Genomic DNA, 85,597 nt, shown 5'->3' on the forward strand with positions numbered 1-85,597 from the left:
GCGAGGCCCGCGCGGGAGCCGCCGCCGGCGGGGCCGCCACGGGCGGCGCGGCGCCCGGCGGGGCGACCGGCGGGCCGGGGGCGGGGGCCGCGGGGGCCGCGGGCCGGGCCGCTCCGGGCTTGGGGGCGCCGGGCCCGGGGCCGGTGCGCGGGGCGGTGCTTTGGGCCGGGCGGGGGCGGCTCTCTAGGATGAGTGCGGAACCGTCCGGCCCGTCCGGCCCGCACGGTCCGCCGCCCGCCGCCGTCCCACCCGAGGAGCACCTCCCCATGGCCCGCAAGACCTCCCTGTCCGGTTTCCCCGAATGGCTTCCGGAGGAGCGTCTGGTCGAGCTGCACGTCCTGGACGTGCTGCGGGAGACCTTCGAGCTGCACGGCTTCTCCTCCATCGAGACGCGGGCGGTGGAGACGGTCGGGCAGCTGCTGCGCAAGGGGGAGATCGACAAGGAGGTCTACGTCGTCTCGCGCCTGCAGGAGGACGAGGACGCCCCGGAGAAGGACGACGCCCGCCTGGCCCTGCACTTCGACCTCACCGTGCCCTTCGCCCGGTACGTGGTGGAGAACGGCGGGCACCTCACGTTCCCCTTCCGCCGCTACCAGATGCAGAAGGTCTGGCGCGGCGAGCGCCCGCAGGAGGGCCGCGCCCGCGAGTTCACCCAGGCGGACATCGACGTGGTCGGCGACGGCGTGCTGCCGTTCCGCTACGACGTGGAGCTGGCGCTGGTGATGATCGACGCGCTGTCGAAGCTGCCGATCCCGCCGTTCGTGCTGCGGGTGAACAACCGCAAGCTGGCCGAGGGGTTCTACCGCGGCATCGGCCTGCAGGACACGGCCGGCGTGCTGCGCAACATCGACAAGCTCGAGAAGATCGGGCCCGAGCGGGTCGCCCAGGCCCTCTGCGACGAGCTCGGGGCGTCCCCCGAGCAGGCCCGGGCCGCCCTGCAGCTGGCGTCCATCCGCACCGAGGACACCTCCTTCGTGGAGCAGGTCCGCGCGCTCGGGGTGAACACCCAGCTGCTCGAGGAGGGGCTGCAGGAGCTCGCCGAGGTGGTGGGCGAGGCCTCCCGCCGGGCCCCCGGGACGGTGGTGGCCGACCTGTCCATCGCCCGCGGCCTGGACTACTACACGGGCACCGTCTACGAGACCGTGCTGGTGGGCCACGAGCAGCTGGGCTCCGTCTGCTCCGGGGGGCGCTACGAGTCCCTGGCGTCCACCGGCAAGAAGACCTATCCCGGGGTGGGCCTGTCCGTGGGCGTCACCCGCCTGGTCTCCCGCATCCTCTCCCAGGGCATGGCCGCGGCCTCCCGGACGGTGCCCACCGCGGTGCTGGTCTCGCTCGTGGACGAGGAGTCCTGGTCGCAGGCCCAGGACGTGGCCGGGCAGCTGCGCGCCCGGGGCATCGCGTGCGAGGTCTCGGCCAGCGCCGCGAGGTTCGGCAAGCAGATCCGCTACGCGGAGCGCCGCGGCATCCCCTACGTGTGGTTCACGGTCCGCGCCGAGGACGGGAACCTGACCCACGAGGTCAAGGACATCCGCTCCGGCGAGCAGGTCGGCGCCGACCCCGCCGCCTGGGCGCCGCCGGCCGAGGACCTGCGCCCGGTGGTGCGCTCCGCGCACGCCTGACCGCCCCGGACCCGGCTCCCACCGAGTCCCCACGTCTCGGTGGCCCGGCCCGTCGGGTCCCCGAGTCCGGGTGACTTGATCCGTCGACTCCCCACCTCTGCGTCGCCCGGGCCGTCGAGTCCCCCGTCCTGTCCCGTTTCCCCAGGCATTCTCCTGGGGACATGCCGCGGGGCTGGGGACTCGGCGTCGGTGGGACGGGAAGGGGGCAGCGGGTGGGACAGGGGGACAGGGGGACACGGGGACTGGGCCGGACAGGGAGGGGGCAGGGCGAGGCCCGGGTGTTCGGGGCGGGGTCAGCGCCGCCGGGACAGGGCCAGCGCGCGGCCGGCCAGGCCCACGGCGAACACCCCCAGCATCGTCAGCACCGAGGCCGCCGGGAGCGTGCAGGCCAGCAGCAGGCAGCCGGCCAGGCCCACGGCGTTGACGGCCCGCGGGGCCCAGCCGGGGCGCTCGGCCAGCGTGAGCGCGGAGAGGTTCGCCAGGGAGTAGTAGACGAGCACCCCGAAGCTGGAGAACCCGATCACGGTGCGCACGTCCCCGGCGAGCACGAGCACCACCACGACCCCGGCCACGGCCAGCTCCGCGGCCCACGGCGCCCGGTGCCGCTGCGACACCGCACCCAGCCGGGCGGGCAGGTCCCGCTGCCGGGCCATGGCCAGCACCGTCCGGGAGATGCCGGCGACCAGGGCCAGCAGCGCCCCCAGCGTGGCCAGGGCCGCGGCGGCGGTGACCAGCACGGCGCCGGCGGTCGTGGCCCCGGCGGACCATCCCGTCTGCTCGACCGCCGTGAGCAGGGGCGCGGTCGACGCCGCGAGCCGCTCCGCCCCGAGGAACCGGAGCAGGCCCAGCCCCAGCGCCGCGTAGAGCACCAGGGTGAGCGCCAGGGCGCCGAGCACCGCCCGCGGAATGGTCCGGGCCGGGTCCCGGACCTCCTCGCCGAGGGTCGCCACGCGGGCGTAGCCGGCGAAGGCGAAGAACAGGGTCCCCGCCGCGGGCAGCACGCCCCATCCGCCGCCCTCCCATCCGGGCGCCGTTCCGGCCGCCGGGCCCGGGACGCCGTAGAGCAGCACCGTCACGGCCAGGAGCACGGCCAGGACGGGGACGACCAGCAGCTTCGTCAGCCGGGCGGTGCGGCTCACCCCGCCGAGGTTCACCGCGGTGAGGCCCAGGACGGCGACGACGGCGAGCAGCCGCGCCCCGGCGTCGCCCGCCCCCAGCAGCTCCGCGACGTAGAGGCCGAAGGTCAGCGACATGGCCGCCGCCGAGGCGGTCTTGCCGGTGACGAAGCCCCACCCGGCCACGAAGCCCGGCCAGGGGCCGAGCTGCCGGTTCGCGTAGAGGTAGGTCCCGCCCGAGGCGGGGTGCACGGCGGCCAGCTGGGCGGTCGACGTCGCGTTGCACCAGGCGACCACCGCCGCGAGCAGCAGCGCCGCGGGCAGCCACGGCCCGGCGTGGGCGGCGGCCGGGGCGAAGGCCACGAACACCCCCGCCCCGACCATGGAGCCCACCCCGATCACGGTGGCGTCGGAGGTGCCCAGCCGGCGGGCGAGGGCCGGGTGGCCGGGGGAGCTGCTCATGGGTGGTCCCGTCGTCGTCCTGGGCCCGGAGGGCGGGCTGTAAACTCGTTCCCGAACGAGAGTAGGGGCACCGGGTGAATCCCGGGCAAACGCGCGATCCGCGCCGCCCCGTCCGGACCTCCCGAACGACGAAGGGTTTTTGAGTGCTGCGCACACACAACCTCGGCGAGCTGCGCGCCGAGCACATCGGAGAGACCGTCACGCTGGCCGGCTGGGTCGGCCGGCGCCGCGACCACGGAGGGGTGGCCTTCCTGGACCTGCGCGACGCCTCCGGGGTGGCGCAGATCGTGGTGCGCGACGAGGCGGACTTCCACCACCTGCGCAACGAGTTCGTCCTCCAGGTCACCGGCGCCGTGGAGCGCCGCCCCGAGGGCAACGAGAACCCCGCCCTGGCCACCGGCGAGGTGGAGGTCATCGCCGAGACCGTGACCGTGCTCAACACGGCCGCCGCGCTGCCCTTCCAGATCGACGAGCACGTGGAGGTCGGCGAGGACGCCCGCCTGCGCCACCGCTACCTGGACCTGCGCCGGCCCGAGCCGGCCCGGATCATGCGGCTGCGCTCCGACGCCAACCGGGTGGCCCGCGAGCTGCTGCACGAGGACGGGTTCACGGAGGTGGAGACGCCCACGCTGACCCGCTCCACCCCGGAGGGCGCCCGCGACTTCCTGGTGCCCGCCCGCCTGGCCCCGGGCTCCTGGTACGCCCTGCCGCAGTCCCCGCAGCTGTTCAAGCAGCTGCTGCAGGTCGGCGGGATCGAGAAGTACTACCAGATCGCCCGCTGCTACCGCGACGAGGACTTCCGCGCCGACCGCCAGCCCGAGTTCACCCAGCTGGACATCGAGGCCTCCTTCGTGGAGCAGGACGACGTCATCGCCCTGGGCGAGCGCATCGTGGCCGCCCTGTGGCGGCTCGTCGGGGTGGAGATCCCCACCCCGATCCGCCGGATGACCTACGCCGAGGCGATGGCGAAGTACGGCTCCGACAAGCCGGACCTGCGCTTCGGCCTGGAGCTCACCGAGCTCACCGAGTACTTCCGGGACACCACCTTCCGCGTGTTCAAGGCCCCCTACGTGGGCGCCGTGGTCATGCCGGGCGGGGCCTCCCAGCCGCGCCGCACCCTGGACGCCTGGCAGGAGTGGGCCAAGCAGCGCGGCGCCAAGGGCCTGGCCTACGTGCTGATCGGGGAGGACGGGACGCTGAGCGGTCCCGTGGCCAAGAACATCACCGAGGCCGAGCGCGAGGGCCTGGCCGCCGCGACCGGCGCGCAGCCCGGGGACTGCATCTTCTTCGGCGCCGGCGAGCGGAAGTCCTCCCGGGCCCTGCTGGGCGCGGCGCGCGTGGAGATCGGCCACCGCACCGGGCTGATCGACGAGGACGCCTGGGCGTTCGTGTGGGTCGTGGACGCCCCCCTGTTCGAGTCCGCCGCCGAGGCCGTGGAGTCCGGCGACGTGGCCGTGGGCGCCGGCCAGTGGACCGCCGTGCACCACGCGTTCACCTCGCCCAAGCCGGAGTTCCTGGACACCTTCGACCAGGACCCGGAGCACGCCCTGGCCTACGCCTACGACATCGTGTGCAACGGCAACGAGATCGGCGGCGGTTCCATCCGCATCCACCAGCAGGACGTCCAGCGGCGGGTCTTCGAGGTCATGGGCATCGGCCAGGAGGAGGCCGACGAGAAGTTCGGCTTCCTGCTCGAGGGCTTCAAGTACGGCGCACCCCCGCACGGCGGCATCGCCTTCGGCTGGGACCGCGTGGTCGCCCTGCTGGCCGGGACCGACTCCATCCGCGAGGTCATCGCCTTCCCGAAGACCGGCAACGGCTACGACCCGCTGACGGCCGCCCCGGCGCCGATCACGCCGCAGCAGCGCAAGGAGGCCGGGGTCGACGCCAGGCCCGAGCCCAAGGCCGCGCCCCAGGGCAAGCAGGCCGAGGGCAAGCAGTCCGACGGCAAGCAGTCCGAGGGCCGGGTCGCCGCAGCGCCGGCGGACGGGACCGTCCGGGCGGCGCAGGACGTCACGGAGCAGGCCACCGGCGGCGGATTCGGGTCCGCGGCCACGTCCGCGCAGTAGGCTACGGCTCACCGGAGGGCCGGGTCCCGTCCCTCCGGACGGGGCCCGGCCCTCGCCGTGCGGTCCGGGCCCGGCCGCCGCGATCCAGGGGGATGCCGTGACCCGAGACCCTGCCGCCGCCCGCGCCGCCTTCCTCGAGGCCGGGTCGTGGTTCGCCGAGCTCGTCGAGGAGCTGCGCCCGCACCACTGGACCCGGCCCGCGCTGGGCACCTGGGACGTCCGCGCCCTGGTGGGCCACACCCACCGGGCCCTGGTCACCCTCGCCGAGTACCTCGGCACCCCGGCCGGGGAGGCGGTGTGCACCGGCACCGGGCAGTACTACGCGCTCTCCTCCGCGGCCACCGACCCCGCGGCGGTCGCCGCGCGCGGCACCGCGGCCGGCCGGGAGCTGGGCCGGCACCCGGGGGCCACGGTCCGGGCGTCCCTGGAGCGGGCCCGCCGGGCGCTGGCCCGGGTGCCCGTCGAGGAGGACCCGGTGATCCGCACCGTGGTCGGCGGCACGCGGCTGAGCGCCTACGTCCCCACGCGCACCTTCGAGCTGGCCGTCCACGGCCTGGACGTCGCCGCGGCGTGCGGTCTCGACCGCACGCCGCCGGAGGCCGTGCTGGCCGACGCCGGGCACACCGCGATCGAGATCGCCGCACCGGCCGGGCGGCTGCCCGAGGTGCTGGTGGCCCTCACGGGCCGGCGGGGGCTGCCGCGGGGCTTCACCGTGCTGCCCTGAGCGGCGCACCGGGGCGGGTCCCGTGCCGTCCCGGTGCGCCGCTCAGCTGCGCAGGCTCTCCAGGTGCGGGGCGCGCTCGTGCGCGCCGGGCAGGGGCTCGCGGCCCCGGCCCAGGAGGAACCACAGCGGCACCACGAGCAGCACCAGGACCGCGCCCGCCCAGACCCAGGCGGCCGAGAGCACGTACTCCAGGCCGGTCAGCACCAGGGCCGCGGCCATGAGCGCGGCCCCGGCCGCCCCGAGCAGGCGGGCGCCCGCCGTGCGCGCCAGCTTGGCGGTGGCCGCGCAGGCCAGCCCGTAGTACAGCGCCACGAGCACCGAGATCACCCCGACCGTGTCGTCGAAGAGCGGGCCCGAGAACGTCATCCACGCCGCGGCCACGGCCGCGGTGGCCCACGTGGCGAAGGACAGGGACAGGAACCGCCGGGGCAGGTGCCCGCCGCGGGCCATCGACATCAGCCCGCGCGAGGTGGGGATCATGGTGGTCCCGATCGAGGCGCCCGCCGAGACCGCCACGAGCCCGGCCAGCAGCGGTGAGCCCACCGACGCCCCGGGCACGTAGGACCAGCCGATCACGGCGTAGACGGCGGCCACCACCGTCAGCGCGATCCACGCCGAGACGCGCGGCGCGCGCTGGGTGGTGGACTCCTCGGTGAGGGAGAACGTCGAGTCCCAGCCCCAGTACAGGAACAGGGCCAGCAGCAGGGCGGCGGCCAGGTTGCCGGCCGTGGGCTCCCCACCGGCCGGGACGGCGGTGTAGAAGCCGCTCCACTCGCCCCCGTCCTCGGCGGCGCCCGCGACGACGGGGGCCGTGCGCGTGGCCCACACCAGCACCCCCACCCCGACCAGCTGCAGGGCGGCGAGGACGGCCTGCACCGCCGCGGAGACCCGGATCCCGGTCGAGGAGATCGCCGCGAAGACCGCCATGAGCGCCGCGGCCGCCGCGGTGACGACCCCCGGGCCCGGCTCGGCGCCCAGGGCGAAGAGCACCGAGTCGGCCGTGACCCAGGCCAGGGAGGCGAGCACGAGGGTCGCGGAGAGCCACAGCCCCCACCCGCCCAGGAAGCCCGCGAACGCCCCGTAGGCCTCCCGGGCCCAGCGGTAGACGGTGCCCTGGTCCTCGTAGAGCTCGTCCAGCCGGGCGAAGCAGACGGAGACGACCGCCATCGGGACCACCGCGGCGACCAGCACCACCGGGGTCCACCGCCCCACCAGGGCGTGCATGAGCCCGAGGGTCACCACCACGGAGTACAGCGGGGCGATCGAGGTCGCGCCGATCACGGCGGAGGTGGCCGTGGAGATGGACCGGGGGAGCAGGTGCGCGGTCACAGCAGGCCCTTCCTGTCGATGATGTTGGGCACGAAACGGCACCAGTAGTCGGTGAGCGGGCCGTCGGACTCGCGGATGCCCAGACCGGCCGCCCCGTCGTCGCCGACCACCCAGGAGCCCACCACCGGGTGGTTGGGCGCCCCGTCCGAGCCGGGGAAGTTGCGCAGCGGCACGTAGGCCTGCCACACGTCCATCGGGGAGTCGTGGGGGCGCGCGGAGCGCACGCGCACGTCCCGGGCGCGGATCTCGATCCCGTCGCCCTCCCGGCCGAAGATGGGCTTGCGCACCCACTCCGCCAGTCCCTGGGGCCCGTCCGTGTAGGCCGGCAGCAGCAGGGGGTGGTCCGGGAAGCACCGCCACAGGGCCACGAGCAGCAGCTTGGTGGAGCAGAACATCTTCCAGGCCGGCTCGTACCAGTGGCGCATCAGCAGCGGGTCGTGCAGCACGAACCCGCCCGGGCCGTCGTCGACCATCACCTCCCACGGGTGCAGGGCGAAGAGCTCCTCGATGGCAGAGACCACCGTGGGGTCGTCGACGTCCCCGGAGGCGTGCACCCAGCGGTTCGAGCGGGTGTCGAAGCGCACGTCCTCCACGGGCAGCAGCACCGTGCGGTACCCGGCCTCCGCGGCGGTGGCGGCGAGCACCGCCGCGTTCGCGGCGTCCTCACCGCTCTCCTCCGCCCGGGTGTAGGCCACGTGCAGCACGCCCGAGGCCGACGCCGGCCGCCGCTGCCGCCAGCGCTGCACGAGCATGGGCCACAGGCCGTTGAGCTGGTCGAAGTCCGCATGCTCCTCGCCGAGCCCGGGGTGCAGCGCCTCCACCCGGGACCACTGGCACACGGCGGCCTCCACCAGGCCGGTGGGGGTGTCGCCGTTGAACTCGAGCATCTTGGCCGGGCCGGTGCCGTCCCAGGCCAGGTCGAAGCGGCCGTAGACCGAGGGCTCGCGCAGGCGCAGGGAGTGCTGGGCGAGCTCGAACGCGGCCTCGGAGAGCCCGAGGGTGCCCAGCGCGCCGGTGGCCATGTAGCGGGCGGCCTCCAGCGTCATCCGGTACAGCTCGTCGGTGGCGGACTCCAGCTCCGTCACCTCCTCCGGGGACAGGACGTAGGCGGCCGTCTCGTTCCAGTAGGAGAACCGGGTGCCGTCGGGGCGCTCGGTGAAGGCGTAGGTGAGGCCCTCGTCGTGCACGGTCCGCTCCCACCCGGGCCGGGGCGGGAGCCCGTCGACGCGTCGCATCAGGAGCCCCAGCCGCTCGAGGAGCCGCCGAAGCCCTTCGACACCCCGGACCGGCCCACGGAGGTCCCGGACGGGGCGAAGCCCCGGGCCACGGTGGCGGAGGCCGGGGGGCGGGTGGTCGTGAAGCCGGAGGAGGAGGGCACCGGGGAGCCCACCGGCGGCACGGCGAAGGAGCGGCCGGCGTTGAGGAACAGGAACATGGGGACGAACGAGCCGCGCGGGCGCCCGTCGTCGTCGCACTCGTCGTCGTCCACGCGCACGTCCTCGCCCGTCTCCGGGTCCTCCTGCACGCAGATCTGGGCGTAGTCGGCGTCGACCTCCTGCGCGTCCTCGCCGCAGCCGGTGAGCGTGACGACGAGGGCGCCGATCGAGGCGGCGCTCATGATGCGGGTCGTGGGGCGTGGTGGCACGGCGGGTCCTCGGGTCTCGGGTCGTCGGGGCGGCCGGGAGCCGTCCGCCCTCCCATCCTCCGGCACGCGGGCCCCCGCTGTCGCGCGGCCGCGCCGCGGTCCCGGGGGCCGTCGGCGGAACGGCCGACGGAACGGGCGGCGGACCGGACCGGGCCGGGCGCCGGTCCGGCGCGCCGGCTCAGCGCAGCGCGGCGACGGCGGCGGTGTGGCCCAGTCCGATCAGCACGCCGATCAGCGCCCCGACCGCCGTCTGCGCCGGCGTGTGGTCCCCGGTGCGCACCCGGGACAGGGCCACCAGGACCGGGACCGGGGCGGCGAGCGGCACGGCCCACGGTGCAGTCAGCGCGCCGAGACCCACGGCCCAGCACGCCGCCGTCGCCACGTGGGCGGAGACCTTCCAGCGCAGCGTCACGACCAGCAGCACCAGGATGCCCAGCAGCACGAACCCGGTGGTCACCGGCACGAGCACCGGGGCCCCCAGCCGCAGCTCGGCCGCCACCACCAGGGCGGTGAGCGCGCCCGTGGCGGCGTAGACGGGCAGCCGCTGCGCCCGGGAGCGCACGAAGTGCCCGTCCACCCGCCCGCGGCGGGCGAGGACGCGCAGCACGAGCATCGGCAGCGACGCGACGAGCACCGCCGTCCCGAGCCCCCACAGGACCCCCGGCCACCCGGCGGCCCGCCACCCGGCCAGCACCAGCAGGCACAGCACCAGCGGGGCGGGCGCGAACACCTCCGCCACCAGGGCGGCGGGTCCGGGCCGCCGGAGCACGGGTGCGGCGGGCGAGCTCATGGCACGAGGATAGCCGGGCGCCCGCCCCGCCCTCGCCGGTGTGGTGGACTGGGCCCATGCGCATCGTTCTGCAACGGGTGAGCCGGGCCGCCGTGACCGTCGAGGGCTCGGTGGTGGGCCGGATCGAGGAGCCCGGGCTGGTCGCCCTGGTGGGCGTCACCCACGACGACGACGCCGCCACCGCGGCGAGGCTGGCCGAGCGCACCTGGCACCTGCGGCTGCTGGAGGGCGAGCGCTCCTGCGCGGAGCGCGGCGCCCCGGTGCTGGCGATCAGCCAGTTCACCCTCTACGGCGACGCCCGCCGGGGCCGGCGCCCCTCCTGGTCGGCCGCCGCACCCGGAGCGGTCTCGGAGCCGCTGTTCGACGCCTACGTGCACGCGCTGCGCGAGCTCGGCGCGCGCGTGGAGACCGGCCGGTTCGGGGCCCGGATGCAGGTGGAGCTGGTCAACGACGGCCCGGTCACCCTCGTCCTGGACAGCGCCGAGCTGGACCGGCCCCGGCGGGCCTGAGCACGGCCGGGCGCACCGCGGGCCGGGGACCGGGCCGGGGACTAGTCTGGACGGCGTGACCGGCTCCCTCTTCGACGACCTCGACCCCACCGGCCCCGGCGCGGGCGGGCCCCGCGAGGAGGCCCCGCCCGGCCGGGCGCGGCGGGCCCGCGGCCGCTCCCCGCTGGCGGTGCGGATGCGCCCGCGCAGCCTCGACGAGATCGTCGGCCAGCAGCACCTGCTCCGCCCCGGCTCCCCGCTGCGGGTGCTGGCGGGGGAGGACCGCGGCCCGGCCGGGCCGTCGTCGATCATCCTCTGGGGCCCGCCGGGCACCGGCAAGACCACCCTGGCGCACGTGATCGCCCGCGGGGTGTCCCGGAAGTTCGTGGAGCTGTCCGCGATCACCGCCGGGGTCAAGGACGTGCGCCGGGTGATGGACGAGGCACTGACCGACCGGGACCTGCACGGGCGCACCACCGTGCTCTTCCTGGACGAGATCCACCGCTTCACCAAGGCCCAGCAGGACGCCCTGCTGCCCGGGGTGGAGAACCAGTGGGTGGTGCTGGTGGCGGCCACCACGGAGAACCCGTCGTTCTCCGTGATCTCCCCGCTGCTCTCGCGCTCGCTGCTGCTCACCCTGCAGCCGCTGCGGCGGGCCGACATCGCCGGGCTGCTGGAGCGCGCCGTCGCCGACCCCCGGGGCCTCGACGGGCAGGTGGAGCTGTCCGCGGAGGCCCGCGAGCACCTGCTGGACCTGTGCGGCGGGGACGCCCGCAAGGCCCTGACCTCCCTGGAGGCCGCCGCGGGCGTGGCCCTCTCGGAGCTGGACCCGGAGCCCGGCCAGGAACCGGGCCCCGACGGGGAGCGGGCGGACGGCGCCACGGTCCCGGTGATCACCCGCGAGCACGCGGAGGAGGCGCTGGACCGCGCGGCCGTGCGCTACGACAAGAACGGGGACCAGCACTACGACGTGGTCAGCGCCTTCATCAAGTCGATCCGCGGCTCCGACGTCGACGCCGCCATGCACTACCTCGCCCGGATGCTCGAGGCCGGGGAGGACCCCCGGTTCATCGCCCGCCGGCTGATCATCTCCGCCTCGGAGGACATCGGCACCGCCGACCCCACCGCCCTGCAGACCGCGGTGGCCGCCGCCGACGCCGTCCAGCTCATCGGCATGCCGGAGGGCCGGATCCCCCTGGCCCAGGCCGTCGCCCACCTCGCCACCGCGCCGAAGTCCAACGCCGCCTACACCGCGCTCAACGAGGCGGTCGCCGACGTCCGCGCCGGCCGGGCCGGGCCGGTGCCCCTGCACCTGCGCGACGCCCACTACCCGGGCGCCGGCCCGCTCGGCCACGGCCGGGACTACGTGTACTCCCACGACGCGCCCAACGGCGTGGCCGCCCAGCAGTACCCGCCCGACGAGCTCGTGGGCACCGACTACTACCGTCCCGTCGACCGGGGACGGGAGCGCCAGATCGCCCAGCAGCTGGAGGTGCTGCGCGGCATCGTCCGCGGCCGCTGACCGCCCGCGGCTCAGCGGCCGAACAGGTGGCGCACCACCGAGGCCGCCGTGCGCTCGTCGATCACCAGGTCGGTGACCACCCCGGCCCGCAGGGCCCCCACCACCCCCGGCACCTTGTGGTCCCCGGCCACCACGCACAGCCGGCGCGGGATCCGCCGCAGCTCCATCGGCGTGGGTCCGCTCGCCCGGCGGTTGAGGTCCAGGTCGGCGTAGGTCCCGTCCTCGCGCAGGAAGACCGTGCACACGTCCCCGACCACCCGCTGCGCCGTCAGCTCCCGGAAGTCCTCGTCCGAGAGATAGCCGTTGGTGTACACCTGGGAGATCATCGGCCCCCGGAACGCCCCCACGCTGAACACCGCCAGGTCCGCGCCGTTGCGCGCCGCCAGCACCCGACGCACCGACGACTCCTGCCACATCAGCATGCGGGTCTGCACGTTGTCGAAGAACGCGGGCGTGGGGAAGGGCAGCAGGGCGGCCCCGAACGCCGTCGACATCCGGCCCAGCAGCGCCGAGGACTGCGCGGCCCCCGGGGAGCGGGCGCTGAACGCGCCGTTCATCTGCACCACCAGGGTGTCGCGCGTCGTCTTGGGGTGCAGGTGGCCGGCGATCGTGGAGGTCGTCGTGCCCCACGCGACCGCCAGCGTCATCCCGTCCCCGAACCACTCCCCGAGCAGCCCCGCCGCCGAGCGCGCCACCGACTCCAGCCGCTGCGGGTCCGTGGCCCCCCGCGGGGTGCCCGTCACGTGCACCGTGACCCCGAAGGCCTCCCGCAGCCGGTGGGACAGGTCGTGCCCGGCGTCCGGGGGAGCGGAGAGGCTGATCCGCACGATGCCCCGGTCCCGCGCCGCCTGCAGCATCCGCGAGACCGTGGGGCGGGAGACGCCGAAGCGGTCCGCGACCGCCTCCATCGTCATGCCCTGCACGTAGTACAGCTCCGCCGCGTGGTGGAGCTCGGCATCACCGTGCACTGTTACGCCCTTTCCCTGCACGTCCGTTCATTCCATTTGAGCATAGGTGCACTTCCCCGCAGAGTGTGAACCAGACCACAGCACGGCCCCACGACCCCTCCGAAAGGCTCCCCACCATGGCCCAACCCACCCTGTCCCCCGCCGCACGGCAGCACGCGCTCGCCGAGTTCGCGGACGGCCCCGAGCTGGACGTCCTCGTCGTGGGCGGCGGCATCACCGGCGCCGGCATCGCCCTCGACGCCGCGACCCGCGGTCTGCGCACCGGCATCATCGAGGCCCAGGACTGGGCCGGCGGCACGTCCCAGTGGTCCTCCAAGCTCGTCCACGGCGGGCTGCGCTACCTCCAGCAGCTCGACTTCAAGCTCGTCTCCGAGGCGCTGCGGGAGCGGGAGCTGCTGCTGGACTTCCTCGCGCCCCACCTCGTGAAGCCCGTGCCCTTCCTGTACCCGCTGACCCACCGCTTCTGGGAGCGGCCCTACGTCACCGCCGGGATCGGCCTCTACGACGCCCTGGCCCACCTCGGCGCCAAGGTCGCGACCCTGCCCTATCAGCGGCACTACGGCTTCAAGGGCGTCCAGCGGGTCTTCCCCGACGTCAAGGCCGGGTCCATGGTCGGTGCCGTGAAGTACTGGGACGGGCAGGTGGACGACGCCCGCCTCGTGCTGACCATCGTGCGCACCGCCGTGCGCTACGGCGCGCTGGCCGCCAACCGGACCCGGGCGGTGGCCTTCCCCAAGGACGCGTCCGGCCGCGTGGTCGGGGCCACCGTCCAGGACCTCGAGACGGGCGAGGAGCGCACCGTCCGGGCGAAGACCGTCATCGCCGCCACCGGGGTGTGGACGGAGCAGACCCAGGACCTCGCCCACGCCGAGGGCGGGCTGAAGGTGCTCGCCTCCAAGGGCATCCACATCATCGTGCCGCGGGAGCGGATCCGCGGGGAGAGCGGCCTGATCCTGCAGACCGAGAAGTCGGTGCTGTTCATCATCCCGTGGGCCCGGTACTGGATCATCGGCACGACCGACACCCCCTACCACCAGGACCTGGTGCACCCGGTGGCCACCGCGGAGGACATCGACTACGTCATCGACCACGCCAACGTGGTCCTGGAGCGCCCGCTCACCCGCGAGGACGTCGTCGGCACCTACGCCGGGCTGCGGCCGCTGCTGCAGCCGGGCACGAAGAAGGGCGGCGGGGACGAGCAGTCCACGAAAATCTCCCGCGAGCACACCGTGACGGAGGTCGCGCCCGGGCTGATCACCATCGCCGGCGGCAAGCTCACCACCTACCGGGTGATGGCCGAGGACGCCGTGGACCTCGCCCTGGGCCCGGAGCGGGCGAAGGCCGTGCCCTCGGTCACGGACCGCACGCCGCTGCTGGGCGCGGAGGGATACCTGGCGCTGCGCCGGCAGGCCGGCCGGCTGGGGGAGCGCCACGACTGGGACGAGGCGCGGGTCCAGCACCTGCTGGGCCGCTACGGGTCGGCGATCACCGAGCTCACCGAGCTCGTGGAGGAGCGCCCCGACCTGGGCCGCCCCCTGGCGGGCGCCCCGGCGTACCTGCGGGCGGAGATCGTCCACGCGTGCACCCACGAGGGCGCGCTGCACCTGGAGGACCTCTACGACACCCGCACCCGGCTCACCTGGGAGCAGGAGCGCCACGGGCTGGACGCGGTCGAGGAGATCGCGGACCTCGCCGCCGAGGCCCTCGGCTGGGACGAGCGCCGGCGCGCGGCGGAGGTCGAGGCCTACCGGGCCCGCTGCCAGGCGGAGGACGCGGCCGCCGCCGCCCCCGACGAGGCCACGGCCGCGGCGGCGAGGTCCGCCGCCCCCGACGTGCTCGAGCTCGTGCGCCCGTCCCGCGGCTGAGACCGCCCCACCAGAGACCACCTCTCCACCCGGCCCGCCCGACGGGCGGGCCGGTCCGTCCGCACCCACCGAGGAGTCGCAGTGCTGTCCATGTCCAACGTCCTGGCCCAGACCGTGGTGCCGTCCGTCCCCATCCCGCTCTCCACCGTCTTCTGGTCCGAGGTCGCCGGCACCGCGATGCTGCTGCTGCTCGGCTGCGGCGTCGTCGCCAACGCCGTGCTGCCGCGGACCAAGGGCCTCGGCGGCGGGTTCCTGATGATCAACTTCGGCTGGGGCCTGGCCGTGTTCGCCGGCGTGTTCGTGGCCTACCAGTCCGGGGCCCACCTCAACCCCGCCGTGACCGTGGGCCTGTGGGCCAGCGGCGCCGAGGAGTACGCCCCCGGCGTGGCCGTCACCGCCGTGAGCACGCTCGTCTACTTCGCCGCCGAGCTGCTCGGCGGCATCCTGGGCGCGGTCCTGGCGTTCCTGGCCTACAAAAAGCACTTCGACGAGGACATCGACGACGAGGTCCTCGGGGAGACCAAGCTGGCGGTGTTCTCCACCGGCCCCGCGGTGCGCTCCTACGGCTGGAACCTGGTCACCGAGATCATCGGCACCTTCGTGCTCGTCGCGGTGATCCTGCTCTTCGGCAACACCCCCTCCGAGCTCGGCCCGCTGGCCGTGGCCCTGCTCGTGGTCGGCATCGGCGCCAGCCTCGGCGGGCCCACGGGCTACGCCATCAACCCCGCCCGCGACCTCGGCCCGCGCATCGCCCACGCCATCCTGCCGATCCGCGGCAAGGGCGCCAGCGACTGGGGCTACGCCTGGGTCCCGGTCCTGGGCCCGGTCCTCGGCGCCCTGCTCGCCGGCGGCTTCTACCAGCTCTACTCGAACCCGCCGGCCTGACCCGGCCACCGCACCCGTCCGACCCGCAGCACACCACAACGAAGTGAGGTACGACCCTTGAGCACCGAACCGCAGCACGTCATGGCCATCGACCAGGGCACCACCAGCACCCGGGCGATCATCTTCGACCACCGGGGCACCATCGTCAGCACCGGCCAGCTCGAGCACGAGCAGATCTTCCCGCGGGCGGGCTGGGTGGAGCACGACCCCATGGAGATCTGGCGCAACGTCCGCAAGGTCGTCGCCGACGCCGAGGCCTCCGCCGAGATCAACGCCCGGGACCTGGCCGCCGTGGGCATCACCAACCAGCGCGAGACCACCGTGGTCTGGGACCGCACCACCGGCGAGCCCGTCTACAACGCCATCGTCTGGCAGGACACCCGGACCCAGAAGATCGTCGAGGAGCTCGGCGGGGACGCCGGCCCGGACCGCTACAAGGACCGGGTGGGGCTGCCGCTGGCCAGCTACTTCTCGGGCCCGAAGGTCAAGTGGATCCTGGACAACGTGGACGGTGCCCGGGAGCGGGCCGAGCGCGGGGACCTGCTGATGGGCAACACCGACGCCTGGCTGGTGTGGAACATGACCGGCGGCGTGGACGGCGGGGTGCACGTCACCGACGTGACCAACGCCTCGCGCACCATGCTGATGAACCTGGAGACCCTCGACTGGAACGAGGAGATCTGCGCCGACATGGGCATCCCCCTGTCGATGCTGCCCGAGATCCGCTCCTCCTCCGAGGTCTACGGCAGGGGCCGCACCCGCGGGTTCCTCAAGGACGTGCCCATCGCCGGCATCCTGGGCGACCAGCAGGCCGCGATGTTCGGGCAGGCCTGCTTCGAGAAGGGCATGGGCAAGAACACCTACGGCACCGGCAGCTTCGTGCTGATGAACGTGGGCACCGAGGTGGTGCACTCCCGCAACGGCCTGCTGAGCACCGTGTGCTACAAGATCGGCGACCAGGACGCCGTCTACGCCCTGGAGGGCTCGATCGCCGTGACCGGGTCCCTGGTCCAGTGGCTGCGCGACAACCTGGGGATCATCTCCTCCGCGCCGCAGGTCGAGTCCCTGGCCGCGTCCGTCCAGGACAACGGCGGGGCCTACTTCGTCCCGGCCTTCAGCGGGCTGTTCGCCCCGTACTGGCGCCCCGACGCCCGCGGCGCCCTCGTGGGGCTGACCCGCTACGTGAACAAGGGCCACATCGCCCGGGCCGCCCTGGAGGCCACGGCCTACCAGTCCCGCGAGGTGGTCGAGGCGATGAACGCCGACGCCGGGGTGGACATCACCGAGCTCAAGGTGGACGGCGGGATGACCGCCAACGAGCTGCTCATGCAGTTCCAGGCGGACCAGCTCGGGGTGCCCGTGATCCGCCCGCAGGTGACCGAGACCACCGCCCTCGGCGCCGCCTACGCCGCCGGCATCGCGGTGGGGTTCTGGTCCGGGACGGAGGAGGTCACCGCGAACTGGGCCGAGGACAAGCGCTGGGAGCCGCAGGCGGACGACGCCGAGCGCGGGCGGCTGTTCCGCAACTGGCAGAAGGCCGTGACCAAGACCTTCGACTGGGTGGACGAGGACGTCGACTGAGCCACGCCGTCACGGTGCTCGCGCGGCGGGGCGCCATCCGGCAGGTCCGGGTGGCGCCCCGCCGCGTCCCCGTCCGGGGCGCGCCGCGGGCCCGCGCACGCTATACTGGACCGTCGGCCGGCAAGGCCCGTGCTCCCGCACGCCCGGCGCCCCGCCTCAACCACGGTGCGCGGCGCGCGGCCACGGCGCTTGTAGGACCGGAGGATTGCGGCTGATCCTCACCTCTCCGGCGGGACCGATCCCGTCCTCGGAGGCCGGACCGACCAGAACACGCTCCCCCCGCACCGGACCCCGGGCGGGGGAGGGCACCGCATTGTGAAAGGTAAACGTGGCTAACAACACGCGTGCGCGCCGTCAGGTGCGCAAGTCCCGCGCCCTCGGGATCGCCCTGACCCCGAAGGCCGAGAAGTACTTCGAGCGCCGTCCCTACGGCCCCGGTGAGCACGGCCGTGCCCGCCGCAAGGCCGACTCGGACTACGCCGTCCGTCTGCGCGAGAAGCAGCGCCTCCGCGCGCAGTACAACATCCGCGAGAAGCAGATGCACATCGCCTACGTGGAGGCCAAGCGCCAGGAGGGGCAGACCGGTGAGAACCTGGTCGCCCTGCTGGAGTCCCGCCTCGACGCGCTGGTGCTGCGCTCCGGCTTCGCCCGGACCATGGCCCAGGCCCGCCAGATGGTCGTGCACCGCCACATCATGGTGGACGGCCAGCGGGTGGACCGCCCCTCCTACAGCGTGAAGGAGGGCCAGCTCATCCACGTGCACCCCAAGTCCGAGAAGATGGCGCCCTTCCAGGTCGCCGCCGCCGGCGCGCACCAGGCCGTGCTGCCCGACACCCCGGGCTACCTCGACGTCTCGATCGAGAAGCTGCAGGCCAAGCTGGTGCGCAAGCCCAAGCGCGCCGAGGTCCCCGTGACCTGCGAGGAGCAGCTCGTGGTGGAGTACTACGCCCGCATGGCCTGATCCCTGCGGGCTCCTGCCCCGGCACCCCCGGGACAGGGCCTCACCGGCGGAAGAGCCCGCGGCGCCAGCGCCGCGGGCTCTTCCCGTTCGGTACAGTTGACCCCCGGGCACCGCACCGGTGCCCGCACCGCACGCCCGGGGCGGTCCCGCCGCCCCGCCCCCGTCGGACCCGACCAGCAAGGAGAGCGCCGCCCCATGACCGGTGGAGAAATCGCAGGACTGCTCGCCGCGGGGGTGTTCGCCGTGCTCGTGCTCCTGCTGGCCGTGCCGATCCTCAAGCTCGGCAGGGTCTTCGACGAGCTGCGGCTGACGATCCGCTCGCTCAACAACGAGACGGTCCCGCTGATCGACGAGGTCACCCGCACCGTGTCCACCACGAACTCCCAGCTCGAGAAGGTCGACGGCATCACGACCAACGTCTCCGACGCCTCCGCGAACGTCTCGGCGCTGTCCTCCCTGGTGGCCTCCACCGTGGGCCAGCCGCTGATCAAGGTCGCGGCGTTCTCCCACGGGGTGCGCCGCGCGTTCACCGGTGACACCACCCCCCAGGGCGCGCACCGGGCCGAGCACTTCGGCACCGCCGACGGCGCCGGTCCCGCCGCCGGGAGCACGGTCCCGGGGGAGGACCGGCCGTGAGCCTCTGGGGCAGGATCGCCCTCGTGGCCGCCGGGGGCCTGCTCGGGGCCGCCGCCACCCGGATCCCCCGCGGCCCGGGCCGGGACCTCTCCGTGCCCGGCCGGCCCGGGGCGGGACGCACCCCCCGCGCCGACGACTGGCGCTCCCGGCTCTACCGCTTCGCCGCCGCCGTCCGGGCGGGGATGGACGAGCGGGAGGCCGAGCTGCGCGAGTCCTTCGGCGTGCGCGCCCCCGGGCCCCGGCCCTCCGGCCTGACCGGCGGCACGGCCGCCCCGCAGGTGCTCGACGGCACCGCGGCCCCGCGGGCGGGCGGCGCCCCGGCGGAGCCCACCGACCCCTCGACACCCCCCTCGACCCACCGCGAAGGAAAGCACCGGTAATGCTCTCTCAGGAAATCACCAAGCGCTGGCTGGACTACTTCGAAGGCCAGGGCCACACCGTGGTGCCCTCCGCCTCGCTGATCTCCACCCAGCCCGGTGCCATGTTCACGATCGCCGGCATGGTGCCGTTCATCCCGTACTTCCTCGGCCAGGAGACGGCCCCCTACCGGCGGGCCACGTCCATCCAGAAGTGCATCCGCACCCTCGACATCGACGAGGTCGGCAAGACCGCCCGCCACGGCACGTTCTTCCAGATGGCCGGCAACTTCTCCTTCGGCGACTACTTCAAGGAGCGCGCCATCCCCATGGCGTGGGAGCTGCTCACCGGTCCGCTCGAGCGGGGCGGCTTCGGCCTGGACCCCGAGCGGCTGTGGGTGACCGTCTACGAGGGCGACGAGGAGTCCTACGCCCTGTGGCGCGAGACCGTGGGCGTGCCCGCCGAGCGGATCCAGCGGATGGGCCGCGACGAGAACTACTGGGACACGGGCCAGCCCGGCCCCGCCGGCCCGGACTCCGAGATCTTCTACGACCGCGGCCCCCGCTACGGCCGGGAGGGCGGCCCGGCGGTCGACGACGACCGCTACATCGAGATCTGGAACCTCGTGTTCATGCAGTACCAGCGCGGCGAGGGGACCGGCAAGGACTACGAGATCCTCGGGGACCTGCCGGAGCAGAACATCGACACCGGGCTGGGCGTCGAGCGCCTGGCCATGCTGCTGCAGGGCGTGGAGAACTTCTACGAGACCGACCAGGTCCGGCCCGTGCTGGACAAGGCGGCCGAGCTGTCCGGGAAGCGGTACCGCGGGTCCGAGAAGCCGGGGGAGGAGGGCTACGACGACGACGTGCGGATGCGCGTGGTCGCCGACCACGTCCGGTCCTCGCTGATGCTCATCGCCGACGGCGTCACCCCGTCCAACGAGGGCCGCGGCTACATCCTGCGCCGCCTGCTGCGCCGGGCGATCCGCGCGATGCGCCTGATGGGCGTCACCGACCCCTGCCTGCCCGTGCTGCTGCCGGCCTCCCGGGACGCCATGCAGGGCGTGTACCCCTACGTGGGCGAGGACTTCGAGCGCATCGCCCGGATCGCCTATGCCGAGGAGAAGGCGTTCCTCAAGACGATCGAGTCCGGCACCACGCGCCTGAACGAGGCCGTGGCCGGGGCCAAGCGGCAGGGCCAGGCGGTCTCCGGGGCCGAGGCCTTCGCCCTGCACGACACCTACGGCTTCCCGATCGACCTGACCCTCGAGATGGCCGCGGAGGCCGGGGTCGCCGTCGACGAGAGCGCCTTCCGCGGGCTCATGGAGGAGCAGCGCCGCCGCGCCCAGCAGGACGCCCGCGCCAAGAAGGGCGCCCACGCGGACCTCTCGGCGTTCCGCCGGCTCGTCGACGAGGGCGGCTCCGTCTTCACCGGCTACGACCGGCTGCGCGGCGAGACCGTGCTGCGCGCCCTGCTGCAGGACGGGGTGACCGTGCCCGCCGCGCCGGCGGGGGCCGCCGTGGAGGTCGTCCTGGACGAGACCCCGTTCTACGCGGAGGCCGGCGGCCAGGCCGCCGACCGGGGCACCATCACCGGCGACGGGTTCGTCCTGGAGGTCACGGACGTGCAGCAGCCGGTGAAGGGCCTGTCCGTGCACCAGGCGGTCGTGCGCGAGGGCGAGGTGGTCTCCGGCAGCACGGTGCTCGCCCAGGTGGACGTGGCCCGCCGGCGCGCCGCCGAGGCCGCCCACTCCGGCACCCACATCGTCCACGCCGCCCTGCACGACATCCTCGGCCCGGAGGCGGTCCAGCGCGGGTCCTTCAACAAGGAGGGCTACCTGCGCTTCGACTTCGCCTGGGGCGAGGGCCTGCAGGAGGCCCAGCGCCAGGAGATCGAGGAGGTGTCCAACGCCGCGATCCACGAGAACTACGAGGTCGTGACCCAGGAGATGGCCCTCGCCGAGGCGAAGGCCATGGGCGCCACCTCCCTGTTCGGCGAGAAGTACGGGGACCGCGTGCGGGTGGTCGAGATGAACGGGCCGTGGTCGCGCGAGCTGTGCGGCGGCACCCACGTGGGCACCACCGCCCAGATCGGCTCGCTCACCCTGCTCAGCGAGCAGTCGGTGGGCTCCGGCAACCGCCGCGTGGAGGCGCTGGTGGGCCTGGACTCCTTCCGGCACCTGGCCGCCGAGCGCACCCTGGTGCACCAGCTCACCGACATGCTCAAGGTGCAGAGCTCCGCCGAGCTGCCCGAGCGGCTCGCCGCGACCCTCGACAAGCTCAAGTCCGCGGAGAAGGAGCTCGCCGGCCTGCGCCGCGAGAAGCTCCAGGCCCAGGCCGGCGCGCTGCTGGACGGCGCCCGGGCGATCGGCCCGGTCACCGCGCTGGTGCACGACGCCGGTGAGGTGGCCGGCGCCGACGACGTCCGCGCCCTCGCCCTGGACCTGCGCGGCCGCCTGGGCCGGACCGCCGCGGTCGTGGCCGTGGCCGGGGTGGCCAAGGGCCGCCCGCTGGTCCTGGTCGCCACCACCGAGGAGGCCCGCGAGGCCGGGGTCAAGGCCGGACGCCTGGTGCGCACCGCCGCCCAGGTCCTCGGCGGCGGCGGCGGCGGCAAGGACGACATCGCCCAGGGCGGCGGGCAGGACGCCTCGCAGATCGGGGCGGCGCTCGACGCGGTGCTCGCCGAGATCAGCCGCGCGACAGGCGGCGCCGCCGCGTGAGCGACGACTACGTGCGGGGCCGCAGGATCGGGGTCGACGTCGGCCTGGTCCGCGTCGGGGTCGCCCTCAGCGACCCCGACGGCATCCTCGCGACCCCGCTGACCACCCTGCAGCGGGACCCGCGCAAGGGCTTCGACGTGAAGCTGCTGGCCGGGCTGGTGCAGGAGCACGGCGCGGTGGGCGTCTACGTGGGCCTGCCGCGCAGCCTGGACGGCGGGGAGAACGCCTCGACCGCGATGGCCCGGGACTACGCCGCCGCGCTCGTGCGGCGCCTGCGGGCGAAGGGCTGGGAGGTGCCGGTGCGGCTGGTCGACGAGCGGCTGAGCACCGTGGACGCCCACCGGGCCCTGCTCGAGGCCGGGGTCTCGCGCCGGGAGCACCGGGACAAGGTCGACCAGGTGGCCGCCGCCACCATCCTGCAGAGCGCCGTGGACCGGGCGCGGTCCACGGGCTCGGAGCCCGGCGCCCCGGTGGACCCGCCCGGGCCCGGCCCGGCGCGCGCCGCCGCGCCGGAGGACGTCGCGCATAATGGTGGAGACCTCGACGCGGACGGTCCCGTCGCGCAGCGCCCCGGGCACGCCTCCACCCCTCCCCGGGGCACCGCCGAGGACACCGCCGGACCGCCCGACCGGGCGCGGACGGCACCGTTGACGACCACCGATCCGGACGGAGAGCATTCGTGAGCGACGACCCGTACGACCAGTCGGCGCCCCGCCGCCCCGAGACCGCCCGCGAGTCCGCGGGCTCGGGCGGACTGGGCAGCCTGTTGGACGCCCCGTCGTCGCGGGAGCCCTCCACGGGCCTGCGCGGCGTCTTCGAGCACGAGGAGCTCACCCCCGAGCAGGTCAAGCGCCGGCGCCGCCGCGGCCGGGTCTCCCTGACCACCGCCATCGCCCTGTTCCTGCTGGCCGGGCTGATCACCGTCTCCGTGCTCGCCTCCACCTTCGGCTGGTTCGAGGTGCGCGACTACCGCGGCGACGGCAAGGACCCGATGACCTTCGCGGTCGGCGAGGGCGCCACCACCGGCCAGGTCGCCGTGGCCCTCGAGCAGCAGGGCGTCGTCGCCGACGCCGAGACCTTCCTGGAGAGCTTCCAGGAGGAGCACTCCGGGGAGTTCATCCAGCCCGGCGAGTACGAGCTGCGCACCGAGATGAGCTCGGACGCCGCCGTGGCCGCGCTGATGGAGGAGGACGAGGCCACCCACTACGCGGCCATCGACCAGACCCAGCGCATCTCCGACGTCTTCGGCGTCCTCAGCGAGTCCACCGGCATCCCGGTCGAGGAGTTCGAGGCCTACGAGGAGGACACCGAGACCTTCGGCATCCCCGCCCGCTTCCCGACCCTCGAGGGCTGGCTGCATCCGGGCGAGTACCGGTTCCCGCTCGACGCCACCGCCGAGCAGGTGCTGCGCGCCATGGTCGACCGCACCCGCGCGACGCTCGACGACAACGGGATCACCGAGGAGGACCAGATCTTCGAGGTGCTCACCATCGGCTCGATCATCGAGTTCGAGGTCCAGCCCGAGCACTACGACGTCGTGGCCGGGGCGATCGAGAACCGCCTGCAGAACCCCGACGGGGAGACCTCCGGGTTCATCCAGTCCGACGCCTCCGTGACCTACGGCCTCGGCCGCAAGAGCTACGACTTCTCCGAGGAGGAGCGCCGCGACGAGTCCAACCGCTACAACACCTTCGCCAACCCGGGGCTGCCGGTCGGGCCGATCGGCTCCCCGGGGGACGCCGCCATCAAGGCGGCCGCCGACCCCGAGGAGACCGGCTACTACTTCTGGGTGACCGTGAACCTGGAGACCGGCGAGACCAAGTTCGCCGAGACCTACGCGGAGCACCTGGAGAACGTCGAGGAGTACAACCAGTGGTGCGGCGAGAACGAGGGCCGGTGCGGGTGAGCCCCGCCCGCGCCGCCGTGGTGGGCCACCCCATCGGGCACTCGCGCTCCCCGGACCTGCACCGGGCCGCGTACGCGGTGCTCGGCGAGGACGTCGACTACGGCGCCCACGACCTCGTCGAGGAACAGCTGCCGGCGTTCGTCGACGCCCGCCGGGGCGACCCCGCCTGGCGCGGGCTGTCGGTGACGATGCCCCTGAAGTCGGTGGCCGCCGCGTGCGCCGACGAGCTCACGGAGCTGGGCGGGGCCGTCGGCGCGGTCAACACCCTGGTCTTCCGCCCCAACCGCACGGTGCTGGGGCACAACACGGACGTCGCCGGGATCGTGGGCGCGGTGCGCGCCGCCGGGCCCGTGCCCGCGGCGCCCCGGGCCGCGGTCCTCGGCGGCGGCGGGACCGCCACCGCCGCCGTGGCCGCCGCCGGACGGCTGGGCGCGCCCGGCGTCGACGTCTTCGTGCGCTCCGCCGCCCGCGCCGGGCGCGCGGTGGAGGCCGGCCGCCGGCTCGGGGTCCCGGTGCGGCTGCGGGCGTGGGAGGAGGCCCCCGCGGCCCTGCCCGGCTACGACGTCGTCATCTCCACCCTGCCCCCGCACGGGGCGGACGAGCTCGCCCGGGACGCGGCCCGGCTCCGCCCGGTCACCACGGGCGTCCTCCTGGACGCCGCCTACGACCCGTGGCCGTCGGCCGTCGCCCGCACCTGGGCGCAGGCCGGGGGAGCGGTGGCTCCCGGGATCGATATGCTGATCTTCCAGGCGGTGGACCAGATCCGCCTGTTCACCGGCCGCGACCCCGGCACACCCCTGCCCCGCGAGCAGGACGTGATCGCGGCGCTGTGCACGGCGGTGGGCCGGCCCGTCCGCGCCGTCCCGCCCCTGCCGGGCTCCTGACCCTGGCGGCAGGACGCGCCCCCGGGCGCCGTCCGCCGCCGAGACCACGAACGGAAAAGAGTTGCTATGTTGCGTTGGCTCACGGCCGGCGAGTCCCACGGCGAGGCGCTCGTCGGGATCATCGAGGGCGTGCCGGCAGGAGTGTCCCTGACCAGTCAGGACATCCGCGACGCCCTGGCCCGGCGCCGCCTCGGCTACGGGCGCGGGGCCCGGATGAAGTTCGAGCAGGACGAGGTGCGCCTGCTCGCCGGGGTGCGCCACGGCGTGACCCAGGGCGGGCCGGTGGCGATCGAGATCGCCAACACCGAGTGGCCCAAGTGGCGCGACGTCATGTCGGCCGACCCGGTGGACCCGGCGGTGCTGGACGGACGCGCCCGCAACGCGCCCCTGACCCGCCCCCGTCCCGGCCACGCCGACCTCACCGGGATGCAGAAGTACGGCTTCGACGAGGCCCGCCCCGTCCTGGAGCGGGCCAGCGCCCGCGAGACCGCCACCCGGGTGGCCCTGGGCACGGTGGCCGCGAAGCTGCTCGAGGCCCTCGGGGTGCAGCTCGTCTCCCACACGACCGCGGTCGGGGCGGTGAGCGCCCCGGTGGACGCCCCCCGGCCGCTGCCCGCCGACGTGGCCGCCCTCGACGCCGACCCGCTGCGCTGCCACGACCGCGCCACCGCGGAGGCGATGGTGGCGGCCGTGGACGCCGCGCACAAGCAGGGCGAGACCCTCGGGGGCGTCGTGGAGGTCCTCGCCTACGGCCTGCCGCCCGGACTGGGCTCCTACGTGCACTGGGACCGCCGGCTGGACTCGCGCCTGGCCGCGGCGCTCATGGGCATCCAGGCGATCAAGGGCGTGGAGGTCGGGGACGGCTTCCTGACCGCCGCGCGGCCCGGCTCCGCGGCCCACGACGAGATCTCCCGCGGCGCCGACGGGCTCGTGCGCCGGGTGAGCAACCGGGCGGGCGGGATCGAGGGCGGCATGTCGATCGGCGACGTGCTGCGGGTGCGGGCGGCCATGAAGCCCATCGCCACCGTGCCCAAGGCCCTGCGCACCGTCGACGTCGCCACCGGCGAGGCGGCCCGCGCCCACCACCAGCGCTCCGACGTCTGCGCCGTGCCCGCCGCCGGCGTCGTGGCCGAGGCGATGGTCGCCCTCGTCCTCGCCGACGCCGTGACGGAGAAGTTCGGCGGGGACTCCGTCGCCGAGCTGGTCCGCAACAAGGACGCCTACCTCGCCGCGATCCCCGGGTCCCTCGCCTCCGCCGGGGAGCTCGGCGTCCTCGGCGACGACGTGGCCGCGACCGCCGGGGACCACATGGGCGACCCCCTGGTCGCCCCGGCCGAGGCGCCCGCCGACCCCGCCGCGGGCGCCGAGGGAGGGCGTGCGTGAACGCGCAGTTCCCCGCCCCGGCCGACGCCGCTGCGGCGCCGCAGCGGCCCGTGGTCCTGATCGGGCCCATGGCCGCCGGCAAGTCGTTCCTGGCCCTGCACATGTCCAAGTTCTACGGCTACGACTTCGTGGACGCGGACCAGCTGATCGTCTCCCGCCACGGGGTGATCTCGACGATCTTCCAGCAGCACGGCGAGAAGTACTTCCGCGACCTGGAGGCGGACACCGTCGCGGAGGTGCTGCGCGACCCCGACCATGCCAACGCGATCTTCTCCGTGGGCGGCGGCGCCCCCCTGACCCCGTCGGTGCGGCAGATGCTGCGCACCGAGCTCGTGGCCTACCTCGAGGTGGACGCCGAGACGGTGCTGCCCCGGATCAGCGGCAACCGCACCCGTCCCATGCTCCAGCCCGACCCGGAGCGGCGCTGGCAGGAGCTCTACGAGTCCCGGCGCGCCTGCTACGAGGAGCTCGCCGACATCCGGCTCGACGGCACCGGCAACCGCCCCGTCGCCGAGATCGGCGCCGACCTCGAGGAGGCCATCGTCCGGCTGCGCGCCCAGCGCGCCGACGGGGGCGCCCCCGCGGCCGACCGGCCCGGCACCGACCGGCCCGGCACCGACCGGCCCGGCACCGACCGACCCGGCACCGACCGACCCGACATCGACCAGGAGGCCCAGGCATGAGCGAGCCCGCTCCCGGCACCGTCACGACCATCCCCGTCACCGGCACCGGCCCGGCCGACGACTACGACGTCCTCGTGGGCCACGGCCTGCTCGGGCAGGTCCCCGAGGTGCTGGGGGACCGGGTCCAGCGGGTGCTCGTGATCCACCCGCGGGCGCTGCGCAGCACCGGCGACGTGGTGATGGAGGAGCTGCGCGCCCAGGGCTACCAGGCCTTCACCGCCGAGATCCCCGACGCCGAGGAGGGCAAGCACATCCAGGTGGCGTCCTTCTGCTGGCAGGTCCTGGGCCGCAACGACTTCACCCGCTCCGACGCGATCGTGTCCGTGGGCGGGGGAGCGGTCTCCGACCTCGCCGGCTTCGTGGCCGCGACCTGGCTGCGCGGCGTGCGCGTGGTGCACGTGCCCACGACCCTGCTGGGCATGGTCGACGCCGCCGTCGGGGGCAAGACCGGCATCAACACCGCCGAGGGCAAGAACCTCGTGGGCGCCTTCCACCCGCCCGCGGCCGTGCTCTGCGACCTCGACACGCTCCGGACGCTGCCGGAGAACGAGCTGCTCACCGGCATGGCCGAGGTGGTCAAGTGCGGCTTCATCGCCGACGAGCGGATCCTGGAGCTGATCGAGGCGAACCCGCAGGCGGTGCGGGACGGGCAGTCCGCGGTGGTCCGCGAGCTCGTGGAGCGCGCGGTCCGGGTCAAGGCGGAGGTCGTCTCCGGGGACCTGCGCGAGACCGGACGCCGCGAGATGCTCAACTACGGCCACACCCTCGGCCACGCCATCGAGCACAACGAGCGCTACCAGTGGCGCCACGGCGCGGCCGTGGCGGTCGGGATGGTCTTCGCCGCCGAGCTCGCCCGCACCGCCGGCACCCTCGCCGACGACGTCGTCGAGCGCCACCGCAGCATCCTGGGCGCCCTAGGCCTGCCCACCACCTACCGGTGGGACCAGTGGCCGCGGCTGCTGGAGGTCATGAAGCGGGACAAGAAGACCCGGGGCAGCCTGCTCCGGTTCGTGGTGCTGGACGCCGTGTCCCGGCCCCGGATCCTCGAGGTCCCGGACCAGGCGATCCTCTTCGCGACCTACCAGGAGATCGCCGAGGGCGCGCCCCGCTAGACTGGTCGGCGGTCCGGGGCGACATCCTCCGGCCCCACCGACCCGCCGACCGCGCGGACCGTCCGGCACCGCCGGGACGACCCCGTCCGAACGGCCCCATCCGAACGACACCACCCGAACGACGCGGACCGACCGACGCGGACCGAACCAGAGAGAGAACCTGTGGCTACCACCAACGACATCAAGAACGGCACCGTGCTCAAGCTCGAGGGCAACCTGTGGAACGTCATCGAGTTCCAGCACGTCAAGCCGGGCAAGGGCGGGGCGTTCGTGCGCACCAAGCTGCGCAACGTGACCTCCGGCAAGGTGGTCGACAAGACCTTCAACGCCGGCGCCAAGGTCGAGACGGCCACCGTGGACCGCAGCGAGTACCAGTACCTGTACCAGGACGGCGCCGACTACGTCTTCATGGACAACAAGACCTACGACCAGATCACCGTCCCCGGTGAGGTCGTCGGCGACGCCGCGAACTTCATGCTGGAGAACCTCAACGCGACGATCGCCATGCACGAGGGCGCCCCGCTCTACATCGAGCTGCCCCCGTCCGTGGTCCTGGAGATCACCTACACCGAGCCGGGCCTGCAGGGCGACCGCTCCACCGGCGGCACCAAGCCCGCCACCGTGGAGACCGGCTACCAGATCCAGGTGCCCCTGTTCCTCGAGCAGGGCACGAAGGTCAAGGTCGACACCCGCACGGGTGACTACCTCGGCCGCGTCAACGAGTGAGCGCCCGGGGCAAGGCGCGCCGCCGCGCCGTGGAGATCCTCTTCGAGGCCGAGCAGCGCGGGGAGGACGCCCGTGAGGTCATGGAGCGGCGCCGGCTGCACAGCGACGCGCTCGTCTCCCCGTACGCCGAGGAGCTGGTGCTCGGGGTGACCGTGCGCCGCGGCGAGCTCGACGAGTACCTCGAGACCTACTCCCAGGGCTGGACGCTGGAGCGGATGCCCGCCGTGGACCGCAACGTCCTGCGCGTGGGGGCCTGGGAGCTGCTGTTCAACGACGACGTCCCCGACGGCGTCGCCGTGGCCGAGTCCGTGAGCCTGGCCAAGGACCTCGGCGGGGACGACTCCCCGCGCTTCGTCAACGGCCTGCTCGGCCGGCTGCAGAAGATGAAGCCGACCCTGCTCGGCTGAAGCCGGCTCCCGCCGACACCCCGTCCCGCCCGGGCCCCCGGGCGGGACGGGGTGTCCGTCGTCGGGGGGCCGGACCGCCTTCGGGCGGGACGGGCCCGCCCGCACCGCCGGGCCGGTCCGGCGACGTGATCCTGCCCACGTCGGGGCCTGTGGGCGGGGGCGGACGGCCCGCCGGGCCCGGTGCGCTGTGCTAGTTTGGGGCGAGCAAGCAACCTTTAAGTCCGTCCTGTGAGGCGGGGAAGGAGGCGGCACCCATGAACGACGACACCCCCGCGGCCGGTCCCTCGACGGGACCCTCGCCCGCGCGCGTCATCCTCTCGGCAGCCGACATCGACCGCGCGCTCACGCGCATCGCCCACGAGATCCTCGAGGCCAACAAGGGCAGCTCGGAGCTCGTCCTGCTCGGCATCCCGCGCCGCGGCTATCCGCTGGCCCAGCGGATCGCGGCCAAGATCGCCGCGACCGACCCCGGCTTCGACGCCGCCGCCAGCCTCGGCCAGCTCGACGTGACGATGTTCCGCGACGACCTGCGCAAGAACCCCGCCCGCGCCCCGCAGCCCACCCGCATCCCCGTGCAGGGCATCGACGGGCGCACCGTGGTGCTCGTCGACGACGTGCTCTACTCCGGGCGCACCGTGCGCGCCGCCCTCGACGCCCTCGTGGACGTCGGCCGGCCCCGCGTGGTGCGCCTCGCCGTGCTGGTGGACCGCGGCCACCGGGAGCTGCCCATCCGCGCCGACCACGTGGGCAAGAACCTGCCCACGTCCTCCCAGGAGAAGGTCCGGGTCCGCCTCGCCGAGACCGACCCCGACCCGCGCCCGGCCGAGCACGCCGACTGCGTGGTCATCGAGACCCCCGCGCCGGCGGTCCGCGCATGAGGCACCTGCTGTCCACCCGGGACCTCTCCCGCGCCGCCGCCCTGACCGTGCTCGACACCGCCGACCAGATGGCCGAGGTGGGCCACCGGTCGGTGAAGAAGCTGCCGGCGCTGCGCGGGCGCACCGTGGTCAACCTCTTCTTCGAGGACTCGACCCGCACCCGGATCTCCTTCGAGACGGCCGCCAAGCGGCTCTCCGCGGACGTCATCAACTTCTCCGCCAAGGGCTCCTCCGTCTCCAAGGGCGAGTCGCTGAAGGACACCGCCCAGACGCTGGCGGCGATGAGCGCCGACGCGGTGGTCATCCGGCACTCGGCCTCCGGCTCCCCGCAGCAGCTGGCCGCCTCGGACTGGATCGACGCCGCGGTGGTCAACGCCGGCGACGGCACGCACGAGCACCCCACCCAGGCCCTGCTCGACGCCATGACGCTGCGCCAGCACCGGGCCCGCACCGAGGGCCGGGAGAGCACCCGCGGGCTCGACCTCGAGGGCATGCACGTGGTGATCGTCGGCGACGTGCTGCACTCCCGCGTCGCCCGCTCCGACCTGTGGCTGTTCACCACCCTCGGCGCCCGGGTCACGTTCGTCGCCCCGCCCACGCTGCTGCCGGTGGGCATCGCCGACTGGCCGTGCGAGGTCGTCTACTCCCTCGACCAGGCGCTGGACCCGGCCCCGGACGCGGTGATGATGCTGCGCGTGCAGCGCGAGCGGATGCACGCCGCCTTCTTCCCCACCGCCCAGGAGTACGCCCGCGAGTGGGGGCTGACCCCCGAGCGCGTCGCGGCCCTGGACGCCGCCGGGGCGCCGACGGCGATCATGCACCCGGGGCCGATGAACCGCGGCCTGGAGATTTCCTCCGCCGCGGCCGACTCCCCGCGCTCCACGGTGCTGGACCAGGTCCGCAACGGCGTCTCCGTGCGGATGTCGGTGCTCTACCTGCTGCTGGCCGGCGACGACCTCGACGCCCCCTCCACCCCCGCATCCCCAGGAGTTCTCATCCCATGACCTCGTACCTCATCCAGGGCGCCCGGCCGTACGGCGAGCAGCCGGCCGACCTCCTCGTCGAGGACGGCCTGATCCGGCGCGTGGGACCCGGCTCCGCCGCCCCGGACGACGCGCAGGTCGTCGACGGCACCGGGCTGGTGGCCCTGCCCGGGCTCGTGGACATCCACACCCACCTGCGCGAGCCCGGCCGCGAGGACGCCGAGACGGTGCAGACGGGCACCCGGGCCGCCGCGCTGGGCGGCTACACCGCCGTGTTCGCCATGGCCAACTCCGACCCCGTGGCCGACACCGCCGGGGTCGTCGAGCAGGTCCACGAGCTGGGCCGGGCCGCCGGCTGGGTGGACGTGCGGCCGGTCGGGGCCGTGACCGTGGGCCTGCAGGGCGAGCGGCTGTCGGAGATCAAGGCGATGGCCGACTCCCGCGCCGCGGTGCGGGTCTTCTCCGACGACGGCATGTGCGTGCACGACCCCGTGCTGATGCGCCGGGCCCTGGAGTACGTGAAGGGCTTCGACGGCGTCGTGGCCCAGCACGCGCAGGAGCCGCGGCTCACGGAGGGCGCCCAGATGAACGAGGGCGCCGTCTCCGCCGAGCTGGGGCTGACCGGCTGGCCGGCCGTCGCCGAGGAGGCCATCATCGCCCGCGACGTGCTGCTCGCCGAGCACGTGGGCTCCCGGGTGCACATCTGCCACCTCTCCACCAAGGGCTCGGTGGACATCGTGCGCTGGGCCAAGCAGCGCGGCATCGACGTCACCGCCGAGGCCACCCCCCACCACCTGCTGCTCACCGACGAGCGGGTCCGCAGCTTCGACCCCGTCTTCAAGGTCAACCCGCCGCTGCGCACCGACGAGGACGTGCACGCGCTGCGGGCGGCCGTGGCCGACGGCACCATCGACGTCATCGGCACCGACCACGCCCCCCACCCGGCCGAGGACAAGGAGTGCGAGTGGTCGTGCGCGGCCAACGGCATGACCGGGCTGGAGACCGCCCTGTCCGTGGTGCAGCACACCCTCGTGGACACCGGCCTGCTCACCTGGCGCGACGTCGCCCGGATCACCTCCGCGACCCCGGCCCGGATCGGGCGCCTGACCGACCAGGGCCGGCCCCTCGCGGAGGGCGAGCCGGCGAACCTCGTGCTGTGGGACCCGGCGGCGACCACCGTGGTCGACCCGGCCCGGCACGCCTCCAAGGGCCGCAACAGCCCGTACCGCGGGATGGAGCTGCCCGGCGCCGTGCGCGCCACCTTCTTCCGCGGCCACCCCACGGTCCTGGACGGCGCGCTGAACAGCCCCTCGCCGCGCGCCTGAGCCACCCCGCCCACCCCCCCCCCCCACCGCCCGGAGGCCCCCGCCCCATGGACCAGCTCACCACCGTGCTCGGCACGCTGCTCCTGCTCGCCGTGCTGTTCGCCCTGATCCGCCGGGGCTGGACCGGGCGCGTGCGACGACAGGCCGGGATCGCGGCGCCGCCGGCCCCGCCGGACGGCGCCGAGGAGCGCGAGCCCCGGCTGGCGGTGCCGGGGATGTACGTGGCCACCACGCACACCGGCGCCCCGCTCGAGCGGATCGCCGCCCACGGGCTGGGCGTGCGCTGCCGGGCGCGGGCCCTCGTCCTGGACGAGGGCGTGCTCCTCGAGCGGCAGGGCGCGGCCCCGCTGTTCGTGCCGGCCGCCGACGTCGTGGCCGTGGGCACCTCCTCCGGCATGGTCGGGAAGTTCGTCGAGAAGGACGGACTCGCCGTGCTGACCTGGTCGCTGGGCGGCACGGTGGTGGACACCGGCTTCCGCACCCAGCGCGCCGAGGACAAGCGGCGCCTGCTCGCCGAGGTGGAGGCGATCGCCCCGGCAGCACGCTCCTGACCCCCCGCGGCCCGCCCGCGGCCGCCCCTCCGACTTCCCGACCCGCAGACACGAACGTGAGGACGACCTTGAGCTCGATCACCACCGAACCCGCCGTACTGGTGCTGGAGGACGGCCGCGTCTTCCGCGGCCGCGCCTACGGCGCCCTCGGCACCGCCCTCGGCGAGGCGGTCTTCTCCACCGGCATGACCGGTTACCAGGAGACCATCACCGACCCCTCCTACGCCGGCCAGCTGGTCGTGCAGACCGCCCCGCACATCGGCAACACCGGCGTCAACGCCGCCGACGCCGAGTCCCGCCGGATCTGGGTGTCCGGCTACGTGGTCCGCGACGCCGCCCGCCGCCCGTCGAACTGGCGCGCCGAGGGCTCCCTCGACGAGCAGCTGCGCGGCCAGGGCGTCGTCGGCATCCAGGACGTCGACACCCGGGCGGTCACCCGCCACCTGCGCGACCGCGGCGCCATGCGCGGCGGCATCTTCTCCGGGGACGCCGCCCGCCGGCCCGAGGCCGAGCTCGTGGCCGCGGTCGCCGCCGCCGAGCGGATGGAGGGGCGCCGCCTCGCCGAGACCGTCTCGGTGGCGGAGGCCTACGTGGTGGAGCCCGCCGAGCACGGCTGGGAGGGGGAGGTCCGGCACGAGCTCGTGGCCGTGGACCTCGGCATCAAGTCCATGACCCCGCACCGGTTCGCCGAGCGGGGCGTGCGCGTGCACGTGGTGCCGGCGGACACCACCTTCGAGCAGATCCGGGCCCTGGGCCCGCGCGGGGTGTTCTTCTCCAACGGCCCCGGCGACCCGGCCACCGCCGAGCGGCAGGTGGAGACCCTGCGCCAGGTGCTGCGCGCCGGGATCCCGTTCTTCGGCATCTGCTTCGGCAACCAGCTGCTGGGCCGGGCCCTGGGCTTCGGCACCTACAAGCTCGCCTTCGGCCACCGCGGGATCAACCAGCCGGTGCTCGACCGCTGGACCGGACGCGTGGAGATCACCGCGCACAACCACGGCTTCGCCGTGGACGCCCCGCTCGAGGGCCCGGTCACGGCGCCGCTGGAGGAGTTCGGGCGCGTGGAGGTCAGCCACGTGTGCCTCAACGACGACGTGGTGGAGGGCCTGAACTGCCGCGACCTGCCGGCGTTCTCGGTGCAGTACCACCCCGAGGCCGCCGCCGGCCCGCACGACGCCTCCTACCTCTTCGGCCGGTTCATCGAGCTCATGGACAGCCACCGGGACGGCCGCGCCGACCCGACCATCGACAACGCCGTCCCCGGCGGCGCGCAGGGCGCGCGGCCGGACCGGGACGCCAGCACGGAAGGGCAGCACTGAGATGCCGCGCAGGACAGATCTGAACAGCGTTCTGGTGATCGGCTCGGGGCCGATCGTCATCGGCCAGGCCGCGGAGTTCGACTACTCGGGCACGCAGGCGCTGCGGGTGCTCCGGGAGGAGGGCCTGCGGGTCATCCTCGTGAACTCCAACCCGGCGACCATCATGACCGACCCGGAGTTCGCCGACGCGACCTACGTGGAGCCGATCACCCCGGAGGTGGTCGAGAAGATCATCGCCAAGGAGCGCCCGGACGCGCTGCTGCCGACCCTCGGCGGGCAGACCGCGCTGAACACCGCGATCGCCCTCGACGCCAACGGCGTGCTCGAGAAGTACGGGGTCGAGCTGATCGGCGCCAACGTCGAGGCGATCAACCTCGGCGAGGACCGCGAGAAGTTCAAGGGCGTCGTGGAGCGCTGCGGCGCCGAGTCCGCCCGCTCGGTCATCGTGCACTCGATGGCCGAGGCCCTCGCCGCGGCCGACGAGCTCGGCTACCCCATGGTCGTGCGCCCGTCCTTCACCATGGGCGGGCTCGGCTCGGGCATGGCCTACGACGAGGAGGACCTGCACCGCATCGCCGGCGCCGGCATCCAGTACAGCCCCACCTCCGAGGTGCTCCTGGAGGAGTCCATCCTCGGCTGGAAGGAGTACGAGCTGGAGATGATGCGCGACAAGCACGACAACGTCGTGGTCGTGTGCTCCATCGAGAACTTCGACCCCGTGGGCGTGCACACCGGCGACTCCATCACCGTGGCCCCGGCCATGACGCTGACCGACCGGGAGTACCAGAACCTGCGCGACATCGCGATCGCCGTGATCCGCGAGGTGGGGGTGGACACCGGCGGGTGCAACATCCAGTTCGCGATCGAGCCGGACACCGGCCGCGTGGTGGTCATCGAGATGAACCCGCGGGTCTCCCGCTCCTCGGCCCTGGCCTCCAAGGCCACCGGCTTCCCGATCGCCAAGATCGCCACGAAGCTGTCGCTGGGCTACACCCTGGACGAGATCCCCAACGACATCACCCGCAAGACCCCGGCGTCCTTCGAGCCGACGCTGGACTACGTCGTCGTGAAGGTCCCCCGCTTCGCGTTCGAGAAGTTCCCCGCGGCGGACCCCACGCTGACGACCACCATGAAGTCGGTGGGCGAGGCCATGGCGATCGGACGCAACTTCACCGAGGCCCTGCAGAAGGCCATGCGCTCCCTGGAGCAGAAGGGCTCCGCGTTCTCCTTCGTGCGCCCCGAGCTCGACGCCGCCGGCCTGGACCGCCTGGTCGAGGCCGCCCGCACCCCGACCACCGAGCGGATCCGGCAGGTCCAGCAGGCGCTGCTGGCCGGGGCGTCCGTGGAGCGGCTCTACGAGGCCACCGGCATCGACCCCTGGTTCCTCGACCAGCTGGTGCTGCTCAACGAGGTCGCCGCCGCGGTGGTCGAGGACGGCGACCTGAGCGAGCGCACCCTGCGCCTGGCCAAGCGGCACGGCTTCTCCGACGGGCAGATCGGCGAGCTGGCCCACCTGGACGAGGCCGTGGTCCGCGGGGTGCGCCACGCCCTGGGCATCCGCCCGGTGTTCAAGACCGTGGACACCTGCGCGGCGGAGTTCGAGGCGTTCACCCCCTACCACTACTCCTCCTACGACGAGGAGTCGGAGGTCGGCCGGCACGAGCAGCCCTCGATCATGATCCTGGGCTCGGGCCCGAACCGGATCGGGCAGGGCATCGAGTTCGACTACTCCTGCGTGCACGCCTCGATGGCCCTGCGCGCCGCCGGGCACGAGACGGTGATGGTCAACTGCAACCCGGAGACCGTCTCCACCGACTACGACGTCTCCACCCGGCTGTACTTCGAGCCGCTGACCTTCGAGGACGTCATGGAGGTCGTGGAGACCGAGCGGCGCACCGGCGGACTGCTCGGGGTGTTCGTGCAGCTGGGCGGGCAGACCCCGCTGAAGCTGGCCGCCCAGCTCAAGGCCGCGGGCGTGCCCATCCTGGGCACCACCCCGGAGGCCATCGACCTGGCCGAGGACCGCGGCGAGTTCGCCCGGGTGCTCGCGGAGGCCGGGCTGCGCCAGCCGAAGAACGGCACCGCCTCGACGTTCGAGGACGCCAAGCGGATCGCCGACGAGATCGGCTACCCGGTGCTCGTGCGCCCCTCCTACGTGCTCGGCGGGCGCGGCATGGAGATCGTCTACGACGAGCCGGCCCTGGCCCGGTACCTGCAGAACGCCACGGAGGTCTCCTCCGCCCGGCCCGCGCTGATCGACAAGTTCCTCGAGGACGCGATCGAGATCGACGTGGACGCCCTCTACGACGGCGAGGAGCTCTACGTCGGCGGCGTCATGGAGCACATCGAGGAGGCCGGGATCCACTCCGGGGACTCCGCGTGCACCCTGCCCTCGATCACGCTGGGCCCGGACGTCGTGGCCCGGGTGCGCGAGGCCACCCTGGCCATCGCCCGGGGTGTGGGCGTGCGCGGGCTCATCAACATCCAGTTCGCCGTGGCCTCCGACGTCCTCTACGTCATCGAGGCCAACCCGCGCGCCTCCCGCACGGTCCCGTTCGTCTCCAAGGCCACGGGCGTGCAGCTGGCCAAGGCCGCCGCCCTGATCGGCACCGGCACGACCGTCGCCGAGCTGCGCGCCGGGGGGCACCTGCCGGAGCGGCTGGACGGGTCCACCCTGCCGGCCTCGGCCCCGGTGGCCGTGAAGGAGGCCGTGCTGCCCTTCGCCCGGTTCCGCACCGCCGAGGGCGCCGTGGTGGACTCCCTGCTCGGGCCGGAGATGCGCTCCACCGGCGAGGTCATGGGCCTGGACAAGTACTTCGACACGGCCTTCGCCAAGGCGCAGGCCGGGGCCAACGTGTCCCTGCCGACGTCGGGGCGGATGTTCGTCTCCGTGGCGAACAAGGACAAGCGCTCCTCGATCGCCTACGTGCGGATGTTCCGCGACCTCGGCTTCGAGATCCTGGCCACCAGCGGCACGGCGCAGGTGCTGCGGCGCAACGGCATCGAGTCCACCGTGGTCCGCAAGATCAGCGAGACGGCCCCCGGGGAGCGCACCATCGTGGACCTCATCGGGGACGGGGAGATCGACCTGATCTTCAACACCCCCGCCGGCGGCGCCGCGCGCGGCGACGGCTACGAGATCCGGGCGGCGGCCACGAGCGTGGGCATCCCGCTGATGACGACCGTCTCCGTGCTCGGGGCCGCCCTCCAGGCGGTCACGGCGCTGCGGTCCTACGCGTGGGACGTGACCAGCCTGCAGGAGCACGAGCAGCGGCTGCACGCCCTCACCGCCCCGGTCCAGCCCGAGGTCGTCGGTGCCTGAGCACCCGGGCGCGCGGCTCCCGGCGCCCGGCCGCGCCCCGTTCGGGGCGCGGCTGGCCCGGGCGATGGACGCCCACGGCCCGCTGTGCGTGGGCATCGACCCGCACCCGGGGCTGCTCGCGGCGTGGGGGCTGCCCCGCACCGCGGAGGGGCTGCGCCGCTTCTCCCTGACGGTGCTCGAGGCCGCCGCCGGCCGGGCCGCGGCCGTGAAGCCGCAGGTGGCCCTGTACGAGTCCTACGGGGCGGCCGGCTTCGCCGTGCTCGAGGAGCTGCTGGGCCAGGCCCGCGCCGCGGGGCTGCTCACGGTGGCCGACGCCAAGCGCGGGGACATCGGCTCCACGATGGAGGCCTACGCCGCCGCGTGGCTGGAGGACGGGTCCCCGCTCGCGGCGGACGCCGTGACGCTCAGCCCCTACCTCGGCTTCGAGTCGCTGCGCCCGGCCCTGGACCTGGCCGCGCGCACGGGCCGCGGCACGTTCGTGCTCGCGCTCACCTCCAACCCGGAGGGCCGCTCCGTGCAGCACGTCGGGGGCGCCGGGTCCGTGGCCCGGGCCGTGTGCTCGGCGGCCGCGGCGGAGAACGCCCGGGTGCTCGACGGCGCGGGCCCCGGGGGCGACCCCGGAACGGACCCCGCCGCGGCGGGCCGGGCCGCGCTGGGCCCGTGCGGGCTGGTCGTGGGCGCCACGGTCGGCGACGCCCTGGCGGAGCTGGGCATCGACCTGGCCGGGCTCCGCGGTCCGCTGCTGGCCCCCGGCTACGGGGCCCAGGGCGCCCGCGCCGAGGACCTCCCGGCGGTGTTCGGCGCCGCCGCCGGGCAGGTCCTGGCGACCTCGAGCCGGGCGATCCTGGGCCGCGGCCCGGCCGTGCCCGCCCTGCGGGAGGCCGTCGAGCGCTCCGCGGGCGAGCTGGCGGCGGCCCTGGGCTGAGCGGCGGCGCCCCTCCGCCCCCGGCGCGCCCCGCGGCGGGGGCGGAGGGGGCGACACCCCTGGTCACGCCACGGTCGTGTCGTCTTGCGATGGATTGATAATCATGTAGTTTCTTTAGCAAACGGGCTGGCCGTCCTGCTGCGGGACGGAGGCTGCAGTCCGTGGCGACGAGGAGGAACCACATGGCACTGCGTCCGCTGACCGACGAGGAGCGAGCCGCCGCGCGGGAGAAGGCCACCCAGGCGCGCACGGTGCGCGCCGACGTCAAGAAGGGCCTGCGCGAACGCCGGACCACGGTGGCCCAGATCCTCGAGCGGGCCGACCAGGAGGAGGCGGTGAGCCGGCTGAAGGTCTCGGACCTGCTCGAGTCCACCCCGGGGATCGGGAAGGTCCGCTCGGCCGCCATCATGGAGGAGATCGGCATCGCCCGCACCCGGCGGCTGCGCGGGCTCGGCGTGCACCAGCGCCGGGCGCTCATCGAGTACCTCGACCGCTGAGCCCGCCCGGCGGGCGGCCGGGGGACGGGCGCGGGGGGACGGGCGCGGGGGGACGGGCGCGATCCGGTAGATTGGGGTGTTCCCCACCCCGTTCCCAGGAGGTTTCCCGTGACTGCCGACGCGCCCCGTCCCGCGCGCCCGTCCCTGACCGTGCTCGCCGGACCCACGGCGGTGGGCAAGGGCACGGTCTCGACCTACGTCCGGGACCACTACCCGCAGGTGTGGCTGTCCGTGTCGGCGACCACCCGCGCTCCGCGCCCGGGGGAGGTCGACGGGGTGCACTACTTCTTCGTCTCGAACGAGCAGTTCGACGCCCTCGAGCGCGACGGGCAGCTGCTCGAGTGGGCGGTGGTGCACAACTCCCACCGCTACGGCACGCTGCGCTCCAGCGTGGAGGAGGCGCTGGCGGGCGGGCGGAGCGTGCTGCTGGAGATCGACCTGCAGGGGGCGCGCCAGGTCCGCAGCACCATGCCGGAGGCCACCTTCGTGTTCCTGGCCCCGCCCAGCTGGGACGAGATGGTGGCCCGGCTGGTCGGCCGGGGCACCGAGACGCCCGAGGAACAGCGGGTCCGGCTCGAAACCGCTAAACTGGAGCTCGCGGCAGAGCCGGAGTTCGACCACACCGTCGTCAACGACAGCGTCGAGCGGGCCGCCGCCGAACTCGTGCAGCTCATGGGGGCCGACCCCGAGCAGGCATCCTGACACCCGTCCACCGCGTTTGGAGCAACAGCTTGTCTACCCACACCGAAGGCATCATCAACCCGCCGATCGACGCCCTGCTGAAGAAGTCCGACTCCAAGTACGGGCTCGTGATCTTCGGCGCCCGGCGGGCCCGGCAGATCAATGCCTACTACTCGCAGCTGCACGAGGGGCTGTTCGAGTACGTCGGTCCGCTCGTCGACACCCAGCTCAACGAGAAGCCGCTGTCCATCTCCTTCCGCGAGATCGACGCGGGCCTGATCGAGGGCCGCCCGGTCGAGCACGCCGGCTTCGCCGAGAACGGCCAGCTCACCACGGAGGCGGACCTCGCCGCCGACGTCTTCGGCGCCGACTTCTTCGCCCAGGGCACGGAGGACGACTTCTCCGCCGGGGCGGCGTTCTCCGACGAGGCGACCGTGGACTTCTCCGCGGCGGACTCCGGCACCCCGCTCGAGCCGCTGGGCGACCTGCCCGGCAGCGGCGAGGACAACCCGGTCAACGGCGCCGGTGACGCCGCCGACGCCGCCCCGGAGGAGCCGGGGCGCGAGCCCGGGGACCTGCGGGACCTGTGAGCCGTCCCCGGCCCGTCCGGCGGGGCGGCACGGCGTGAAGGTCGTCCTCGGCATCGGCGGGGGCATCGCCGCCTACAAGGCCGCGCTGCTGCTGCGGCTGTTCACGGAGGGCGGCCACACGGTCGTGCCCGTGCCCACCGAGTCCGCGCTGCGGTTCGTGGGCGCCCCCACCTGGGAGGCCCTGTCCGGCCAGCGCGTCAGCACGGGGGTGTTCGAGCGGGTGGACGAGGTCAACCACGTCCACCAGGGGCAGAGCGCCGACCTCGTCGTCGTCGCCCCCGCGACCGCCGACCTGCTCGCGCGCGCGGCGCACGGCCTGGCCGACGACCTGCTGACCACCACGCTGCTGGCCACCCGGGCCCCGGTGCTCTTCGCCCCGGCGATGCACACCGAGATGTGGCTCAACCCCGCCGTGCGGGCCAACGTGGCGACCCTGCGCGCCCACGGGCACACCGTCCTGGAGCCCGCCGTGGGCCGGCTGACCGGGGCGGACTCCGGGCCCGGCCGGCTGCCCGAGCCGGAGGACATCCACGCCGCCGCCCTGCGCCTGGCCGGGCGCGGGCCGGCCCCCGACGGGCCGCTGGCGGGAGCCCGGGTGCTCGTCAGCGCCGGGGGCACCCGCGAGCCGCTGGACCCGGTCCGCTTCCTCGGCAACCGCTCCTCCGGCAAGCAGGGCGTGGCGATCGCCGCCGCCGCCCGCGACGCCGGGGCGGAGGTGACCCTGGTGGCCGCCCACCTCGAGACCCCGGTCCCGGCCGGGGTGGAGGTCGTGGCCGCCGGGACCGCCGAGCAGCTGCGCCGGGCCTGCGTGCGGGCGGCCGCGCGGGCCGACGTGGTCGTGATGGCCGCCGCGGTGGCCGACTACCGCCCGGCCCGGGTGGCCGACGCGAAGCTGAAGAAGGCCGAGGACGGCTCCGACCCGGTGCTCCAGCTGGTGCGCAACCCCGACGTCCTGCGCGAGCTCGTGGACCTGCGCAACACCGCCCGGCGCCGCCAGCTGCTCGTGGGCTTCGCCGCCGAGACCGGCGACGCCGAGACCGACCCGCTGACGTTCGGGCGCTGGAAGCTCGCGCGCAAGGGCTGCGACCTGCTGGCCGTCAACCACGTGGGCGAGAACCTCGTCTTCGGCCAGGACACCACCAGCCTCACGGTGCTCAGCGCCGCCGGGGGCCCGGAGCAGGTGCTCGAGGGCCCGAAGGACGAGGTCGCCCGCGGTCTCGTGCAGCGGATCGCGCAGGAGCTGGCCGGGGTCCGCGGCTGACCCGCCCGCGCCCCGCCCCGCCGTGTCCCGGCGGGGCGGGGCGTCCGGGCCGTGCGGTCCGGGCTGTGCCGTCCGGGGCGGACGGTAGTGTGGTCTCCCGTGAGCGAGACGACCCAGCACCTGAGACTGTTCACCTCCGAGTCCGTCACGGAGGGCCACCCCGACAAGATCTGCGACCAGATCAGCGACTCGATCCTCGACGACCTGCTGCGCCAGGACCCGGAGTCCTCCGTGGCGGTCGAGACGATGGTGACCACCGGGCTGGTGCACGTGGCCGGGGAGGTGAAGACCCGCGGCTACGTGGAGATCCCCAACGTGGTGCGCAAGACGCTGCTGGACATCGGCTACAACTCCTCGGTGCACGGCTTCGACGGGGAGTTCTGCGGGGTGTCCATCAGCGTGGGCGAGCAGTCGCCGGAGATCTACGAGGGCGTCTTCCAGTCCCTCGAGGTCCGTGAGGGCACCGCCCGCGACGCCCGCGACGCCCAGGGCGCCGGGGACCAGGGCATCATGTTCGGCTACGCCTCCGACGAGACCGAGGTGCTGATGCCCGCGCCGATCTTCATCGCCCACCGCCTGTCCGAGCAGCTCACCCGGGTCCGCAAGAGCGCGGTGCTGCCCGGTCTGCGCCCCGACGGCAAGACCCAGGTCACCCTCGGCTACGACGGCCACCGCCCGGTCGCGGTGGACACCGTGGTGGTCTCCGCCCAGCACGTGGAGGGCTACGACCTCGGCCAGCTGGCCTCGGACCTGCGCCAGTGCGTGATCGGGCCCGTGCTCGAGGAGACCGGCCTGGACCTGTCCGCGACCCAGCTGATCATCAACCCGGCCGGCAACTTCGTGCGCGGCGGTCCGGTGGGCGACGCCGGGCTGACCGGGCGCAAGATCATCGTGGACACCTACGGGGGGATGGCCCGCCACGGCGGCGGGGCCTTCTCCGGCAAGGACCCCTCGAAGGTCGACCGCTCCGCGGCCTACGCGATGCGCTGGGTCGCGAAGAACGTCGTGGCCGCGGGTCTCGCCGACCGCGTGGAGGTGCAGGTGGCCTACGCCATCGGGCGGGCCGCCCCGGTGGGGCTCTACGTGGAGACCTTCGGCACCGAGCACGTCGACCCGCTGCGGATCGAGCGGGCGGTGCACGAGGTCTTCGACCTGCGCCCGCTGGCGATCATCGAGGACCTCGACCTCAAGCGCCCGATCTACGCGCGCACCGCCGCGCACGGGCACTTCGGGCGCACCGAGCCCGAGTTCACCTGGGAGCGCACCGACCGCGTCGCGGACCTGCGGTCGGCCGCCGGGCTCTGAGCATGACCCGGGAGGACGCCGGGGCCGCCGCGGAGGCCCCGCGGCAGCTGTCGCTCCTCTCGGGCTTCCCGCCGCGCCCGCCGCGCCCGGACACCAAGGGCGTGGGCGCGGCGTTGCTGGCCGATCCCGACCCCGTGGCGCGGGTGCTGCTGGACACCCACGTCCCGCACCTGGACCGGCCCTTCGACTACGCCGTGCCCGCCGAGCTGGCGGACACGGCCGTGCCCGGGGCCCGGGTCAAGGTCGGCTTCGCGGGCCAGGAGCTGACCGGCTACGTGCTCGAGCGGGTCGCCGACTCCGAGGTGATGGCCCGGATCCAGCCCCTGCGCCGGGTGCTGTCCCCGCTGCCCGTGCTGAGCCCCGGGATCGCCCGGCTCGCCGAGGACGTCGCCGCGCGCGCGGCCGGCAGCACGGCCGACGTCGTGCGGCTGGCGGTCCCGCCGCGGGTGGCCCGGGTGGAGAAGGAGGTCGAGCAGCGCCTGGCCGAGGCGCCGGGGCACTCGACCGGCCTGTCCCCGCACGTGCCCGGGCCCTCCCACGACGCCGCCCTGGCCGACTACGCGGGCGGGCCCGAGTTCCTGGCCGAGCTCGGCGCCGGGGGCGCCCCGCGCGCCGTCGTGGAGGTGCTGCCCGCCCACCCCGCCCACGACTGGACGGACGTGCTGGCCGCCGCGATCGGCGCCGCCTGGCGGGCCGGCCGCGGGGCGGTGGCGGTCGTGGCCGACCAGAAGGCGCTGGCCCGGCTGGAGCGCTCGGTCGTGGACGAGATCGGGGCCGAGCACCTGGTGCGCCTGCACGCGGAGGACGGGCCCACCCCGCGCTACCGGGCGTTCCTCGCCGCCGCCACCGGCCAGGTCCGGGTGGTCTTGGGCACCCGCTCCGCCGCCTACGCGCCCGTGGACGACCTCGGCCTCGTGGCCTGCTTCGACGACGGCGACGAGAACCTCGTGGAGCAGCGCGCCCCCTACCAGCACGTGCGCGACGTGCTGCTGCTGCGGGCCGGGCGCAGCGGGTGCGCGGCCCTCTTCGCCGGGCACGCCGTCAGCCCCGAGGCCCAGCGGCTGGTGGTCTCCGGCTGGGCCCGGCGGCTGGCCCCCGCCCGGGAGGCGCTGCGGGTGCACATGCCGCGGATCGTCTCGACCGCCGACTCCTACCACGCCGCCCGGGACCCGCTGGCGTCCCGCGCCCGGCTGCCCGAGGCGGCCTACCGGGCGGCCCGGGAGGGGCTGGAGCGGGGCCCCGTCCTGGTGCAGGTGGCCCGCGCCGGCTACGCCCCCCACCTGGCCTGCGAGCGCTGCCGCGAGCCGGCCCGGTGCACCGCCTGCGACGGCCCGCTCGGGGTGGTGTCCCGGCGCGGGGTGCCCCGCTGCGGGTGGTGCGGGCGCTCGGCGCACTCCTGGGCCTGCGCCGCGTGCGGGTCCCGGCGGATGCGCCTGGTCACCGTCGGGGCGCTGCGCACCGCGGAGGAGCTGGGGCGGGCCTTTCCCCAGGTGCCGGTCGTGGCGTCCTCGGGGGAGGCGGTGCGCGCGGAGGTGCCGGGCAGCCCGGCCCTGGTGGTGGCCACCCCGGGGGCGGAGCCGGTGGCGGAGGGCGGCTACGCGGCGGCGCTGCTGCTGGACGGCAACCAGATGCTGATGCGTCCGGCGCTGCGCGCGGCGGAGCAGACGCTGCGCCGGTGGTGCAACGCCGCGGCGCTGGTGCGCCGGGCCCGGGACGGCGGGGTCGTGGTGGTCACCGCCGAGCACGAGAGCGCCGTGGGGGCGTTCGTGCGCTGGGACCCGGCCGGGTACGCCGAGCGCGAGCTGGTGGAGCGCCAGGCCCTCGGGCTGCCCCCGGCGGTGCGCTCGGCGGCGCTGACGGGCCCGGCGGCGGCGGTCGCGGCGTTCCTGGCCGAGCTCGGGCTGCCGCCGGCGGTGCGCGTGATCGGGCCCGCCCCGCTGGAGGACCACGGGCCCGGCCCGGACGGGGAGCCGGCCCCGCACCGGGCGCTGCTGTTCTTCGGCTACGGCGTGGCCGCGGAGGTGACCCGGCGGCTGCGCGCGGTCCGGGCGCAGGCCTCCGCGCTGCGCAAGCACCCGCCGGTGCACGTGCGCTGCGACGTCACCGACCTGCTCTAGCCGGGCGCGCACCGCCCGGGACCGCCTGCGGCCCGTGCCCGTCCGAACCCCACCCGCGGGCCCGGGCCCGCTCCGGCGCCGGCCGGCTCCCCGGAGCGCTCCCGCCGCCCGGACCGGCACCGGCCCGTTCCCGGCGTCCGGGCCGCCACGGCCCCGGGGGTCTTGGCCTGCGCCCGCCGGTGTGGTGGGGTGGGACCGAGCGGCGGCGCCGCCGCCGTCGTCGACCGGGGAGGTCACCGTGGGAGAAGAGGTCCGGTCCCGCAGCTACACGCGCGACGAGCGCCAGCGCTACCGGGAGAAGGTGCGGCAGGACCTCGACGTGTTCGAGCTCATGCTGCACCGCAGCTCCTTCGAGTTCGACCGGCCCATGACGGGGCTGGAGATCGAGCTGAACCTCGTCGACGAGCACTTCGAGCCGTCCTTCCACAACGCCGAGGTCCTCGCCGCGATCGCCGACCCCGGCTACCAGACCGAGCTCGCCCGCTACAACATCGAGCTCAACGTGCCCCCGCGCCCGCTGCCCGGCCGGGCCGCGCTCGAGCTCGAGGAGGAGCTGCGCGCCTCGCTCAACGCCGCCGACGCCCGCGCCCGGGAGACCGGCTCGCGGATCATGGCCATCGGGATCCTCCCGACGCTGCGGCCGGAGCACTACGAACGGGAGTGGATCAGCGCCAACAACCGCTACAGCGCGCTCAACGACTCGATCTTCGTGGCCCGCGGCGAGGACATCCGCCTGGACCTGGACGGACCCGACGGGGAGCGGCTGGACGCCTACTGCGACTCGATCGCCCCCGAGTCGGCGTGCACCAGCGTCCAGCTGCACCTGCAGGTCGCCCCCACAGACTTCGCCGCCCACTGGAACGCCGCGCAGGCGCTCTCCGCGGTGCAGGTCGCCCTCGCCGCGAACAGCCCGTTCTTCTTCGGCCGGCGCCTGCACGCGGAGACCCGGATCGCGCTGTTCCAGCAGGCCACCGACACCCGGCCGGTCGAGCTGAAGAACCAGGGGGTGCGGCCGCGGGTGTTCTTCGGCGAGCGCTGGATCACCTCGATCTTCGACCTGTTCGAGGAGAACGTCCGGTACTTCCCGGCGCTGCTGGCCGACTGCTCCGACGAGGACCCCGCCGCCGAGCTGGCGGCGGGACGGGCCCCGCGCCTGGCCGAGCTGCGGCTGCACAACGGGACGGTCTACCGGTGGAACCGCCCGATCTACGACGTCGTCGGCGGCGTGCCGCACCTGCGGGTGGAGAACCGGGTGCTGCCGGCCGGACCGACGATCGCCGACGTGCTGGCCAACGCCGCGTTCTACTACGGGGCGGTGCGCGTCCTGGCCCGGCAGGAGCGCCCGGTGTGGACGCGGATGAGCTTCGCCGCCTGTGCGGAGAACTTCGAGCGCGCCGCCCGGGACGGCATCGACGCCCGCCTGTACTGGCCCGGCTTCGGGGAGCTGAGCGTCGACGAGCTCGTGCTGCGCCACCTGCTGCCCCTGGCGCACCAGGGCCTGGAGGAGTGGGGCGTGGCCCCGGAGGTCCGGGAGCGCTACCTCGGCATCGTGGAGGCCCGGTGCGTGGCCGGGGTCAACGGGGCGACCTGGCAGACGCAGGCGGTCCGGCGCCTCGAGGCCCGCGGCGCCGACCGGCCCACCGCGCTGCGCGACATGCTCGCCCACTACGCCCGGCACATGGCCGACAACGACCCCGTGCACACCTGGCCGCTGCCCTGAGCCCGGCCGCCGGGACGGGCCCGGCCGGGGCGCGCCCCGCTCACCGGCGGGCGGAGCGCCGCTCGTGCACGTCCCGGGCCACGGCCAGCAGCTCCCGCGCGGAGTCCGCCCAGGACCAGGCCCCGGCCCGCTCCAGCCCGGCCAGCACCTGCGCCCGGGCCCGGGCCGGGTCCTCCAGCGCCCGCACCGCCGCGGCGAAGCCGGCGTCGTCGTCGGGGGCGGCGTAGGCGGCGGCCTCCCCGGCGACCTCCCGGAAGATCGGCAGGTCGCTGCACACCACCGGCGTCCCGGCCGCCATCGCCTCGACCACCGGCAGCCCGTAGCCCTCGGCCCGCGACGCCGTCAGCAGCGCCGCCGCCCGCCCCAGCAGCGCGGCGTACTCCGCCTCGTCCACCCCGTCGTGGAACACCACGCGCGCCCCCGCCGGGACCAGGGCCTCCAGCTGCGCCCGCCGGGCGGGGGAGATGCGCGAGAGCAGGTGCAGCTCGTGCCCCGGCAGCCGCCCCGCCGCGCGCACCAGGGTCTCCACGTTCTTGTAGGGCAGGAACGACCCCATGTAGAGCAGCAGCCGTTCCCGCCGCGGCAGCCGCGCCAGGGCCTGCCCCGGGGACAGCACCGCACCGGGCGGGGCGGCGTTGGGCACCACGTGCACCGGACGCCGGGTGAGCCGATGGGCGGCCATCAGCTCCCGCGTGGTCCGCGAGACGGTGACCACGGCGTCGGCGCGGTCCAGCAGCACCCGCTGCGGCCACCACGCCCGGTGGTAGGCCCGCCAGCCCGCCCGCACCACCGCGGGGAGGTCTCCCGGCGGGGTGGGGTGGTCGTAGTAGATGAGGTCGTGCAGGGTCAGGACCAGCCCGTGCCGCCGGCCCGCCGAGCCCATGGTCTGCATGGGCGAGAACACCACGTCCGGCGCGTACCGGTTCAGCACCAGCGCCGTGGCCGCCTCCGCGGCGGAGACCGGGGAGGGCCCCCGCACGTGCGGGACCTCCGGCAGCATCGCCAGCTGCCGCGGATCGCTCACCAGCATCGCCAGCTCCAGGTCCGCCGCGCCCCCCGCCAGCCCGGCCATCGCCTCGATCAGCCCGGCCCCGTAGCGGCTGATCCCGTCGTGCCGCCCGATCCGCGTGTAGCGGGCGTCCATCAGCAGCCTCACCGGCGCCGCCCCCGACGCACGACCCGCTGCAGCCCCGTCAGAGGCGCGGTGAACGGCCCGGTCTGCGGGGCCGCCACGTCCGCCGCCGGCAGCTGCTCGTGCAGCGCCACCGGCTCCGGGGCCGGGGAGGACAGGAACTCGTGGACCAGCTCCGCCGTGCGCGCCGGCGCCTCGTAGTGCACGAGGTGGCCCACGCCCGCCAGCACCTCCAGCCGGTGCCGGGGCACCCACGAGGCCATCCGCCGCTGCGCCGCCACGGACCCCAGCGGGTCCTCCGCCCCCACCACCAGCAGGGTCGGCATCGCCAGCTGCATGGCCACCTCCGCCACCGTGTGCGAGACCGACGCCTCGTAGGCCTCCAGCAGCACGTCCCGGTCCGCGAACGCCGAGAAGTAGGCCCGGTGCTGGTGGCGCACGTAGCCGCGCACCCGCGGGTCCTGCGACGTGGTCATCACCGACGTCATCGCGTCCGTCACCCACCAGCTCGACAGCAGCCGCCGCCCCAGCCGCCGCGGCAGCACCCGCCCCAGCCGGTAGTAGCCCACCGTCAGCCGGCTCAGCAGCGCCTGCCCGCCCTCCAGCGCCGGCTCGCAGATCGGGTTGACCAGCACCAGCCGCTCCACCATGCCCGGGTGCGCCGCGGCGAAGTGGGCGGCCACCACCGACCCGAACGAGTGCCCCAGCACCACGATGCCGCGCCGGCCCCCGCCGTCGCCCACCGCCCCGCCGTCGCCCACCGCCCCGCCGTCGCGCACCGCCCCGCCGGTGAGCTCCGCCACGAAGCGGCGCAGGAACTCCACGTACCCCGCCACGTCGTGACGCCGGTCCGGGAAGCGCTCCGAGCGCCCGAACCCCGGCAGGTCCGGCACCACCACGTGGTACCGCGAGCGCAGCCGGTCGGCCAGCAGCTGCAGCCCGTGGTGGTCGCCCCGGAACCCGTGCACCATCACCAGCAGCGGCTTGGGCGCCCGGTCCACGTCGTAGAACCAGTAGCGCACCTTGTACCCGTCCAGCACCACGCTGCGCCGCTCCGCGTACGGGTTCTCCACCGCGCTGCCCGGCACCCCCTCGCCCGGCCCCGCCTCCCGCGCGCCGGTCCCAGCCGCCATGACGTCCTCCCTCAGGGGCCCGCGAGCACCCGGTGCGCCCCGGCCCGCTGTCGATGCTAGCGGCTGCGCACGGGCGCTCGCGGGCCGGGCGCGGGGGCCGCTGGGCTAGGATGGGACGGATTCCACCACCGTCGGCGCACCGCCGGGCCCCTGTGATGCCCGGGTGCGCCCACGCGACCGCCCGCCGCCCGCTCCGGGGCCGGCGGCGGTCCACCACCGCGAAGGCGAGGACCGTGACCGAACAGCAGCACACGACCGAGAGCACCGGCTACGACTTCCGCGCCATCGAGGCGGCGTGGCCGTCGTTCTGGGCGGAGCAGAAGGTCTACGAGCCGCTCGACGACGGCTCCCGGGAGCGGCGCTACGTGCTCGACATGTTCCCGTACCCCTCGGGGGACCTGCACATGGGCCACGCCGAGGCGTTCGCCATGGGCGACGTCGTGGCCCGGTACTGGCGCCAGCGCGGCTACGACGTGCTGCACCCGATCGGCTGGGACTCCTTCGGGCTGCCGGCCGAGAACGCCGCCATCAAGCGCGACGCGCACCCGGCGGAGTGGACCTACGCCAACATCGAGACGCAGAAGGCCTCGTTCCAGCGCTACGCCATCAGCGCGGACTGGAGCCGGGAGATCCACACCTCCGACCCCGAGTACTACCGGTGGACGCAGTGGCTGTTCCTGCAGTTCCACGCCAAGGGCCTGGCCTACCGGAAGAACTCCCCGGTCAACTGGTGCCCCAAGGACCTGACCGTGCTGGCCAACGAGCAGGTCGTCAACGGCGCGTGCGAGCGCTGCGGCACCCCGGTGACGAAGAAGGCCCTGAACCAGTGGTACTTCAAGATCACCGACTACGCCGACCGGCTGCTCGACGACATGGCCGCGCTGGAGGGCCACTGGCCCGAGCGGGTGCTGGCCATGCAGCGCAACTGGATCGGCCGCTCGGAGGGCGCCCACGTGCGCTTCGCGATCGAGGGCGCCGGCCAGGACGGGGCCGACCGCGAGGTCACCGTGTTCACGACCCGCCCCGACACCCTCCACGGCGCCACGTTCTTCGTGGTCGCCGCCGACGCCGAGCTGGCCGGGGAGATCGTCGCCCCGGAGCACGCCGAGGAGCTGGCCGCCTACCGCGAGCAGGTCAAGGCGCTCTCGGACATCGAGCGCCAGGCCACCGACCGGCAGAAGACCGGGGTGTTCCTGGGCCGGCACGCCGTCAACCCGCTGACGGGGGAGAAGCTGCCCGTGTGGGCCGCCGACTACGTGCTGGCCGACTACGGCACCGGCGCGATCATGGCCGTGCCCGCCCACGACCAGCGCGACCTCGACTTCGCCCGCACCTTCGACCTGCCCGTGCGCGCGGTCCTGGACACCGGCGAGGAGGACCCGGCCGTGACCGGGGTCGCCACCACCGGCGAGGGCACCCTGATCAACTCCGGCGAGCTGGACGGGCTGGAGAAGGCGCAGGCCATCGAACGGGCCATCGGCATCGTGGAGGCCGCCGGCACCGGCAACCGGCAGGTCAACTTCCGGCTGCGCGACTGGCTGCTGTCCCGGCAGCGCTTCTGGGGCGCGCCCATCCCGATCGTGCACTGCCCGGCCTGCGGGGAGGTGCCCGTGCCCGAGGAGCAGCTGCCCGTGCGCCTGCCCGACGACCTGCGCGGGGAGCAGCTCGCGCCCAAGGGCCGCTCCCCGCTGGCCGCGGCCGAGGACTGGGTCAACGTCGAGTGCCCCGCCTGCGGCGGACCCGCCCTGCGCGACACCGACACCATGGACACGTTCGTGGACTCCTCCTGGTACTACCTGCGGTTCGCGTCCCCCAACGACGAGGACGCGGCGTTCGACCCGGAGCAGACCCGCAGGTGGCTGCCCGTGGACCAGTACGTGGGCGGGGTGGAGCACGCGATCCTGCACCTGCTCTACTCCCGGTTCTTCACCAAGGTCCTGTTCGACCTCGGCCTCGTGGACTTCACCGAGCCGTTCAAGGCGCTGCTGAACCAGGGCCAGGTGCTCAACGGGGGCAAGGCGATGTCCAAGTCCCTGGGCAACGGCGTGGACCTGGGGGAGCAGCTGGACGAGTTCGGCGTGGACGCCGTGCGGCTGACCATGGTCTTCGCCTCCCCGCCCGAGGACGACGTGGACTGGGCGGACGTGTCCCCGCAGGGCTCCCAGAAGTTCCTGGCCCGGGCCTGGCGCCTGGCCCAGGACGTGACCAGCGCGCCCGGCGCGGACCCGGCCGCCGGGGACCGGGGCGTGCGCCGTGCCGCCCACCGGGCCGTGGACGACGCGGCGCAGCTGCTGGACGCGGGGAAGTTCAACGTGGTCGTGGCCAAGACCATGGAGCTCGTCAACGTGGTCCGCAAGGCCATCGACTCCGGCTGCGGTCCGGCGGACCCGGCCGTGCGGGAGGCCGTCGAGGCCGTCGCGGTCGTGCTCTCCCTCGTGGCCCCGTACACCGCCGAGGACATGTGGCACACCCTGGGCCACGAGGGCTCCGTCGTCGTGGCCGGCTGGCCCGCGGTGGACCCGGACCTGCTGGTGGACGACACCGTGACCGCCGTGGTGCAGATCAAGGGCAAGGTCCGGGACCGGCTCGAGGTCCCCGCGGACATCGCCGAGGACGCCCTGCGCGAGCTCGCCCTGGCCTCCGAGACGATCCGCCGCCAGCTGGGCGACGCCGAGATCCGCAAGGTGATCGTGCGCGCGCCCAAGCTGGTGAACATCGTGGCCTGAGCGGGCCTCGCCCGTGCGCAGCCCCGGCCGGCGGATCGCGGTCGTGACCGACGACGCCGCCGCGCTGCCGCCCGCGTGGCGGCGGGCCGCCGGGCGGGCGGGCGGGCTCGAGATGGTCGGGATGCCCGTCACGGTCGACGGGCGTCCCGACGCCGGCGGGTCCGGGGAGCACGACGGCGTGCCGGCGGCGCTGCTGCTGGCCCTGGCCGAGGGACGCCCGGTCACGACCTCGCGGCCCTCGCCGGGACGGTTCCGGGCCGTCTACCGCCGTCTGCAGGAGGACGGGTACGAGGGGATCGTCTCCGTGCACCTGTCCGGGGAGCTGTCCGGGACGGCGGACTCCGCCCGGCTCGCGGGCCGGGCCGTGGACGTGCCGGTGACGGTCGTCGACTCCCGGACCGTGGCCATGGCCCAGGGCTTCGGGGTGCAGACGGCGTGGCACGCCGCCGGGACCGGGGCCGGGCCGGAGGAGGTCGCCGCCGCGGCGCGGGACGGCGCCCGGGACCACCCGCTGCTGCTGTGGGTGCCGTCCCTGGAGAGCCTGCGCCGGGGCGGGCGGATCGCCCCCGGCCCGGCGGTGCCGGGCGCGGTGCCGGGAGTCCAGCCGCTGCTCACCGTCGACGGCGGCCGGCTCGTGGCCGTGGAGCGGCCCCGGACCCCGGCCCGGGCGAGGGCGCGGTTCCCGGCGCTCGTGGGGGAGGCGCTGGCCGCCTCTCCCCGCGCGGAGCCCGTGCTGGTCGTGCACCACCTAGGCGACGAGGACGGGGCGCGCGCCCTGGGCGCGGCCGTGGTCCGGGCCCACCGGCCGGACGCGGTCCTGGTCGTCTCCCCGCTGCCGCCGGTGCTGGCCGCGCACGTCGGCCCCGGCGCCCGCGCGGCGGTCGTGCAGGGCTCTCCGGTCCGCGCCCGGAGCTGAGCCGGCACCCGCCCTCCCCAGGCGCCGGCCCGCCGCCGCCGATCCCCACCCGGCCCACGACGGGCCCCGCGCGCCGTCCGGCCGGGGTGGGCTGGAGCCATGACCGGCACCGTGCCCCGCGGCCGAGACCGCACGCCCCTCCTCCCACCCTCCGACCCACCCGATCCGGCCCCGTCCGATCCGGTCCCGCCGGTGGCCCCGTCCGGACCGGCCCCGTCCGGACCGCCGGGGCTGCCGGCCGAGCGGCTGGCCGCGCTCCTCGCCGAGGCCGCGCCCGCACCGCGCCCCGCGCCGGGGCGCGGCGCCGACGACACGGACGGGGCCGGCCCGGGAGGGAGGACCGGCACGCCGGGCCGGTCCGCCGCGGGCCGTGCGGCAGGTGCGGGCCGTGAGGCGGGTGCCGGCACTGCTGCGGGCGCCGGCGGGGAAGCGGCGCAGCCCGGCCGGCGCGCGGCGGACGCGACCGCCCGCCCGGACCCCGCCCACCGCTGGGAGACCTCCGCCCGGACCCGGGTCCCGCGGTCCCTGCTCGTGCTCGCGGCCGCCGGGGTGGCCGGGCTCGGCTGGGCCGTCCTCGGCACCGACGACCCCGGGACGGGCGGGGAGACCGCCCTCGCCGACCTCGAGGTCTCCGAGGCCCCCACGCCGTCCGCGGCCGGCCCCGCCCCCGTGGCCGACCCCTCTCCCGGGAGCGACGGGGGGCCCGCCGCCTCCTCCGTCCCCGGGGGCCACGGGTCCCTGCACGTGCACGTCGCCGGGGAGGTGGCCCGGCCGGGTGTGGTGGAGCTCGCGCCCGGCGCGCGGGTGGTGGACGCGGTCGAGGCCGCGGGCGGGCTGACGGACGCCGCGGCGGACACGGTGAACCTCGCCGCGCCGCTGACCGACGGCCAGCAGGTGCTCGTCCCGGACGACAGCGCGGCGCCACCCGCGCCGACCGTTCCCGCGGCGGGCGGGGCGGGCGCCGCCGGCGGCGCCGGTGCCGCGGTCCCCGGCCCCGCCCTGGACCTGAACACGGCCACCGCCGCGGAGCTCGAGGCCCTGCCCCGGGTCGGTCCGGTGCTGGCCGAACGCATCGTGGAGTTCCGCGACCAGCACGGCGGCTTCACCGCCGCGACCGATCTCGACGCCGTCCCCGGCATCGGCCCCACCCTGCTGGAGGCCCTCCTCCCGCTGGTGACCGTGTGAGGACTCCCGCCGCCCGCTGGGCACGGGCCCTGGAGCACCAGGAGCACCGCGACGCCCGGGCCCCGGGCCGCACGTGCGACCTGCGGCTCGTCCCCGCCGCCCTGGGCGCCTGGCTCACCGGACTGCTCGGCACCCACCTGTCCCCGGCGGCCACCGCGGCCGCCGCGGCCGGCTACCTCGCCGCGCTGGCCCTGCTCGCCGCCCTCCTCCGGTCCGGGCCCGTCCGGGCCGTCCTCGTCCGCGCCGGCCCGCCCCGGGAGGAAATCCGCGCCCCGGCGGCCGCCCGACCGGACCGGGCGCCGCCCGGCCCACCCTGGTCGAGCCTCGCGCTCAGCGCCCTGGCGGCGGCCGCGGTGCTGCTCAGCGCCTTCGCCGACCGGCACGACAGCACCTCCGGCGCCCTGGGCGAGGCCCGGGCCGCCGGAGGGACCCTGTCCGTCACCGCCGCCGTGGTCGAGGGACCCCGCCCGTGGGCCGCCCCCGCCCCCTCCGGTGAGGACCGCACCGGCGTGGTGCTCGAGCTCGCCCTGCTCGAGCTCACCCACGGCGGCCGCACCGGGCCCGCCGAGGCGAGGGTGACCGTCTTCGCCGACGGCCCGGCCTGGTCCGCACTGACCCCCGGCCGGCGGATCACCGCGGTGCTCGTGGCGGACGGCGAACCGGGTCCGGGGCCCGTGACCCTGCGCGCCGCCGCCCCGCCCACCGTGCTCCCGGCGGCCCCGCCCACCGCCCGGGACCGGGTGCGCGAACGTTTCGTGCTCAGCACCGCGGGGCTCGGCCCCGACGCCGCCGGACTGCTCCCGGGCATGACCTTCGGTGAGCGTTCGGCGCTCGGCCCGGAGCTGGAGCAGGCGATGCGGGACACCGGGCTCACCCACCTGACCGCCGTCTCGGGCGCCAACTGCGCGCTCGTCACGGCCCTGGCCGGCCACGCCGCGCTGGCCCTCGGCGCCCGCCGGCGCACGTGCCTGCTCGCCGGCCTCGGTGCCCTGGGCGCCTTCGTGCTGCTGGTGGGGCCCGACCCCTCCGTGCTGCGCGCCGCGACCATGGGCGGGCTGGCCGCGCTCGGCCTGCTGACCGGGCGCCCGGCCGTGTCCCTCGCCACCCTCTCCGGCGCCGTGCTCGTCCTCGTCGTGCTCCACCCGGGTCTCGCCGCGGAGTACGGCTTCGTGCTGTCGGTGCTGGCCACCGCCGGGATCGTCGTCACCGCCCGGCCCCTGACCCGGTGGCTCGGCCGGTGGATGCCGGACGCGCTGGCGCTCACGGTCGCGGTCCCGGCCACGGCCCAGCTGTGGTGCGCGCCGGTGCTCGTGCTGCTGCAGCCCGCCGTGCCCGTCCACGCCCTGGCCGCCAACGTCCTCGCCGCCCCCCTCGTGCCGGTGGTGACCGTGTGCGGGCTCGCGGGGCTGCTGGCGCTCCACCTGCCGGCCGGGGATGCGGCGGCCGTCCTGCCGCTCACCGTGGGCGGCTGGGGCACGCAGCTGATCGCCGGGATCGCCCGCACCCTGGCCGCGGCGCCCGGCGCCCTGGCGCCGTGGCCGGCCGGAATTCCCGGGGTCGTGCTGATGGCCGCGGTGAGCGCGGCGGCCGTGGGGGCCGTGCACCTGCTGGACGTGCGGCGCCGCCGCCCCCGGCCCGTGACCGGCGCCCTGCGCGGGGGACCGGCGCCTCGGGCGCTGCCGGAGCAGCACTGGCGGGACCGCGACCGCCGACGGCGACGGTGGCGCACCGCGGCGGCGGCGCTGCTGCTGCTCCTGCCGGCCGGGCTGGTGCTGCGCGCCGTCACGGAGTCCCGCCGTCCGGCACCCCCGTGGGAGGCGGTGCTGTGCGACGTGGGGCAGGGCGACGCCGTGCTGCTGCGCACCGCCCCGGGGCGGGCCGTGCTCGTGGACACGGGCCCGGACCCGCGGGCGCTGCAGCGGTGCCTGGAGGACAGCGGGGTGGAGCACCTGGACCTGGTGGTCCTCACCCACGCCCACGCCGACCACACCGGGGGACTGGCCGCCGTGGCCCGGCTCGGGGGCGCGGGGGAGGTCTGGTACGCCACCGCCGAGCCGGACCCGCCGCCGGAGCCGGCCGAGGACCTGCCCGGCACGGCGCTCCACCGCCCGTCGCCCGGGCAGACCCGCACCGTGGGTGCTGTGCACCTGACCGTCCTGGCCCCGGCGCCGGCCGCCCCGCGCCGGTGGGGCACCGCGTCCTCCGCCGAGGAGAACAACGCCTCCCTGGTGCTGCGGGCCGAGCTCACCGGGGCGGACGGGCGCACGACCTCCTGGCTGCTCCCCGGCGACCTGGAGGAGGAGGGGGCCCGGGCGCTGCTGCGCTCCGCCGGGGCGCAGCTGGACGTGGACGTGCTCAAGGTCTCCCACCACGGCGCCCGCAACGGCGGGACCTCGATCATCGACGCGGCCGCCCCGGCGCTGGCGGTGGTCTCGGCGGGCCGGGACAACGACTACGGACACCCGCACCCGCAGATCGTGGACCACCTGCGGGACGCCGGGGTGCCGCTGGTGCGCACCGACGAGCACGGCAGCGTGCGCCTGCTGCGGGAGGGCGCCCGGCTGCGCGCGCTGCCCGTCGGGGACTAGCACGGCGGCACTGGCACGGTGGCACGCGCGGTGCCGGTCCGGGGCCCGGCCGGCCCGGGGCGGCGTCAGCCGGCGCGGATCACCTTGTGCGGCGCCGCCTGGGCCACGGGCTTGATGGTGACGGTGTCCAGGTCCACGTGGTGGGGCAGCTCCACGGCGAAGGCGCACACCTGGGCCACGTCCGCCGCGGTCAGGGGCTTCTCGACCCCCGCGTACACCGCCTCGGCGGCCTCCTGGTCCCCGCCCAGCCGGTTGAGGGAGAACTCCTCGGTGTGCACCAGCCCGGGGGCGACCTCCACCACGCGCACGTTGTGCTCGGCCTCCTCCAGGCGCAGCGCCTCCGTCATGGCCCGCTCGGCGAACTTCGCCGCGTTGTAGCCGGCCCCGCCCTCGTAGGCCCGGTGGGCGGCCAGGGAGGTCAGGTTCAGCACCGTGCCCTGTCCGTTGTCCCGCAGGGCCGGCAGGAACGCCCGGGTGATCCGCATCGTGCCCAGCACGTTGACCTCGTACATCCAGGCCCAGTCCTCCGTGCTCGCGTCGGCGACCCGGTCCGTGCCGCGGGCCCCGCCGGAGATGTTCAGCAGCGCGTCCACCCGGCCCTGCTCGGTGAGCACCTGCTCCCGCAGGGCCTCCACCTCGGCGTCGACGGTGATGTCGCACGGGGCCGGCACGGCCCCGGTCTCCCGGGCCAGGGCCTCCAGCCGCTCGGCGCGGCGGGCCACCGCGTAGACGGTCCAGCCGGCGGACCGCAGCCGGCGGGCGGTGGCCTCCCCGATCCCGGTGGAGGCCCCGGTGACGACCGCGACCTTCCCCGTGTGCGGGCCGGTGCTGTGCTCTTCGGTGCTCGTGTTCTGCGTCATGGACCCCACGCTAGCGAGCCAGGCGGCCGTTCGGACAGCACGCCGCCGCGTCGGCCGCCGGCCCACCGGTGTCCCGCCCCGTGAGAAACTGGGGGCGACCCCACCCGCGGCCGCCCGGCCGCCAGCACAGGAGGACGCGGCCATGACCCCAGCACGGCGCCCCGCACCCGCCGCCGGCCCCACCTGGCGCGACGTCGAACCGGCTCCGCTCGTCCTGCTCACCGGCCCGGAGGACTACCTCGCCGCCCGCGCCCGCGACCGGGTCCGCACGCTCCTCAAGGACCGCCGCGGACCCGTGGAGCTCTCCACGGTCGACGCCGCCGCCTACGCGCCCGGTCAGCTCGCCGCCCTGGCCAGCCCGTCCCTGTTCGACGACGCCAAGCTGATCCACGTCACCAACCTCGCGGCCATGAACGACGACTGCCTGGCCGACGGCCTCGCCTACGTCCAGGCCCCGGACCCGGACGTCGTCGTGCTGTGGGAGCACGGCGGCGGCAACCGCGGCAAGAAGCTGCTGGACGCGCTCAAGGCCGCCGGCGCCGCCGTCGTGGAGTGCAAGCCCCTGAAGAACGACCGGGACAAGTCCGAGTTCATCGTCACGGAGTTCCGCACCCACCGCCGCCGCATCGAACCGGACGCCGCCCGGGCCCTGGCGGCGGCGGTCGGCAGCAGCACGGCGGAGCTCGCCGCCGCGTGCGCGCAGCTGCTCTCGGACGGGCCGGAGAGCATCACCTTCGACGACGTCGAGAAGTACTACGGCGGCCGGGTCGAGGCCACCGCGTTCAAGGTGGCCGACGCCGCCCTCGCCGGCCGCGCGGAGAACGCGCTCAAGCTCTGGCGCCAGGCCCTGGACACCGGCGTGGACCCCGTGCCGATGGTGGGGGCGCTGGCCGCCAAGCTGCGCACCATCGCGCAGGTCCACGGCACCCGCGGGGGCTCCGGCCAGCTCGCGCAGCGGATAGGCGCCGCCCCGTGGCAGGTCGAGCGGGCGCAGGAGGAGTCGCGCCGCTTCTCCGAGGAGGACCTGGTGCGCGCCCTGCGGGCGCTGGCCGAGGCCGACGCCCAGGTGAAGGGGGAGGGGCGGGACCCGGCCTACGCCGTGGAGCGGGCGATCACCACGATCGCGCTCTCCGGGCGCCGCTGAGCCGCCGGCCCCGCCCGTCCGAGGGGACCCCGCGGCCGACCGCGCACGACGGAGGCCCCGTCCCTGCGCGGGACGGGGCCTCCGGTGCGGCGGTCGCGGGACCGGGAATCAGATCTTGGCGACCAGCTTGGCCAGACCGGACTTCTTGTTGGCCGCGTTGTTCTTGTGCAGCACACCCTTGCTGACGGCCTTGTCGAGCTTGCGGGAGACGACGCGCAGCGCGTCCTGGGCGGTCTGCTGGTCCGAGGCGCTGACGGCCTCGTCGACGCGGCGGACGAGCGTCTTCAGCTCGGACTTGTAGGCGTTGTTGCGCAGGCGCGACTTCTCGTTGGTGAGGTTGCGCTTCTTCTGGGACTTGATGTTGGCCATGTGTGACTCCTTGGCGATGGGTGCGGAAAACGGTCAGTGAGGGCAAACAGGCCGGCCATGTGACTGAGTGGGAGTGGGGACGCCCGTGTGGCGACCGCCCTGCAGTGCCCGACGACCAGCGCGGACACACAGCAGGACAGTCTAGCAGACCGCACCGGTCCGCCGGGCGGCGGCGACACGGGCCCGGCCGGGAGCCCGGCGGCTCAGCCGCGCGGCCACCCGGTCGAACAGCTCCTCGCGCAGCGCCGCCCCCTCCCGGCGCACGTCCGCGGGCCGCACCCGGATCACGCGGTCGAGCCGGACCTCCGAGGGCCGGCCCTGCCGGTCCCACGGTCCCGAGCCGACGTCCACGTAGTCGGGGTGCTGCTCGAGCCCGTCGGTGCGGTCCCGGGAGGTGAGCATCAGGCACAGCAGGTGGTCCCCGGCGCGGTCCACGACGAGCACCGGCCGGTCCTTGCCCCGGCGGTGGTCCTCCTGGAACGGCACCCACGTCCACACGATCTCGCCGGGGTCGGCCTGACCGTCCGACAGGGGGCGGTAGACGGGTCGGACCGGTCCGGTCCAGTCGCCCGGATAGGGGTGGCGGGGCCCCGCGGGCCGGGCCTCGCCGGGGCGCGGCGTCGCGGGCGGCCGGGGCCGGGCCGCACGGCGGTAGACGTCCACGGCGCGGGCGGCGAGCCGCCCCAGGGTGCCCAGGTTCAGCCTCATGCGCCCCACTCTAGCCACCGGTCCGGACACGGGGCGGGCGTGCTCGCCGTCGCGGGCGGGGGCGCGGTGCGGGACGAAATGGCCCCCCACCGTCAAACGTGGGAAACTGGACAGCTGAATCCCCCGGCGCGACCCCTCCGCCGGTAGCCCCAGGACCTGCCGGAAGCGACGACCTCCCGGAGAAAGGACCGCCCGTGTCACCGCTGGCCGTCAACCCCCCGGTTCCCGCCTCGACCGACCCGTCGATCCTGCGCAACTTCTGCATCATCGCCCACATCGACCACGGCAAGTCCACGCTGGCGGACCGCATGCTGCAGGCCACGGGCGTGGTGACGCCGCGGGAGATGAAGGCGCAGTACCTGGACCGGATGGACATCGAGCGCGAGCGCGGGATCACGATCAAGTCCCAGGCCGTGCGGATGCCCTGGAACGTCGACGGCCGGGACTTCGCCCTGAACATGATCGACACCCCCGGCCACGTCGACTTCACCTACGAGGTCTCCCGCTCCCTGGCCGCCTGCGAGGGCGCGCTGTTGCTGGTGGACGCCGCCCAGGGCATCGAGGCCCAGACCCTGGCCAACCTCTACCTGGCCATGGAGAACGACCTCACGATCATCCCGGTGCTGAACAAGATCGACCTCCCCGCGGCCCAGCCGGAGAAGTACGCCCAGGAGCTGGGCAACCTCATCGGCGTGGAGCCGGAGGACGTGCTGCGGGTCTCCGGCAAGACCGGCGAGGGCGTGGAGGCGCTCCTGGACCGGATCGTCCAGGAGATCCCGCAGCCGGAGGGCCGGGCCGACGCCCCGTCCCGGGCGATGATTTTCGACTCCGTCTACGACACCTACCGCGGCGTGGTCACCTACGTCCGGGTGGTCGACGGCAGTCTCGCCCCGCGGGAGCGGATCCGGATGATGTCCACCGGCGCCCAGCACGAGCTGCTGGAGATCGGCGTCATCTCCCCGGAGCCGAAGCCCACCGAGGGCCTGGGCGTGGGGGAGGTCGGCTACCTGATCACCGGGGTCAAGGACGTGCGCCAGTCCCGCGTGGGCGACACGGTGACCAGCCACCAGCGCCCGGCGACCGAGAACCTGGGCGGCTACGAGGACCCCAAGCCGATGGTCTTCTCGGGCCTGTTCCCGATCGACGGCTCCGACTACCCGGTGCTGCGCGACGCCCTGGACAAGCTCCAGCTCAACGACGCCGCGCTGGTCTACGAGCCGGAGAACTCCGCGGCCCTGGGCTTCGGCTTCCGCTGCGGGTTCCTGGGCCTGCTGCACCTGGAGATCGTCCGGGAGCGCCTGGAGCGGGAGTTCAACCTGGACCTGATCTCCACCGCCCCGTCCGTGAGCTACAACGTCACCCTCGAGGACCGCTCCGAGCGGGTCGTCACGAACCCCTCCGAGTTCCCGGAGGGGAAGATCGCCGAGATCCGGGAGCCCATGGTCGCCGCCACCGTGCTGGCGCCCGCGGAGTTCATCGGCGCGATCATGGAGCTGTGCCAGTCCAAGCGCGGGCAGCTCAAGGGCATGGACTACCTCTCCGAGGACCGGGTCGAGCTGCGCTACCGGCTGCCGCTGGCCGAGATCGTCTTCGACTTCTTCGACCAGCTGAAGTCCCGCACCAAGGGCTACGCGTCGCTGGACTGGAAGGCCGAGGGCGAGGAGGCCGCCGACCTCGTCAAGGTGGACATCCTCCTGCAGGGCGAGCCGGTCGACGCGTTCAGCGCGATCACCCACCGGGACAAGGCGTACTCCTACGGGGTGATGATGACCGGCAAGCTGCGCGAGCTCATCCCTCGCCAGCAGTTCGAGGTGCCCATCCAGGCCGCCATCGGCTCCCGGGTGATCGCCCGCGAGAACATCCGGGCCATCCGCAAGGACGTGCTCTCCAAGTGCTACGGCGGCGACATCTCCCGCAAGCGCAAGCTGCTGGAGAAGCAGAAGGAGGGCAAGAAGCGCATGAAGATGGTGGGCCGCGTGGAGGTCCCCCAGGAGGCGTTCGTGGCGGCGCTGTCCTCCGACGAGGCCGGGGCGAAGGACAAGAAGAAGTAGTGGCCCCCGCCCAGCCCGAGGGCCTGCCCGCACCGCTCGACGGGCGGCTGCCGGCCTCCGCCGCCGTGGGCTCCGCCGGGCGCACGCTCAGCCTGTACGTGCACGTGCCGTTCTGTGCGGTCCGCTGCGGATACTGCGACTTCAACACCTACACGGCCGTGGAGCTGGGCGCCGGGGTGTCCCAGGACGCCTACGCCGCCGACGCCGCGGCGGAGGTGCGCTGGGCCCGCCGGGTGCTGGAGGACTCCGGCGTGGCCGCCCGGCCCCTGCACAGCGTGTTCCTCGGCGGCGGCACGCCCACGCTGCTGCCCGCCGAGGACCTCGCCGCCGTCCTGGCGCAGGCCCGGGAGAGCTTCGGCCTCGCCGAGGGCGCCGAGGTCACCACCGAGGCGAACCCGGACTCGGTGACCCCGCGGTCCCTGCGGGTCCTCGCGGAGGCCGGCGTCACCCGGGTGTCCTTCGGCATGCAGTCCGCGGCCCCGCACGTGCTCGCCGTGCTGGACCGCACCCACGACCCCGACAACGTCCCGCGGGCGGTGGCCTGGGCGCGCGAGGCGGGACTGGACGTGAGCGTGGACCTCATCTACGGCACCCCGGGGGAGAGCTTGGCCGACTGGGAGCACTCGCTGCGCACGGCCGTGGGCTACGAGCCCGACCACGTCTCGGCCTACTCCCTGATCATCGAGGACGGCACCCGGCTGGCCGCCCGGATGCGGCGCGGGGAGGTCCCGCCGGTCGACGAGGACGACCAGGCCGACAAGTACGAGCTGGCCGACCGGATCCTGGGGGAGGCCGGCTACGAGTGGTACGAGGTGAGCAACTGGTCCCGGCCCGCCCGCGGCGCCGACGCCCGCGCCCACCGCAGCCGGCACAACCTCGCGTACTGGCACAACCAGGACTGGTGGGGGATCGGCCCCGGTGCGCACTCGCACGTGGGCGGGACGCGCTGGTGGAACCTCAAGCACCCGGTGCCCTACACGAACCGGGTGCGGGCCGGGGAGTCCCCCGCGGCCGGGCGGGAGATCCTCGACGCGGGCACCCGCCACCTCGAGCGTGTGATGCTCGAGGCGCGGATCCGGGACGGCCTGCCCGTGGCGGCCCTGGACGACGGCGGGCGCGCCGCGGTGGCCGGGCTGATCGCCGACGAGCTCGTGGAGCCCGGGCCGGCGCTGCGCGGGACGCTGGTGCTCACCCTGCGGGGCCGGCTCCTCGGCGACGCCGTGGTGCGGCGCCTGCTCGGCTGACGGGCCGGGACGGGACCGCCGGGCCCGGCGGCGCGGGCCTCAGCGGCGGACGGCGCGCTCCCGCGACCGCTCGCGCAGCTTCTCGGCGAGGCGGTCGTACAGGCGGGTGTTGAACCGGTAGAGGTGCGGCTCCCCGTGGTTGACCCGGATGCCGCCGGCCAGCGAGCCGACGGCCAGCAGCAGCCACGCGGCGGCCGCGGCGAGCGCGAAGAACCAGCCGACGAACGGGACGGGCGCGAGCAGCACGCCGGCGACCACCACGAGCGTGGGCAGCAGCGTGAAGTTCATCGCCTCCCGCGCCTCCTGCTCGGTGAACCGCCCACGGCCGCGGAAGACGCGGTGGATGAGGAACGAGGGCACGAAGCCGACCACCCCGGCGAAGTGCGCCAGGGTCGCCCACTGGTGGTCCTCGGCGACGGTGAGCGGCTGTGCCACGGGGGAGAGGCCCTCGAACGGGGCCTCGGCGTTCTCGTGGCTCGATCGGGAGTCGGTCTGCACGGGCACGGAAGTCCTTCGGCGGTGGGACCGCGGCGCGGTCGGCGGATGGCGTGGCTCGATTCTACCGGCCGGTTCGCTCGTTGCACGGGGGCGCCCCGCGCACGTGTGCTCGTGTGACGTGATGTCGGTCGCGCCGGGCCGGGCTCAGGCCCCCGGGGCGGTGAGGAAGTCGATGAGCTCCTCGACCCGCCCGAGGAGGGCGGGCTCGAGGTCGGCGTAGCTGTCGACTCGGGAGAGGATGTGCTGCCACGCCCGGCCGAGGTCGCCGGGCGTGCGGTGCGGCCAGCCGAGGGCCGCGGCGGTGCCGGTCTTCCAGTCGGTGCCCCGGGGGACCACGGGCCAGGCCTCGACGCCGAGCACCCGGGGCCGGACCGCCTGCCAGATGTCCACGTACGGGTGGCCCAGCACCAGCACGTTGCCGGCCGCCCCGGGCAGGCGCATGGTCCGCTCGGCGATCCGCGACTCCTTGGAGCCGGGCACGAGGTGGTCCACGAGGACGCCCAGCCGCCGGCCGGGGCCCGGGGCGAAGTCCTGCACCACCGCCGGCAGGTCGTCGACGCCGTGCAGCGGCTCCACGACGATGCCCTCGACGGCCAGGTCGTGCCCCCAGACCTTGGCCACGAGCTCGGCGTCGTGGTAGCCCTCGACCCAGACGCGGGAGGCCTTGGCGGTGCTGGCCCGCAGCCCCTCCACGGCCACGGAGCCGGAGCGGGTGCGCCCGGGCCGCTTCGCCGCCGGGGCCCGGCGGGGCTCCACCACGACGACGGGCTCCCCCTCCAGCAGGAAGCCGGGTCCGAGCGGGAACGCCTTGACCCGGCCGCGGCGGTCCTCCAGGCCCATGACCCGCATCCCGCCGATCGTCTCCAGGGACACGACCGCCCCGACCCAGCCGGTGGTCACGTCCTCCAGGAGCAGCCCGGGGGCGACCGGCACCTCCGCGGAGGCCGGCCTGCGCCGCGACAGGCCCGCGTCGTCGAGGCTGCGCGGCCCCCAGCCGTAGTCGCTCATGCTCGTCCTCCCGGTCGCGGTCCCGCCCCTCCGGCGCGGATCAGCCGGAAGCGTACCAAACCGGGCGGGCGGAACCGGGTGGTCGGACACGGGGGCTACACTGGATCGCGCTGGCACTGTGGCCACCCGAGTGCCAGGCGGCCCGGGTGCCGGGGAGACGACGGGGAGGAGCGACGTGAACCATCCGAGACGACTGCAGATCCTGCAGGCCATCGTGGAGGACTACGTGCACTTCCAGGAGCCCGTGGGCTCCAAGGCCCTCGTGGAGCGCCACCGGCTCGGTGTCTCCTCCGCCACCGTGCGCAACGACATGGCCGCGCTCGAGGAGGAGGGCTTGATCACGGCCCCCCACACGAGCTCGGGCCGGATCCCCACCGACAAGGGCTACCGGACGTTCGTGGACCAGATCGCGGCCGTCAAGCCGCTCTCCGGCCCGGAGCGCCGGGCCATCCAGAGCCTGCTCGACGACGCGGCGGACATCGACGACGTCATGGAGCGCACCGTGCGCCTGCTCGCCCAGCTCACCCACCAGGTGGCGGTCGTGCAGTACCCGCACGCGTCGGGGGTGACGGTGCGCCACGTGGAGGTCGTCGACCTCGGCGCGGGCCGCGTGCTCGTGGTGCTCATCCCCACCAACGGGCGGGTCGCCCAGCGCGTGGCCGTGCTGCCCGCCCCCCTGGAGGAGGCGCAGCTGCTCGAGCTGCGCGCCCGGGTGCTGGCCGCGGCCGTGGGCCGCTCCCTGGCCGCGGTGTCCGCGGCGCTCGTGGCGATGACCGCCGACATCGCCCCGCGGCTGCGCCCGGCCGCCGAGACGGTGGTCGAGGTCGTCGGGTCCCTGGCCGCCGGCGGGGCCGAGCACCGCATGGTCATGGCCGGCACCGCCAACCTCGCCCGCGCCACCGGGGACTTCCACCTGAGCATCGGCCCCGTCCTGGAGGCGCTCGAGGAGCAGGTCGTCATGCTCCGGCTGCTCTCCGAGATGGAGCAGGACGCCCGCGGCGTGGCCGTGCGGATCGGGGCGGAGAACGCCGCGGGACCCCTGTCCGAGGCGGCGGTCGTCGCCACCGGCTACGGGCCCCAGTCCAAGGTCGGGGTCGTGGGCCCCATGCGCATGGACTACCCGTCCACGATGGCGGCCGTGCGCGCGGTCGCCCGCTACCTCTCCCGTATCCTGGGGGGTTGAGCCCCCGCCGGGCCCCGGATGCCGGGGCTCGGCACCAGAACTCCCACCGAACCTCTCGACAGAACGGACCACGGTGAGCAATCACTACGAGACCCTGGGTGTGTCCCGCGACGCCAGCCAGGAAGAGATCAAGAAGGCCTACCGGAAGAAGGCCCGCAGGCTGCACCCGGACGTCAACCCCAGCCCGGAGGCCGCGGAGGAGTTCAAGCGCGTCTCCCACGCCAACGACGTCCTCGCCGACCCCGAGAAGCGGCGCGTCTACGACGCCACCGGCAACGAGAACGGCACCGACACCGGCTTCGGCGGCGGGTTCCCGGGCACCGGCTTCGGCTTCCAAGACATCTTCGACACCTTCTTCCAGGGCGCCGGCGGCTCCGGGGCGGGCCGGCGCGGGCCCGCCTCCCGCACCCGGCAGGGGCAGGACGCGCTGATCAACGTGCGCGTGTCCCTCAAGGACGCCGTCTTCGGCACCGAGAAGAAGATCACCGTGGACACCGCGGTGGTCTGCCCCACCTGCAACGGCACCTGCTGCCAGGAGGGCACCCGCCCGGAGACCTGCGAGGTCTGCCACGGCGCCGGCCAGGTCCAGCGCCAGGTGCAGTCCATCCTCGGCACCGTGGTCACCGCGGCCCCCTGCGCCACCTGCGACGGCTTCGGCACGGTCATCAAGCACCCCTGCCACGAGTGCTACGGCGAGGGCCGGGTGCGCGACCGCCGCCCGCTGACCGTCAAGATCCCGGCCGGGGTGTCCTCCGGCAACCGGATCCGCCTCTCCGGCCAGGGCGAGGCCGGCACGGCCGGCGGGCCCAACGGCGACCTCTACGTCGAGCTCAAGGTCGACCCGGACCCGACGTTCGAGCGGCAGGGCGACGACCTGCACGCCCGGGTGCGCGTGCCCATGACCTCCGCGGCCCTGGGCACCACCGTGACCCTCGAGACCTTCGACGGGGAGCGCGACGTGCCCGTGGCCCCGGGCACCCAGACGGGCCACACGGTCACCCTGCACGACCTCGGCGCCACGCGGCTGCGCGGCGGCGGCCGCGGCGAGCTGTTCGTCCACCTCGAGGTCGAGACGCCCACGGGGCTCGACGACGAGCAGCGCGAGCTGCTGGAGCAGCTCTCCCGGCTGCGCGGCGAGGAGCAGGCCACCGGCACCACGCTGAACAGCCCCGCCGGCTCCGGCGGGTTCTTCTCGCGGCTCAAGGACCGCTTCGACCTGTGAGCCTGCCCGTCTTCAAGGTGGAGCCCGGCCTGCTCGAGGGACTCGGCCCGGGCGCGGTGCTCACCGTCACCGGGCCGGAGGCCCGCCACGCCGTCACCGTGCGCCGCCTCGGCGCCGGGGAGTCCCTCGAGCTGGTCGACGGCGCGGGCGCGCGGGCGACCGGCCTGCTGTGCGCCGCCGGCAAGGACAGCATGGACGTGCGCCTGGCCGAGGTGGGCGCGGACCCGGTCCGCCGGCCGCGGCTGGTGCTCGCCCAGGCCCTCGCCAAGGGGGAGCGCGACCTCCTCGCCGTCGAGACGGCCACCGAGCTCGGCGTCGACGCCGTGGTGCCGTGGCAGGCGGAGCGCTCCATCGTGCGGTGGAAGCAGGAGCGCGCCACCAAGAGCCACGACAAGTGGGTGCACACCGTGGCGGCCGCCGCCAAGCAGTCCCGCCGGGCCCACTGGCCCGAGGTGCTGCCCCTGAGCACCACCCGCGAGCTGGCCGCCCTGCTGGGGCGGCCGGGCACGGCCGGGGTCGTGCTGCACGAGCAGGCCCGGGACTCCCTGGCGGGGCTGCTCGGCGGAGCGCAGCGGCCCTGGGAGGCGGCCGAGCGGATCGTGCTCGTCGTCGGCCCCGAGGGCGGCATGGCCCCGGGGGAGCTCGAGGCCCTGGCCGGCGCCGGGGCGCGGACGCTGCGGCTCGGGCCCGAGGTGCTGCGCAGCTCCACCGCCGGGCCGGCGGCCCTGGCCGTGCTCAGCGCCGCGCTGGGCCGGTGGGACGGCGCCCCCGGCTGAGACCCGGCTCCGCGGGTCCGCCCGTTCAGCCGGGAACGACCTCCACGGGGCCGTCGTCGCGCACGGTGTCGCCCTCGGCGTCCCGGCCCGTGACCGTCACCTCGTACCGGCCGGGGGCCAGCTCGACCTCCGTGCGGAACCCGACCGTCCCGTCGTCCCGGGCGGTGGTGCCCACCGCGCCCGCGGCCACGGTCGCCCCGTCCGCGTCCAGGACCGCCCACCGGCACTCGCCCACGCCCTCCAGGGCCCGGCCGGAGATCTCGACGGCGCCCTCCGGGTGCGGGCCCTCCGGGGGGTCCAGCCACAGGGGCGCCTCCAGGCTCCCGTCGGGGCGCAGGGGCTCGTCGAGGCGGACGGAGCCGAAGACCTCCTCCCGGGCCCGGCCGTCCACGAGCACAACCACCTCGGGCTCCGCGCTGTGCGGGAGCAGGCCCGTGCTGCTGGCCGTGGCCGTCACGGTGTGGGCCAGCTGCTGCAGCGCCAGGCGCGCGTCCTGCTCGTCCAGGCCGGTGCCGAAGGCCTCGGCGGGCAGGTCGACGGTGATCGTGCCGTCCGGGGAGGTGGAGCTGCCCACCTGGTCCACCGGGGACCAGAGGGTGCGGTAGCCGGGATCCTCGGGCGCGGCGGTGGTCAGCATCGCGGCCGCGGCCGCGATGGGGTCCACCGCCGCCGGTCCCTCGGTGGCGTCCCGGAACTCGCGGAACAGCCGCCGCTCCCCGTCGGCGGTCCCCACCCAGTAGACCGAGACCTTCGTGGTGGCGACCGCGCTGGTGCTGCCGCCCGCGGCGCCGCCGCCCGCCGGGCCGGGCGCGACCACGGGGGCGGGCGCCGTGCCGGAGGCCGGAACGGCGCCGTGGGGTGCCGGCCCGGGGCCCGGGGCGCATCCGGCGAGGACGACGAGGCAGGCGGCGGACAGCGCCGCCGCACGGCGGCGGGCACGTCCCGCGGGGGGCCGGAACAGGTCGGTGGCCATGGGGGGACGCGCACCTCGTCTCTGCGGGGTCGGTGGTGGATGCCGGTGCGGCCGGCCGCACCGTCCCCCTGCCGGAGGACCCGACCATTCCAGCACAGCGTCCCGGGGCCCCACGCCCGGATCGGCCGCTCCACCGTGACCGATACCAAATCGGAATCTCCGCCCGCCCGGGCCCGGGCGCCGGGGCCGCGCGGTACCCTGGTAGCAGGGCCGGCCCCCGCGGGGCGCCCCTCGCCGTACCACGGTGCCCGCACCGGCACCCACGAACCGCACCCATCCAGAGAGCGAGAGCACGGCCCCCACGGGCCGCACCCATGACTGAGACGCTGCCCGGCACCACGCACCCCCTGACGGCCCGCGCCGTCATCACCTTTCCCGACCGCGAGACCATGGTCCGCTGCCTCGGCTCCGGGGACGACACCCTGCGCCAGGTCGAGACGGCCTTCCCCGGCCTCTCCACCCGCCCGCGGGAGCTGGAGCTCGGCATCGAGGGCCCGAGCGGGCCCGTGCAGATCGTCGCGACGCTCTTCGAGGAGCTCAAGGTCCTCGCCGGGCGCGAGACCGCGATCACCCCCCAGGTGATCACGCAGCTGCTCGAGCTGATCGGCAGGGACCTCTCCGCACGGCCCAGCGGAGCGCTGACCCAGAACATCCTCTCCAGCCGGGGCCGCAAGATCCGGCCCAAGACCCTGCACCAGAAGTCCTACGTCGACGCCATCGACGAGCACACCGTCGTGTTCGGCATCGGGCCGGCCGGCACGGGCAAGACCTACCTGGCCATGGCCAAGGCGGTCCAGGCGCTGCAGGCCAAGGAGGTCTCCCGGATCATCCTCACGCGCCCGGCCGTGGAGGCGGGGGAGCGCCTCGGCTTCCTGCCGGGGACGCTGAGCGAGAAGATCGACCCGTACCTGCGCCCGCTCTACGACGCGCTGCACGACATGATGGACCCGGAGTCCATCCCGCGGCTCATGGAGGCGGGCACGATCGAGGTGGCCCCCCTCGCGTACATGCGCGGGCGGACCCTCAACGACGCGTTTATCATCCTGGACGAGGCGCAGAACACCACGCCCGAGCAGATGAAGATGTTCCTCACCCGCCTGGGCTTCGGCTCGAAGATGGTGATCACCGGCGACGTCACCCAGGTGGACCTGCCCGGGAGCGCCTCGTCCGGGCTGCGCCAGGTCCAGCACGTGCTCGGCGGCGTCCAGGACGTCGCGTTCACCGAGATGACCGCGGAGGACGTCGTGCGCCACGAGCTGGTGAGCCGCATCGTCAGCGCCTACGACGCCTTCGACACCACCAACCGGCGGCGCAACGAGCGCCGGGAGCGCAAGGAGAGCACCCGGGCGGCACGGGCCGCCGGGGGCGGCGCCGCCGCCGAGGACGGGGAGCGCGCCTGATGTCCGTCGAGTTCGACCTCCACGCCGACCCCGAGGACGTGCCGGCCGCGGACCGCGCCGCCTGGGCCGCCGTCGACGTCGACCTGCTGGGCCGGCTCGCCGCGCACGTCCTGCGGCGGCTGCACGTGCACCCCGACGCCGAGCTGTCGATCGCGGTCGTCGGCGAGGAGGAGATGGCGCGCCTGCACGTCGAGTGGATGGACCTGCCCGGCGCCACGGACGTGCTGTCCTTCCCCATGGACGAGCTGCGCCCCGGCACCCCGGAGGAGCCCGCGGAGGGGACCCTCGGCGACATCGTGCTCTGCCCGCCGGTGGCCCGCCGCCAGGCCGAGGCCGCCGGGCACTCGGTCGCGGACGAGCTGTGCCTGCTCACCACCCACGGCATCCTGCACCTGCTGGGCCACGACCACGCCGAGCCCGACGAGCGGCGCGTCATGTTCGCCCTGCAGCGGGACCTGCTCACCGACTTCCTCGGCCGTCCCGCCCCGGTCGAGACCATGGAGTAGCACCCCGTGACCACCGCCGTCCTGGTCCTCGCGGCCGTCGTGTTCCTGTGCACGGCCTTCGTGCTCACCGCCGCCGAGACCGGCCTGACCTACCTGCCGCGCGCCGACGCCGAGGCCATCGTCCGGGAGGACCCCGGCTCGGCCGCCGCGAAGCTGCTGGCCACGCCCACCGCCCACCTGCACGCCCTGCGCTTCTGGACGGTGTGGTTCGAGACCGCCTCCGCCGTGGCCGTGGCCCTCGCGATCTTCCACGGGCTCGGGCACGTCTGGCTCTCCGGCCTGCTCGCCACCGTGGTGATGGCCGCGGTGGGCTTCGTCCTCACCGGGGTGTCCCCCCGCCAGGTGGGCCGCAGCAACCCGGCCGGCACCGTCCGGTTCACCTCGGGCCTCGTGCGCGTGCTGCGCGCCGTGCTGGGCCCCGTGCCCGGCCTGCTCGTGCGCCTGGGGTCCTCGGTCGCCCGGTCGCCCGGGCACGCCGCCCCCGGCTTCCTCACCGAGGAGGAGCTGCTCGAGTTCGTCGACCGGTCCACCGACCAGGACGTCATCGAGGACAACGAGGCCGAGCTGCTGCACTCGGTCTTCGACCTCGACGACACGAACGTCCGGGCGGTCATGGTGCCGCGCACCGACATGGTCACCGTCGACGACGACGACACCGTGGACGACGCCCTCAACCTCTTCTTCCGCTCGGGCTACTCCCGGATCCCCGTCATCGGGGAGAGCGCCGACGACGTCCTGGGGATCCTCTACCAGAAGGACCTCGCCGAGCGCGTGCACCGGCTGGGCGCCGGCCTGCGGATCGGCGGGCTGTCCGAGCTGGCCCGCGAGGTCCGCTACGTGCCGGAGTCCAAGAAGGTCAACGAGCTGCTGCGCGAGATGCAGCTGGAGTCCATCCACGTGGCCGTCGTCGTCGACGAGTACGGCGGCACCGCCGGGCTGGTGACCCTCGAGGACCTCATCGAGGAGCTGCTCGGGGAGATCGTCGACGAGTACGACCGCGAGAAGCCCGAGGTCGCCGAGCTCGGCGACGGGCGCTACCGCGTCTCCGCCGCCCTCGGGGTCGAGGACCTGGGCGACCTGTTCGGCGTCGACCTCGAGGACGACGAGGTGGACACGGCCGGCGGGCTGCTGGCCAAGAGCATCGGCCGGGTGCCCATCGTGGGCTCCCGCGCCACCGTCGAGGGCATCGTCCTCGAAGCCGTCACCCTCGAGGGCCGGCGCAACCGGGTGGGCCAGCTGGAGGTCCACCGGGACCCGGAGTGGGTTCCCCCGGGGTCCACGGCCGTGGATCCCGCCGCACTGGAGTCCGAGGAGGAGTCCCACCACCATGTCTGAAGCCACCCCCGCCGCGTCCGCCGAGCCGTTCCGCGCCGGGTTCGCGGTGCTCGTCGGCCGCCCCAACGCCGGCAAGTCCACGCTGACCAACGCCCTGGTCGGGCAGAAGGTCGCGATCACCTCCAACCGCCCGCAGACCACGCGCCACACCATCCGCGGCATCGTCCACCGCCCCGAGGGGCAGCTCGTCCTGGTGGACACCCCGGGGCTGCACCGGCCGCGGACCCTGCTGGGCGAACGGCTCAACGACCTCGTGGCCGACACCCTCGCGGAGGTCGACGTCATCGGCTTCTGCGTCCCGGCGGACCAGAAGATCGGCCCGGGCGACCGCTACATCGCCCAGCAGCTGGCCGCCTCCGGCAACAAGCCCGTCGTCGCGATCGTGACGAAGACCGACACCGTCTCCCGCGCCGAGCTCACGGAGCAGCTGCTGGCCGTCACCGAGCTGGGCCGCTCCGTCATGGCCGACGAGCACCGGGCCCGCGCCGAGCGGGCCGAGCGCGCCGCCCGCAAGCCCCGGCACCGCGGCGCGGCCGCGCCCGCACCGGCCGCGCCCGCCGCCGAGCCCGGCTGGGCCGAGGTCATCCCCGTCTCGGCCGTGGACGGCTTCCAGGTGGAGGCCCTCGCCGGGCTGCTCGTCGCCCGGATGCCCGAGTCCCCGGCGCTGTACCCCGACGGGGAGCTGACGGACGAGCCGGAGCTCACCATGGTCGCCGAGCTCGTCCGCGAGGCGGCCCTCGAAGGAGTGCGCGACGAGCTGCCCCACTCCCTGGCGGTCGTGGTCGAGGAGATGGTCCCGCGCGAGGGCCGCCCGGCCGACCGGCCCCTGCTGGACGTGCGGGTCAACGTCTACGTGGAGCGGCCCTCGCAGAAGGCCATCGTCATCGGCAAGGGGGGCTCCCGGCTGCGCGAGATCGGCACTCGCTCCCGCACCGCCATCGAGGCCCTGCTGGGCACGAAGGTCTACCTCGACCTGCACGTGAAGGTCGCCAAGGAGTGGCAGCGCGACCCCAAGCAGCTCTCCCGCCTGGGCTTCTGACCCGGGCGTCCACGACCCGGCGCGCGGCCCCACCGCGCCCCCGCCGCGTGGCCCGCCCAGGGCGGGGCCGCGCACGACTAGCATGGCTCCCGGCGCCCCGGCCGGGCGCCGTCCCCCCGACCCCGGCCCCCGCCGCGGCCTCCAGGAGAAGATCACCGTGTCCTCAACGCCTCCCGACGCCCCCGGGCGCCCGCGCGCCCGCCGATGGTCCCGGAGACGCTGGGCGGCCCTGGCGGCGGTGCTGGTCCTGCTCGTGGTCCTCGGCGTCGGCCTGGGGGCGGCCTGGCGGCTGCAGTCCAACCTGGACACGTCCCCGCTGGACCTCGGCGACGGCTCCGGCACGGTCGAGGAGGGGCCGCTGGACGTCCTCGTCATGGGCACCGACACCCGTGACGGCGAGGGCAACGACCAGTACGGCGACGACAGCGACAGCTCCGGGTCCGGCCTGACGGACGTCATGATGCTCGTGCACGTGGCCGAGGACCGCAGCGGCGTCACCGTGGTCTCCCTGCCGCGCGACCTGGTGGCCGACATCCCGCAGTGCACCGACCCCGAGTCCGGGGAGGTGCACCCGGCCGAGGAGGACGCGATGCTGAACTCGGCGATCGCCAACGGCGGCCCCGGGTGCACGGTGGCCACGGTCAACCGGATGACGGGCCTGCGCATCGACCACTTCATGCTCGCCGACTTCAACGCCGTCAAGGAGCTCTCCGCCACGGTGGGCGGGGTCGAGGTGTGCGTCAACGAGGCCGTCGACGACCCGAAGTCCGGCCTGGAGCTGCCCGCGGGGGTGTCCTCCGTCGAGGGCGAGCAGGCCCTGGCGTTCCTGCGCAGCCGGGCCGCGTTCGGGGACGGCGGGGACACCAGCCGGATCCGCTCGCAGCAGTCCTTCCTGGCCTCGCTGGCCCGCAAGGTCAAGGAGGAGGGCACCCTTGCGGACCTGCCCAAGCTCTACGAGATCGCCGACGTGGCGACCCGCAACCTGCACGTGGACGAGGACCTCGGGTCCGTGCCCACGATGGTCGGCCTCGGCACCGCCGTGCGCGGGGTGGACCTGGCGGACATGGTGTTCGTGACCGTGCCCACCGAGCCCTACGCCCTGGACCCCAACCGCCTCCAGCTCGAGGACGAGGCCGCGGAGAACCTCTTCGAGGCGCTGCGCGAGGACCGCTCGCTCACGAGCCCCACACCGGCCCCGACCGGCTCGGCGAGCCCCTCGCCCGAGGCCCCCACGCTCCCGGCCGTCGACCCGGCCTCGGTGCCGCTGTCGGTCTCCAACGCCTCCGGCGTCGAGGGCCGCGACGGCGAGATCGCCGACGTGCTCGAGGCCGAGGGGTACGGCCCGGTGGCGAGCGGGGCGCAGCCGGCCGAGCTGCCGGGCACGCAGGTGTTCTTCGGCGCCGGCTGGTCCGAGGCCGCCACGGCCGTGGCCGAGCTGCTCGGCGTGCCGTCGTCGCAGATCGTGCCGACCACCGAGGTCGCCGGGGTGCTCGTGTCGGTGGGCCAGGACTTCCCGGAGGGGGACCGCCTGGAGGCGGGCTCGGCGCTGCCGGGCGAGCTCAACGGGCAGACCGCGGAGCAGTACACCTGCCAGCAGGCGGCGGGGGACTGGTGAGCCCGCGGGCCCGCCCGCCGCGGCCCGCGTGGTACGTTGGACGCATGCGGACAGGGACCCTCCTCCTTACGTGCCGCAACGGGGCCTGACCCGTCGTCGAATGGCCGGCCTCCCGTTGCGGAGTTCCTGATGCCCGGCCACCCGCAGACTTCTCGAGCAGAACAGGCCCACCCCATGCGCAACCGCCAGCAGCCCTCCGGCATGCCGATCCACAAGTACGTGCCGTACCAGCAGCAGTTCCCCTTCGACATGTCCGACCGCACCTGGCCGGACCGGGTGATCACGGAGGCGCCGCGCTGGTGCGCCGTGGACCTGCGCGACGGCAACCAGGCCCTCATCGACCCCATGAACTCCGACCGCAAGCTCAAGATGTTCGAGCTGCTGGTGCGGATGGGGTACAAGGAGATCGAGGTGGGCTTCCCGTCCGCCTCCCAGACCGACTTCGACTTCGTGCGCCGGCTCATCGAGGAGGACCGGATCCCGGACGACGTCTCGATCCAGGTCCTCACCCAGTCCCGCGAGCACCTGATCGAGCGCACCTACGAGGCGATCGACGGCGCCGACCAGGCCATCGTCCACCTCTACAACGCGACCTCCACGCTGCAGCGGCGCGTGGTGTTCGAGCAGGACATGGACGGGATCGTCGACATCGCCCTCACCGGGGCACGGCTGTGCATGAAGTACGAGGAGCAGCTGAAGAACACCGCCGTGACCTACGAGTACTCCCCGGAGTCCTACACCGGCACGGAGCTGGAGTTCGCCGCCCGCATCGCCAACGCGGTGGCGGAGACGTTCGAGATCGGCGGGGACCGGGAGATGATCCTCAACCTGCCCGCGACCGTCGAGATGGCCACGCCCAACGTCTACGCGGACTCCATCGAGTGGATGTGCCGCAACCTCTACGACCGGGACGCCACCGTCGTTTCCCTGCACCCGCACAACGACCGCGGGACCGGGGTCGCCGCGGCCGAGCTCGGCTACCTGGCCGGCGCCGACCGGATCGAGGGCTGCCTCTTCGGCAACGGCGAGCGCACGGGCAACGTCGACCTCGTGACCCTGGGCCTGAACCTGCTGACCCAGGGCGTGGACCCGCAGATCGACTTCTCCGACATCGACGACGTCCGGCGCACCGTGGAGTACTGCAACCAGCTGCCCGTCCACGAGCGCTCCCCGTACGGCGGGGACCTGGTCTTCACGGCCTTCTCCGGCTCCCACCAGGACGCCATCAAGAAGGGCTTCGACCGGATGGCGCGCGACGCCCGGGAGCAGGACCGCACGGTGGACGAGCTCGTGTGGGCGGTGCCGTACCTGCCGATCGATCCGAAGGACCTCGGCCGGAGCTACGAGGCCGTGATCCGGGTGAACTCGCAGTCCGGCAAGGGCGGGGTGGCCTACCTGCTCAAGAACGAGCACGGCCTGGACCTGCCCCGCCGGGCGCAGATCGAGTTCTCCCGGGTGGTGCAGGAGCACACCGACACCAGCGGCGGGGAGGTCTCCGGGGCCCAGCTGTGGAAGGCGTTCGAGGACGAGTACCTGCCCACCGCCCACGAGTCCGGCGACGGCCGCTGGGGCCGCTACCGGATCACGAACATCACCACGACCTCCGAGGAGGACGGGGAGACCACCCTCGAGATCGGGCTGGACGTCGAGGGCGTCCAGCACCACTGCACCGGGCAGGGCAACGGCCCCATCGAGGCCCTGCTCGCGGTCTTCGCCGCGGAGGGCGTGGACGTGCGCGTGCTCGACTACAGCGAGCACGCCATGTCCGCCGGCGGGGACGCGCAGGCCGCCAGCTACGTCGAGGCCGCCGTGGGCGACCGGGTGCTGTGGGGCGTGGGGATCGACGCGAACACCACCCGCGCCTCCCTCAAGGCGGTCGTCTCCGCGGTCAACCGCGCGATCCGGGACGCCCAGGCCTGAGCCGCCCCTCCCGCACCGGCTGCGCTGTCCGCCCGGCGTGGGAGAATGACGGGGTGGCCAGGACGACCTTCGCATCGCGCACCTACCGGGACGACGCCGTGGTGCTGCGCACCTACAAGCTGGGCGAGGCGGACCGGATCGTGGTGCTGCTGACCCGCGACCACGGCCAGGTGCGGGCGGTGGCGAAGGGGGTGCGCCGCACGACCTCCCGCTTCGGCTCCCGGCTGGAGCCGTTCAACGTGGCCGAGCTGCAGCTGGTCACCGGCCGGAACCTGGAGATCGTGTCCCAGGCCCTGGGCAAGCGCGGCTACGGGTCGCTCATCGCCGCCGACTACGCCAAGTACACCGCGGCCGCCGCCATGGCCGAGGCCGCGGAGCGGTTCACCGAGAACGACGACGAGTCCGCGGCCCAGCAGTACCGGCTGCTGGTCGGCGCGCTGTCCGCCCTGGCCCGGGGGCTGCACGAGCCGGGCGCGGTCCTGGACTCCTATCTCCTGCGGGCCGTGTCCACCGCCGGGTGGGCCCCGAGCTTCACGGACTGCGCCCGCTGCGGGGCGCCCGGGCCGCACGAGGCGTTCTCGGCGCCGCTCGGCGGGGCCGTGTGCCCGGAGTGCCGCCCTCCCGGGGCCGCGGCCCCGGACCCCGCCACGGTCGCGCACCTGTCCGCGCTGCTCACGGGCGACTGGGAGCGCATCACCGCCGCGGACCCGCGCACGGCCCGGGCCGCCGCGGGCATCGTGGCCTCCTACGTACAGTGGCACCTGGAGAGGGCCGTCCGGTCCCTGCACCTCGTGGAACGGAGCTGACCATGCCCGGCTTTGCCGCCCCGCCCCCGCACCCCAGCGGCGCCACCGCCCCGCCGATCCCGTCCCGGTTCGTGCCCCGGCACGTGGCCGTGGTGATGGACGGCAACGGGCGCTGGGCGAACCAGCGGGGCCTGCCGCGCAACGAGGGCCACAAGGCGGGGGAGGCGGCGCTCATCGAGGTGATGGCCGGGGCCATCGAGCTGGGCGTCCCCTACGTCAGCGCCTACGCCTTCTCCACCGAGAACTGGAAGCGGTCCCTCGACGAGGTCACGTTCCTCATGAACTACACCGCCGACGTCATGGAGCGCCAGCTGCCCACCTTCCAGGAGTGGGGCGTGCGGATCCGCTGGGCCGGCCGCCGGCCCCGCCTGTGGCGGGCCGTGATCAACCGCCTCGAGGAGGCGGAGCAGGCCACCCGGGACAACGACGTGGTGACCCTGACCATGTGCGTCAACTACGGCGGCCGGGCCGAGATCGCCGACGCCGCGGCGGCCATCGCCGCCGACGCGAAGGCGGGGCTGCTGAATCCGCGCAGCATCGACGAGGCCACGGTGCAGCGCTACCTCGACGAGCCCGACCTCCCGGACGTCGACCTGTTCCTGCGCTCCTCGGGGGAGCAGCGGATCTCCAACTTCCTGCTGTGGCAGTCCGCCTACGCCGAGCTCGTCTTCCAGGACGTCCTGTGGCCCGACGTCGACCGCCGCACGCTGTGGGAGGCGGTGGAGGTCTACGCCCGCCGCGACCGCCGGTACGGCGGCGCCGTCGACCGGGTGGCGGGTCCCGGCGCCTCCGCCTGACCGCTGCCGGGCCGGCCGAGGGCGCCCAACCACGCCACGAGGTCCTGCTGGGCGGCCCGCCGCACGGGCTCGCGGGAGAGGTGGACGTCGTGCACCGCGCCCTCGTAGGAGCGCACGGTCACGTCCGGGCCCAGGTCCGGGGCGTGCCGGCGGATCTGCCGGACGTCCAGCACCGTGTCGGCCGAGCGCATCCGCTCCGACCACCAGGGCCGGAGGCACGAGCGCGCCGAGACCTGGACCAGCACCGGGAGCCGGAGGTCCAGCCCGCGCGAGACCTCACGCTGGGCGCGAAGGACGGCGCTGAGCCACCCCGGGGTGATGTCGAAGCTGGTCTCGGGCCGCCACCGCGGATCGATCGGCCACTCGCCCTCGGCCTGCTCGCTGATCACCCGGTAGTAGTGGCTGCGCAGACGGGCCCGCAGGACCCGCTCCGGGCGCCGCCGGGCGAGCCGGCCCAGGGCCGGACGGAGGACGGCGCCCACCGCGTCCGCCCCGTGGCTGCCCAGCCACGGGGCGTTGAGGGCCAGGCCCGCCAGCCGGCCCGGGTGGCGGGCGGCCCACAGGGCCGCGGTGAGGCCCCCGGTGGAGTGGCCCATCAGCACGAGCCGGCCGTCCGCAGCGGGCAGCCCGTCCTCGGCCAGCACGGCCAGGGCGGCGGCGATGTCGTCGTCGTAGTCGGCGAGGTCGGTGGCGTGCCCGGGGCTGCCGGCGCCCTCGGCGAGCACCGAGTCGGTGAGGTTGCGGCCGTGGCCGTGCAGGTCCAGGGCGTAGAAGCCGTACCCGGCGGCGGCGCAGGCGCGGGCGAGCTCGGCGTTGAAGAAGTAGTCGGACCACCCGTGCAGGTACAGCACCGCGTCGCGCGGGGCGGCGCCGGGGGCCGGGCCGTCGTCGGGGCGGTGGCGCACCACCGTGGCGGTGGAGTGCGGCACCGAGCCCGGCCCCAGCTCCACGGTGCGGCAGCGGAAGCCCGGCCCCAGCACGTCGGGGACCCACGGGTCCGGGGGAGCGCTCAACCGGTCACCTCCCGCGGGCGGTCGTCGGCCCGCCCGTGGTGCTCGCGGGACCGCCCGGGCGGTGGGGCCCCCTGTGGAAGACTGGGCCCATGCGCTTCTACCCTATGTTCTTCCAGGCCGTGTTCTCCCGGATGGACGCCGAGAAGGCCCACCGGGTGGGCTTCGCCGGCGTCCGCGCGGCCCGCGCCGTGCGGCTGAGCACGGCCCTGCGGGTCTACACCCGCGCCGATCCCGCCCTCGAGGTCGAGGCGCTCGGCCTGCGCTTCCCCTCGCCCTTCGGCCTCGCGGCCGGCTTCGACAAGGGGGCCGCGGGCATCGGCGCCCTGACCGACCTCGGCTTCGGCCACGTGGAGATCGGCACCGTGACCGCCCAGGCGCAGCCCGGCAACCCCCGCCCCCGGCTCTTCCGGCTCGTGCGGGACCGCGCCGTGGTGAACCGGATGGGCTTCAACAACGACGGCGCCGAGGCGGTGGCCCCGCGGCTGGCCCGGGCCCGGCGCGAGCTCGAGGCCGACCACCGCGGCCGCGCCCGACCCGTGCTGGGCGTGAACATCGGCAAGACGAAGGTGGTTCCGCTCGAGGACGCGGTGGACGACTATCTGCAGAGCACCCGCACGCTCGCGCCCCTGGCCGACTACCTGGTGGTCAACGTGTCCTCGCCCAACACCCCGGGGCTGCGCCAGCTCCAGGAGATCGAGAGCCTGCGCCCGCTGCTCTCGGCCGTGGGCGCCGCCGCCGACGAGGCCGCCGACCGGCACGTGCCGCTGCTGGTCAAGATCGCCCCGGACCTCTCCGACGACGACGTGCTGGCCGTGGCCGACCTGGCGCTGGACCTCGGCCTCGACGGCATCGTGGCCACCAACACCACGATCTCCCGCGAAGGCCTGGCCTCCGACGCCGCCGCCGTCGAGGCCTGCGGGGCCGGCGGGCTGTCCGGGGCCCCGCTGCGGCGCCGCTCCCTCGAGGTGCTGCGCCTGCTGCGCGACCGGGTGGGGGACCGGCTGGTGCTCGTCTCCGTGGGCGGGGTGACCACCGCCGAGGACGTCCAGGAGCGCCTGGCCGCCGGTGCCACGCTCGTCCAGGGCTACACCGGGTTCCTCTACGAGGGGCCGTTCTGGGCCCGGAGCATCAACCAGGGGCTCGCGCGCCTGGCACGTCGCCGCGGCTGAGCCCGGACACGGCTCCGCCCCCGGGCCCAGGGCCCGGGGGCGGAGCGGACGGCGTGCGGTCCGGCGGCCGGATCAGGAGGGACGCTGGCCGCGGGCGACCTGCGGCTTGGGCAGGCGCAGCCGGCGCATGGTGAAGCCGCGCATCGCGGCGTACCAGCGCACGCCCGGCTCCACGGTCCCGAACTTGGCCCGCATCGCCTTCTTCATCCGGCCCGTGGACAGGACGGCGTCGACGATGCCGAGGATCATCAGCGCCCAGATGACGTAGACGCCGAACGTGGCCACGTCCTGGATCGGGAAGAACAGCACCACGAGGGCCACCAGGGCCACGACCATGAGGTACTCGCCCAGGTTGATCCGCGAGTCCACCCAGTCCCGGGCGAAGCGCCGCTGGGGGCCCTTGTCCCGCGGGCCGAGGTAGCGCTCGTCCCCGGCGGCCATCCCGGCCTGCGCCCGCACCCGCTGCTCGCGGGCGCTCTCCCGCGACTGGGCCTTGGCGGCCTTGCGGTCCTCCGGTACCAGGGGGCGGCGGCGGGCGGCCTCCTGCTCGCGCCGGCTCGGCGTCGGCCGGCCCTTGGCCGGCGTCTGCCGCGGGGCGGCGGCCTCGGCCCGGGGCGGCTCGGCGGTCACCGCGGTGGAACCCGCGCGGTCTGCGTCCTTCTTGCGTCCAAACACCCGTCAAGGATAGCCGACGCACCTGCGTCCGGCCGCCGGGACCCGCACGTAGGCTGGCGACCATGAATGCGCCGTACACCCCCACCGTCCCCGTCCCCCTCGACGCCGTGCGCGCGGCCGTGCACGCCGACATGCCGAGAACCGTGGCCCAGCTGGCCGAGCTGGTGGCGGTTCCCGGCATCGCCTGGGAGTCCTTCGACGCCGCGCAGCTCGAGCGCAGCGCAGAGGCCGTCGCCGCCGTGCTGTCCGGGGCCGGGCTCGGGGAGGTGGAGATCCTCCGGGTGCCCCTCGGGGAGGGGCCGGGCCACCCGGCCGTCGTGGCCCACCGCCGGCCCGCCCCCGGCTACCCCACGGTGCTGCTCTACGCCCACCACGACGTCCAGCCGCCGGGCCGGCGCGAGCTCTGGGAGTCCGAGCCGTTCGTCGCCGAGGAGCGGGACGGCCGGCTGTACGGCCGGGGCGCCGCCGACGACAAGGCCGGGATCATGGCGCACGTGGCCGCCCTCCGCGCCGTGACGGACCAGCGGGGCGCGGACCTGGGGCTCGGGGTGACGGTCTTCGTGGAGGGCGAGGAGGAGGCGGGGTCCCCGTCCTTCCGGGACTTCCTGGAGACCTACCGGGACCGGCTGGCCGCCGACGTCATCGTGATCGCGGACTCCGCCAACTGGGAGGTCGGGGTGCCGGCGCTGACCACGAGCCTGCGCGGCATGGTGGGGGCGGTCGTGGAGGTTTCGGTGCTGGAGCACGCCGTGCACTCCGGGATGTACGGCGGTCCGGTCCTGGACGCCCCCACGCTGCTGTCCCGGCTGATCGCCACCTTCCACGACGACGACGGCGCCGTGGCCGTGGCCGGTCTGCACGCCGAGGACAGCACCGACCTGGTCTACGACGAGCAGCGCTTCCGCGCCGACGCCGCGGTGCGCGACGGGGTCCGGCTCGCCGGGCGCGGCTCCATCGCGTCGCGGCTCTGGACGCAGCCGGCGCTGTCGGTGACCGGGATGGACGTGACGCCCGTGGACGTCGCCTCCAACACCATCGCGCCCTCCGCCCGCGCCAAGATCAGCCTCCGGACCGCCCCGGGTCAGGACCCCGCCGAGGCGGCCGAGGCGCTGCGGCGCCACGTCGAGTCCCACGCGCCCTTCGGCGCGCACGTGCGCTTCGAGCTGGAGGAGACGGGCCAGTCCTTCCGGACCGACATGGGCTCCGAGGCGGCCCGGGTCGCGCAGTGGGCGCTGGGGGAGGCGTGGGGCCGTCCCGCGGTGGAGACCGGGATCGGCGGGTCCATCCCCTTCACCGCGGACCTGCTGGAGGTCTATCCTGGGGCGGACATCCTCATCACGGGCGTCGAGGACCCGGACTCGCGGGCGCACAGCGCCAACGAGTCCCTGCACCTGGCGGACTTCGAGCGCGCGGTGGTCGCGGAGACCCTCATGCTGCTGGGTCTCGACGACGCCGCCCGCTCCGGGCGGCAGTCCCGGGAATGAACCCGGGCGCCCGTCCGTTGTGCCCGTGACAGACCCGCCGCCGGCCCGAACCCGCGCGGTGATTCCCCACAGAAAGTGAGCATCATGAGCGTCACGACCGAGAACGGCGCCGCAGTGGACGGCCTGCCCACCCACGGCGTCGTGCTGACCGAGGTCGCGTCCGAGAAGGTCCGCGCCCTGCTCGAGCAGGAGGGCCGCACGGACCTGCGGCTGCGCGTGGCGGTGCAGCCCGGCGGCTGCTCGGGCCTCATCTACCAGCTGTACTTCGACGAGCGCATCCTCGACGGCGACTCCGTGCGGGACTTCGGCGGCGTCGAGGTCGTCGTGGACAAGATGAGCGTGCCCTACCTCGAGGGCTCGACCGTCGACTTCGAGGACACGATCTCCAAGCAGGGGTTCTCCATCGACAACCCGAACGCAGGGGGTTCCTGCGCCTGCGGCGACTCCTTCCACTGAGCCGCCCCGCACCCTCCCGAGAGGCCCGCCGTCCGTTCGGACGGCGGGCCTCCGTGCGTCGTGGGAGCGCCCCGGAAACGGGTCCGCGGCGGGCCCGGGACCGCCGCGCGGACGCTGACACTGTGTCACCGGATGTCAGCGACTAGGGGTAAGCTCGAAGGGAAACATTCCACATGACTGTGTCCAGGCTCTGGGAACCGGGGCCTTCGGCGCGCAGACGACGAGCACGACAAGAAGAGGAAGGGCCGTCTGTGAGTTCGCACACACGAACCGGCAGCCGCCGGCGCCGCGCGGCAAGGACGTCCGCGGTCGCCGTCCTGGCAGCAACCGCGCTGACCGGTTGCTCCGAGGAGGCGAAGCTCGGGTGGATGCCCACCGAGCGGGGCGTCACCGACAACGCCGACATGATCCTGGACCTGTGGGTCGGGTCGTGGATCGCGGCCCTGGCCGTGGGCCTGGTGACCTGGGGCCTCATGCTGTGGTGCATGATCGCCTACCGCCGCCGGAAGAACGAGACCGGCTACCCGCGGCAGGTGGCCTACCACGCGCCGCTCGAGGTCTTCTACACGATCGTGCCGATCGCACTGATCATGTCCCTCTTCTTCTTCACGGTGCGCACGCAGTCGGCGATCACCACCCCGCACGAGAACCCGGACGTCACCGTCCAGGTGTACGGGAAGCAGTGGGCCTGGGACTTCAACTACCTCACCGACGACGTCTGGGACACCGGCATGCAGGGTCACCTGGACGGCGAGGAGGGCGTGCCCGATCGGGTGCCCACCCTCTACCTGCCCGTGGACAGCGACATCGAGCTGCAGGTCACCTCCCGCGACGTCGTCCACTCCTTCTGGGTCCCCGCGTTCCTCGAGAAGGCGGACATGTTCCCCGGCCGCACGAACACCATCAGCATCACCACGGGTCGGGAGGGCTCCTACTTCGGCAAGTGCGCCGAGTTCTGCGGCGAGTACCACTCCGAGATGCTGTTCAACGTCAACGTGGTCAGCCAGGCCGAGTACGACGCCCACATCCAGTCCCTGCGTGACGCGGGACAGACCGGTGCGCTGGGCGAGGAGTACAACCGCGACTCCTATCCGGACCCGGGGGAGGAGTTCGTGAACGAGCCCGGTTCCGCCGGCGAGTTCCCGGACGTCGACCAGCCCGCCGACCTGTCTACGAACAACTAAGGAGTACCGGTGTCCACTCTCGAGTATTCACGGGACGAGGCAGCCACAGTCGCTCCGCGCGTGGTGCCCCGGTCCAAGGGCCGGATGGTCGTCAACTGGATCACGACCACCGACCACAAGACCATCGGGTACATGTACCTGATCTCCTCCTTCGTCTTCTTCTGCATCGCCGGCCTCATGGCGCTGCTGATCCGCGCCGAGCTCTTCGAGCCCGGGATGCAGATCCTGGAGACCAAGGAGCAGTACAACCAGCTGTTCACCATGCACGGCACGCTCATGCTGCTGATGTTCGGCACCCCGCTGTTCGCAGGCTTCGCCAACGTCATCGTCCCGCTCCAGATCGGCGCCCCGGACGTGGCGTTCCCGCGGCTGAACGCCATCGCGTTCTGGTTCTTCCTCTTCGGCTCGCTGATCGCCACCGCCGGGTTCATCACCCCGCAGGGCGCGGCGTCCTTCGGATGGACGGCGTACGCCCCGCTGTCCAACTCCTCCTTCACCCCGGGCCTCGGCGGTGACCTGTGGGTCTTCGGCCTCGCGCTGTCGGGCTTCGGCACCATCATGGGTGGCGTCAACTTCATCACCACGATCATCGCCATGCGCGCCCCGGGCATGACCGTGTGGCGGATGGGCCTGTTCACCTGGAACACGCTGATCACCTCGCTGCTGATCCTCATGGCGTTCCCGCCGCTGGCCGCGGCGCTGTTCGCACTGGGCATGGACCGCACCCTGGGCGGGCACATCTTCGACCCGGCCAACGGGGGAGCGGTGCTGTGGCAGCACCTGTTCTGGTTCTTCGGCCACCCGGAGGTCTACGTGCTGGCGCTGCCGTTCTTCGGCATCGTCTCGGAGATCATCCCGGTGTTCTCCCGCAAGCCGCTGTTCGGCTACAAGGGCCTGGTCTTCGCGACCATCGCCATCGCGTCCCTCTCGGTGACCGTGTGGGCCCACCACATGTACGTCACCGGCGCGGTGATGCTCTCGTTCTTCGCGTTCATGACGATGATGATCGCCGTGCCCACCGGGGTGAAGTTCTTCAACTGGATCGCCACCATGTGGCAGGGCTCCATCACCTTCGAGACGCCCATGCTGTGGGTGCTGGGCTTCATGTTCACCTTCCTCTTCGGCGGGCTCACGGGTGTCATCCTGGCGACCCCGCCGCTGGACTTCCACGTCTCGGACTCCTACTTCGTGGTCGCCCACTTCCACTACGTGGTCTTCGGCACCATCGTGTTCGCGATGTTCGCCGGCTTCCACTTCTGGTGGCCGAAGTTCACCGGGTACATGCTCAACGAGCGGCTGGGCAAGATCCACTTCTGGATGCTGTTCCTCGGCTTCCACATGACCTTCCTGATCCAGCACTGGCTGGGCGTGGACGGCATGCCGCGCCGCTACGCGGACTACCTGCCCGAGGACGGCTTCACCTGGATGCACCAGATCTCCACGGCCGGGGCGATGCTCACGGCGGCGTCGATGATCCCGTTCTTCTGGAACGTGTACATCACCCACCGCAACGGCAAGAAGATCGAGGTGGACGACCCGTGGGGCTTCGGCGGGTCGTTGGAGTGGGCCACGTCCTGCCCGCCGCCGCGGCACAACTTCACCTCGCTGCCGCGGATCCGCTCCGAGCGCCCGGCGCTGGACCTGCACCACCCGGAGCTGGCCGCGGAGTCCCCGCAGCAGTCGCCGGTCGACGACGCCGCCATGGCCACGCGGAAGGGCTGAGCATGAAACTCTCCATCAAACTGTTCAACCTGCTCGGTGTCTTCAGCGTCGTCGCCGCGGTCGTGTACGGGTTCCTGACCCGTTTCGACGAGCTCGTCGGCTTCCCGGGCCTGCTGGCCGTGGGCGCCATGTCCTTCATGCTGGCCGTCTACCTCTGGCTCGTGGACCGGAACTCCGGCGGCGTCCTGCCCGAGGACAAGCTCGACGGCGAGATCGTCGAGTCCGCCGGCGAGTACGGGCACTTCTCCCCGTGGAGCTGGTGGCCCCTGCTGCTGGGCATCGGCTGCGCCCTGGCGTTCCTGAGCCTGGCCATCGACTGGTGGATCCTGATGCTCGCGGCTCCCGTGGTGGTCGTGGCCCTGCTCGGGCTGATCTTCGAGTACTCCCGCGGCGATCACGCGCACTGACGCGCACCGCTGAGGCGGGAACGGCGGAGGCCCCGGACACCTGTGG

General features: G+C 74.6%; 74 protein-coding genes. 58 read left to right on the forward strand and 16 right to left on the reverse strand.

Features of this window, described 5'->3' with window-relative positions; translation table 11 throughout:
- Positions 1-266: 266 nt before the first annotated feature.
- Positions 267-1,619, forward strand: a complete 1,353-nt coding sequence (gene hisS / locus ACWCOM_RS12540) for a histidine--tRNA ligase (protein ID WP_454549073.1) — start codon at positions 267-269, stop codon at positions 1,617-1,619.
- 293 nt (positions 1,620-1,912) lie between these two features.
- Here the strand turns inward: hisS and ACWCOM_RS12545 are convergent, their stop codons facing one another.
- A complete protein-coding gene (locus tag ACWCOM_RS12545; RefSeq protein ID WP_454549074.1) occupies positions 1,913-3,196 on the reverse strand; it encodes an APC family permease in 1,284 nt (427 codons plus the stop codon).
- A gap of 143 nt (positions 3,197-3,339) precedes the next feature.
- Between ACWCOM_RS12545 and aspS the strand changes: the two genes are divergently transcribed.
- Both aspS and ACWCOM_RS12555 read left to right on the forward strand, forming a co-directional pair.
- Entirely contained in the window at positions 3,340-5,265 is a 1,926-nt protein-coding gene (aspS, locus tag ACWCOM_RS12550; RefSeq protein ID WP_454549075.1) for an aspartate--tRNA ligase, read from the forward strand.
- 97 nt (positions 5,266-5,362) lie between these two features.
- Positions 5,363-5,989 carry a maleylpyruvate isomerase family mycothiol-dependent enzyme gene (locus tag ACWCOM_RS12555; protein WP_454549076.1) on the forward strand — a complete coding sequence of 209 codons (627 nt, stop codon included), beginning with the start codon at positions 5,363-5,365 and terminating at the stop codon, positions 5,987-5,989.
- Positions 5,990-6,031: 42 nt separating this feature from the next.
- On the opposite strand, the gene ACWCOM_RS12560 is transcribed toward ACWCOM_RS12555, so the two are convergent.
- The 4 genes from ACWCOM_RS12560 to ACWCOM_RS12575 form a co-directional block, all read right to left on the reverse strand.
- Complete coding sequence (locus ACWCOM_RS12560; RefSeq protein ID WP_454549077.1) at positions 6,032-7,318, reverse strand: amino acid permease; 1,287 nt, start codon at positions 7,316-7,318, stop codon at positions 6,032-6,034.
- Positions 7,315-8,553 carry a glutathionylspermidine synthase family protein gene (locus ACWCOM_RS12565; protein ID WP_454549078.1) on the reverse strand — a complete coding sequence of 413 codons (1,239 nt, stop codon included), beginning with the start codon at positions 8,551-8,553 and terminating at the stop codon, positions 7,315-7,317. The genes ACWCOM_RS12560 and ACWCOM_RS12565 overlap by 4 nt, the downstream gene beginning before the upstream one ends.
- Entirely contained in the window at positions 8,553-8,963 is a 411-nt protein-coding gene (locus ACWCOM_RS12570) for a hypothetical protein (RefSeq protein WP_454549079.1), read from the reverse strand. Before ACWCOM_RS12570 ends, ACWCOM_RS12565 begins: the two co-directional genes overlap by 1 nt.
- Before the next feature lie 178 nt (positions 8,964-9,141).
- Positions 9,142-9,753, reverse strand: coding sequence for a phosphatase PAP2 family protein (locus ACWCOM_RS12575; protein ID WP_454549080.1), 612 nt, complete (start codon positions 9,751-9,753; stop codon positions 9,142-9,144).
- A gap of 56 nt (positions 9,754-9,809) precedes the next feature.
- Between ACWCOM_RS12575 and dtd the strand changes: the two genes are divergently transcribed.
- Positions 9,810-10,262 (forward strand): D-aminoacyl-tRNA deacylase, encoded by a 453-nt coding sequence (gene dtd, locus ACWCOM_RS12580; RefSeq protein WP_454549081.1) that lies wholly within the window; start codon positions 9,810-9,812, stop codon positions 10,260-10,262.
- A gap of 55 nt (positions 10,263-10,317) precedes the next feature.
- The gene (locus ACWCOM_RS12585) at positions 10,318-11,763 is read left to right on the forward strand and encodes a replication-associated recombination protein A (RefSeq protein WP_454549082.1); all 1,446 of its coding nucleotides are present in this window, start codon (positions 10,318-10,320) and stop codon (positions 11,761-11,763) included.
- Positions 11,764-11,774: 11 nt separating this feature from the next.
- Here ACWCOM_RS12585 and ACWCOM_RS12590 read toward each other — a convergent pair whose 3' ends face one another.
- Positions 11,775-12,731 carry a sugar-binding transcriptional regulator gene (locus ACWCOM_RS12590; protein WP_454549083.1) on the reverse strand — a complete coding sequence of 319 codons (957 nt, stop codon included), beginning with the start codon at positions 12,729-12,731 and terminating at the stop codon, positions 11,775-11,777.
- Positions 12,732-12,847: 116 nt separating this feature from the next.
- Between ACWCOM_RS12590 and ACWCOM_RS12595 the strand changes: the two genes are divergently transcribed.
- The 29 genes from ACWCOM_RS12595 (at position 12,848) to ACWCOM_RS12735 (ending at position 46,307) form a co-directional block, all read left to right on the forward strand.
- The gene (locus tag ACWCOM_RS12595) at positions 12,848-14,596 is read left to right on the forward strand and encodes a glycerol-3-phosphate dehydrogenase/oxidase (RefSeq protein ID WP_454549084.1); all 1,749 of its coding nucleotides are present in this window, start codon (positions 12,848-12,850) and stop codon (positions 14,594-14,596) included.
- A 90-nt stretch (positions 14,597-14,686) separates the two neighbouring features.
- On the forward strand, positions 14,687-15,481 hold the full coding sequence (locus tag ACWCOM_RS12600; RefSeq protein WP_454549144.1) for an MIP/aquaporin family protein: 795 nt from the start codon (positions 14,687-14,689) through the stop codon (positions 15,479-15,481).
- A 57-nt stretch (positions 15,482-15,538) separates the two neighbouring features.
- A complete protein-coding gene (gene glpK, locus ACWCOM_RS12605; RefSeq protein ID WP_454549085.1) occupies positions 15,539-17,062 on the forward strand; it encodes a glycerol kinase GlpK in 1,524 nt (507 codons plus the stop codon).
- Between the two features lie 328 nt (positions 17,063-17,390).
- Entirely contained in the window at positions 17,391-18,023 is a 633-nt protein-coding gene (gene rpsD, locus ACWCOM_RS12610) for a 30S ribosomal protein S4 (RefSeq protein WP_047803317.1), read from the forward strand.
- A 195-nt stretch (positions 18,024-18,218) separates the two neighbouring features.
- A complete protein-coding gene (locus tag ACWCOM_RS12615; protein ID WP_454549086.1) occupies positions 18,219-18,659 on the forward strand; it encodes a DUF948 domain-containing protein in 441 nt (146 codons plus the stop codon).
- Complete coding sequence (locus ACWCOM_RS12620; protein ID WP_454549087.1) at positions 18,656-19,039, forward strand: hypothetical protein; 384 nt, start codon at positions 18,656-18,658, stop codon at positions 19,037-19,039. Before ACWCOM_RS12615 ends, ACWCOM_RS12620 begins: the two co-directional genes overlap by 4 nt.
- Positions 19,039-21,735, forward strand: coding sequence for an alanine--tRNA ligase (gene alaS, locus ACWCOM_RS12625; RefSeq protein WP_454549088.1), 2,697 nt, complete (start codon positions 19,039-19,041; stop codon positions 21,733-21,735). The genes ACWCOM_RS12620 and alaS overlap by 1 nt, the downstream gene beginning before the upstream one ends.
- The gene (ruvX, locus tag ACWCOM_RS12630) at positions 21,732-22,418 is read left to right on the forward strand and encodes a Holliday junction resolvase RuvX (protein ID WP_454549089.1); all 687 of its coding nucleotides are present in this window, start codon (positions 21,732-21,734) and stop codon (positions 22,416-22,418) included. Before alaS ends, ruvX begins: the two co-directional genes overlap by 4 nt.
- Positions 22,415-23,641, forward strand: a complete 1,227-nt coding sequence (gene mltG, locus ACWCOM_RS12635) for an endolytic transglycosylase MltG (protein ID WP_454549090.1) — start codon at positions 22,415-22,417, stop codon at positions 23,639-23,641. Before ruvX ends, mltG begins: the two co-directional genes overlap by 4 nt.
- On the forward strand, positions 23,632-24,525 hold the full coding sequence (locus tag ACWCOM_RS12640) for a shikimate dehydrogenase (protein ID WP_454549145.1): 894 nt from the start codon (positions 23,632-23,634) through the stop codon (positions 24,523-24,525). The genes mltG and ACWCOM_RS12640 overlap by 10 nt, the downstream gene beginning before the upstream one ends.
- Positions 24,526-24,591: 66 nt before the next feature.
- Positions 24,592-25,908, forward strand: a complete 1,317-nt coding sequence (gene aroC, locus ACWCOM_RS12645) for a chorismate synthase (RefSeq protein ID WP_454549091.1) — start codon at positions 24,592-24,594, stop codon at positions 25,906-25,908.
- Positions 25,905-26,591 (forward strand): shikimate kinase, encoded by a 687-nt coding sequence (locus ACWCOM_RS12650; RefSeq protein WP_454549092.1) that lies wholly within the window; start codon positions 25,905-25,907, stop codon positions 26,589-26,591. The genes aroC and ACWCOM_RS12650 overlap by 4 nt, the downstream gene beginning before the upstream one ends.
- Entirely contained in the window at positions 26,588-27,703 is a 1,116-nt protein-coding gene (aroB, locus tag ACWCOM_RS12655; RefSeq protein WP_454549093.1) for a 3-dehydroquinate synthase, read from the forward strand. Before ACWCOM_RS12650 ends, aroB begins: the two co-directional genes overlap by 4 nt.
- A 162-nt stretch (positions 27,704-27,865) precedes the next feature.
- Positions 27,866-28,429, forward strand: a complete 564-nt coding sequence (gene efp / locus ACWCOM_RS12660; RefSeq protein WP_454549094.1) for an elongation factor P — start codon at positions 27,866-27,868, stop codon at positions 28,427-28,429.
- Complete coding sequence (gene nusB / locus ACWCOM_RS12665; protein WP_454549095.1) at positions 28,426-28,836, forward strand: transcription antitermination factor NusB; 411 nt, start codon at positions 28,426-28,428, stop codon at positions 28,834-28,836. Before efp ends, nusB begins: the two co-directional genes overlap by 4 nt.
- Positions 28,837-29,090: 254 nt before the next feature.
- Positions 29,091-29,714, forward strand: a complete 624-nt coding sequence (gene pyrR / locus ACWCOM_RS12670) for a bifunctional pyr operon transcriptional regulator/uracil phosphoribosyltransferase PyrR (protein ID WP_454549096.1) — start codon at positions 29,091-29,093, stop codon at positions 29,712-29,714.
- Positions 29,711-30,718 (forward strand): aspartate carbamoyltransferase catalytic subunit, encoded by a 1,008-nt coding sequence (locus ACWCOM_RS12675; protein WP_454549097.1) that lies wholly within the window; start codon positions 29,711-29,713, stop codon positions 30,716-30,718. The genes pyrR and ACWCOM_RS12675 overlap by 4 nt, the downstream gene beginning before the upstream one ends.
- A complete protein-coding gene (locus ACWCOM_RS12680; protein ID WP_454549098.1) occupies positions 30,715-32,022 on the forward strand; it encodes a dihydroorotase in 1,308 nt (435 codons plus the stop codon). The genes ACWCOM_RS12675 and ACWCOM_RS12680 overlap by 4 nt, the downstream gene beginning before the upstream one ends.
- Positions 32,023-32,069: 47 nt before the next feature.
- Positions 32,070-32,573 carry a PH-like domain-containing protein gene (locus tag ACWCOM_RS12685; RefSeq protein ID WP_454549099.1) on the forward strand — a complete coding sequence of 168 codons (504 nt, stop codon included), beginning with the start codon at positions 32,070-32,072 and terminating at the stop codon, positions 32,571-32,573.
- Positions 32,574-32,641: 68 nt separating this feature from the next.
- Positions 32,642-33,889 (forward strand): glutamine-hydrolyzing carbamoyl-phosphate synthase small subunit, encoded by a 1,248-nt coding sequence (carA, locus tag ACWCOM_RS12690; protein ID WP_454549100.1) that lies wholly within the window; start codon positions 32,642-32,644, stop codon positions 33,887-33,889.
- Position 33,890: 1 nt separating this feature from the next.
- A complete protein-coding gene (gene carB / locus ACWCOM_RS12695; protein WP_454549101.1) occupies positions 33,891-37,211 on the forward strand; it encodes a carbamoyl-phosphate synthase large subunit in 3,321 nt (1,106 codons plus the stop codon).
- Complete coding sequence (pyrF, locus tag ACWCOM_RS12700) at positions 37,204-38,136, forward strand: orotidine-5'-phosphate decarboxylase (protein ID WP_454549102.1); 933 nt, start codon at positions 37,204-37,206, stop codon at positions 38,134-38,136. Before carB ends, pyrF begins: the two co-directional genes overlap by 8 nt.
- A gap of 182 nt (positions 38,137-38,318) precedes the next feature.
- Positions 38,319-38,633, forward strand: a complete 315-nt coding sequence (gene mihF, locus ACWCOM_RS12705; RefSeq protein ID WP_454549103.1) for an integration host factor, actinobacterial type — start codon at positions 38,319-38,321, stop codon at positions 38,631-38,633.
- Positions 38,634-38,741: 108 nt separating this feature from the next.
- Positions 38,742-39,335, forward strand: a complete 594-nt coding sequence (gene gmk, locus ACWCOM_RS12710; protein ID WP_454549104.1) for a guanylate kinase — start codon at positions 38,742-38,744, stop codon at positions 39,333-39,335.
- A gap of 29 nt (positions 39,336-39,364) precedes the next feature.
- Positions 39,365-39,904 carry a DNA-directed RNA polymerase subunit omega gene (gene rpoZ, locus ACWCOM_RS12715; protein WP_454549105.1) on the forward strand — a complete coding sequence of 180 codons (540 nt, stop codon included), beginning with the start codon at positions 39,365-39,367 and terminating at the stop codon, positions 39,902-39,904.
- Between the two features lie 34 nt (positions 39,905-39,938).
- On the forward strand, positions 39,939-41,165 hold the full coding sequence (gene coaBC / locus ACWCOM_RS12720) for a bifunctional phosphopantothenoylcysteine decarboxylase/phosphopantothenate--cysteine ligase CoaBC (RefSeq protein ID WP_454549106.1): 1,227 nt from the start codon (positions 39,939-39,941) through the stop codon (positions 41,163-41,165).
- Between the two features lie 99 nt (positions 41,166-41,264).
- The gene (gene metK / locus ACWCOM_RS12725; RefSeq protein ID WP_454549107.1) at positions 41,265-42,470 is read left to right on the forward strand and encodes a methionine adenosyltransferase; all 1,206 of its coding nucleotides are present in this window, start codon (positions 41,265-41,267) and stop codon (positions 42,468-42,470) included.
- A gap of 2 nt (positions 42,471-42,472) precedes the next feature.
- Positions 42,473-44,587 carry a primosomal protein N' gene (locus ACWCOM_RS12730; protein WP_454549108.1) on the forward strand — a complete coding sequence of 705 codons (2,115 nt, stop codon included), beginning with the start codon at positions 42,473-42,475 and terminating at the stop codon, positions 44,585-44,587.
- A gap of 238 nt (positions 44,588-44,825) precedes the next feature.
- Positions 44,826-46,307 carry a glutamate-cysteine ligase family protein gene (locus ACWCOM_RS12735; protein WP_454549109.1) on the forward strand — a complete coding sequence of 494 codons (1,482 nt, stop codon included), beginning with the start codon at positions 44,826-44,828 and terminating at the stop codon, positions 46,305-46,307.
- 40 nt (positions 46,308-46,347) lie between these two features.
- On the opposite strand, the gene ACWCOM_RS12740 is transcribed toward ACWCOM_RS12735, so the two are convergent.
- Positions 46,348-47,463 carry a glycosyltransferase gene (locus ACWCOM_RS12740; protein WP_454549110.1) on the reverse strand — a complete coding sequence of 372 codons (1,116 nt, stop codon included), beginning with the start codon at positions 47,461-47,463 and terminating at the stop codon, positions 46,348-46,350.
- Complete coding sequence (locus tag ACWCOM_RS12745) at positions 47,460-48,572, reverse strand: alpha/beta fold hydrolase (protein ID WP_454549111.1); 1,113 nt, start codon at positions 48,570-48,572, stop codon at positions 47,460-47,462. The genes ACWCOM_RS12740 and ACWCOM_RS12745 overlap by 4 nt, the downstream gene beginning before the upstream one ends.
- 233 nt (positions 48,573-48,805) lie before the next feature.
- Between ACWCOM_RS12745 and leuS the strand changes: the two genes are divergently transcribed.
- The 4 genes from leuS to ACWCOM_RS12765 all read left to right on the forward strand — a co-directional run bounded on the left by leuS (position 48,806) and on the right by ACWCOM_RS12765 (position 55,987).
- The gene (leuS, locus tag ACWCOM_RS12750) at positions 48,806-51,298 is read left to right on the forward strand and encodes a leucine--tRNA ligase (protein ID WP_454549112.1); all 2,493 of its coding nucleotides are present in this window, start codon (positions 48,806-48,808) and stop codon (positions 51,296-51,298) included.
- 43 nt (positions 51,299-51,341) lie between these two features.
- Positions 51,342-52,214 (forward strand): DegV family protein, encoded by an 873-nt coding sequence (locus ACWCOM_RS12755; protein WP_454549113.1) that lies wholly within the window; start codon positions 51,342-51,344, stop codon positions 52,212-52,214.
- A gap of 192 nt (positions 52,215-52,406) precedes the next feature.
- On the forward strand, positions 52,407-53,399 hold the full coding sequence (locus tag ACWCOM_RS12760) for a helix-hairpin-helix domain-containing protein (RefSeq protein WP_454549114.1): 993 nt from the start codon (positions 52,407-52,409) through the stop codon (positions 53,397-53,399).
- Positions 53,396-55,987 (forward strand): ComEC/Rec2 family competence protein, encoded by a 2,592-nt coding sequence (locus tag ACWCOM_RS12765; RefSeq protein WP_454549115.1) that lies wholly within the window; start codon positions 53,396-53,398, stop codon positions 55,985-55,987. The genes ACWCOM_RS12760 and ACWCOM_RS12765 overlap by 4 nt, the downstream gene beginning before the upstream one ends.
- A gap of 65 nt (positions 55,988-56,052) precedes the next feature.
- Here ACWCOM_RS12765 and ACWCOM_RS12770 read toward each other — a convergent pair whose 3' ends face one another.
- Positions 56,053-56,847, reverse strand: a complete 795-nt coding sequence (locus tag ACWCOM_RS12770) for an SDR family oxidoreductase (RefSeq protein ID WP_454549116.1) — start codon at positions 56,845-56,847, stop codon at positions 56,053-56,055.
- A gap of 142 nt (positions 56,848-56,989) precedes the next feature.
- On the opposite strand from ACWCOM_RS12770, the gene holA reads away from it, so the two are divergent.
- A complete protein-coding gene (holA, locus tag ACWCOM_RS12775; protein ID WP_454549117.1) occupies positions 56,990-57,991 on the forward strand; it encodes a DNA polymerase III subunit delta in 1,002 nt (333 codons plus the stop codon).
- 108 nt (positions 57,992-58,099) lie between these two features.
- On the opposite strand, the gene rpsT is transcribed toward holA, so the two are convergent.
- Both rpsT and ACWCOM_RS12785 read right to left on the reverse strand, forming a co-directional pair.
- Entirely contained in the window at positions 58,100-58,360 is a 261-nt protein-coding gene (gene rpsT / locus ACWCOM_RS12780; RefSeq protein ID WP_454549118.1) for a 30S ribosomal protein S20, read from the reverse strand.
- A gap of 141 nt (positions 58,361-58,501) precedes the next feature.
- Positions 58,502-59,068, reverse strand: coding sequence for a type II toxin-antitoxin system PemK/MazF family toxin (locus ACWCOM_RS12785; RefSeq protein WP_454549119.1), 567 nt, complete (start codon positions 59,066-59,068; stop codon positions 58,502-58,504).
- Between the two features lie 194 nt (positions 59,069-59,262).
- Between ACWCOM_RS12785 and lepA the strand changes: the two genes are divergently transcribed.
- Together lepA and hemW are read left to right on the forward strand one after the other, a co-directional pair.
- Positions 59,263-61,119 carry a translation elongation factor 4 gene (lepA, locus tag ACWCOM_RS12790; protein WP_454549120.1) on the forward strand — a complete coding sequence of 619 codons (1,857 nt, stop codon included), beginning with the start codon at positions 59,263-59,265 and terminating at the stop codon, positions 61,117-61,119.
- Positions 61,119-62,363 (forward strand): radical SAM family heme chaperone HemW, encoded by a 1,245-nt coding sequence (hemW, locus tag ACWCOM_RS12795; RefSeq protein ID WP_454549121.1) that lies wholly within the window; start codon positions 61,119-61,121, stop codon positions 62,361-62,363. Before lepA ends, hemW begins: the two co-directional genes overlap by 1 nt.
- Before the next feature lie 39 nt (positions 62,364-62,402).
- On the opposite strand, the gene ACWCOM_RS12800 is transcribed toward hemW, so the two are convergent.
- Together ACWCOM_RS12800 and ACWCOM_RS12805 are read right to left on the reverse strand one after the other, a co-directional pair.
- Positions 62,403-62,867, reverse strand: a complete 465-nt coding sequence (locus ACWCOM_RS12800; protein WP_454549122.1) for a DUF4870 domain-containing protein — start codon at positions 62,865-62,867, stop codon at positions 62,403-62,405.
- Positions 62,868-63,005: 138 nt separating this feature from the next.
- On the reverse strand, positions 63,006-63,869 hold the full coding sequence (locus tag ACWCOM_RS12805) for a DUF3097 domain-containing protein (protein ID WP_454549123.1): 864 nt from the start codon (positions 63,867-63,869) through the stop codon (positions 63,006-63,008).
- 175 nt (positions 63,870-64,044) lie between these two features.
- Here ACWCOM_RS12805 and hrcA point away from each other — a divergent pair, with 175 nt between their 5' ends.
- The 3 genes from hrcA (at position 64,045) to ACWCOM_RS12820 (ending at position 67,050) form a co-directional block, all read left to right on the forward strand.
- Positions 64,045-65,052, forward strand: coding sequence for a heat-inducible transcriptional repressor HrcA (gene hrcA, locus ACWCOM_RS12810; RefSeq protein ID WP_454549124.1), 1,008 nt, complete (start codon positions 64,045-64,047; stop codon positions 65,050-65,052).
- Positions 65,053-65,125: 73 nt separating this feature from the next.
- On the forward strand, positions 65,126-66,274 hold the full coding sequence (gene dnaJ, locus ACWCOM_RS12815; protein ID WP_454549125.1) for a molecular chaperone DnaJ: 1,149 nt from the start codon (positions 65,126-65,128) through the stop codon (positions 66,272-66,274).
- Positions 66,271-67,050, forward strand: a complete 780-nt coding sequence (locus ACWCOM_RS12820) for a 16S rRNA (uracil(1498)-N(3))-methyltransferase (RefSeq protein WP_454549126.1) — start codon at positions 66,271-66,273, stop codon at positions 67,048-67,050. Before dnaJ ends, ACWCOM_RS12820 begins: the two co-directional genes overlap by 4 nt.
- A gap of 25 nt (positions 67,051-67,075) precedes the next feature.
- Here ACWCOM_RS12820 and ACWCOM_RS12825 read toward each other — a convergent pair whose 3' ends face one another.
- Positions 67,076-68,023 (reverse strand): GerMN domain-containing protein, encoded by a 948-nt coding sequence (locus tag ACWCOM_RS12825; RefSeq protein WP_454549127.1) that lies wholly within the window; start codon positions 68,021-68,023, stop codon positions 67,076-67,078.
- 314 nt (positions 68,024-68,337) lie between these two features.
- On the opposite strand from ACWCOM_RS12825, the gene ACWCOM_RS12830 reads away from it, so the two are divergent.
- The 8 genes from ACWCOM_RS12830 to ACWCOM_RS12865 all read left to right on the forward strand — a co-directional run bounded on the left by ACWCOM_RS12830 (position 68,338) and on the right by ACWCOM_RS12865 (position 77,441).
- Positions 68,338-69,423: a PhoH family protein gene (locus tag ACWCOM_RS12830; RefSeq protein WP_454549128.1), complete on the forward strand. Its 1,086-nt coding sequence runs from the start codon at positions 68,338-68,340 to the stop codon at positions 69,421-69,423.
- Positions 69,423-69,929 (forward strand): rRNA maturation RNase YbeY, encoded by a 507-nt coding sequence (gene ybeY / locus ACWCOM_RS12835; protein WP_454549129.1) that lies wholly within the window; start codon positions 69,423-69,425, stop codon positions 69,927-69,929. The genes ACWCOM_RS12830 and ybeY overlap by 1 nt, the downstream gene beginning before the upstream one ends.
- Positions 69,930-69,935: 6 nt before the next feature.
- The gene (locus ACWCOM_RS12840) at positions 69,936-71,264 is read left to right on the forward strand and encodes a hemolysin family protein (protein WP_454549130.1); all 1,329 of its coding nucleotides are present in this window, start codon (positions 69,936-69,938) and stop codon (positions 71,262-71,264) included.
- Complete coding sequence (locus ACWCOM_RS12845) at positions 71,257-72,303, forward strand: GTPase Era (protein ID WP_454549131.1); 1,047 nt, start codon at positions 71,257-71,259, stop codon at positions 72,301-72,303. The genes ACWCOM_RS12840 and ACWCOM_RS12845 overlap by 8 nt, the downstream gene beginning before the upstream one ends.
- 157 nt (positions 72,304-72,460) lie before the next feature.
- Positions 72,461-73,918: an LCP family protein gene (locus ACWCOM_RS12850; protein WP_454549132.1), complete on the forward strand. Its 1,458-nt coding sequence runs from the start codon at positions 72,461-72,463 to the stop codon at positions 73,916-73,918.
- Between the two features lie 174 nt (positions 73,919-74,092).
- Positions 74,093-75,838: a 2-isopropylmalate synthase gene (gene leuA, locus ACWCOM_RS12855; protein ID WP_454549133.1), complete on the forward strand. Its 1,746-nt coding sequence runs from the start codon at positions 74,093-74,095 to the stop codon at positions 75,836-75,838.
- Between the two features lie 53 nt (positions 75,839-75,891).
- Positions 75,892-76,644, forward strand: a complete 753-nt coding sequence (gene recO / locus ACWCOM_RS12860; RefSeq protein WP_454549134.1) for a DNA repair protein RecO — start codon at positions 75,892-75,894, stop codon at positions 76,642-76,644.
- Positions 76,645-76,646: 2 nt separating this feature from the next.
- Positions 76,647-77,441 carry an isoprenyl transferase gene (locus ACWCOM_RS12865; protein ID WP_454549135.1) on the forward strand — a complete coding sequence of 265 codons (795 nt, stop codon included), beginning with the start codon at positions 76,647-76,649 and terminating at the stop codon, positions 77,439-77,441.
- Here ACWCOM_RS12865 and ACWCOM_RS12870 read toward each other — a convergent pair.
- Positions 77,372-78,454 carry an alpha/beta hydrolase gene (locus ACWCOM_RS12870; RefSeq protein ID WP_454549136.1) on the reverse strand — a complete coding sequence of 361 codons (1,083 nt, stop codon included), beginning with the start codon at positions 78,452-78,454 and terminating at the stop codon, positions 77,372-77,374. The genes ACWCOM_RS12865 and ACWCOM_RS12870 overlap by 70 nt on opposite strands.
- 89 nt (positions 78,455-78,543) lie before the next feature.
- Here ACWCOM_RS12870 and ACWCOM_RS12875 point away from each other — a divergent pair, with 89 nt between their 5' ends.
- On the forward strand, positions 78,544-79,623 hold the full coding sequence (locus tag ACWCOM_RS12875) for a quinone-dependent dihydroorotate dehydrogenase (RefSeq protein WP_454549137.1): 1,080 nt from the start codon (positions 78,544-78,546) through the stop codon (positions 79,621-79,623).
- A gap of 72 nt (positions 79,624-79,695) precedes the next feature.
- On the opposite strand, the gene ACWCOM_RS12880 is transcribed toward ACWCOM_RS12875, so the two are convergent.
- Positions 79,696-80,298 carry a DUF3043 domain-containing protein gene (locus ACWCOM_RS12880; protein WP_454549138.1) on the reverse strand — a complete coding sequence of 201 codons (603 nt, stop codon included), beginning with the start codon at positions 80,296-80,298 and terminating at the stop codon, positions 79,696-79,698.
- A gap of 62 nt (positions 80,299-80,360) precedes the next feature.
- Here ACWCOM_RS12880 and ACWCOM_RS12885 point away from each other — a divergent pair, with 62 nt between their 5' ends.
- The 5 genes from ACWCOM_RS12885 (at position 80,361) to ACWCOM_RS12905 (ending at position 85,551) form a co-directional block, all read left to right on the forward strand.
- Positions 80,361-81,782 (forward strand): M20/M25/M40 family metallo-hydrolase, encoded by a 1,422-nt coding sequence (locus tag ACWCOM_RS12885; RefSeq protein WP_454549139.1) that lies wholly within the window; start codon positions 80,361-80,363, stop codon positions 81,780-81,782.
- Positions 81,783-81,866: 84 nt separating this feature from the next.
- Complete coding sequence (locus tag ACWCOM_RS12890; protein ID WP_454549140.1) at positions 81,867-82,238, forward strand: HesB/IscA family protein; 372 nt, start codon at positions 81,867-81,869, stop codon at positions 82,236-82,238.
- A 251-nt stretch (positions 82,239-82,489) separates the two neighbouring features.
- Positions 82,490-83,422 (forward strand): aa3-type cytochrome oxidase subunit II, encoded by a 933-nt coding sequence (gene ctaC / locus ACWCOM_RS12895; protein ID WP_454549141.1) that lies wholly within the window; start codon positions 82,490-82,492, stop codon positions 83,420-83,422.
- Positions 83,423-83,431: 9 nt separating this feature from the next.
- Positions 83,432-85,144: an aa3-type cytochrome oxidase subunit I gene (gene ctaD / locus ACWCOM_RS12900; RefSeq protein WP_454549142.1), complete on the forward strand. Its 1,713-nt coding sequence runs from the start codon at positions 83,432-83,434 to the stop codon at positions 85,142-85,144.
- Positions 85,145-85,146: 2 nt separating this feature from the next.
- Positions 85,147-85,551 carry a cytochrome c oxidase subunit 4 gene (locus tag ACWCOM_RS12905; RefSeq protein WP_454549143.1) on the forward strand — a complete coding sequence of 135 codons (405 nt, stop codon included), beginning with the start codon at positions 85,147-85,149 and terminating at the stop codon, positions 85,549-85,551.
- Positions 85,552-85,597 lie beyond the last annotated feature (46 nt).

Source organism: Kocuria sp. KH4, assembly GCF_053711175.1.

What these genes read in the sequence shown, in the direction of transcription:
- hisS (WP_454549073.1), top strand. Translation starts at nt 267, where the DNA reads ATGGCCCGCAAGACCTCCCTGTCCGGTTTCCCCGAATGGCTTCCGGAG.
- ACWCOM_RS12545 (WP_454549074.1), bottom strand. Translation starts at nt 3,196, where the DNA reads ATGAGCAGCTCCCCCGGCCACCCGGCCCTCGCCCGCCGGCTGGGCACC.
- ACWCOM_RS12565 (WP_454549078.1), bottom strand. Translation starts at nt 8,553, where the DNA reads ATGCGACGCGTCGACGGGCTCCCGCCCCGGCCCGGGTGGGAGCGGACC.
- ACWCOM_RS12575 (WP_454549080.1), bottom strand. Translation starts at nt 9,753, where the DNA reads ATGAGCTCGCCCGCCGCACCCGTGCTCCGGCGGCCCGGACCCGCCGCC.
- dtd (WP_454549081.1), top strand. Translation starts at nt 9,810, where the DNA reads ATGCGCATCGTTCTGCAACGGGTGAGCCGGGCCGCCGTGACCGTCGAG.
- ACWCOM_RS12595 (WP_454549084.1), top strand. Translation starts at nt 12,848, where the DNA reads ATGGCCCAACCCACCCTGTCCCCCGCCGCACGGCAGCACGCGCTCGCC.
- ACWCOM_RS12600 (WP_454549144.1), top strand. Translation starts at nt 14,687, where the DNA reads ATGTCCAACGTCCTGGCCCAGACCGTGGTGCCGTCCGTCCCCATCCCG.
- ACWCOM_RS12615 (WP_454549086.1), top strand. Translation starts at nt 18,219, where the DNA reads ATGACCGGTGGAGAAATCGCAGGACTGCTCGCCGCGGGGGTGTTCGCC.
- alaS (WP_454549088.1), top strand. Translation starts at nt 19,039, where the DNA reads ATGCTCTCTCAGGAAATCACCAAGCGCTGGCTGGACTACTTCGAAGGC.
- aroC (WP_454549091.1), top strand. Translation starts at nt 24,592, where the DNA reads ATGTTGCGTTGGCTCACGGCCGGCGAGTCCCACGGCGAGGCGCTCGTC.
- aroB (WP_454549093.1), top strand. Translation starts at nt 26,588, where the DNA reads ATGAGCGAGCCCGCTCCCGGCACCGTCACGACCATCCCCGTCACCGGC.
- pyrR (WP_454549096.1), top strand. Translation starts at nt 29,091, where the DNA reads ATGAACGACGACACCCCCGCGGCCGGTCCCTCGACGGGACCCTCGCCC.
- ACWCOM_RS12675 (WP_454549097.1), top strand. Translation starts at nt 29,711, where the DNA reads ATGAGGCACCTGCTGTCCACCCGGGACCTCTCCCGCGCCGCCGCCCTG.
- ACWCOM_RS12680 (WP_454549098.1), top strand. Translation starts at nt 30,715, where the DNA reads ATGACCTCGTACCTCATCCAGGGCGCCCGGCCGTACGGCGAGCAGCCG.
- ACWCOM_RS12685 (WP_454549099.1), top strand. Translation starts at nt 32,070, where the DNA reads ATGGACCAGCTCACCACCGTGCTCGGCACGCTGCTCCTGCTCGCCGTG.
- carB (WP_454549101.1), top strand. Translation starts at nt 33,891, where the DNA reads ATGCCGCGCAGGACAGATCTGAACAGCGTTCTGGTGATCGGCTCGGGG.
- mihF (WP_454549103.1), top strand. Translation starts at nt 38,319, where the DNA reads ATGGCACTGCGTCCGCTGACCGACGAGGAGCGAGCCGCCGCGCGGGAG.
- ACWCOM_RS12730 (WP_454549108.1), top strand. Translation starts at nt 42,473, where the DNA reads ATGACCCGGGAGGACGCCGGGGCCGCCGCGGAGGCCCCGCGGCAGCTG.
- ACWCOM_RS12745 (WP_454549111.1), bottom strand. Translation starts at nt 48,572, where the DNA reads ATGGCGGCTGGGACCGGCGCGCGGGAGGCGGGGCCGGGCGAGGGGGTG.
- ACWCOM_RS12770 (WP_454549116.1), bottom strand. Translation starts at nt 56,847, where the DNA reads ATGACGCAGAACACGAGCACCGAAGAGCACAGCACCGGCCCGCACACG.
- holA (WP_454549117.1), top strand. Translation starts at nt 56,990, where the DNA reads ATGACCCCAGCACGGCGCCCCGCACCCGCCGCCGGCCCCACCTGGCGC.
- rpsT (WP_454549118.1), bottom strand. Translation starts at nt 58,360, where the DNA reads ATGGCCAACATCAAGTCCCAGAAGAAGCGCAACCTCACCAACGAGAAG.
- ACWCOM_RS12785 (WP_454549119.1), bottom strand. Translation starts at nt 59,068, where the DNA reads ATGAGGCTGAACCTGGGCACCCTGGGGCGGCTCGCCGCCCGCGCCGTG.
- ACWCOM_RS12805 (WP_454549123.1), bottom strand. Translation starts at nt 63,869, where the DNA reads ATGAGCGACTACGGCTGGGGGCCGCGCAGCCTCGACGACGCGGGCCTG.
- ACWCOM_RS12825 (WP_454549127.1), bottom strand. Translation starts at nt 68,023, where the DNA reads ATGGCCACCGACCTGTTCCGGCCCCCCGCGGGACGTGCCCGCCGCCGT.
- ACWCOM_RS12830 (WP_454549128.1), top strand. Translation starts at nt 68,338, where the DNA reads ATGACTGAGACGCTGCCCGGCACCACGCACCCCCTGACGGCCCGCGCC.
- ybeY (WP_454549129.1), top strand. Translation starts at nt 69,423, where the DNA reads ATGTCCGTCGAGTTCGACCTCCACGCCGACCCCGAGGACGTGCCGGCC.
- ACWCOM_RS12845 (WP_454549131.1), top strand. Translation starts at nt 71,257, where the DNA reads ATGTCTGAAGCCACCCCCGCCGCGTCCGCCGAGCCGTTCCGCGCCGGG.
- leuA (WP_454549133.1), top strand. Translation starts at nt 74,093, where the DNA reads ATGCGCAACCGCCAGCAGCCCTCCGGCATGCCGATCCACAAGTACGTG.
- ACWCOM_RS12865 (WP_454549135.1), top strand. Translation starts at nt 76,647, where the DNA reads ATGCCCGGCTTTGCCGCCCCGCCCCCGCACCCCAGCGGCGCCACCGCC.
- ACWCOM_RS12875 (WP_454549137.1), top strand. Translation starts at nt 78,544, where the DNA reads ATGCGCTTCTACCCTATGTTCTTCCAGGCCGTGTTCTCCCGGATGGAC.
- ACWCOM_RS12885 (WP_454549139.1), top strand. Translation starts at nt 80,361, where the DNA reads ATGAATGCGCCGTACACCCCCACCGTCCCCGTCCCCCTCGACGCCGTG.
- ACWCOM_RS12890 (WP_454549140.1), top strand. Translation starts at nt 81,867, where the DNA reads ATGAGCGTCACGACCGAGAACGGCGCCGCAGTGGACGGCCTGCCCACC.
- ACWCOM_RS12905 (WP_454549143.1), top strand. Translation starts at nt 85,147, where the DNA reads ATGAAACTCTCCATCAAACTGTTCAACCTGCTCGGTGTCTTCAGCGTC.